The organism is Pseudoalteromonas sp. AWH4_217 (genome assembly GCF_056161105.1).
The window spans coordinates 115,343-213,390 of sequence record NZ_JBSWYM010000012.1 but is presented as its reverse complement, the minus strand read 5'-3'; the positions used below and the strand labels follow the sequence as shown (position 1 = coordinate 213,390).

Sequence of the window (98,048 nt, the reverse complement as noted above, 5' to 3'; positions counted from 1 at the left end):
GCTCAGCAGCCAGCTGATAGTACTCAACGGCTTTCTTATCACTTTGCGCTACGCCTCTTCCGTGCTCATACATCACACCCAGATTGCACTGGCCGTGCGCATGCCCTTGCTCAGCAGCCAGCTGATAGTACTCAACGGCTTTCTTATCACTTTGCGCTACGCCTCTTCCGTGCTCATACATCACACCCAGATTGCACTGACCAAGCGCGTCCCCCTGCTCTGCCGCCAGCTGGTAATACTCAACCGCTTTCTCATTACTTTGCGCTACACCTTTTCCATTTACATACATAAAGCCCAGGTTGAATTGAGCATTTGCATTCCCCTGTTCTGCGGCCAAATGGTAATACTCAACCGCTTTCTCATTACTTTGCGCTACACCTTTTCCGCGCTCATACATCAAGCCCAGGCCGAACTGACCGCGCGCATCCCCCTGCTCTGCGGCCAACTGATAATACTCAACCGCCTTCTCATCACTTTGCGCTACACCTTTTCCGCGTTCATACATAAAGCCCAGGTTGCACTGACCGCGCGCATCTCCTTGCTCAGCGGCCAACCGGTAATACTCAACCGCCTTCACATCACTTTGTGCTACGCCTTTTCCGCGCTCATACATAAAGCCCAGGTTGCACTGAGCATTTGCATCTCCCTGTTCAGCGGCCAACTGGTAATACTCAACCGCTTTCTCATTACTTTGCGCTACGCCTTTTCCTTGTCGATACATTAAGCCCAGATTGTACTGAGCGCGCGCACTTCCCTGCTCTGCGGCCAGTTGATGATACTCAACCGCTTTCTCATCACTTTGCGCTACGCCTTTTCCTTGTCGATACATTAAGCCCAGATTGTACTGAGCGCGCGCACTTCCCTGCTCTGCGGCCAGCTGATGATACTCAACCGCTTTCTCATCACTTTGCGCTACGCCTTTTCCTTGTCGATACATTAAGCCAAGGTTGCACTGAGCATTTACATTTCCCTGCTCCGCAGCCAACCGGTAATACTCAACCGCCGTCTTATCACTTTGCACTACGCCTTTGCCGAGCTCATACATTAAACCCAGGTTGCACTGACCGCGCGCATCTCCTTGCTCCGCAGCCAACCGGTAATACTCAACCGCCTTCACATCACTTTGTGCTACGCCTTTTTCGAGCTCATACATTAAACCCAGGTTGCACTGACCGCGCGCATCTCCTTGCTCAGCGGCCAACCGGTAATACTCAACCGCTTTCCCATCACTTTGCGCTACCCCTTTTCCTTGTTGATATATATATCCCATGCTGCATTGAGCGCGTGCATCTCCCTGCTCCGCAGCCAACCGGTAATACTCAACCGCCTTCACATCACTTTGTGCTACGCCTTTTCCGAGCTCATACATTAAACCCAGGTTGTATTGACCGCGCGCATCTCCCTGCTCCGCAGCCAACCGATAATACTCAACCGCTTTCTCATCACTTTGTGCTACGCCTTTTCCTTGCTCATACATAAAGCCGAGACGACGCTGAGATGTAGGGCAATGCTGCTTTGCTGCTTGTTTAATCCAGTAAGCGGCTTGCTTATAATTTTGCTCGACTTCTTTACCTGTGTAATAGGCATCGCTCAACCCATATTGCGCTTCAACATCGCCACCTTGGGCTTTCTCAATGAGTGCTTCAATCTCTGGAGTTAGTTCGGGGTTATGTTCTGACATCAATATTCCTTTTAAACTGCTTAACCCCGCAAGATTCTGATATGGGGCTTTATGCCCTTATTAAACGGTATTTTATGATGGCTTACAATGGGATGGATTTTACCCAGTGAGTGCCGGATGTTTGTACGAGGGAGAAAGCCCTAAATCAGTATTGGTGTTAGCGAAGTGAAAAGTGATACGGAAAAATGGTCCACCGACTCGTCAGTGGGTGGACCTGTGGGTCACCCTCGCGGGTTATTTAATCGGGGTCTGGAAACCTTTGGGCTTAATGGCCAGTACGGAGCACTGGGTTTGTTCCAGGATCGATTCGGCGGTGTTGCCGATTATCAAACCCGGAATACCGACACGGCCGACTGTGCCCATCACGATTAGGTCAATCTGGTGTTTTTGTGCCAGCAGGGGGATCTCTTTGCTGGCTTTGCCCTTGACCTGATGTAGCTTGGGTTGCAGGTACTGAACGGCCGACTTGTCGAATAGTGCGTCCATTTTTGTCACCAGCCGGGCCAGTTTAGTGGCGCAGTCTCTGCGCCCCTGCTCTACATAATCATCCACCTGTTCGTCCGACTGATGCGCAAAGGTGCCGTAGCGCAGCCAGTCTTCGGCGTAGGCATCCCAGGCACTGCCCACATGCAGCTCAGACAGTTCAGGCAGGCTTAACGATATGCTGTATTCCATTACGGCCTGATTGAGTTTGTCTTGCACTTGTTCATCATCCAGCTCTCTGAAGCTGTCGTTCACGTCGACCGTGGCCAGAATTTTACCAAAGGCATCGAGCTGGCCGGGCTTAAGCATGAGCACCGGGCAGGGGCATTTACGCAGTAAGTGCATGTCTTCACTGCCCAGCATGCGATCCATCCAGTCTGCGTCTTCGGCGCACTTGACCACCAGGTCGTACTGATCATCGACCGCGCGCTTAATGATCTCAATAAAGCCGATCCCGGTGCACACTATGATGGCGGGATCCTGGTCTGAGTCCAGCGCTTTGATCTTGGCTTCAATGGCGGCCCGCTTGTTGGCGATCAGCTCTTCTAGCTGGCTGGCGTACTCTTCTTTGCTGGTAAAAAATGCGCGCCAGTGCTTGGCCTCCTTTAATACCGAGATAAAGGTAACGTCGGCCTGGTTATCGCGCGCCAGCTGGAGGGTTTGCACCACGGCGGTGTCCATGGTTGCTTGCGGGTCTACCACACATAATATCTTGTTAAATCGTCTCATTATTTACCTCTAACTGGGCGCTGGCTGGTGTTGCCGCCTTAACACGCTCTACCGCCCGCTCGGCGGCGTCATGAAATGGCATCAGTACCAGTGTAGCGCCTTTTTCTTCCAGCAGTGGCTGGTCGTGCTGGTGCTGGGTAGAAATGGCAATGCCGCCGCTATAGTGTTGTTGTTTCAGGCCGTCTATCAGTGCCAGGCGCGGATCTTCATGGGTTACGCCCAAATCATGCTGTGGCATAGCCGACACCACCCACTTAACGCCCTGCAGCGGCAGGTCGTTCACAAACGCTGGATCACTGGCATCGCCATACATCACCAGGTGGCCGTCGTTACGCCAGCGCCTGACTTCGTCGGGGTTAAAGTCTACAGCCAGCAACTTGAAGCCTTCTTTTTGCAGATAGTGGGCCAGTGCCTTACCGTAGCGGCCAAGCCCAAACAGGATCACATCATAGGCTTGCTCTGATGATGGCTGGCTTTCGAGCGCTTCTTCTCGGAATGGTTTTTCGCGCTCAAACACGCCAAGCCAGCGCTCCAGCTTGTTATACAGTCCATGGGAGTAAGTGATCATATACACCGACATGGCAATGGTAATAAGCCCCACCAGCGTGACCAGCCCCAGAGAATCGGCCGACACATGGCCAAGCGTGAGTCCCATGGCCATAAAGATAAGTGAAAATTCACTGATCTGCGCTACGGTTAACCCGGCCAGAAAGCCGGTGCGTTTGCGATAGCCCATCAGCCCCATGATCACCATCACAATGATAGGGTTACCAATGAGTACAAACAGCGACAATATCAGCGCCGGGAACACCTGAGCGCCTAGCAGGCTCAGGTCCAGTTGGGTCCCCAGGGCAATAAAGAAAAACAGCAGCAGAAAGTCGCGTAGCGAAGCCAGGCGTGCAACTATGGCCTCTCTGAATGGAGTAGATGCCAAAGATATCCCCGCCAGCAAGCCGCCCAGCTCTTTACTAAAGCCCAGCTGGCTGCCGATTGCCGCCAGCAACGTCGCCCAGCCGATGGCAAAGGTGATCAATAACTCCTTAGAGCGGGCGATACGGCTGACCAGTGGGGTGGCCATATAACGGATAAACACCAGTACGAATGCAAGCATGATCAACCCATACAGCATTACGCTGCCTATTTGCGCCAGCGCTGAGTATGTGCCGCCCGATTGCGCGCCTATACCCAGGGCTGAGAGCACCATCATCGCCAGCACTACTACTAAGTCCTGGACTATCAAAAAGCCCACCGCGATACGCCCATGGAGGGAATCTACTTCGCGTTTATCCGACAGCAGTTTGACGATAATAATGGTACTGGAAAAGGTCAGCGCAACGGCAACATACAAGGAGGTAACGGTATCCAGCCCCAACATTTTGCCGAGTAAAAAGCCAATGGCGGAGGTAAATGCAACTTGCCCAAGTCCGGTGGCCAGTGCGACGGGCCCAAGTGTACGAATGAGTTTCAGGTCAAGCTTAAGGCCTACCAGGAATAACAATACTGCAATGCCCAGTTCGGCCAGCAGTTCAATGTGTTCATGAGACTGAACGATGTTTAAAGCCGAAGGCCCGGCAACCACCCCCACGGCAATAAAACTCACAATCATGGGTTGGCGAAGTAACACGCCAATAAACCCCAGCGCGGCGGCCAACACCACCAGCGCAGTGAGCTCATAAAAAGCCGACAGATGGATAAAACTTAGGTCGAGCATTGCACCTCCTTCCTCACGTTCAATGGCTTACAGCTTTACCTTAGTGGTCGCCAGCATCACAACTCCCTATGCAAAAATCAATCTAAGTTCTGTGGATCTTCGCCGACCATGTTCTACATCAAAATAGCAGCGAAAAGACGCCGTGGCATGCGTTTTATAGTATGAATTTACCGTATTTATAGGCAGTTATACTCGAAGTGTCGCGTAATTAGCAGACACAAAAAAGCCGCCCTCTCGGGCGGCTGGTGGGAATTCAACAATGTAATACAAGGAAAAGGGAGTGTGTGTTATTTACTCTCTAACAACTTACCGGTGCCAATCTCAATCTTTCTTGGCTTTAACGCTTCCGGTACTTCGCGTTCCAGGTCAATCAACAACAGGCCGTTCTCAAGCTCTGCGCCAATCACTTTGACGTGGTCGCCCAGCTGGAATTTACGCTCAAAGTTGCGCTCGGCAATGCCCTGGTGAATAAACTTACGGTCGGCTTTGTCTTCTTTGTTTTGCTTCTCGCCTTTGACGGTCAGCGTGTTATTTTCCGACTCAAGCGACAACTCCTGCTCCGTAAAGCCGGCCACCGCCATGGTAATTTGGTACTTGTCTTCCGCTAAAGCTTCGATGTTGTAAGGCGGGTAGCTTGGTTGCTTCTCGCTGCTACGCTGCGCCGCATCCATCATAGATGCAAGGTGGTCAAAGCCGATGAATGAACGATAAAGGGGTGATAAATCTACTGTACGCATAATCATATCCTCATAAAGCGATAATTAAGCCATTTACTCTTTGCAATAAACCAGTAAATAGCGGGTTTTTAACTCTAACATTACTTAAATAAAGACTTTTAAAACAAAGCCTTAGTTTGTTTCTGGACCCTTCCGGCGTCCTCACAGATCTATCTATGGCCGGGGCCAATGCTTTTCAAGCAAGTTTTTTGAAAAAAGTTTGAGGTTTCTTGTATGCCTATGATTTTTAGTTGTTTTTGTTTTTGGTTTTTTGCTTTGGATTTTTGCTCAGGTCAGCCACCTTTTTGCTGTCGGTGGTTCCCGGTTCAAGGCCGGGATGACGGAGGAGAGGCCGGGATGACGGATGTGTGGGTAAAGTTGAGTGCAAATATGAATGTGCCAAAGGTTTAATAAAGTCTAACTAAAGACATAGTTGCCATTTAGCAAACGAGCGGGATTAAGCAAGTAATGCACAAACTAGCAAACACAACCAGTCATCCCGCACTTGATGCGGGAACTTCTTAAAGGCTACTCGGTATTATTCTCATGCGGGGGCGCCGAGCCTGCGACGATACTTAATCGTCGGTTTAGGGTAGGTTATGAGTAAAGTACGTCCCTGTAGTTGCGTCCATCGCGCATCTCGACAATATGCTCCTGCATTGTTCTACTTTGGACTGGCAAGCAAAACCTGAGTTGCGCCCATTTGTGCTAAAGATACACACACCACCGTCACCCCGGCCAGCGAGCCGGGGTCTGCTTAAAAGCAACGCGAATGCTTTGAGTGAGTTATGAGTAAAGTACGTCCCTGTAGTTACGTCGATCGCGCATCTCGACAATGTGCTCCTGCATTGTTCTACTTTGGACTGGGCAAGCAACACCTGAGTTGCGCTCATTTGTGCTCGAGGTACACACACCACCGTCACCCCGTCCAGCGAGCTGGGGACTGCCTAAAAGCAACGCGAATGATTAGAGTGAGTCATGAGTAAAGTACGTCCCTGTAGTTACGTCCATCGCGCATCCATGCGCTCATCTCCTCAAGCTGCGACGATACTTAATCGTCGGTCTTTCGTCGTTCATCCAGGGCTCGCGTCCACTACAAAAGGCGATACTTAATCGCCTTTTGTAGTGGACCCCCAAACATTTGTGCGGGATTTTAGGCCTGCGCCTGTGCTGGCGTCCGGGGTGATGAACAATTGGCTTGGGCGAGCTGTTGGATCTTGCCAGTTGTGGTAGAGCGGGATCAGGCGCTCTTTGATCATATTTTCCAGCGAATGATTCACAAACAGGTTTTTACCCGGGAAAGCCGGGAATTCGACTTCGTTTTCATCGTGGCGCAGCGCTGAGGACGAAATAGGATCATAGTCGGTGCGGAAGTTGATCACATTACGCAGGCGCATGGTGTTGGCGAAATAACGGGCGTAAGTGTCGATGATCTTAGTGCCGGGTGAGGCAAAAACCCGGGTCTGAATGCCAGTGCGCACGCCAGAGTCGACTGCCGTATAACCGCCCAGGCTGTGGCCAGTTAAAACTACATTGTGGCTGGTTGACGCTTCGGGTATCTGATAACCGGGCGCAATAGATGCCTGATTGGCTGGATACTGCTCCAAAATGCGCTGGCAAAATTCAAAGGCGCTGCGCTGCCAGGCGATGTCGGTTTCGGCCAGGTTGGCAAAAAACAGTTTAAAGTCTTCGTACAGGTCGCCGGTATTAAAGGGGTTGGTGCCCTTGTAGGCAATGATCACTTCTTCTTCCAGGCCCTCAGAAGCAATGGCGGGTACTTTAACGGCAAAGGCATAGACACCGTCTACATTCAGTAATGTATCTATGATCTCGAGCTTACCGTTTGTAAGCATTAACTTCTGGTAAAGTGGATCATCATTGTAAGCAAAGGTGCCACCGGGTTCCAGACTGTACGCATAGGCTGAGGCAAACGCATAGCGCAGTACCTTGTTGTAGGCTATCACATCCAGACTGGTGCTGATCTCCTTGGCCTGCGCTGGGGTCAGTATAGGATATTCCCAGCCGACACTGCGGTCGGAGGCAAAAAAGCTGATATTATTACTGTACTGCGGGCCAAATTGCTGCGCCAGCGTTACCCGGCTCAACTCCTCAAGGGTAGCCTGCGCCTGGGCATCGCTGACCTCAACGCCGTTAATTTTTTCTACCACAAAATAGTTGCCATAAATGGCGGTGAGCGCGTTATCGTGCCAGTGTCCCTGCAACTTGGCATAGTCATCGCCTGCCAGCATCCAGTTTTTCTTTATCAGTTGAGAGCGTGGTACAAAGCCCGTATGTATGCCATAGCTTTGCACAAAGGTGGTGTCTTGTTTGATGGTTTGTGGGGTTGAGTCCAGCATAATTATCCTCCCGGATTGTGGTTTCCGAGAGCAAGTATGGAACACAATCCACGGTTCGCCAGTTACACGAACTTACAGTGCTGGGTAAAAACTTAACCCTTGCCTGAGCTGCACTGCTGCAATAGGATGAAAAAGTATGCATTAACCAGGGAGTGTGAGTGTGGCTGAGCGCAGCGTGTCAGTGCAGGGCAGTGCCAATCAGAGCATTATTATTACCGGCGATCATAATCAGGTGGGAGGCGCGGCGCAATTTCACATTCCGCTGGTGCGCCATCATACCCCTGCCCGGCGGCGTCAGGGCTCGCAAACCCCACCGAATGTGCTGGATATTCTCAGCGCGCACAACAAAGCATTGAGCTTACAGGGCCGGGAGCACGAGCTGACGATACTCAATGAATGGCTAAATGACGACAGGGATATCTCTGTCTTTGCCATCACCGCCTCCGCAGGCAGTGGCAAAACCCGTCTGGCCATTGAGCTGTGCGAGCAGGCAGAGCAGCAAGCGGGCTGGGCTGCAGGCTTTGTGCGTAGCGATGACTTAGCAGAGCTGGCACATGCCTTTAAATTTGCTCAGGCTAACTGGTCCCACTCTTTATTGCTGGTGGTTGATTATGCCGGGGCCAATGCGCAAGCATTGGCGCAATGGCTGGATGCCCTGTCTCAGCTCGACGAGCTGGTCGATGGTATCCGGGTGCGTATCTTGCTGCTGGAGCGCGAAGCCAGTAAAGAGGCCGGCTGGTGGCATACGTTAACAGGCTCTGCATTAGGCAGCGACCAGGCGCGGCTTGACCTGTTTACTCAGTTTGAGCCCTATGCGCTGGCCGGTCTGAGTGATATCTCAGTACGGCGAGCAGTATTGTGTGCTGCACTGAATGGAGCGCAAGCGCTGGTGCCGAACCTTCAAGCCAGTACAATCCCCGTGCCAGGTGAACAACCCGACTTTGATACTGCGCTGGCCGACCCGCGGTTTGGTAATCCACTGGCGCTGGTTATGGCCGGTATTCTGTGCCGGGACATGTCGCCGCACGCGGCCTTATCATTACATTATCTGGCCGCAGCTGAAAAACTGGCGCTACGAGAAATCGACCGTTTTAACATGTATTTTGGCGAAGGGGGCGATGCCACTAAGCTGGCCCATTGCCTGTGTTTTCATTTACTGTGTGGCGGGCTCCGAGTTGCCGATATGCGCCAGACGCTCAGTGCTGAGCTGATCGCCATGGGCTGGCATAGTTCTGGCCTGGATAAAGAGTTACTGGCATTGCAGCAGGCGTTTCCGCCAGCGGAAGACGGAGACGAAACAGCCAGGCTGTCGACCACTCAGCCCGATCTCATAGCCGAGGCCATGTGTATACAGCTTTTACAAAGTGACAGGGAGCGAAGCTTAAAAGCGCCCGATATCCTGGCTCGTACCCTTGAGTACGGTCAGGAACTGGCCGCCGCCGCACTGGTTCGCCTATTACAAGACTTTGCCTGTCCGGTCAGCCAGCCAACCGCTCAGCAGGCTCAGTTGTTAAAGTGGGCAGAGCTGCTGGTTGAGGATAATCAGCATAATCCTATGCTGTTAGCATTACTCAATGATGCTATGCCACTTAGTTCTATTGCTCTGGCCGAAATAGCCTGTAAATTGGCAACGATTTTATATCAGCAAAGCCAGATTCAGACTGAGCAGCTCAGTGCAGCTAATGTAGCGCGTTTGGCCATGTCACTAAATAATTTGGCCAACCGGCAAAGCAAGTTAGGCCAGCGCGAAGCAGCCCTCGCTAGCGCAACTGAGGCCGTTGAATTAAGAAGAAAGTTGGCGCAGACCCGCCCCGATGCCTTTTTGCCCTACCTGGCTACATCACTGAATAATTTGGCTAACCGGCAAAGTGGTTTAGGCCAGCGCGAAGCTGCCCTCGTTAGCGCAACTGAGGCTGTTGAATTAAGAAGAAAGTTGGCGCAGACCCGCCCCGATGCATTTTTGTCCTACCTGGCTACATCACTGAATAATTTGGCTAACCGGCAAAGCGAGTTAGGCCAGCGCGAAGCTGCCCTCGCTAGCGCAGCTGAGGCCGTTGAATTAAGAAGAAAGTTGGTGCAGGCCCGCCCCGATACCTTTTTGCCCGGCTTGGCTGGCTCACTGAATAATTTGGCCAACCGGCAAAGCGAGTTAGGCCAGCGCGAAGCGGCCCTCGCTAGCGCAACGGAGGCCGTTGACTTAAGGAGAAAGTTGGCGCAGGCCTGCCCCGATGCCTTTTTGCCTAACCTAGCTACATCACTGAATAATTTGGCCAATCGGCAAAGCAAGTTAGGCCAGCGCGAAGCTGCCCTCGTTAGCGCAACTGAGGCCGTTGAATTAAGAAGAAAGTTGGCGCAGGCCTGCCCCGATGCCTTTTTGCCTAACCTGGCTGCATCACTGAATAATTTGGCCAATCGGCAAAGCAAGTTAGGCCAGCGCGAAGCTGCGTTGTTCAGTTCAAAAGAGGCGGTGCAGTTATTGTCACCTTATTTTATAAAGTGGCAAGAGGCCTACAAATCGAGGATGGAAACTATGCTGGTCAATTACCTCCGTTTATGTGAAACAACAGATCAGGAGCCGGATATTGAACTGATCCTTCCAATTATCGAAAAACTCAATGAATTAGAACAGGAGTAATCCCCATGACAGACAGGACAATACAGGTGGGTGGCAACGCCAATGGTGCGGTGTTAAACACAGGTGATCATAACCAGATTGTTGCCGCCCCCAAAATCACCATGCCTGAGCCTCAGGCGGTGGATATTCAGCAGGCGCTGAGTGAGTTAACCATAGCACTGGGAGAGCTTAGCATTGCGCAGCCGCGCAAACTGAATAATGCGCTGGAGGAGGCACAAGAGGAAGTTGAACAGGCGCAGCCGGATAAGGCTGAGGTGGCGGAGTCGCTGGCGCGTGCGGCAAAAATAGCCAAAGATGCTGAAAGCTTTGCCTGCCATAGTGAAAAGTTGGTCGAGCGTTTTACTCCGGTGCTGGGCTGGTTGGGCTCTCATGCGACCCGAGTGGCCGAAGCACTGGGCATGGCTATTTAATCGGCTTGTTACAGCAGACAAAAAAGCCGCCCTCTCGGGCGGCTGGTGGGAATTCAACAATGTAATACAAGGAAAAGGGAGTGGGTGTTTTATTTGCTCTCTAGCAACTTACCGGTGCCAATCTCAATCTTTCTCGGCTTTAACGCTTCCGGTACTTCGCGCTCCAGGTCAATCAGTAACAGGCCATTTTCAAGCTCTGCGCCAATCACTTTGACGTGGTCGCCCAGCTGGAATTTGCGCTCAAAGTTGCGCTCGGCAATGCCCTGGTGAATAAACTTACGGTCGGCTTTGTCTTCTTTGTTTTGCTTCTCGCCTTTGACGGTCAGCGTGTTATTTTCCGACTCAAGCGACAACTCCTGCTCCGTAAAGCCGGCCACCGCCATGGTAATTTGGTATTTGTCTTCCGCTAAAGCTTCGATGTTGTAAGGCGGGTAGCTGGGCTGTTTTTCGCTGCTACGCTGCGCCGCATCCATCATAGATGCAAGGTGGTCAAAGCCGATGAATGAACGGTAAAGGGGTGATAAATCTACTGTACGCATAATCATATCCTCATAAAGCGATAATTAAGCCATTTACTCTTTGCAATAAACCAGTAAATAGCGGGTTTTTAACTCTTACATTACTTAAATAAAGGCTTTTAAAACAAAGCCTTAGTTTGGTTTGGGACCCTTCCGGCGTCCTCACAAATCTATCTATGGCCGGGGCCAATGCTTTTCAAGCAAGTTTTTTGAAAAAAGTTTGACTTTTCTTATATCTATTTGATTTTAATTGGTTTTGTTTTTGGTTTTTTGCTTTGGATCTTTGCTACGGTCAGCCACCGTTTTGCTGTCGGTGGTTCCCGGCTCAAGGCCGGGATGACAAAGGTGAGGCCGGGATGACGGAGGCAAAGCTGGGATGACAAAGGTAAGGCTGGGATGACAAAGGTAAGGCTGGGATGACAAAGGTAAGGCTGGGATGACAAAGGTAAGGCTGGGATGACAAAGGTAAGGCCGGGATGACGAAGGCTAAGCCGGGATGACGAAGGCTAAGCCGGGATGACGAAGGCTAAGCTGGGATGACGAAGGCTAAGCTGGGATGACGAAGGCTAAGCTGGGATGACGAAGGCTAAACCGGGATGACGAAGGCTAAACCGGGATGACGAAGGCTAAGCTGGGATGACGGAGGCGAAGCTGGGATGACGGATATGTGGGTAAAGTTGAGTGCAAATATGAATGTGCCAAAGGTTTAATAAAGTCTAACTAAAGACATAGTTGCCCTTTAGCAAACGAGCGAGATTAAGCGAGTAACGCACAACCTAGCAAACACGACCAGTCATCCCGCACTTGATGCGGGATCTACTTGAATACACTGCCATACCAGCAGATGGACCATGAAGCATGTGTCGCTTGGTCTTTTACGCCGCGGGTCGCAGAGCCAGATGAGGCTGCAAATTGGCACTAATGCGACCCAGTGATGCAAAAGTGCCACTTGTGCTGCGATTAAACCAGTTTGGCTTTGCCGGCCTTAACGGTAAAGCGCTTGCCAATGTGCGACTGATCATTCTTAAAGCCGACGAACGGCACGTGGTGCCAGCTGGCGTTTAGTTCATCCTGAGTGATGTCCAGGGTCACAAAACCGCGGTTGGCCAGGTCGATATAGCGGATGTGAGGATTCTCCGGGATCAGAATTTTACCAACATCGCCCACCAACTGTTGCAGGCCCGGCACCGGGATTGATGGTGATGTGACCGACGAGGTGACGATCTCTACCGCAATGGCCCCTTCGTGGGTAAAGCGGTTGTATTCGTGCCAGTCATAGGGGTTTTTACAGATGTTTGCGGCCCACGACGAGTGTACATCACCGGTTAAGAACACCACGTTCTCTATCTGGTTTTGTTCAATAAAATCAAGCAAACGATGACGTGCTGCCGGGTAACCATCCCAGGCATCGCCATTGATGGGTTTGCCCAGCATCTGAATTTGCATCATCTGTACCTGCTGGCCCAGCAGCTTCCACTGCACGCCGTTTTGCTTGGCCTCAAACAGGTTGTCGTACAGCCATTGTTCCTGTTCGTAGCCCAGCAAAGTACGTGACTCATCCAGGCGCGCCGGATCTTTGATCTCAACTTGCTGATCGCGGCCGATCAAACGGGTGTCGAGCATATTCAGATCCAGCAAAGATCCAAACTGAAAGCGGCGATAAGATCGCTCCCGGTTGTTGTCACTCGGCTCACGGATCGGCATCCACTCATAATAGGTTTTAATGGCCGCTGCCTTACGGGTTTGCCAGTCGCCCTCGCCGTCATTGTGGTTCTCTGCCCCGCCCGACCAGGTATCGTTGGTAAATTCATGGTCATCCCATATACAGATCATGGGGTGGGTCTGATGCAGGGTTTGCAGATCTTCGTCAGTTTTATAGCAGGCATGGCGCACCCGGTAGTCCTCCAGCGTCACCATTTCGTGAGCTGGCTGAACTTTACGGTTCCAAAGGAACGGATTACGGTAGACATCTTTGTTACCGTACTCGTACAAGTAGTCACCCAGGTGTAGCACGGCATCCAGATCGTCAATTTCTGCGATACGGGCATACACATTAAAATACCCATAGCTAAAGTGCGAGCACGACGTCATGGCCAGCTTAACCTGGTTAACATCATAGGCTGGCAGAGTTTTGGTACGCCCTGTCGGCGAGGTGATGGGCTTATCCAGCTCATCAATGATAAAGCGATAATAATAGCGGGTATCGGGGGCAAGCCCCGTTGCATCTACCTTAACGGTGAAGTCGCGTTGTCCATCGGTTATCTCATACCCCTCTGTCACCAGCACAGAAAACTGCGGATCCTCTGAGACCTGCCAGAGCACTTTAACACTGAGCGTGGCCATATCAACCCGCTCCTGCACCTCGGGCGGAATGGTAATGCGGGTCCATAAGATCACCCGGTCATCTAACGGGTCGCCACTGGCAACGCCATGGCTGAATGGACTTTGAGAAAAGGTACAGCCACTCAGCCCCAGCGTGAGGGGAACGGTGGACAGCATCATACTGGTTTTAAAGAATTCGCGACGGGATAGGCTCATAAGTAAATACTCTAATTATCATTTTTGGGCGGTATTTAAACGCGTTTATGTTAATTTTATATAGCAAAATTATTACATTGAATGCGCTTTTCTGCCAAACTAGCCGCTTTGATTTAAAACTGACGCGATAATGGCTATAACTAAGGGAATTGGGTCAGAGAATAAGCAGATGAGAGTGATTGATATCAGGTTGTATCTCAGAGTGTGGTGCTTTCTTATTTTGGGCGGGGTGTTTTTTGGGTCGCAGGCTCGTGCGCAGCAGCCGTGCGTCAGCGAAGTGAAAATTGGTGTTGTGGCAGACTGGCCGCCACTGACGGCCGTTGATGAGGCCGGTGCATATGGGCTGGATGTAGAGATTGCCCGCAAGGTGTTTGCCGAGCTGAATATCTGTCCGCGTTTTTTGCGTCTGCCCACGTCTGCCCGTAGTTTAGATCAACTGGGTAAAGGAACCGTCGATGTCTTGCTGATGGTTAGCTACGTGCAGGAACGTGCCGAGTTAGGGGTGTTTTCTGCCCCCTACCGGTGGGAAAAAATGCGGCTCTTTTCTCTTCGTCAGCCACGTATGGCCATAGATTTAAAAGCGCTGTTGCGGCTGGGGTACCGGATAGGTTTAAGTATTGGCTCTTACTATGGCGAAGAGCTTAAAAACCTCGCCGAAAGTCCAAACTTTGGGCATTTGCTGGTCGGGATTTCTGGTAGCACTCAGCGCGTCGAGATGCTGGCTAAAAAGCGTGTCGACTTTATTATTGAAGACGAGATACTTGGCCGGTTTATGGCGCGAAAACTCGGCATAAAGAACGTCTATATATGGGACTATCCGGTCCATAACAATCAGGTGCACTTTCTATTGCGCAAGGGGTTGTTTGATGCGGCACAACTGACACGTTTTAATGGGGTAATAGAAAGATTGCGCCCTGATATCGACAAACTGGTGGAGCGCTACACCCACCATAATGTACCTCGCTGAACTAACTGAAACAGGCGGTAATATAATTACCGCTTTAATGTGGTCTACACTAAGGGAGCCAACGGAGCCGCAATAAAGGAAAAAACAATGCGCAAACACATTCTCCCTTTGTTTGTTTTACTCTCTGGGTGTATGGGCACTGCAGACAGTGCCGCCAATAACCCGCAAGTTTACGCCGCATATACTATGCTGGCACCCACGCAAAAAGGTGGCGTGCAAATCTATGCCAGAGCGATAGTCGATGGTGCACACATCACAGATCAGCAATGCCCACAATTGGTGCCCTCAGGTGGTGAGGCGATAAAAACCCGGGCCAGACGGTTAAATCCGGATCCAGATAATTTTCCGGTGTCGGTTTGTGAGGCTGTGATCAGCCCGGATACTCAGTATCGCCTGTCTTATGGCGGCATTGAACTGGCGCCAGTTACCCTAGCACCTGAGCAAATTCAGGTGTTTGGTGATTCGGGTTGTAAAAGTTCTGTGTGCGCAGGCGTAAGTGCAGCGCAGCCCTTTGCTCAGCTTGCGGATCTGGGAGCACAGCAAACCAAACAGTTAATCCTGCATATGGGCGATTTCAACTACCGCGGCACTTCGGGCAGTATCAGCAAAGACATTTATGCTTATGATGCGGGAGATGGTGGCTATGGTGGCCCGTCATGTGGATTAACTGAAACCTATTACTCGCAAAATGCCAGTGGCAGTCCGAAACCTGATACCTGGCAGAGCTGGCAGGCGGACTTATTTGCACCGGCTAAGTCTTTGCTGGCCAGCGCCCCCTGGGTATTTGCCCGAGGCAATCATGAACTATGCAGTCGCGCGGGCCCTGGCTGGTTTTACTTTCTGGGACCTGGTTCAGACTTACCCGACGGTATTGCACAGCAATCTTGCCCTTATCAGGGGGAGTTCAGCCAGCCGCCCAGCGAGGCAAGCGATCATATTGTGATGATAGACCCCTATCTGCTGGAGCTGGACTCTCTGGCGCTGTGGGTGATGGATTCGGCCAATGCCTGCGATTCTCGCTCGCCACAAACCCTTACGCGCCAATATCGTGACCAGTACTCCCAGTTGCAGAACCTCGCGTCGCGGGTGAAAACCCCGTTATGGATGATGACACACAGACCGCTGTGGGGACAAAGCGGCCCGGTTGGCACGCCCTCAATCACAAACATGCTGCAAACGGCGCTCAAAACTACCCTGTCACAGCAGTTACCGCCTGAGGTCAGCTTGTCCCTGTCGGGGCATATGCATATTTACCAGTCACTGGCTTTTGGTAAGGGTAGCGGTCGTCCGTCTCAGTTGGTGGTGGGGAACAGTGGCGTCAGCCTGAGTTCAACTGGTGCTAACAGCGGGTTTAGTACTCAGATTGATGGTAAACGCGCGCAGGGCAATACTCAGGGAGAGTTTGGCTATATCACGATTCAGCTGGAAAAAGACAATCAATGGCAGGGGCAGTTTTACAACACCCAGGGGCAGGTTTTCCTTAAGTGTGGCAGCAAGCAGGCTGAGCAAGGTAAAGCGCTTTGTCAGATTGCACGCTAAGATAACAGGTCGCCACGGGATGAATGAGTGGCGACAATCACCTTGTTTATCAGGTCAACTGCCTGCTCAGGTGTGAGCGCCTTGTTTGGGCTGATGCTTACCCCTGGTGAGCCAGCTCGGGCGCCAGGTTGAGCGAGTCCAGCTGTGCAAAATGCTGGGTGCCCTGACGCCGCACACTGGCCAGATATTAATACTGACCGTGAAATTAAACCTGACTGTGACTGGATAACGCTTTCGCAATGCAGCAAGGGAGATTGTACTGGTATTCAAAGGGAATGTGTTTTTTTCGATGAGAAAACAGCTCTACTTTAGCGCTAATTGGTGCTAAAAAATGGTTGGCTACTTAGATAAATTCACCGATAACCAGTCATCAGCGCCGTTGAAGTGCAAAGTGTGGACCGTGTCCTGTGTTTTGAAGTTGACCATATTGACCTGTTCTGACCAGACATCTCTGAGCGCGTCGTGACGCATTTGCAGGCGATTCAACACATCGGGCATGGGGGCACGCTGGGTTACCCAGAAAAACTGACCATCAATACTACCGCTGTATAAGGTAAGTGGTATGGTTTTACCGGTTTCATCTTTCAGCCTTACAGTCGCATGCACATACTCAGCAAAGCGAGTTCTGTCTGACGCGTTTTGAAATAGATCAGCTTCTTCACCAAACAGTTTTTCAACGGCATGCTCTGTGTCATGCAGATAAAATCGGTGCATGAGTTCGAGCTGGTCACTACCGGGGTCAATCAGCACTGTTGTCATCGCGGCCTTTATCTGGTGTGCTGTTGCGGTGTTTACCCAAATTAATGCCAGTGCGGCAATCAGCCGATCCTTCATGTGGTCCCCCTTGGTTACTGTCGGGCTCTATCATATCGCGATTTGGCGCTGAATATTGTTATTTTACTGCTGACCTTGTTATCCAGATTAAAATAATCAGTATGCGGTGAGCGCATTTGTTTTTTCATTGGTTAAAGGTGTGATGTAATTGAAGGCAAGTTATGAAGGCTGTATCGGGCCTGCATTCTTGGTATGTAAAAATGACATGACCTGTGTGTCAAAATGACAATAAATTTCCGTGCCAAGTCCCCATTTTGCAAATTTATTGTCTCTATTTTACAAATAAATTAAAAAAGCCAAATTCAATGGTTGAAATCGGAACTAAATTCCCAGTAAAATCGCGGACTTTTCAATCGGCGAGTAAAACTGGCGTTGGTTTTGCTCTGTACTAAGTACCCGTTTAGCTTAAAATGTGGTGAGCAGTATGGATTTCTACATACTAAAAAAACATGAGAAACTCGTTGCCATACCGGCGGACGAACAGAACTGTAAAGAGTATTTAGACAACGGCTATTTTTACGTTGATAAAGTGGCCGCATGTAACGAAAAATCGGCACTGAAACGATTACATGGTAAACAAAACCGTTATCTCAGAGCACTTTGGTTACTGGTGATACCTGTCGTGATTTACGCCTGGCGTCAACTCAGCCATTAACCTCTTCGTCTAAGCAGTGTATATTAACCGTCATTAAGGTTAAGGAACGCTGCATGAAGGTTTTACACACATCCGACTGGCATCTGGGTCAACAGTTTTATGAGCACAGCCGTCACGCTGAACATCAGTTTTTTCTCGACTGGCTGTGCGACACGCTCACCTCTCATCAAATCAATGTTTTAATTGTCAGTGGCGACATCTATCACAGTGCTACGCCCTCTGCTTTGGCTGAGCAGCAACTGTATACGTTCATAAAACGTGCAAAAATGAACAACCCAGGCCTGCATATTGTGATCACGGCAGGCAATCATGATTCTGCTAACAGAATAGAAACAGCCAAGCCGTTACTGAGCCAGTTTGATACGCATGTGGTGGGTCGTTTTGATAAGCATTCCCCTCAGAATGTGATTAAAACACTCGTAACCGAACAGGGCACGTTGCAGGTTGTGGCTATGCCTTTTTTACGTAGTGCCGACCTGGACAGCCAACCTGACGACCCCCAGGCGTATCAGCAAGGCGTCGAGCGTGCTTATCATGCTGCATATCAAAGCCTGGATGAACAGCACCCGGTTCTGGCTATGGGCCATTTGCATGCGAAAGGTGGCAGCATTTCAGGTGACTCTGAGCGCAACATCACGATAGGTGGATTCGATGCCATTACCGCTGCGGTGTTTGGTGAGCGCCCTGACTATGTGGCACTGGGGCATTTGCATAAAGCACAAAAAGTCGCAGGCAGTGAATCCATTCGATACTGTGGGACGCCCCTACCCATGTCATTTTCGGAGCGCAACTATCGGCATCAGGTGTTGCTGGTGGAGTTTTCCGACAATGCCCTCAGTGGTGTAAAGCCCCTTGACGTTCCTCGCCTAAAGCCGGTTCTTTTGCTCCCTGAACGCGGTGGCGCTACGTTGGATGAACTGCTTGAGTTACTGAGTGATTTGGATCTGTCTGACTATCAAGACAAGCCTGAAGCGACGCCTTACCTGAGGCTGCGACTCAATGCCAGTGACACGGATAGCCAGTTCCGCGTTAAGATTGAGCAGGCGCTGACTGATAAACGTGTCCACTTTTGTGGTATCGAGCGGATCAGTACAACACAACAATCTTCAGACACGCCTTACTTCGAAGACTTGGGTCAGGTCGAGAAACTGGAGCCTATGCGTTTACTGGAGTTGGCGTATGAGGCACAAATTGACAGCGAGCAACCGGTTCCCGATGCGTTGCAAAATTGCCTGATGCAGGTGCTGGCCAGTGTACAGGAGCAGGAAGCATGAAGTTATTAGGGATCCAAGTTCAGAATCTGGCATCGCTGGCTGATGCTGAAATCGATTTTACTCAACCTCCGCTCAAAGATACTGGCCTGTTTGCCATCACGGGAGACACCGGCGCAGGCAAAAGCACCCTGCTGGATGCCATTTGCCTGGCGCTCTATGGGAAGACAGCGCGCTTAAAAGCAGATGCCAAAAACAAAGTGCTACTCAATGGCGATGAGCTTAAGCTCAATGATCCGCGTAATCTATTGCGCCGTGGTTGTGTCAGTGCCCTGGCTGAAGTGACTTTTTGTGGACAGGATGGTGAGCAATATCGTGCCAGCTGGCGTGTCAGCCGTGCTCGCAATAAGCTCAACGGGCGAGTGAAAGAGGCCGAACATCAGGTTGTACGGGTAAATGATGACACCATACTTGCCACCAAAACTACTGAAGCCAAACAACTGCTGGAGCAACTGTTAGGATTGAACTTTGAGCAGTTTTCCCGGGCAGTCTTACTTGCACAGCATGAATTTGCCGCCTTTTTGAAAGCGAACAGTGATGAGCGGGCACAGCTGCTGGAGACCCTGACCGGAACGGCCAAATTCAGTGTGATAGGTAAGGCGATTTTTGAACATCATAAAGCCAAACAGGACGCGCTGGAGCAGCGTAAACAGGCGCTTAATCACGTAACGCTGCTCAGTGATGAGGTGCTTGCTGAGCACCAGGCTAAAGCGGCCGGGTTGACGACATCTATTGCGGATGCCAGGCAGGAAGAAAAAAACCTTGAACAAGGAATTACCTGGTATCAAACTTGTGAAAAACTGACTCAACAGTGTCATCAGGCCGAGCGGGAGCAGGTACAGTATCAGCAGCGTCTGGCGGAGCAACAGGATGACTACAATAAAGCCAGGCGTGCGCAGTCGGTAGAAGTGATCGCGGACAACCGGACTCAGGCCAGAGAAATTGCCGCCCGCTTAGCACAGTTGGACGCGGATATCGGTGCCTTGCAACGGCAGGATTATACCCCGCAGATCCGCTCTGCACAGAGTGCCCAGCAAGATGCTCAGACGCGACTTACACAGGCGAAACAACAATTACAGGCAGCTGCGCCTGCCCTGCATGCATTGCGTGAGCTGGATCAACAGCGCGAAGCCAATAAACAGCTGCTGGCACAGAGTAATGCGGCGCTCAATGAACTGCAAGCGCAGTACGATACCTTGATACAACGCGGTGAAAAATTAAATACACAACTGAAGACTGACCGACAGGAAATGACGCAATTGCAGCTTCGCTGTGATTCCGAACCTGAGCTTAGCCAATTGAGTGCGCATTGGTCGCAGGCCAGCAATGCGTTGACGCACTGGCAGAGCTGTCAGCAGCAACGTCTTAAACAGGTGGCTGAACAGCAGCAAACTCAGACCAGTATTGATAAAGACAGAGCGGCACAGCAAGCGCTAAAACCCAAACTGGCTGAGTTAAAGCAACAACTGACAGATGTTCAGGCCAGTCTGAGTGCCACTCAGTCTGAGCTCAGCGGGCTCGATTATGAGACGTTGCAATTTCAGCGGACTCAATTATTACAGGCACAACAAAGTCAGCAACAGCGTAAAGAGCTGGAGCAGGAACAGGGTGAACACCGTGTTCACATTGACCGCTTAAGGCACCAGCATCATAGTCTGCAGCAGCAGCTCAAAGATACAGAGCAGCAGGACGAACTGACCAGACAACGCGTGTTACTGACTCAGGAGAATCTCCAGCAGGTGCGCTTTCGGGCCAGTGACAGTGTAAGCAACTTAAGAGCTCAGCTGGTTGCAGGTCAGGAATGTATGGTGTGTGGTTCGACAGAGCACCCCTATGGCGTGGATCATATTGACAGCCACTGGCAGACACTGATAGCTGATTTTGAATCGCAATATCAGGCCGCAGAAAAGGCCCGTGAGCAGACACAGCAACGGTACCATGACTTGGTAGGCCAGGCTGAAAAGTGTAATGGTCAGCTACAGGCGGCGCTTCAGCATGAAGCGCAACTCAGCAGAAAGCTCAGTCAGGTTGCAGAGATTTTAGCGCAGCTGCCAGCAGGGTTGCGTGATACAGACGACCCGCAGACATATCTGGCACAGCTGGATCAAAAGTTACACACCTACAGTCAGCTTAGCAAGGTGCAGCAACAGCTATGGCAGCAACAGCAGACATGCCAGCGAGAAGTGCAGCAACAGGAAGAACAGCTGCGATTGTTGCAAAGCCAGATCGAGCGCGCCGAGCAGTCGCTGGCTTATGCGCAGAGCAGGCTGACGGACATTCAAACGGAGCAGCATGATGCCTTAGCTGAGGTAAAACAGCTATATTCAGTGTCGTTATGGTGGCAGCAGTTTGAACAAGCACCTGATGATGCCATAGCAACGCTGACTGAGCAGGTGCAACAGCGGCTGCGCCAGCAAGCGTTGCTTGCAGAGCTGCAACAAAAAGTCAGCAACGATGAACAACAAGCGAAGCTACTAGAGCAACAGCGTGATGATAAACAGGTGCAGCTCGAAAAAGCGGCGCGCTCAGGTCTGCAACTGGCTGAGCAAGGTGATGTTCTGACGCGGGAGCGTACTGCGATACAACCTCTTGATATTAGCGCAGACAACTGGCACCAGTCATTGCTGGACGCGCAGCAAAGCGCTGAAGCGGCGCTCACTCAGGCTACACAACATGCAGCCGAGTTGCGTCAGGCACAGGAGTCTCAGGCACTGACATTGGCACACAAACAACAGTCGCAACAACAGCAGCACGAAGCGCTAGAAAAAATCCAGGTACGTTATCAAGCCTGGTTCACTGAGGTAAAAGCGCAATTTGAGACATTGACTGAGGACGAAGTCGAGGCACTGCTGCAATGGGATAAAACGCAGTGGCAAACCCTGTTGCAGACATATGAACAGTTGCATAATGCTTTTCAGAGTGCTCAAAGTAAGCACACACACCTGAGTGAAGAGCTTCAACTACTGCGTGCTCATCCCGCAACAGAGCAAAGCCTGGAGCAGCTCAATACGAGACTGACACAGCTGCAGCGTGAGCGAGACGAAAAGCAGGCCCAGCTGGTCAGCGTCAATACCTTGCTAAAACAGCACGAAGACAATAAAACGTACCTGGCCGAACAGTATGAACAGCTTCAGGCTCAGCAAGCTGAGTATGAGCACTGGCATTTGCTAAATCGCTTGCTCGGCGATGCCACGGGTAAAACCATGCGTAATCTGGCTCAGGCGCAGACGCTGCGGATCTTATTGCAGTATGCAAACCACCACCTTTGCAGCCTGAGTAATCGCTATCGCCTGACGGTGATAGGCCAGTCTCTGGAAATTGCGATAATTGACCGGGATATGGCCGATGAACAGCGTAGCGTAAACACGCTCTCTGGCGGGGAGTCATTTTTGGTGTCACTGGCACTGGCGCTGGGTCTGGCTTCCCTGTCATCAAACCAGGTTCAAATCAGTTCATTATTTATCGATGAAGGGTTTGGCACTTTGGATCCACATACGCTCAGTGTGGCGCTGGATGCGCTCGATGCTTTGCAATCGCAGGGGCGCAAAGTGGGTGTGATCTCCCATGTGGCCGAAATGACCGAACGCGTTGCGACGCAAATTAAAGTACAAAAACAGTCAGGCGGTTATTCGTCAGTCACCATCAGCGAACGATAAGGAGACACCATGCCCAGTTTTACAAAGGATGAAGCAACCCATTACGACAGTCGTATTGAGCGTCTGGTGCCGGGTTATCAACTGTTACATGAACTGGTTCAGGCACAATTACAGACACTGTTACCCGAGCAGGCTGAGATCCTGATTGTGGGTGCCGGAACCGGAAAAGAAGTACTGCAGCTGGCAGAGAGTAATCCGAACTGGACATTCATCGTCCAGGATGTATCTGACGATATGCTGGCCATCGCAGATCAAAATTTTACTAACTGTGGATTGTCATCGCGCGTGACCATACATTCGGGGCCGCTGATGCCGGGCCAGTATCAGTCTGATATCGCACTGTGCCTGTTGGTGATGCATTTTGTGACAGACGATGGTGCTAAGCTGGCACTACTGGAGTCAATTCATAATAATCTCAAGCCGGGTAAACAGCTGTTACTGGCGGATCTGATGAAGCCCGAGACCCCGTTTGAGCGCGAGGCTCAGCTGAAGCACTGCCGCGCAATGGGCCTGACTCATATCGGCGAAGAACGTATGCGCCATAACCTGGAGCACGAATTTTACCCACTCGATAGGATCAGGCTGGCTGAGTTGCTGGATGAAAGCGGTTTTTCCCCCGCTCATATGTTCTTTAAAGCACTAGGATTCAGTGGCTTAAGCTGTATCAGACAATAACTCTGGCATGCTCCGACAGGATCAGCTCAGCCAGCTTTGAGATCTTAATATTACTAAGCTGGCGATAATCCAAATACGGGCAGATCAGCAACTTATTAAGGGGGTCGATGGCAAATTCCTCATCTATCCAGTGCAAAGAGTTAGTAAGAATATGATCTCTGAGCAAAGCTTTTGCATAAGTTCGCCCAGCTATGATGTGCCAGTCATAGCGATTGGCAGCCAGATCTGGCACAGAAAACAGTAAAGCCTCCTGACTCCCCTGCTGTAACAGCCGCTTATCCCGATACTTTTGCCAGCTTGGATAGTGTTTTGGTTGGTTAGTAAAATCGTGATCTGGGTGGCTGAGTTCTGCTATAAACTTGGCATACACATTGAAAACTTTGCGCCAGCCATTACCACATTGCTGGTTGATGTAGTCGATTTCCCCTGCCTGTAAGGCTATGACTTTATTTAACTTTTGAAATTCTGCGAGTTTTGGCGGGTGCTCGACATAAATGGCTAGCACGCCCTGCTCTGCGCCAAATCCGTAAGTTGGTAAATTCATGATCTCACTAAAAGGTGATTGCTATTCTCTGAGTATTATATCTGTTTTTGTACTGCTCTTTCGAGTTATCAGCTGTAAACCCCCTTTACACTGAGCTTTCGCTCTAACTTTCCTGGTTGTCTTATCTTTGACTTATAAATGACTGAAAACATTAATATTTAAGAAATGTGTCTGTAACCGGTTCAGCCCAACCTATTGTGCGCTTTATAACAATAACTGTAGCAATCGTAGCAACTAACTCGGAGTAACTAATGAAGCGCATAGCATATTCGTTGATCGCCGCTGCCGTCGCAGTGGCATTAACCGCCTGTGATGGTGATGATGGTAAACAAGGCCCTCAGGGCGAGCAAGGTGTTCAGGGTGAGCAAGGCACTAACGGTACAAATGGCACGAACGGCACTGATGGTGCTGACGGTGTCGTGGGTAAAGATGGTCAAAACGGTGGCTCAGGCCTGATCCGTATTGCCACTGTGCCAGCAGGCGCTGAAGTCACAGGTTTGTTCCTGAGCGAGCAAGGCGATTTGTTCTTCAATGTGCAGCACCCAAGCGATGCGAACACTTCGGAAGATGGAAATGGACGCCCATACAATGGCGGCACTGTGGGCGTATTAACCGGTGTTAATTTCAACGAGTTGCCACGTAATATAGTTAGTTCACCTGTTCCAGTTACAGAGTTTGAGAGGCAAACAGTTGTGACTGCGATTGGTCAATATCAGATCCTGGGTCAGACAGGTGATGTGTATGCCGACTTGGGCGAAAAAGGCCTGGCGGGTGGTTTAGGTGTGCACTACGGCATCACTTCAGGTGACAAAATCCTTGAAAACGACAATCCGGATTTCAATGGCTTTGTTCCAAGTGCTGACGAAGAAAATACAGGTTATTTGTTTACTAACTGGGAAGCTTACCCGGGTGGCATGAGCCGCCTTAAAATGAGCAAGAGCGACGCGGGCACATGGAGCATCGAAGAAGCCATGATGCTCGACTTTGATGCAGTAAAAGGCACTGCGGCAAACTGTTTTGGTTCTGTATCTCCCTGGGGCACGCCGTTGACGTCTGAAGAATGGATTGTAAGATCTGACGTTGGCACTACTCAACATGCTAGTTGGAATGATCCGGCCTTTATGAAGATTGACAGAATGAAAGAGCTGGTTGCACCTGAATTCCCTAATCCTTATCGCTACGGTTATATTGCTGAAGTGCAAAATCCGCTTTCGGATACGCCAGACATTGTGAAACATTTTACCATTGGTCGTTACGAGCACGAAAACTCCGTGGTTATGCCGGATGAACGCACTGTGTATTCCTCTCAGGATGATACCGGTGGCGTACTGTTTAAGTTTATTGCGGATCAACCTAAAGATTTGAGTTCAGGTACGCTTTATGGCGCGAAGCTGACTCAGGACAAGGGCCTGAACGATCCGGCGGTGACTGGCTTTGATATTACATGGGTTGAAATTGCATCGGGCACCAATGCCGAAATTGAAGCCTGGATTGCCGAGTATGATGAAATCAGCACCGCAGACTTTGTTGAAGGTCAAACAAGTTACCTGTCTGTGGCTGACGTAAAAGCCTGGGCAGAAGGTAAAGCAACCTACCCAACGCTTGCTGAAGGTGGTGGTCTGGTTACGGCGGGCAAGCCAATGGATAACCGTGCCGCATTCCTTGAGTCTCGCCAGGCGGCTAAACAATTAGGTGCTACGGCAGAGTGGCATAAGCTGGAAGGGATCAGCATCAACTACGACCGCGTAGTAGAAGCCGTCACGGGTCAGGACAGGGTGCCTGGCGAAGTGGTTGAGCAGGCTTATATGTATATCGGTGTTGCCGACATTGACGAGACGATGATCGGTGATGAGGGTGATGTTCAGCTGTCTGCGCGTGTAAAAGATTGTGGTGGTGTTTACCGTGCGCACATCGATAACAACTATAATCTGACACGTATTGAGCCTGTAGTGATGGGTGGTACGCACCGCTCCAGCCTGACTGATGCTGAACAGTGTGACGTCAATCAGTTGTCTCAGCCTGATAATGTGATTGTTATGCAGGATGGCCGCATCATCATTGGTGAAGATGGTATTCAGGAAAACAACACCTTGTGGTTGTACGATCCTAACGCTAAGTAATTGTAAGACTCGCGGTGCCCGTTCGCGGCACCGCATTTTTTTATCCAAAAATGGGCGTCATAAAAATGAAATACCAAGTAATCGGCCTGGCAGTACTTACTGGCCTGGCACTGACCGGCTGCGAAGAAGCACAACATCATAATAAAGCTGCAGAACTAATCGCCTCGCAGTCAGCGCATAAAGCTGCACCGTACAAACCCGGTGATGATATTCCGGCAACCGCTTACATGGAACACGATGAGGTCTATAACCCTGAGTCCGTGATCCCACCCCAGTGTTACACCAAAACCGATGGCGTGAATAACCCCTGTTATGCCTGCCATCAGTCTTATCAGCAAGAGCCAGAAAGACCGAATGCGATGCGCGATGGCCATTTGCAGGGCGTGTATGAATTCTCTGACTTGGGCCTGAAAAATCACTGGAAAAACCTCTTTGTTGACAGGACTGATTTGATCGCAGGTATGCCAGATAAAGAGATCATGGCGTGGATCAATCAGGATAATTACACCCCGTTTATCGAAAAGCTGAAACAAGATAAGCAATGGCGAGGTGAAATAACCCCGCTGGAAAATCTGGCCTATCCGGAAAAAGCTTTTGATGAGATGGGCTTTGCCAGAGACGGCAGCGGCTGGGTGGCGTTTAACTACAAGCCTTTCCCGTCGACGTTTTGGCCCACCAACGGCTCCACGGGCGACGTGATGATCCGTTTGCCCGAAGCGTTTCGCTCAAAAGGTGGGGTATACAATCAGGACGTGTACCTGGCAAACCTGAGTCTGGTTGAGCTGACGCTAAAAGGTCTGGATAAGATCTCTACTCCTACAATCTCTGAGCAGCGCATTGGCCAGGATTTAAATGGCGACAATCAGCTCACCAAAATCAGCGAGATAACGAGGCAATCACATTATGTGGGTGATGCCACAGATGCACTGGCGCATATGCTGTACCCCCAGGAAACTGAGTTCCTGCATACCGTACGTTACATTGGTGTGGACGAACATGGTGGCATTTACAACGCGCCGCGTATGAAAGAAGTACGCTACATGAAAAAGCACAGGTTTAAGACCCGCCAGTCACTGAACTCTTCATATCATCGCGAAGAAAAAGAAAAAGAATTCGGAAACCTGCCACAAACCCTGTATCTGGGCGATCAGGGTATCAACAACACCTTTGGCTGGACTATCAATGGCTACATCGAAGACAAGCAAGGTAACCTGAGACCACAGCATAAGCAGGAGCTGGCGTTTTGTAATGGCTGTCACAAAACCATAGGCTCAACCTACGACCAGACCTTCTCATTTGCTCGCAAAGTAGAAGGCGCACGCGGCTGGGGCTATATCAACCTCAAAGAAATGAAAGATGTGCCCAACAAAGGCGAAACACTCGGTGAGTTCCTGACTTATATGAATCGCGTTGGCGGTGGCGACGAATTCCGCCAGAACCGCGAAATGCTGCAAAAGTGGTTTAAAGCAGATGGTACGGTAGACAAAGAAAAAGTCGAGTCGGCAGATAACCTGTACGAGCTGATCACCCCATCAAAAGAACGGGCGCTGGCACTGAACAAAGCATACAGAACCATAGTGGAAGAGCAAAGCTACCTGTTCGGCCGCGACGCAACGCTGGTTGAAGCAAGCAACGTACTGCAACAAGTAGATGACTCCCAGGCCCCGTTAAAAGAAGAAAACCAACACCAATGGGACATGCAACTTGATTGGGTGAACAATATTCGATGATTAATTATCATCGAATATTGTGAACGCGAGGCATGGACGCCGAGCCGGGAGCCCTCCACATGGACGTGTGCCCACTCGTACCTTATGAGAACGACGATTGATAATCGTCGCAGACTCGGCGCCCCCGCTCACTTAGCGCTTTTCATGGATGAAAAGCCGGAAGCCCCTACAGGGACGTTTAGCCACTCGTACCTTATGCGACCGACTTGTTTTTCAATTAGTCCCCGGCTCGTTGGCCGGGGTGACGGGAATAGGTGGTTCTGTGAGTTAATTTCAGCCGCTTTAGCGCCATGTGAAAAACTCGTATAAGTTATCCAGCGGTCTTGGTCTGTCTTTGATATACATTGAAAAATTACTTTCTAGCTGAGCTCTGAACTTGCTTTGATTCACCTGCCTGAATATCATCATTCGGTGCTGGACACGGGATCTGTTGGCATGCGACACGAATTTAAATATTGCCTCAAAGTTGAATACGCCTGAGCAACAGTTCTGTGTAAATGAAAGTTGGATGGTTGGATTCTTTATCTATTTCAGCATATTGAAACCCTTTTTAAAGCGGGGTTTCTATATTAGCATCATTACCATCAAAACAGGTTTATGGGTTTGGCTTTGACTGAACGGCAACTCACTTGAGTTACCTTTTTAAATGAGCGTTTGTGTACTGCGTTGATAGAAGGGAAAGCAATACATTTATACGGCCTAAAAGAGGTTTATATAACCTCACTGAACTTCAGTAAAAATGTAAGCAATGATGAATAGCTTATGTAGTGGAAATCTTACTGGTTAACTTGAAACTACCTATTTTTTAGATAGTTAGAACGAATAACTAGCCAATTGGGATTGCCAATCTGTCACAATTCAAAACAACGAAACAGTCGGTTCTATGATAAGTAATGTATTTGCATGCTAAGGTATTTGCGGTAGTGGATATGGTAAGCCGCCACAGGAGAGTCATATGCAAAAAAAGACAAACATAAAAATTATGATGTTTATTTGGGCTGAACGGCTCCCGCTTATCTTTGCGTTGGTTATCGGGCTATTGTCTGCAGCGGTGTATTACCTGGTCCTGTTTGCCAGTATGGCTGATACCGAAAGTGCTCTGGTCTGGTTGCTTGGAGTTGGGCTTGGTGGTGCCAGTATCGGATATCTGGCGGGATTGAGTGTCGCTAAGCAAGTATACCGTGAGCAGCAGGGCACTGGACCATCTATAACTGACGGCTATGAACAATCGAACGATGGTGATTAGCTTTGGATTGAACAAGTAAACCAGACACTAATGATGTCCTCGGTAAATGAAGGAAATGGAATGAAAACAACAAGAAAAATAATGGCTTGCGCCTTTTTAAGTTTGCTTTCTCTGGGAGCCCAGGCGAAAGCTGACTGCACCACTGATTGCCAGTTGAGCAAAGTGAACCAGTATTTCGATGCGCTGGATACTGTCTCATATAAAGGGTCTACGGTTGCGGATGTTGATGCCCTGATTGAACTGATGCACGACGAGGTCAAATACGAGCATATTGAATATCAGGCTAACTTTGATAAACCTGCCTGGCGACGCGCATTTTTACGCAACCTTGAGGGTGGCCGTTACGATAGTGCAAGCAACCGAGAAATCCGGGTATTACGTACAATCCCGGGTAAAAGTCATATCGCGGTGGAGTATGCCTATGGTGTTAACCAGGCGGATGGCAGCTGGCAACAGCAAGAGCCGAGGCTGGCCGTGTTTGGTTTTAAAGAAGGTAAAATCAGCCTGATCAGAGAATTATGGTAGTTTGGTTGAATGATATCGTAAACGTTGCGTGGCGAGCTCGGTAAGTGGCCCTGTATTGGGCTTCCTCACCGGCTCGATACGATTAAGCGTCGTACTAGAGCCGCTGACTTACGTATACCACCGCTTTGTTACTCGTTCCGTCTGCAATGACAATATCACTTTTTCCATCTTTATTCAGATCGGTCAGTGCAATTCCCCAGGGGTTTTGGATACTGCTGTGCTTGAAGCGAGTGCCCTTTAGCTTGCCTTGATTGCTGTAAATAATGAGTAATTCACCAGACCAGCTACTGATTAAAGCATCTTCAATCCCATCATGGTTAATGTCACCTGTCACAATTTGTTTTGCACCCGAAGATGCCTGGATAGTGGCTTTTGCATCAATGTTGAAATTGCCTTTTCCATCACCAAAAAAAACGGTTACCGCATTACCATTATTAGCGGCAATTAAGTCTGGTTTGTTATCCCCGTTCAGGTCTGCCAGCTCTACGGCGAATGGAGAGGTAGCTTGTGGTAGGGTATGCAAAGAAAAAGCGAAATTATCTGTCCCTGCGTTAGTTGCTATTCCAATGTTGTTTTGGTTTGGTGTAACCAGATCTGGATAACCATCACCATTGACATCCTTAATGGCAAACCCTCTGTATGGGTCGCCGCCAGTGCGCACTACTTTGCCCGGTGTTTGAAACTTACCATTTGCCAGACCTTTTAAAACCAGAACCCCCTCATGAGTGCGGCTGTCGACTATAAGATCTGTTCTGTTATCACCGTTAAGGTCGGCCAGTTTAACGACATGTGGGTGGGGCTTGACGTTCAGGTTCATTGGAGAGTGAGGAGCCGGCATAAACTGTCCTTTGCCATCTCCAATGAGCATAGTCACATAGGAGGTCTCGTGGTTTGCTATCACTAAATCAGCATGACCATCACGATTTAAATCAGACGCGGTAATGCCGGAGGGGTTTTCTCCCGCGTCAAACGTCCCACTTTTATGAATACCTCCTGCACCATCGCCAAGGTACGTAATAACATTATTATCTGCGGTATTGGCAAAAACCAAGTCAGGATTGTCATCTGAATTGAGATCATGCACCAGGATTGTTGGTTGCCCGGCGCCAACCTGAAAAGTGGACGTTCTATATTTGGTGTCCAGAATGCTGATTGTTTCAGCAGAGCAAGATAAGCCAATGAAACCTAAAATTGCTATCGGGAAAAGCACAGTCCTTTTACTTTGCATCATGTTACACCTGTATCTGTTTGAGTAAACAACACTAAAGCTACGGGATAATGTAAGTGCTGTGGATAGGGTCAAAACATCGGCACAGTCAGTTTGCTTTATGCACAAAGAACAAAGTACTACAGCTTATGTTGGGTGCCAACCCATAAAACAAGTGTTGCTTAGGCCCAGATATGAGTAACATCCGGGTCTAAGCTGGAGCAAGTATATCTGCGACTAGAAGTGGTAGCTGATCCCGACATACACCGTACGCGGCATGCCGGGTTGAATTCGGGTCCTGCCAAAGCGCTCCTCGTTTTGCAGCGCATAGGTTTTGTCGGTAAGGTTTGCTATCCGGGCGTGGAGTTTCACGCGCTTGTTGAGGCGGTAGTTAGCTTTGAGGTTAAACACCGTATAACCCGAGTAAATATCGGTATTTTCAACGCTTAGGTAGTAATCACCGATGCTTTTGGCTTCAGCAGTTAGCCTGAGTCCCTTAATGGCCTGGCTTGTGTAGTTAAGCCTGAAGTTGGCAACATATTCCGGTGCCATGTGCAGACTGTTACCCGACAAATCCTGCTCCATCGACTCGCCCGTCTCGCGGTGAACCCGCCCTTCATCACGAATGTAATGACGGAATTCATGGTCAGACTGGCTGTAGGCCAGCGCGGCAGAAAATGCGCGGTTAAACTGGTAGTTCAGGCCAAGCTCAAAGCCTTTATGTCTGACACTGGAAGCATTAACCCGGTAAGAGGCGCCCAGATCACTGAATGCCGTAACAATGGCGTCGTCCACATCCATCAGATAGTAAGCCAGCTCAATCGACAACGCATCCAGGTTAGCTTTGTAGCCCAGCTCATAGGTATCGGACGTTTCTTCTTTCAGACTCCCCAGCTGTGCACTACTTTGGCGGCTTTTAAGGTGGTACATTTCTGGTGCAGTAGGTAATCGCATCGCGTTGGCGAAGCGTGCGTATACACTTGATTGCTCGTTAAGCAGATAGTTCAGGCTCAGCTTAGGGCTGAGGTGGCTAAAAGTGTCTGTACGAGAGGCAATGGAACGATTGCCAAAGCCATCGTCTTTGTATTTAGGCAGAGCATTGTCAAATTCGTATTCACTGTGGTCAAAGCGTATACCCAGGGTATAGCTGAGTGCATCGCTAAGATAACCGAGGTGCTGGATATAAGGTGATACACTTTTAAAAGTGGTGGTGTCGTCGTAGAACACATGCCCTTGCGGGTATGTCGCTGCTCCGCGTCCGGTGGTGATTCTGGTGGTGGGCTGAAACGAGTAGGTATCTCCGGACGTATGCTCCAGATCAACGCCTAGTGTCGTTTGAGCACTGTTTTGGTGGGACCAGCTTGCCAGTGCCAACAGGCCGAATGTGGTGACTTCCGTTTCTTCTACCGGCATATTGGGCTGCCAGGTCGCGAGGTGTTCCAACGTGCGATGACGCGCGTAAGGGATAACAGACACACTCAGGTTTTTATCCTCATACAGATATTCAGTGCTGAGGCGCATATAATCTGTGGTTCTGCGGGGATCTAAAGCGATCACTTCATCAGGCAGACCTGACTGAGAGGGATCCTGTTCAAATTGCTCTATGCTGAGTGTGGTCAGGATCTGCTGATCAAGCGATGAGGCAATCAGCGAGGTCGTCAGGCTTTGTTTGTCGTCCAGCTGATATTCATGGCGTACATCCAGCTCGGTCTTTTCAACGGCGTTATGCTCTCGCCAGCCGTCATTTTCCAGATAGGCCGCCGATACGCGCACGCCTCCCTGGTTGCTATCCAGCCAGGTGGCACTGCCATTAAGGCGTGAATAACCATGTTCCCCGACTGTCAGGCCCAGAGAGTTTCTGTTCGCTGAAACTGGCTTCGACAATACATTGACCGTGGCTGCTACCGCGCCTGCGCCATGCAAGCTAGTTCCTGCACCACGAAGCACTTCGAGGCGTGACAGGCCAATGTTACTGCTGGTCCACCATAGTGCATTATGGGTATAAAAAGCTGCCGATTGCAGCGGGATATTATCCTGCAAATATAAGGTGTAGCCATCAAAATTAATGGGCATGCGCACGGCTGCGTTGTGCCCTTGTCCACCCGATAGTTGATTGATCAAAACGCCCGGTATGGTTTGCAATGACTCTGAGATATGTTGTGCATTGTCGTCAGCAATGGTTTGTTCGGATACCTGACCGACACTCAGCGCCAGATCGGTATTGGCTTTGGCTGTACGGGTTGATGTAACCGTGATTTTTTCTATCTGGTCGATACCAGCTGTGTCAGCAGCAGCCTGTGCTGAATACGCCTGTAGCAAGGCGAACGTTAACGCAGAAACAGTCAAACCGGGTTTCATGAAGACCTCATTTTTCGTTCAGGGAGCTGGATGATAATCCTGCCATGTAAAAATGTACAAATTATGCGGTCAGTATACGACGGTGTTTATGTTGTCGATCTTTGTCTGACGGAGCAATCTAAGTCCTGCCACATGATAATCACTTGTATGGCTTAATGATCTCATTCGCGATGCTGTAACTCATTGGCCAGTTGTTGTGCCTGTGTAATTTCATCGAGTGTCATACGCTGTTCCAGATGTCGCCTTGTCCACTCAACGCGACTATATACCTCGCTGTCCTGGCGGGTTTGCAAAAAGTAATGACTGTATGCCAGCGCCTGAATATAGTTTTGTCCGCCTGTGTCAGGGTCCAGATATTGATAGCCTCGGATCAACTGTAAGGTTGCTTTCTCCCCGCCTAGCAAAGCGACTTGCTCAGTCACATGATATTTTTGCGCGGTGAATGCTTGCATCTGAGCGACTTGTTCATCTCTGGTGAGTGTACTGAAATTCAGTGCCTGATGTACTTCGGCCGGGGCAAGTAGCCAGAGTGTGTCGGCTGCTTTATCTGAGCCCATTTGGGCTGCGTGCATCAACTTCTCTACATAGTTTTCATCACGGTTGGTGTTGCTCAGACAGCCTTCATATCTGGTTTTCATGGTATCGATTATCTCGTGCACTTCATTGCGAGATAATGCCAGTTCGAGCCATTGATTGAACGCTTCGTCGCTACGCGGTACGTTGCGACACTGGCGTATTTGCATGGCTTGTTTAAATAGTGCCTCGGCTGACTCGGTCTGCACCTGCTCGGGTTGTTGGCGTGTCGTGCTGACAATTGTATTCGTCAGGTCCGGGTGCTGAACCTGTTCGACAACGGGGTTAGCAACTTTGATATGCTCGGCTTTATTCTGTTCTTTTGGGTAAAGAAGCTGCGTACAAATAAAAAGACAAAGGCCTGTCAGCAGGCCAATATATAGACGGTGCATTAAAAGGGTACCTGTTGATGAAAGGTGCCGCTTTATGAAGGCGGCACCCGAGATTAAAATCCGTTTTTAAGTGCCTGGGCTCTGTCAACCACCTGGCCCTGATGGATCACTGTGTGGATTTTTTGGGTGTTCTGAATATCTTCTATCGGTGAGGCGTCAAGTATCACAAAGCTTGCCTGGGCGCCCGGTTTTAGGCTGTTGTTAATCCCCAAAAATGTGCCAGCCTGTGTGGTTGTCGCTGCCAGCGCCTGCCAGTTCGACATGCCTGCTTCGGTTAAATTAAGCATTTCCCTGTGTACTGAGTAGCCCTGAATGGTGCCATAATTACCGGCGTCCGTTCCGTTTAAAACAGTGACGCCGGCTTTAACTAATTCGGCCAGGTTGGCGGTTCTTTGCGCATCCAGCTTACGCCACTTTGCTTCTCTGTCTCCCCACTTTTTCATTGTTTCTGCACTTTGGTAACCTGCAATGATGGCTGGGGTTGTCATGGCCTGAAGCAGCTCTGAGGCGACCACTGATTTGTCAAACAGAAAGTCTGTCAGATCGGTATGCACTGTCATGGTCGGGATCACCACCATTTTTTCTGCTGCAACTTTATCTGCCAGTCCTGCCGGGATCGGCGCGCCGGGCATGTGGGTGAATGCTGTGGCGCCTACGTCGATGGCATCGATGACATCCTGCCAGGTTTTAAGGTGGACGATGGTTTTGATCCCGAGTCTGTTGCTCTGTTGGACGATGGCAGCAAAGGTGGCCTTATCAATCGAAGGCTGGTCGTCACTGGGCTGATATACCACTTTAATCACATCGGGTTTGGCTTTGGCCAAACTCTGCACCTGAGCGATAGCCTCTTCTGGGGTCGACATAGTGCGTGTTTCCAGGCCGTATTCTGTGCAATGGCCTTTTGGCGCGGTCAGACAAGATAAACTGCTGTAGATATCGGCACCCAAAAATGCGCCTGTTCTTTGTTTTTGTCTTGCAGCTATCTGGCCTTGCTCATGGCCAAATAAGTCTACAAATCCGGTCACTCCGGCATACAGCACACGTTGGGAGATCTTTTCAGTGCCGGCAAAATCTGATTTAGCATGGGGAGCTCGGTTGCCAAACGCATGAACATGCATGTCGATCAGTCCAGGAATTAGCCAACGATTATTTAGATTTAGAGTCTGACCTTTAAAATTGGCCGGAGGCACAGGGTATTCAGCGGCTATCTTGCCTTGTTCAATCAGCACGGCACCACGGCGGATCTCCTGCTGGTCGACATCAACAATCTGAACCTGAGTGAGTAGTAATGCATCGGATGACATGACCTGCGTTTCAGCTGCATAGCTAAATCGTGCACTTAGGCACATGATCATGGCACCACCGAGTACGCCTGTGAGCTTGGGTATTATTGTTTTCATTATCAGGATCCTTGAGCAGAAAAAATGTTTTTTATTAGTGTTATATCCAACGTCATAGTGTGCCTATTTAGCAGATACCGCGCAACGTCAAATATGCTGGACTATGCAATGTAAAGGGGGTTGACGCCACTTAAGAAGGCGCCAGAGCGCGTTCAATACGACTTATTGTGATATTGTAAGATTTATTTTCGTTGCCCGGCTCTTATGTCTCTATGATTTCTGATGAGCCGGTGTTTTACGAAAAATTGGGGTATCGACTGGTTGCACCGAAGAGCCAGGGTATGACCAAAAAATTCCAGCCGCACAATTAAACTCAAGGGTCACTATGAAACAGAATATTGCGCACATTGCACTGGTGGTCAACGACTACGACGAAGCGCTCAACTTTTATGTCGGTAAACTCAAGTTTGAGCTTATAGAGGATAGCTATCAGGCGGAGCAAGATAAACGCTGGGTGGTGGTCGCCCCCCCTAATTCTCATGGTGTTGCTTTATTGCTGGCGAAAGCCTCTAAACCCGAACAAAAACGCTTTGTTGGTGATCAGGCTGGCGGCCGCGTGTTTTTGTTTTTAAGCACTGACAACTTTTGGCGCGACTATGAAGCGATGCAAGCCGGGGGTATTCATTTTGTTCGTGAGCCCGCTGTGCAGGACTATGGCACGGTAGCTGTATTTGAGGACCTGTATGGGAATTTATGGGATTTGATCCAATATGCTGACGGGCACCCTATGTCTGCCAGATGCGGTTAATTATGATTGAGTCGTCAGTATCACGTCGAATGGCCAAAACGATACTTACTGCTGAACTTGGGTAAATAGAGTACACTCGCGCAACCATCTGATATTATTTCTATTTGGGTTACATAATAATGATAAAAGTTGATTACTCTCAGTATACTCAGGCTGAACTTCATGAAGAACTGCAACAAATACCCCCCGATTCAGAGAATTACCCAGCTCTGATTGCTGCGATAGATGCGCGCCGGGAGGAAGCTGAACGACCCCAGCAATGGACGGAGAAAACACTGCACAGTGCAGAAACGCGTGTGAAGGTCATAGGCTATATACAGCTGCTTGCTGCGTTTGTGATGATAGTTGGGCTGATATTCGGACCCCTTACATCTTGGCAGTCACTCATCAGTGTGCCGTTTATTGTGCTCAGCGCTGCAGCGGGTTATACCGCAATTAGTGAACAGGTAAAGTGGTACTGGTTATCGATACTGAATCAGGGGTTACAGGTTGTCAGTTTTTCTTTTGGAATACTGAACTACAAGTATACGGGGCTCGGTGGGATCCAAATCGGTTTTACCTGGCTAAAGGAGTTTGAACTTTCTTTTGGTATTTTATTTTCTTCCACAGTCCGCTTGACTGGTAACTCCGACGTATTTTCTTTGAATGCACTTCAAATTGATGTGCTTGCGCTGGTGTTAATGGTTGCCTTGCACACCGGACGAGCCCATCAGCGATAAGCCATCTTAATGTGGCCGCTCAGGCCACTTAAGCTATCGATTATCATTGTCCTTATTATAGCTTAATAATCTTACTTATTCTTATTGTGAATATGTGATAGTATATCTCGATTGTGGAGTACGAGCGCTAGCCAGTTCAGACTGCAGTGTGCTTAGCTTTTTGATTTAGAAAGGTAAATATATGTTATTTGAGTTGGAAACCTATACCCGCTATGCGAAGTGGCTGGGTCTCGCTGCCATTGGAGTATCCGTTCTTGCCTGGACGGTTGAGTTAATGGGGGCCGTTTATGTATGTCCTTATTGCCGTGTCCAACGCACAGTCATTGGTCTGCTTGGCATTATTTTGTTTACAGGGGCTGCACGTCATTGGGTAGGTAAATATGCCGCACTGGTATTTGGTTTCTTTGGCGCGGTTGTTGCTGCGAATCAGCACTTTATGGGCTGGAAAAAGATTTCAGCTGGTAAGTTTGAATTTAACGATACCCTGATTATTGATCCCTTCTTGCTTTCGGGATTGGCAATGACGGCAATCATAGGCTTGGTCTGGTTGGCCACCACACAGAAAAAATAAGTGGCCAGTTAGGCCAGACGCAAACCTAACAACCCAGCCCAGCCCAACGCATTGCGCGCCGGGCTGGGTTGCTTTTTAGGCCGGTTTTTCGTCCTTAATAACAGCAACCAGCAGTGCCGGTAAAAAGGTCAGACTGAGCAGCGTTGAAACTAAAATACCACTGAGTACGATAATTCCCACACCGCGATACAACTCGGTTCCTTCTCCTGGGATCAGTACCAGAGGTGCCAGGCCGAAAATGGTGGTGGTCGTTGACATCAGTATTGGTCTGAGGCGTTTTGCCACGGCCTGCTGGACCGCTTCTTTAACCTGCATTCCCTGCTCCATCACATAACGACGAGTTTGGTCGACAATCAGGATGGGGTTATTCACCACAGTGCCCAGTAAGATCAAAAAGCCCAGCATAGTGATCATATCAAATGGCTGATGGAAGGCACTGAGCCCTATGGCCGACAAGGTGCTGTTAATGCCGTTAACGGTCACCAGCCCTAACAGACCACCGGCCATACCTAAAGGAACGGTCGCCAGTATAAACAACGGATAGCGCCAGTGGGTAAAAATGGCCACCAACAGCAGGTAACTCAGTACCAGTGCTATGACGAAGTTACCAGACAGAGATGCTTTGGTGGCCTCTAACTGATCTGCTGCACCACTGATGTTGACCTTAATACCCTGAGCAATCTTGCCCTGTTGCCAGAGGTTAGGTAACAGCTGCTGACGGACTATTTGTTCAGCCGTTTCCAGCGCAACGTCTCTTGGCGGGATAATATACACGGTGACGGTCCGGTTACCATCAACACGACGCACGGAATTACTGTTCTTACTTTCAACCAGATCGGCCAGCGCATTGAGCGGTAGCACCTGTCCGTTGGGGGTGATGATAGGTGTTGTGGAGAGCTGCTCTATGGTCTGGCGATTGCCTGAGCCACTGAACAGGAACATGTCGACTTTATCATCATTAAGGATGAACTCATCTACATAAGCACCATCACTCATCGCAGCCACGGCATACCCAAAGTCTCTATTATCCAGCCCCAGTTCTGCCAGTCGTGCCCAGCGAGGCTGGATTTCGATGAGTGGCTGGTCGAGTGTCAGTGATCTGGGGTCGGAGTTGATCTGCGGCTTATCAAACAGTTTATCCGCCTCGGCATAGACAGCTTCTGCTGCACTATAGAGGTCCGTGATATTTGCACCGGCAATATCGACCGCCACAGCGCGCGTACCGCCATCATTACTGGAAATAATCGAACCCCGAGCAGAGAACGCACGCATGCCCTCGTAACTTCTGAATTTATCTGTAATGGCATTCATCATCTGATTAATATGCTCTGGCTCAACGGGGGCACTTAAGAACCAGATCCGCCCAACTGACACTGACATGGAGTAGTACTCCAGTGGCGGCATATCAGTCTTCCCTGCCAGAAAATCAGCGTTGTCTGTTTGCACAAAGCCATCAAAATAGGCGCGCAGCTCCGTACCTATTTTTTCCATTTCGGTCAGGTTGTAGTTCGGAGGGGCAATCATCATTGAGAACGCTTTAGGTTCTTCACCTTCAGGCAAATATTCGGCAGCGGGCATCAAGGTTGTGGCCAGACCCATAATAACCACGATAAACGCAGCGCTGGCAATACGTGCCTGGATGGTTGTGCGGGTAAATAGCTGTGATAACTTCAGCCAGTAGGCACCTAGTTCAACCTGGCGTTTTTCTTCCAGATCTTGCTGCTTGCCAAAGTTTGCCAGTGCAACGGGTACGACAAAAATGGCCACAAGCATGGAGGCAATGATGGCGCCAGAAATGGCAATCGCAATGTCTGAGTAGAGTTGGCCGGCTTCCTGTTGCACGAATAAAATCGGTGCGAAAACTAATACCGTGGTGGCGGTTGATGCCAGTACTGCAGGCCAGACTTCCTTCACGCCGTTGATGGCAGCTAAGCGTCGGCTGATCCCTTCACGTTTGGCCTGAACGATAGATTCTAACACCACTATGGTGTTGTCCACTGTCATGCCGATAGCAAACGCGACTCCGGCCAGAGAGATAACATTGATGGTGCGGCCAAAACTCATCAGGGCAAAAAAGGCAGCGATGGTACATAATGGGATCCCCATCACACCAACCAGTGTCGCGCGCCCGGAGCGCAGGAAGAAGTACATCACCAGAGTGGCCAGCAGCGCGCCTAACGCCAGATTGGTCCAGACGTTCTCCAGTGAGCTTTTTACATAGCGGACATCGTCGCTCAGTAATTTCAATTCCAGGCCATTTTGCACGAGCAACTGTTGGTTAATTTCCTCAACCACTGGCAGCATCTGTTCTTTGATATCAAGTACATTGGAGCCGCTTTCGCGTCGCACCGACAGACGTAAAGTACGCTCTCCGTTTGAATAACTCACACCGCGGGTTTCGAAGTGATCCAGAGTGACGCTGGCAACATCTTTGAGCAGTACATTGGCATTGCCATCACGCTTGATGATCAGGTTTTCCAGCTCATGAAGTTGCTCAAAGCGGCCAATTACACGCAACAGGTAACGGCTTTCGCCACTTTCGATATCACCGCCAGAGGTATCGCGGTTACGGTCGCGGATCACGGTTCTGACATCACTCAGGCTGATACCACGCTGAGCCAGACGTGCTGCATCGACCTTGATCTGGATTTGTCGTTGTGCACCTCCGCCAATACGAACTTCTGAGACGCCTGTGACGCTTTCCATACGTGGGCGAATGTAGTCTTCGGCGTAATCCCGCAGCAGATCCATGTCCAGCTGTAATGGATTGCCGGCTTGCGGTTTAAGCAGGAAGAACATAAAGGCGTTGCTGGAAAAGGAGCTGGAAAACAGCCGAGGCTGGTCGACATTTTCGGGATACGCGGGCACCTGGCTGAGTGCATTGTTTACCCGGATCAGGGCGTCGTTGACCTCAACGCCAAAAGGGAATTCCAGCTCTATGGTGGCTTCACCCATCTCGGCAAATGAGATCATGCGTTGCAGATTCGGTAAGCTGCGCAGATAGCGCTCCTGTTCTATCAGGATCTCTTTTTCCACATCTTGCGGGGTTGCGCCGGGCCAGCCCGTTTGTACTGTAATGGTTCTTACTTCCAGGTCTGGGATCATTTGTACAGGAATGTTCAAAGCTGATACCAGGCCCAAAATGGTGGTGATCAGCACCACCACGGCCACTAGGGTGCCGCGTTTTACCGCTGATTCAATCATTGTAGATTCCCTGCTCTGGCGCTGATTTGCAGTTGTGTGCCTTCTTTTAACAGCTCTATACCTGTGGTGATCACCGACTCATTACCTGTCAGGCCTGTTACTGCAACATAGTCTGGTCGTGAAGCCGTGATGGTCACCATTTTTCGTTTAGCTGTGTTGTTGTCGGCAATAAACACGCTGCTGCCGCCATCCGGGTGCTGCTTAACCGCCTTTTTGGGGATCCATACGGCACTGTCTTGTGCACTCAGGAGCAGATCCGCCTGGGCCGACATGCCTGGCGTAAACTGAGCATGGACCATCATGGTATCGGTCAAATCTATGTGTGCCGTAAAGGTCCGGCTGGATGGATCTGTGACGGCAACGATGCGGCTGATCTCAGCCTTGATGGGCTTAGCTGCGTTGATATCAGGCGTAACCATAACCGGCAGTCTGGCGGTTGAACGTAACAGAGGAAAGTACTCCTGCGGGACATTGACCACAATGCGCAAGTCTGATTCTGCGACCAGAGTAAAGAGCTGGTTGCCCGGTGTGACCCATTCGCCCATATCCACAGAACGTTGCCCAATTACACCTGTAAAGGGGGCATACAGCGTATGACGGTGCAGTCTTTCCTGTGCCAGGGCAACCAGTGCTTGTTGTTTTACCTGTTCAGCCTTCGCGTTGGCCAGTGCTGCGGTGCGCTCGCCAATCAGCGTTTGTGCCACACTTTGCTTTTTTGATAGGGCTGCAACTTCATCAAGCAGACGCTGTGCCTCATTGACCGAAACCTCGGCAGCCTGCGCACCGGCCCTGGCTTGTGCCAGATTTAATTCTGCCAGTGTGGCATCCAGCTTTAGCAATGGATCGCCTTTGCTGACGGTGTCTCCCGCATCAACAAGCAAAGCTTCTACTAGTCCAGACTCCTGACTGGCCAGTTGTGCGTTATGTCTGGCTTCGACTGAGCCGCTAAGGGTCATTACCCTGGGTTGCTTTGTGGCACTGGGTGTGTAAACCTCAACCTGTGTGGTTTGCGCTAATCCCGCGTGTGAGTAAAGCAACATTGTGGTGATTAGCATGACGCTTGCGATTACGCGTGCGGAAATATGCATATAAGCCTCTAATGATAATAGTTTTCATTTAATTCTATGGGTCTTTTGACCAATAAGCATGCGATTTGCGACTAAACATGAGATTTTTGCTATTTATGGGATTACTGGCCTCCTTTAAGGGTATGGCTGGTATGGTTGACTGTTCTGCTGCAGACAAACGGTTTGTCTATGAGCAGATCCTTAGCGCCGATTTTGAAGAGGCCAAAACGAACAGAACGTATAAGGTTCGGCCCGAGCAGGTATGTGTTGTGGCTAATAAAGCGGCCTCTGATAGCAGGGTGTATTATTTGTATAAGACAGGGCCCCGGACTCGTTATATTAGTGTGCATAACGATCTGAACGGGCACGTGCAGATGTACGGACCGTTTACACTCTGATGGCAGGTTACCAGGTAATCGCCGAACCATCATAGCTGTAAAACCCACCGCTGTCTGATGCCTGCTTACTGTGTATCAGGTCAATCAGACTTTTTGCCACGAAATCAGCAGTAAACAGCTTGCCTGCGGGCACATTTTTTTGGAAAGGGACTGACAAGGCGGTATCAGTTGTACCCGGATGGAATGATAATACACAGCAATTTGGCAGTTTATAACGCCATTCTATACTGATGGTTTTTAGTGCCATGTTCAGGGCGGCCTTGGCACTGCGATAGCTGATCCAGCCACCCAATCGGTTGTCGGAAATACTGCCAATGCGGGCTGACAGTGCAACAAAATAAGTCGGGTGTTTTGCCTTGAGCGCTTTGGCAAAGTGTTTGGCCAACAGTAAGGTCGGCACTGTGTTTGCCAGCAGGTTTTCATTAAAAAAGCCGGGGTCGAATTCCTGTATGGACTTCTCTGGTAGTTTGTCGGGGGTATGTAGCAGCCCGGTGGCATTGATGAGTATATCGACCTGCTGAACCTGCTCTGCTAAGTCGCAGACGTCGAATTCCTGACTCGCATCGACCTTAATCCACCTTACATTGTTTAAGGTGATAGCTGGCTGTGTGGTTCTATATGTCGCATATACCTGAGTATCGGGCTGCATATTGGCAAAACGTTTAACCAGTGCCTGTCCTATTCCACCTGAACCGCCGACAATTAAGACTTTCACCTGTACTCCATTTTAACCGTTCGTTTTATTCTATGAGGGTATTAAACGGATCGTAGAACGGATTGGATCTGTCAATGGAGATCGGGTTTTTACTAACTCAATGTGTGAAGGAGTGTAGAGCCCTGCTAACCAGTCAAGAGATCACAATTTTACTAACTTATGATTCCCTGTAGATCAAGATTTAACTAACTTGGTCAGTATTCAGATCAGTAAATAACTAACTGAATTGGACTCAGATCACGAATTTACCAACTCATGAAGTTCCGTGGCTGATTCAGGTTAAGAAATTGGCTGTTATCTGCTTTTACTGGTGGTGTGTGGTTTATAAATGAGTGATAAAACATGGTGCCGCCAGTTTGAGATCATATTTTTACTAACTTATGCTGCAGTAGGATCGCACCAGAGATCACAGGTTTACCAACTCAGCTTTCCTCAGATCGTATTTTTACCAACTAAAATAGAAACTCAGAAGGATGAGATCATGATTTTACCAAGTGATGGGTTCAGGCAGTGTGAAGAGATTAGCATTTTTACTAAGTAAGGGTTTTATTTGGCTGGTGCTGCGCTGGAAATCGCTCTGATGGGCGGGGGGTTTTTAAGCAACTTGGTAATTATTTGCTCTGAATTGTGCGCTCTGGTTGAGAGCTATTTTTCGTATCTACATGATATATAAAAAGATTGAAGGGCTGAATAAAGTTCAGCCCTTCAATCTTCTATGCGACATGTGACACAGTGATCAGGAATATGGCGGCCGGAAGTAGGTAAAATAGTGATCTCATCCAGTTTGGCCGAAAAGAGAGTAAGATGGCCAGAAGCAGCACAGAAAGGGCCATCTGGCCACAAAACATCAGGCTGCCATATCCAACAGCCTGACTGACATTTATCACCAGGGTTAGTAAAAGCATGATCCAGGCAGCAACCAGGTAGCGCTGGCTCAGCGCATGCTCTGGTCGGGTGCCAAACACGGCTTTGTAGTGTGGTGTTTTAGCCAGTGCGAAGGCCATGAAGCTGGTGAAGCACAGTAAGGTAGCGATCAGATACATCATGCAGTACGCTCCCTGCGGACACGCTGTGGTGGCTGTGTAGACTGAAGCTGTTTGCTTTGCCAGAAAAATACCGCAGCGGCCAGCAAGGCCATAGTATCGAACATGGCCAGTGCCCACTGTCCATTACTTAAGTAACTAATTAAACTGCCTTGAGTTGTTAGCGCATTGCACAGTGGTAGTGTTAGCCAGGCCAGGGCGTTGACGAGTGCCAGCGTACGCCAGCCTTGCGTGTTACGCCACTTCGCTGCAAACAGAGTGGTGGCCAACCAGGTAAGGAAAAACACCAGTACCTCCTGATCAGCTCGACCACTGTTTGTTACGGGGATCAGGCGATTAGCATAGAAGAATGCAGCGGTTGCCAGTGGCAGTCCCATAATTGCTGCGAGATTGAGTGATTCCACCAACTTAAGACCAAAGCTGACGGGTTGCGTCGGCTTTTGACGTTCCCTTAATCGCTTTGCCCACATCACACAGCCACTGGCAATCATGGCACAGCCTGCGAGGCCACATAAAAAGTAGAGCCAACGCAAGCCCGGGGAAGCAAGGCGACCAGTATGCATGGCTATCATACCGCCATACAATTGGGCTGCTGCACTGTCTTCCAGATGAGCGGTGTTGAGTAGTTCGCCTGTTTTACCAGAGTACAGCCACACCGCTTGCTCGTCTTTTATCTCACTGCGATTTGCGCCGTAAATTTTCATGACAGCTGCCGCATCCCGGGGATGATCTATGATAATGCGTGAAATGGGTTGTTCTGGCCAGTTAGTAAAAAAGTGATCCAGAGACTGGGTAAATGCCGGGCTGGTCAGAGGTTGATGGCTCAGATCTGGGCGTTGCCGCTCCGGATAGAATTCTTTTCTGAATTCCTTTACCCCACCTTCATAGACGGTTTGCGCCGGATAGGGGAATAACGTGAATATGAGTGTGATCAGACCCGTGTAGGTGATCATCAAGTGAAATGGTAAGGCCAGCACAGAGCTCAGATTGTGGCCATCCAGCCAGCTGCGGCTGCCCTTGCCTGCTCTGAACTGGAACATATCCTTAAATATACGCTTGTGGATCACTACCCCAGAGATCAGAGCGACCAGCATAAATAAACTAGCCAGACATACTATCCAGCGTGCTGTGGTGCGATCCATATAGTGTAAGTCAAAGTGCAGCCTATAAAAGAAACTGCCTCCTTTGGATTCTCTGGGTGTCACAGGTACCTTGCTGTCGGCCGCCAGATTGTGGTTTACCCAGCTGGCTTTTTCACCGGGCTCTGGGTAGGGCAAGTGAGAAACGCGTAACAGAGCATTGCGCTCAGAAGGCAGACTGATCCACCAACGCGCTGCGTCAGGTGCCTCTGTATTGAGGCGTTCAAAGCCATAATTCAGCAGTGCCTGCTGCGAGCTTTGCACTTCACTGCTGTGCAGATGCAATTCAGGTTTGCTCCACAAAGTAATTTCCTGACGGAAAAAACTCAGTGTGCCAGCAAAAAATACCAACCACAGCAGCCAGCAAAAAAGTAGCCCAACCCAGGTATGTAACCAGGTCATAGAGCGAAAAAAACTGTCTTTCATAGTTACCCTTTTAATATCAGGATCAGCATCCATTGCAATGTGGCAAGCAGCAGCAATCCACCGCAAAGGAGGCGTAGTGGCTTTATTGCAAATACAGCAATAAAAATAAGGCAGTGAATGAGCACACTCAGGCACACACTGAATAATACGGCGTCAACTCTAGAAACAGGCAACAACAAGCTCATCAGGCTGATGGACAGCGCAGTGAGCACGTAGCCGCCGACAATAGCCGTTGCAAAGCGGGCAACGACATTCAGTCGATAGGCAGTAAAATAAGCAAAGTAAGACGATATCGGCATACTTGTTCTTTGGTCAAAAATAGGGAGGCGAATTATCACTGAATCGCGCTATAAATAACAGTAATTATCATTAGCAAATGCGTTAAATGTACAAATATTAATGTCAGATGGAATATCAAATTCCAAAAATCAGATACCGCATATTTTATGAGCACGCTGGCGGGTATTCTTTAAATGGATAGACCCTTGATATACTGGCCAGGTAATAAGATGCGATAAGGGGAACCTGATTTGAATATTATTGAGCGTGTCCGGCAGTGTACTTTATGTCGGGGTGAGTTGCCCTTTGAGCCAAGGCCTGTGATCCAGGGACTGCCCACTGCCAAAATACTGATTGCAGGTCAGGCTCCGAGCATGACTGTGCACAAAACGGGTAAGCCCTTTAACGATGCCAGCGGAAAACGCCTCAGAGACTGGCTGGGTGTGACTGAAACTCAGTTTTACGATCCCGCCTTATTTGCGATTGTGCCTATGGCCTTTTGTTACCCTGGCAAGGGAAAATCTGGTGATTTACCTCCTCCCAAAATTTGTGCACAAACTTGGCGTGCCCCTTTGCTTGAGGTGTTTGAGCATATTGAATTTACTGTATTAATTGGTCAATATGCACAAGGCTATCATTTAACCGATTATGTTAACGTGTCACAGGCCGTTTCTGGCTGGCAATCGAGTTTACCTAAACAGCTTGCGCTTCCTCATCCAAGTCCTCGCAATCAATTATGGCTGCGAAAGCGACCCTGGTTTGAGGCTGATGTGATACCGGTATTAAGAAACCGTGTCCGAGAAGTTTTGGGTGATTTTTAAACGTTTTAAAGCCAGAGTATAAAAGGCATTTGGTACTATAATGTAAACTTTTAGAAAATGAATTAACTCATATGGGTTGCTATTTGGTACTGTATAGCTCATAATTTGGGGTGAGTTAGGATTACAAATTTTAACAATTTATATTCAAAGGATTTGAACATGTTATATCGAATTTCGGGTTGGTCAGCCATCGTTCTCTCCCTGTTGGCGTTATATCCTAGTTATCAAACTGGTGCACTGTCGGTCATTGGATTTTACCTGGGCTTATTTGCTTTACTCCTTTCTTCTTTTGCAAGCCATACTGGCAACCTAATCTATTATCGCAGCGTATTTGTATTTTCTGTACTGAATGTTTTTTTCGTAAATGACGGCACCTGTGTAATGTTATTGGCTGAGAATAATGATTGGGTGTACATAGGATCTATGTATGGGATTTTTATTGTAATCAGTAGCATCTGTGGTTTTTTGGTCAATAAAGACAGCTTCTTACTTAACATTGCGCCAAAAGTTAAGCGCGTCCGATAACATCTCGCTTAAGGTAAACATCGAAGAAGACCGTTTACAAAACGGTTGTGCACTTATACACTTGTGTTGGTTTTTGACACAGCCTATCTGATAACGTGCGCAAGGAGCGGTACAGAGTGTTTATCGTCAACATAACGTACACGGTTGAATTAGAAGAAATTGATGTGCATTTGCCTGCACATATTCAGTTTTTACAACAGTATTATCAGCAAGGTGTGTTTTTAGCGTCTGGCAGAAAAGTGCCCAGAACCGGGGGTATGATTTTCGCTAAGGCAAAGAACCAAACTGAGTTAGAAGCAATTCTATATAACGACCCTTTTTACCTCGCCGGGCTGGCGAATTACGAGATCACAGAAATTGAAGTAAGCAAGACTGCCAGTGGTTTATCACAACTGCTAACGCTATAAATCAGCAAATTATATACAAAGCTGAACAGAGCACTATGATTGACGTTCATAGCTATGAGCGTAATGCATGGTGTATTAGCAGGGTGTCCACACGCCAGTTTTGGTACTTCGATATCATTTCAAGTTATCCCACTTTTGTGTTTTGCATGATATCTCTGCTGCGGCTTTCTATGTCCGCCTGACTGCAACTGTGCGTTGGTTACTCTGCCTACCCTTTTTAGTTTAAAAGGAATCAACTAACGGAGAATATTATGGCCAGACTAGACAATAAAATAGCCCTTGTAACAGGTGCTGCCCGGGGGATTGGTGCGGCTGTCGCAACATGCTTTATTGAGCAAGGAGCAATCGTCATTGTTACGGATAGAAACGCCGATGAGGCATTACAACTTTGTGAGAAGTTGGGTGAAAATGCGTATTTCCACCCGCTGGATGTGTCCGAAGAAGCACAGTGGCAAAGTGTTGAGCGCTTTGTGCAAGACCAGTTTGGTCGACTCGACATTCTGGTTAACAACGCTGGGATCACGGGCTTTTTAGAAACGCACGGGCCACATGATCCCGAACATCTGGATTTGAACAGTTGGCATACCGTACAGCAAACCAACAGCGATGGTGTTGCACTGGGTTGTAAGTACGGTATTCGTTTGATGAAAGCGTCCGGTGCGGCCAGTATCGTGAATATTTCTTCGCGTTCTGGACTTGTGGGGATCCCTGCCGCCGCAGCCTATGCCGCAAGCAAGGCCGCGGTGCGCAATCATAGTAAATCGGTTGCGTTGTACTGCGCACAGCAAAATTACCCTATCCGCTGTAATTCGGTGCATCCGGGCGCCATTTTAACACCTATGTGGGATGCTATGTTGGGAGAAGGAGAAGCCCGCGATGCGGCTATTGCAGGCATTGCTGCCGACATCCCGCTTGGTCATATGGGGCGTGCCATTGATGTTGCTTATGCCGTGTTGTATCTCGCATCAGATGAATCCGCTTATGTGACCGGGATCGAACTGAACGTAGATGGCGGGATCTTGGCTGGTAGCAGCGCCTCACCTAAATCGAGCTAACTGATACGACTTCCCTTTCCTGGTGGATCGGGCTAAAACCTGGCCGGTATATTCCCAATACCGGCTTTTGTCCTGCGTATTGTTTTGCTAAGCTCAAATTAACAGATGTCGCAATTACAAGGAGCCGGGGTTATGTACTGGGGTTTGATTGTTGTTTTTATTGTGCTGGCTTTTTGGCTGCATAACCGCTATAGCTCTAGCTCAGAGGATTATCCAGCGCTGGAAACAGATCCGAACGATCCCTTGTTACTTCAGGCTGTGGCAGATGCTAAAGCGTCATTGGAAGAATTTAAAACACTGTACCGTCAGTTTCCTAAGGATGCCTTTGTCAAATTAGATTTTGAAAGCGACTGTGGCGTTTCGGAGCATCTTGGCGCGCATGTTGAAAGCATAAAAGGCGATGAACTCAGCGTGTTTTTGGTTACACCTCCAGTCACACACCAGGGGAAGGTCGCGCATAACTACACCTGTCACTTTGATGACGTTGAAGACTGGCAGATCACAGACAAAGACGGCAACATCTACGGCGGCTTCACACAGCGGGCGATGTTTGCCATCGCCGAGCGTGAAGGCGTAGAGTTGCCTCCTGAGCTTCAGGAAATGCAAGCCAAATATGTTTAAAGCGATAGCTTCTCTGTGGCTGCTGTGACCATTTCATTCAGAAAGTCAGAGACGGTTTGATCCTCTATGTGGTTCGCATCGAGCAGCGACAGTGCCGTGTTAAAACTTACAACGGCCTGGCTATATTGCGCCATCTTCATATACCCCAGCCCCTGGCTTTGATGGGCATACGCCGACTCCGGGTAGAGGGTGGTAAAATAATCTAAGGTTGCCATAGCCTGTTTGTTGCGGCCAAATTCAAATTGCATATGGGCCAGGTCTGCCAGCGTTGATTGCGGCGCAAGGTAGTGTGTTGCATCACGCTTTGACAGCGTGTCGAAATAGGCCTGAACGTCGACAATTTTGCCATATTTAGCCGTTTCCTTAAGATCTGGATAAATTAACTCTTGATACAGAAAAGGTAAGCCTGAAAGCATCGACGGAAAGACGATACTGCTATGGCCTTCACCAGGCATTATTTTGAATTGCCAACGCAGGCCCGCAGGTGTGTGACTGTGAAGCTGAGCGCTTAAATTCATCATATACGCATAGTAGCCCTGACTCTCCTGCTCTCCCAGCGCCAAAAATAGATTGGCGTGGCGTGTGGAACCGCTGTTTTTAAATTGCGCAACCAGTTGACTGATTTGCGCCCTACTCCACCACGGTGCCGGACTTGCCAACAAGTAGTTGGCAAACAGAGTTGGCTGGTTAAACAGCAAGTACATGCCAAATACCCCAGCGTTCGAGTGGCCAACAAGGGTTCGAGTTGGGTGGACGGTGTAGTTTCGTTCAACCCAGGGGATCAGCTCGTTTTCTAAAAACAGAGCGAATTTGGGCGCACTCCCGAATTCCGGAAAATGCTCAGTAATATGAGACTGCATATGCCCTTGCGCAGGACCTTGAAGAGGAGGCAGATAATCTCTGACTCTGACCTTTGTTTTTACGCCAATCAAAATCACATTTGGAATTTGACGTGTGTTGCGCAAGGCGTTTGTCACGCCGATAGCTTGTTCAAAGTAATGCTCCGCATCCAGAATATAGAGCGTTTGATACCGTATTTTTGGGTTATAGTTTTTTGGTAAGTAAATAGTTACTTCTCTTTTTTCATCCAATATATCTGATTCTATTGTGAGTGTCTGTCCTGTAACCAGTGGCGCCAAAGAGACGGCAGGTGCAGCGTGTGATTGGGAGAATAGTCCCAGTAAAATAGCGATAAGTAATATGCGCATAGATGGATAGTCCTTTGTTATTGTGTACGAAGCAGCTTAAATACGAAGTGTGGAAGGGTGAAGAGGCCGTGGCTGATTTTTCGCTGAATGTTGACCGTGGAGTACACGCCAATTTGCTTATGTGTCATTTATCAGTATGATTTATATGCTTTTATTATCAGGCTGGTAGGGAATGGAAAACAAGCAATATAGACTTGGTCGATACTTTGTTGACGTATCACGCAACGAAATCGTTCATGGTGATAGCACTGTCTCTGTGCCTCCTAAAGCGATGGAGGTGTTGCATGTGCTTATCCAAAATCAGGGCAAAGTGATTGCGTTTTCAACTCTGACCGAGCTTGTCTGGCACAACAGGGTCGTGTCACCTAATTCCCTGCAGCGGTGTATATCCCAGTTACGTCAAGCGTTCGGAGAAGACAGTAAATCACAAAGTGTGATCCGAACACACGCGCGACGCGGGTATAGTCTGGAGCTGCCTGTTGGTGATGATTTTGCTAGTGTGCCAAAGCGGCGATATCTGGCTCACGTATTGATCCTTGGAGGGCTCATCTTAGCCGGGTTGAGTATAGAAGGTTGGCGAGCAAAGCAAACGAATCTTGCTAAGATTGAAATTACAGCGAGTACTCCACTGACCAGCAGTGACGGCGCAGAAATGTATGGCAGTTTCTCTGCCGATGGCCGTTTTATTGTATTTCTGCGAAGCATAGATGCTTGCCACAGTCATATCTGGGTTAAAGATGTGACACGTGCGCAAACATTTCGTCTTAGCTCGGAACCCGGCGTGTATGGGCGTCCAAGGTGGTCATTGGATGGCACACACATTGTGGTTTCCGCTCGCGGTCAGTGTCAGTCAGATTCAGAGGCACAGCAGCGCTGGTCTATCAAACGCTTTAATATGGTTGCGAAACAGCCCCTGCCACGCGGTGGGGACACAGTATTTGATTCAAGTCACCTGCGTATTGGAAAAGTACTTGGCTTAAAACAAGGAGCGGTGGCATTTTTGCAGGAGTATTCAGACAACCAGGTGCGATTGGCCACTTATAGCTCACAAGTCGGGAAAGTTGTGTCCTTGTTCAGCCCTGCGGGGATGTTGATATATGAATATGCTTATCTGCCAAAGCGCGGTCAATTTGTTGTGCTTGGCATGGACAGTAATAACCAGCACGACATGGTGCTGTTATCGAGTTCGGGTGAGAAACTCGCTCAGCATCGTCTTCAGTTTCCACCTGCAGTATCAGCTGTACAAGGCGTGGAAGTGAGCATTCGCCCGTCAGAGCGATTTCTGATTGCTGAGATAGCAGGCAAACTCTACCACCTGACCTTAAAGGGGGGATTAAGTGTGTTGCCGACCCCAACTCGTCATAAGGTATCTGCTCCACATTTTCACCCGGATGGTCAGTCATTATTGGTCACTGAGTCTTATGCCGATACAGATATTCGGATGTTCTCGTTCAAGACAAACTCTGTTGATGAGCCAGCGCTTTACCCTCAACTGCGCTCTAACTTAAGCGATGAGGCGGCACGTTTTCAGCCAGATGGAGAGTTAGTTGCATTTACTTCCACCCGCTCAGGCAAACGTCAGGTATGGTTGTCCAATGGGCAAACTAGCTATCCTTTGGAGGTGCCAAATGCACCAATAACATCCCGCTTTATAAGCTGGTCGCCTTCGGGGAGTGCCCTTGCGGCTGCGACACAAGATGGCGTACTTGTATACGACCTTGAGGGAGGTGCCCGGCATATCCAGACTCAATATCCTGTATTGGAAATTCTGCAATGGTCTGACAAACAGACCCTGCTGGTATTGGTACCAGAGTTAGGAGCACAGCGGCTTTATCAATTGCATCTTCACAATGGTCGGTTCATGAAAGTGTCAGATCGTGACCTTCTCTGGGCGGTTGGTACACCAAATAAAGAGATCGTTGTACTAGATAAAGAGCACAGAATATGGATTGGAGATAAAGAAGTGAGTGGCCTGGCAAAACAGCTGGAGCGACCCTATTTTTCGTTGCACGATGGCGCACTATATGGTGTTTCCCCTGACAGAAAGCTGTGGCGATACAATTGGGATGATGATGTGCTGCACTATATCGCACAGCTTCCTGTTCGCGCCCGTTATGTCAGTGACGTCAATGGCGAACAGGCGCTGTTGACTTATATGATGCAGCTAAACCGAGAACTGGTTTCTTTTTCCGTTCAGTAAATCACTCCTGCTCGGCAAACGCTCTGAGCTCATCACCTGTCAGACGATAGATGATCCATTCGTCCTGTGGTGTTGCGCCAATACTGTTATAAAAGTCGATGGCAGGTTTGTTCCAGTCGAGTACGACCCATTCAAAGCGGCCACAGTCTTTTTCCAGAGCCAGCTGGGCCAAAAACTTCATCAGGGCTTTGCCTGCGCCCTGCCCACGCTGATCCTGAGATACATAGAGGTCTTCCAGGTAAAGGCCATATTTACCCAGCCAGGTCGAATAATTGAAAAAATACACAGCAAAGCCAATCGCCTCGCCATCTTGCTCACAGATCAGCGCATGGGCACGTACATCGTCACCAAACAGTTTTTGTTCAATATCAGCGACAGTATTGAGCACAGCATCAGGCTCTTTTTCGTAGACGGCTAGTTCATTGATAAAGTGTAAAATGGTTGCGGCGTCGCTTTTCTGTGCGTGGCGAATGGTGATACTCATTGGTAAATGACTTCCAAAGTTGACATGATTGGTGCCCAGTGTAAGCTCAAATTTTAAATGAATAAAGTGCATAGATTGCACGTACTAAATGTATATTATTAATGAGTCAGCTACCTAATCTAGATCTGAACTTGCTTAAGCTATTTGCTGCTTTGTATCAAAATGGCTCTGTCACGCACACTGCCGAGCAACTCAATCTCAGCCAGTCTGCTTGCAGTCATGCACTGACCCGGCTAAGGGAACGCCTGGGAGATGAGCTGTTTGTGAGGGTAAACAACCGTATGCTTGCAACAGAGCACGCGCACCAGTTGGCTAAAACGGTATTACCCGCTTTGCAGATGCTTGAGCGAGGGTTACAAGAAGCCAGGCCGTTTGACGCCAGTGAAGTGCATACATTGACGATTGCTGCCACGGATTATACTGCCTGGTGTTTGCGGCCCTTTATTACCCATCTGATCTGCAAATTTGCAAAACTGAACATACGGTTTGTACAGCTTGAAGAGCGTATTGCTGAGCAGGCACTGGAAGAAGGCGCTTTGGATCTGGTTTGCGGGTTCGCACATCAGCAGGAGTATTCGGAGAGCCTGGCACAACTTAACTGGTTTGAAGATGCTTACGTCACAGTCCGTTGTCAATCTCATCCATGTAGCCAAGCGCTTGAATTGAGCACTTTCCTGGCGTATCCGCATATTCTGGTTGCTCCCTGGAATGAGCGGCGGGGAATTGTTGATAAAGCGCTGGCCAAAATCAAGAAATCCAGAACCATCGCGGTGACCACGCCTCACGTGCTGATGGCACCGACTTTGTTGCCCGACAGCGATATGCTGCTGACTATGCCACAGCGTTATGCTTTGCAGGTATGTGACAGGCTACAGCTCCAACCAGAGCCTCCACCGCTATCGGTCCCCAACTATCAGCTTAAGTTATATTGGCATCGCACCCGTAAAAGCGACCCAAAAATTGAATGGTTTGTGTCGCAGTTTTGCGACTTCCATAATTTGGCGCACACCTAGGTATAGTTAGTAAAATATTGATCTGTTGATATCGCTGATATACACCACCTTATTTTTCTAAAAGACGAAACCAATCTATATAAATCAATTGGTTAGTTTGGATCAGGTTTTTACCATATCGGCCTTGTGTGCGTGCATATACTCGCAAATAAAGTCGACACTGAGCTTTATATTAGGGAGCTGGTACTTGGCGTGCTGGTACACTAAGTTGATTTCCACTGCCGGTGTTTTACCAGGTGACAGAGTGTGTTGCGCCGCGACCGGGGTTACCTTGTCTTCCAGGCGTGGTGGGATCAACCAGTCCGGGGCCAGTAAGAGCCCTTCCCCCTGTTCAAGTGCGTCCAGTAAGGTCGCACTGTCATTGCTGATCAGCACAGGTTTGGTATCGAGCGACTGCCACTCGTCGCCCTGGCGTACCCACCAGGGAACGAGCGCAGTTTTGCTGCGAAACATAATCGCCGGGCAATCACAAAGTTGCTTTAGCGACCAGTTTGAAGTGCCAAATTCAGCATTGAGTTTCTCAGCCAGCTGGGTTTGAGCCCAGAGCGTAAAGCCGCTGCGGATAAGTGGCCTGGCAATAAGACGTGCGTCATCGACAGGCCCGCCTCTTATCGCCAGGTCGACCGAATCTTGACCAAACAGTGCGTATTCATTGGTGTAGTCCAGATCGAGGAGAATGTTGGGAAACTGTTGTCGGAAACGCCTGAACAGTGGAACCAGCAGCGCCTGCGCCAAACCCGGCGGTGCACTGACTTTTAGCGTGCCGCTTGGGTTATCAAAACTCTGTGAGATCAGTTCGTCAGCGTGAGTCAGTTTACCGAGGAGCTCGCTGATATGTTGGTAGTAGATCTGGCCAAGTTCAGTAATGCTGACATGGCGGGTAGTCCGCTTTACCAGCTCTACTCCCAGCGATGCTTCCAGATCTTTAATGCGTCTTGAAACGGAAGACGCGGGTACCGAGCACTCCTCGGCAACCGCACTGAAGCTGTTCAATTCAACGATGCGCTTGAAATAGCGCAGTGCTCTGAGTTTATCCATAGTGATCCGAACGGCCATTCATAGCAGTGAATTTAGTTTATTTTTGCCATAAAGACAAAACTGATTTGTGTTTAACACTCTTTTTCATAGCACACGAAAACAACATAATACATGATATATTTAGTTTTATGTGATTATTTTTATGACAAAACAAGTGCTTATTATAAAGTCTAGTCCGGCAAATGAATTCTCCATTTCGAGTGAAATTGCCGACTACCTGCAATCACAATTGCAAAATAAGAATGAAAGCCTGGCTTTTACTGTGCGTGACCTTAGCAAAACACCGGCGCCGGTTTATGACAATCAGATCCTCAATAGCTTTTATGGTGATCAGGATGCGTTAACAGCTGAACAAGCCGCAGTGGCACAGCCATCATTACTCTATATTGAAGAGCTGAAACAGGCAGACATCATTGTCTTTGCGTCTCCGATGCATAACTTCAGTGTCACTAGTCTGATGAAAAACTATATTGATCAGATCTGTCGTTTTGGTCTGACATTTTCTTATTCAGAGCAGGGAGCAGCGGGGCTGTTGCAAGGAAAACAAGCCGTGATAATCGCCAGTGCGGGTGCGGATATGGCAGCGCCTGAGATGCAAGCTGTCGACTTTCAGGTGCCTTATCTTAAGCAGGTGCTGGGCTTTATTGGCATCGCCGATATTAAGGTGATCACCGCATATGGGATCAGTATGCCGCATATTGGCAGTGAAATAGCGACTGAGCGGGCAAAAGCACAGGTTGATCAATGGCTGAGTAGCGCTGCCTGAACCGGTCTTAGCCAGTATTTATGTTAAATTAAACATCGCTGGCTAATATCTGGACAGATTGGTCGTTTTAGGCGCTTTGCTTACTCTGTGCTTTCACGTATTTCTTCACCTTTTTCATGGCCATTTGACGTTTTAACGGTGACAGATAATCGATGAACAGGTTGCCCGACAAATGATCTATTTCATGTTGCATGACAATGGCCAGAAACTCATCGCTGTGTACTGTGATGGGTTTTCCGGTACGGTCAAGCCCCTTTACAGTAACCTCTGTATAGCGTTCTACTTTGGCAAAGTAGTCAGGTACTGACAGACACCCCTCTTCACCCATAGCTTTGTTGCTGCCACTGATCACTTCCGGATTTATGAGGATTAGTGGATCGTTACGTTCTTCCGATAAGTCGATGATCACAATTGCTTCATCCCGGCCAACCTGAGTTGCAGCCAGACCAATGCCATTGCTGGTTGCATATAAAGTATCGAGCATGTCGTCGATGAGTGGTTGTACTGATGTGATATCACTGACTGGTTTTGCTTTCACCTGCAATCTTGGATCAGGTGCGGTTAGGATGTCTAAAACGGCCATGTTGTTATTTTTAGTTATCTGAAAACTCGGAGTTTAAAGTGTAAAGGGCACTTAGGCCAGTGTAATTCTCACTGTTGGTGAGTCTGACGGTATTGCGAAGGAGACTGGGGTTCGTATTGATTCCAGATCCGCCGAAAGTGACGAGCACTGCTGTAACCGCAGGCCTCAGCAATGGCTTCTATCTGAATACTGCTTCCGGATAATAACGCTTTGGCATGTGCTACCTTAATACTGCTGACATACTCACCCGGCGTGATCCCGAGGGTTTGTTTAAAAAGCCGACTAAGCTGGCGAACTGAGAGATGGACCGAACTTGCCAGAGTTTGTAGGCTATGTGAGCACCCTACCTGACTGCAGACTAAGTCCTGGACCTGGTGTAAAGCTCGATGCATATGGTTGCGATGTCGCAGCCAGGGGCTGAGCTGAGGATCCTGCCCATTGCGACGAAAGTACACTAACATTTCTCTGGCAACCCGGGCGGCAATGTACTCACCAAACTGCAATGAGACAAAGTGCAGTGTCATGTCTATGCCTGAACTAATACCTGCACTACTAAAAAGCTTACCGTCCTGTACAAAGATACGATTGTCGGCCACCTTGCTGGCTCGGAACGTCTGACGGAAACGTTCAATCAGCGCAAAGTGTGTAGTACAGGCTTTATTGTTGATAAGCCCTGCTTTTGCTGCGAGTACTGCGCCTGAGCAGATAGTCAAAATGTAGGGGTCATATCTGGCCTGCTCTTTTAACCATTGCTGAGTAACTAGACCTGCCGGGCTGTCATAGGTGGCAAAAGCGTCATTGCAGCCGGGTAAGATCACCACATCGTTGGCATCCAGTTGGCTGGGTAAAGGGTCGAGCTGATGTAGCATCAGCCCGCCATCTATTATCTGTTCGCGCTCGGCACTGATATAATGTATATCAATTAATTGCCCTGCACGCCTGGCCTCCAGTAGCACCTGCAATGGCCCTGCCAAATCGAGTGGTAGGGTGTTTTTTAGCAGAACAAAGTAAAACTGTTGCGGTGCTGACATTTTCCCTTTTCCTTAGTTAGAGCACAAAATCTTGTAGCGTACAGATCTTGGCAAAACGCTCAGCCAATACCAGTTCGGTACGGACCTTGATTTCGTCGGCCTTCAAGCGTTGACCACTCGGCTGATGTTGCATATCAAACGTTAGGGTCGCATCGGTGACAAATTCGACCTGGAAGCCCAGATCGCTCGCAACACGGGCGGTGGTCTCGCAGCACTGTTCAGTGCGAATGCCCGAGATAGCGACACAGTCTATGTTATTTCTTTTCAACCACATAGCAAGCCCTGTATCGGTAAAAGCATTGTGTACTGATTTATGGAAAGTTTTATCAAATGGCGTATCCAGAAATGCCATGGGCTTCACAAAGCCAGAGGCTGGATTGAAAGGACTGTCTGGCACGTCGTCACGACTATGAAGAATTTTGATCACTTTGTGTTGATTACGCTGAAATGCTGCTATCAGCTGAGTCAGGTTGTGCTGGAAGTCTGCGACGTCGCGAACGGACCAATAAGGAGTGTGGTAGAACGAGTCCTGGGTATCTATTACAAGTAGTGCTTTATTCATGGTGTACTGTCCTGTTTGTGTATTGATGGTGTGTTCTGTGTGCAGTGTAGTGATTTTTATGGCACCGAAAGAGGCCGGTTTGAGACATATAGGGGACGTATATGGCCGTTGATGTTAGTTGCTCTGCGAAGGTGTAATGACAAAATGTGCTTAAGCGGGTTGACACGCAATCATAATGTATATACGTTGTATATACACAGAGGTGGCTGATATACCTCCGATGCAGGAAGCAGAGCATGGCTAACAACAAAGATGCACAATTAATTGTGCGCATAAATAAAGCGCAAAGAGATGAGTTTGTCGCCTTGTGCAACGAACTTGATACCTCCTCTTCCCGCGAGATTAGAAAGTTTATTAAGCGGTTTGTGAAAAAGCACAAGCCAGAGCAAGAGAAACCGGTCAAAGGAGATCAGGATGGCTAAGAAAGTTGATGTTAAAAAGCTAAAGAAAGAAGTACAGAAACGTACTGGTAAGATCGCAAAACATGAAGCGAAAATCAAAAAGCTGAAAAAAGCGATCAAGAAAGCGAATTAATCGCGAAAAAAGGCAGCCAATGGCTGCCTTTTTCTTTGCCTGTAATACTTTGGCTCATTTTCAAAGAGCGTAAAGCCCCTTTACACATTGACCTTAGAAGCGGCAGTAGCCTGGCGCGTTGTCATGGAAAACCCATCTGCGCTTTGCTTCCCAGACACAGCTGTTTGGATCCTGAATTACACGTGTTCTGGTGGTGTGCTCAGTGCGATCAAGATCCCACCACAGGTATGACGCCGGGCAAGAAACATGGCCATCGTAGTTGGTTGTGACGCTGTTTGGTGCTCCCTGATTAGGGTAATCGGTGTAAAAGTGGCAAATAGTCACAGGGTAAGATTGTTCAACTGAGCAATTCTTAACATAGTAGGTCTCCCAGTATCCACATTCATCAGCAGCAGCTGCTGTGCCAGACAGCGCCAACATAGCAAGAGATAGCAATACTTTTTTCATAACTTTATCCTTTTTTCCTTGTTAAATTTATATCGTTCTTTCTCCTATCAGGGGACAGCTAAACCCTAAATAGAAACATCAAAATACCAACAGTGACACCGCTGTCAATTGAGTATTAATCATACAGATGTTGTTACCTCCTTACTCAGTCTATAAAGCTGGACAGCTGACGAGCGAGTTCTCTCAGATCTTGGTTTATATCGAATCGACCCCTCAGTGTTGCGGTCGGATCAAGTAAAAAGATCATGGTAGAGTGCGCAACCTGATAGTTGTCGGGGGCTGTAATTACCTGAAATTGTGCACCAGTGCTTTGAGCGAGTGACTTAAGTTGGTCGGGGTGACCGGTAATGCCAATAAATGAAGGGCTGAAATGGCGTACATACGTCTCGAGTGCTGTGATGGAGTCTCTTCCCGGGTCGACGGACACAAACACATATATGGGTTGCCGGCGGATGGAAAGCGCTGTTAACTGTGTTTCCAGCGCGGCTAAGCGGGACAATGCGGTTGGGCAAATATCCGGACAATGTGTGAATCCAAACATCACGAGTGTCCACTGCCCTTGCAGCAGGTGTTGATCAAACTGGCCGTATGCACTTTGCAGCTCAAATGGTGCCAGGGGGCGTTCGGCTTTTTGTATCATGGCCTGTACGGTGTCTGGTTGCACTGGTTGCGTAATCGGGAGCAGCACACCGAGCCCGCAACCGATAAGCAGGGTGAGTAATAATGCGTATTTGTTATGCATCTTTTTCTGCCTTCTTTACTTGCCAGCACAACCCCAGCGCCAATAATGCAGGTAAGGTGACGCCCGCGAAATCAATTAACAGAAAAATCGGCCCGCAGATCCCGATCAGTACCTCCCAAAAATGAAATAGCGCGTGGCTGCTCAACCATAAAGCGGGAAACAGCCACAGCTGAAAACGGTAGCGGACATAAAAAGCGCCATAGCTGAATGCCCCTCCAATCAGCATATACAGCATACCGATATCACGTATAAAGTGCTGGTTATAGAACCCCCTGTCAGGCACGCCGGGCACGCTCCAGTACCATTGTTGCGGGTAAAGCAGCATCAACACGCCATTGGCCAGCGCCGCCAGTCCAAGAAAAACGGCGACGGCTGTGATGATTTGATTGCGCATAACACTACCCTGTTACTGAACGGCTTTTGTCAGACGGCGTCAGCGTTTGCTCATTCACGACCACACGGCTGCATGCTTTGCCATACCCTAAGGTATATTTAAGGGCCGGATAGACACGACAAGAGCTGATACTAAACGCGATCGCAATTAGTCCCTGATCTCCCCACATGGCACGGATATGCGGGCGAATGTCATCGGCACTGGGATCATGGGCTAACACCAGATCGGTAAATTCCACTATCTGAGCGAGTTCATCAGGTAATGCAGTGAGGTCTTTGCTGACGATTGCACCGACCTGCGCCGCAGGCACACCTGCTTCCAGTGCCATATTGACCAGCAGCTGAGTGCAGGGGCCACAGTCGTCCCATAAGATGGCGCGTAACCTGGCGGCATATAAAGGTGCCGCAGGCAGGCCCCCGCGATAACCCGCCATGGACTGAAATTTCAGGTATTTAAAAAAGGCGCTTAGATCCGCGGACAGGATGTCCTGCATATACGCGACGTCGTAGTCATACTTTTTTTGCATCGATATGAGCATTTTGTTCAGTAGATATTTGATCATCGGATACTCCTGGTTGTTTGGTAAGCCTGGTCAGAAGGTGCACTTAGCTGTGAGTGACGCTGCGCAGGGCTTTTTAACGGGCGTTGTAGCAAGAGCAGGCAAAGGGTAAACAGGGCTGCAAAGGTGCACAGCATAGTGGTGTAGATATCGTTGCTTAGTAGCGCCGCACCGAGGAGTGGGCCAGATGCCACGCCTACGCTGGATACTACGGCTGCGACGGATGAAAGTTGTCCTGAGCTATCCTGTTCTGCGATGAGGGCGAGCAGGTAGGCATGCACGGCGGGCCAGGAAAAAAATAACAGTGCCAGGGCCAGCATGTAGACAAGGTTAAAATGCGCATAAATAAGCAGTAAGGCAGCCATAAAAGAAAGCAAAATACCGCCACATAAATACATGGTGCGGTGTGCCTGACCTGATTTCAGAATGGGGAGTAACGCGCCTGCCAGCCCCAGTAAACCGGTCAGCGCAATGATCTGGCTGATCTGGGCTTGAGACTGGCCTGCACTTAGACCCATCTGGCCCGCAAACGCCCAGATCCCGCTGGCCGCGACCAGATAGAACAGCATCGCCAGCAGCAACCGGGCGCTTTTGGCGGTTAAATGCAGACGTTTTGAATGCTGTTTTGGGCTATGTACCGCTGGCAAGGCTGGCAGCAAGGGCAAAAAGAGCAATGCAATAAACACCAGCGCAGCCATGATATAAAACACGGCGTAGTCACCGAGCAGGCGCTCAAGTGCCGGTACGGCATAGATCACCATAGAGCCGATACTGAACTGAATAAACAGTAAGGTGCCGAAGGCTCTGTCCGGGTTCGTTAAGCGCGCGAGGATGGCAAATGATATACCGACACTAAAGCCGCCCAGTACCCCGGCGATAAATCTCCAAGCCAGCAAACCTGTATAAGTGCTCCATGCTGATGTACTAAGCTCCATAGCGCCTAATGCGATGAAGGTGAACAGTAAAGCGGGTTTCCAGGCAATATGTCGAACCACAAAGATAGCGCAGATGCTGCCCAGTAATGCGCCATACCCATTGCTGGCCACCAAAGTACCGGCCTGCTGTGCGGAAAAACCAATCCCCCCTGCCAGCGCATCCACAACGGCGGGTAAAAAGTTGAGATAGGCTAGTCCGGCCATGGCAACGAATGCCAGGCAAAAATAACGGATCCCTGAGTTTTCTGCATGGTTTGCAGTGTGCTGTAACATAGTGTGTCGTCTCCTGAGTCACTTTGTCATCACTCTAAGAGGTTCCGGGAGACGGAAAAACCAGCGATTTTGCCATTGAGTCGTGAATACTATTCATGAATAATTGCTGATATAGTGCAAATATCGACGCTGTTTACCCAATTCACAGGACTGACTATCATGGATAAACTGAGATCACTGACCTTGTTTCTGGCAACCTGTGAGGAACAAAGCTTTGCGGCTGCAGCGCGTGTCTGTAATACAGATCCTTCTACCATCAGTAAAGCCGTAAGTCGCCTCGAAGCGGAGCTGGGGGTAACTTTATTTCAGCGATCCACCCGGCAATTGAAGATCACCGCTGCCGGGCGGCATTATGCACACACCGTACGTTCGAGCATTCAGGCCCTGTCCAGCTGTGAAGATGAACTCAGACAACTCAATGACGCACCCAGAGGACGGTTAAGGGTGAATTCCGCCGTGTGCTATGGTCACCTTTACATGCGCCCGTTACTTAAAGCGTTTTGTCAGCGTTATCCCGAGATCACACTGGAGTTATCTCTAGACGATATGCATGTGGATATTATCGAGCAAGATATTGATGTGGCGTTACGTACAGGGTTTATCAAAGACAGTCGTCTGGTGGCTCGCTGTCTGAGTCCGATGGATTTTTTGGTATGTGCTTCGCCGGATTATCTTGAACAGCATGGCACGCCTGTCAGCCGAGGCGATTTTGACAATCATGCCTGGATAGGCTTTAAGATCAAAGAAACACAGCAGCTACAACCGATTTTTCTGCCAGATGAGCAGGGAAATTATCAGCTCTGCGACCTGCATCGTACCCATGTAACCGATGATGGCGAGGCCATGGCACAATTATGTGCCGATGGTCTGGGATTTGCTCAGTTACCGCATTTTTTGGCTAAGGCGGGTCTGGAAAGTGGGGCGTTGGTGTCACTCTACCCTGCGTTCAGAGCGCCTTTGCCAGAGAGCGGGGTATTTGCGATTTATCCCAAACGTGAATACCTGCCTGCCAGAGTACGGGTTTTTCTGGATTTTTTGGTTGCGGCTTTAGCAGTGCAACAAGAAACGCCAACCCATACCTGGGCCGAGCATTGGCCGGCGCGTATCCGCTTTGACGGATCAGCTGAACAAGGGCGCACAGTTGCCCTGTGAGCGGATCTGTTCAAGCGCAGTGTTAAGATGAGTGTGCATGCCCTCAAAGGCGAAGTTGCCCATACTGATCCGTTTAACGCCTAGCCCGGCTAGGGTGTCGATGTCGGGTAAATCAGGCATCGCCATCACATTCAGCGGCAGTGTACACGCACTTGTGATGGCCTGAATATCTGCTGGCTTGACAATGCAGGGCAAGAACAAACCATCAGCCCCAGCCTGCTGGTATTGTTGAGCCCGATGTAATGCTTCCTCGCGCGCGTTTTCCAGACCCAGCAAAAAGGCGTCACAGCGCACATTGATAAAAATGTCTGTCTGCTGTGTGATTAAATAGCTGCGTACAGACGCTAAACATTCAGCAAACTCACCGGCATGGGTTAACGTACGTGTTGAGCCAACCAGGCTGTCTTCAAGGTTAACCCCGACTACCCCCAGTTGTGCAAGTTGCTGAATATGTTTTGCAATTTGTAGTGGGTCACGGCTGTAGCCCGCTTCAATATCAACACTCAGTGGTAAGCTGGTGACACTGGCGATACGGCTGACCATAAAGTGAAGCTCGTCGAAAGGGAGCTGTTCACCGTCCTCGTAGCCCAACACACTGGCGACGGCGGCACTGGAGGTACCTATTGCCTGATATCCGGCTTGTTGTGCCGCTTTGGCACTGGCAGCATCCCAGACATTCGCCAGTAAAAGAGGGGTTGTTTGTTGATGTAGTTGTGTGAAGTGTTGCATATCGTCTCGCTTTTCCAGATGTTTGTTTTTGTTGGCGACATAGTGCGTTTGCGAGAAATAAAAGACCAACGATAAAAATCGACATTTATTATAAGCAGAGCTTATAATACGGCTTTCCAGAAGCTCGGAAGCATCCCTATCGTGTTTAAAAATATGAATTTGCTTGTGACCTTTGAGTGTGCGGCAAGACATCAAAGCTACAGTCTGGCAGCCGCTGAATTGTGCATCTCTCAGGCGGCGGTCAGCCAGCAAATGCGCCTGCTGGAGCAGCAGTTGGCACAGCGGCTGTTTGTCAGGACCGGCCGACACATGCAGCTCACACAGGCGGGTGAAACTTTGCACGAACATATTGCACCTGCCTTAACGATGATCGGTCAGGGTATAAATCGTTTACGTCAGGAAGAATTGGCGGGCGAGCTTTGCATCAGTTCTACCCAGGCATTTAATACCCTGTGGCTGATGCCCAGATTGCAGGAATTCGCGAGTTTGTATCCGCAGATCCGCATTCGTCTGCACTCATCCGCCAGCTTTGAAGATTTACAACACGCCCGCATTGATCTGGCGATCCGGTTTGGCACTGAAGTAGAAAAGCACACGCCGACGATGTTAGCGTGTGAATACTTTGGCACATCGCCTGTTTTGCCTGTGTGCTCCGCTCAGCTTGCTGAATCATTGCCACTAGCGGCGCCTGCCGATTTGCTGTCGACCTGGCTGGTCGCCCTAGAGCAGTCTGGTGCTTATGACTGGCCCCAGTGGTTTGAGGCACACAGAGTGCCTGGCTATGCTGAACACCCGCACTGGACCTATGTGAACTCTACAGATATGGCACTCAGTGCCGTCGCTAATGGTCACGGTGTCACGCTGGCAGTGCCTTATCTGTTTCAGCGTCAACTCGATAGTGGCGAGCTGGTGATCCCATTTAAATTGCCCCACCCCAACTCGGTAAAACGTTATCTGGTTTATGATCCCAACTCGGCTCGGATAACCCGCCTGAAGGTATTTATGGCCTGGTTAAAAGCGCTGGAGATATGACGCGCATAGGGCAAGACTGGTTTTAAATCCCATATTTCTGCATTTATAGAAATAACTATTGATCTAAATTTATATTTCCATAATACTAGAAATATAAATTTAGATCGGGAGAGACGTATGTCACCAGAAATGCAGGTCATGCTTGAAGAAGCGGCCGATATGTTTGTGTTCCTCGCTGCGGAACTAACTGTATTGTTTCTTGTAGTGAGTTATTTAGTGGGTGTGCTGCAGGAATACATTACACCAGAAAAGGTCCGGGAAAACCTGAGTGCACGTAAAGGCAAGGGTTATATGATTGCTGCGCTGCTGGGCGCCATCACGCCGTTTTGTTCCTGTTCAACGATACCCTTTCTCAAAGGCCTGTTGCAGGCACGCGCCGGGTTTGGGCCGGTTACCGTGTTCTTATTTTCCAGCCCGCTGTTAAACCCCATTGTTATCGGGTTATTGATAGTGACATTTGGCCTCGATGTGGCGCTATTTTATTTTGCCGTTGCACTTGTCACGTCTGTGGTGTCTGGCTATGCACTGGAGCGGCTGGGGTTTGAACGTTATGTGCGGGACGAAGCCTATCAGGCTGCGGTCAGCCAATCTGCTTGTAGTGCTAATCAGGCAGACAAACCCGGCTGTGCAGACGTCCCTGCTGATTCACAAATGTCTGTTAACCAGAAGCGCGGTTGTGCAGTGCTAAACTCGAATGAGGCAGCTAAGCCTGCAGAAAATCGCTGGTTGCGGATCTGGCACGCCACCTGGAAAGACTTTCGCACTACCCTGCCTTATCTGTTGCTTGGTATCACCATAGGGTCATTCATTTACGGTTTTGTTCCGACGGAGCTCATCGTTGAGTATGCCGGTGAGAATAAATGGTACGCAATCCCCCTTGCGGCCGTGATTGGTATCCCCCTTTACATTCGTGCTTCGGCAGTGATCCCTCTGAGTGCCGGTTTAGTGCAAAAAGGCATGGCACTGGGCTCGGTTATGGCACTGATCATTGGCAGTGCGGGTGCCAGCCTGACCGAAGTCATTTTGCTTAAATCCATCTTCAGAACACAGATGATCCTGGCTTTTCTGAGTGTCGTGCTTGGGATGGCGATCACTGCGGGATATCTGTACACGCTTATTTTTTAAATTATGGCACGTCCTTTTTGCGCTGTGAGCCTGAACGACAGCGAGACTTGGACACATTCAATCAAGAGGTAATCTGATATGAAACCAATCAAAGACGTCATTATTATTGGTGCCGGACCTGTCGGGCTGGCCGCTGCAGCGAGACTGGTCGAAAAAGGCATACGTCCCACCATCATTGAAAAAGGTGACTCTGCCGGAGCGGCAATGCGCCAATGGGGTCATGTGAGTTTGTTTACGCCCTGGTCCTATATGATTGACGACGCCGTCGTAAGCTTGCTTAATCGACATGGCTGGCCAGGCGTCGATCTTAATGCTATCCCAACTGGTCAGGAGGTGGTTGAGCAGTACTTGCAACCTGCGTCGCAGCTGCCTGAGCTTGCTGAAGGGATCATCTATAACACAGAGGTATTCGGAGTGTCGAAAGAGGGGATCAGTAAGCACACAACGCAAGGTCGCGACCGTGCTCGTTTCGCGGTGCATAGTCGCAATGAACAGCGAATTCAGGTGTTGCATAGCGACGCTGTGATTGATGCTTCCGGCACCTGGTCAACACCCAATCCATTGGGGTTAGACGGCCTGCCTGTGCCGGGTGAGCTGGCAAATCTGGACAGAGTGCATTATGGCATTCCGGATATTTTGGGTGCGCAGCGAGGTGACTTTATGAATAAGCGAACATTGGTCGTAGGTGCGGGTCACTCTGCAATGAATATTGCGCTGGACTTACTGAAACTGCAAACCGCTGAACCGGGCACTGAGGTGATCTGGGGAATGCGAAAAAACAACATAGATAAACTACTGGGCAGAGGTATTAACGATAAAGTGCCGGCTCGCAAGCAGCTGGGGCTGGCAGCAAAACAAGCGATTGAGCGCGGTGCACTAAAACTGCTTCCTCAGTTAGAGATCAGACAAATCACGCGTTCTGACCATGGACTGGAGATCGATTCTTTGGTGGCTGGCACCCAGGCTGAGATACAGGCAGATCACATCATCGTTGCCACTGGCTTCAGGCCTGATCTGGATATGTTGCGAGAGTTAAGACTGGATCTGGATCAGATTGTCGAAGCGCCGTCACAGCTTGCGCATTTGATTGACCCAAACCTGCACAGCTGCGGATCGGTGCGTGCCCATGGTGTCGATGAACTGTCCCATAATGATGCGCATTTTTACATTGCAGGTATGAAGTCTTACGGACGTGCTCCTACCTTCCTGATGCTGACCGGTTATGAGCAGGTCCGCTCGATTGTTGAATCTTTGGCTGGTAATGAAGCCGCGGCCAGACGCGTTCAGGTGAGATTTCCCGGCGCACCCGAAGCCCAGTCTGGCGTTTGTTGCTCCTAGGTGACGTTGATTAATGTGTTATCTCAGGCAGTATCACAGTCGTGCGATAACACATCATCACAGCCGGGTTGATCGGCTTGATTGACACAGCACTCCTCCTGCAAAAATCCGATTAACCCAATCAGAGCGTCGTATTGAGGCACGCAATAAAGCGTCCGGCTTTCTCGGCGTTGTTTAACCAGCCCTACTTTAACCAGGCGATTTATATGATGCGACAAGGTAGAGCCAGGTACATTCAATGCTGCCTGTATTTCTCCAACAGGGACGCCCTGTGTGCCACCTTTCACCAAATATCGGAAAATGCTCAATCGGGTTGTGTGCCCCAGTTCGGCGAGTTTATCTGCGGCTGATGCCAGATCCATAGTGTTGTACTCCTCAGCTATATAATTCCATAGTACTGGAAATATATAACTGAGGCAAAGCAAGCCAGTGAATTGTAGGTCTGCCACTTTATCAATCTGGCCTGTTTGATGGAGTTATGCTCAGGGTTGCGTGCTTATGCGTACCTCCTGTGCATTGCTGTCTCCGGCTATCTCTGGCTGATACATCATTTCAACGCTGGCGGGTGGCGCCAGATAGTTGCCACCGGCCTGTGCCTGTGCCAGATATTCAAACGTTGTCGTCCCGGCGTTAAGATATGGCTGATGCCAGAGCACTTGTTGTGCCCCTTGTGATGTCTGTTGCATAAGCAAACTGGTATCCGGGGAGTCCGCCTTTAACCAGTTTTTATACTGAGTATGGCTGTGTTGCGGATTGAGCAATCGCAGCCCGCCCGGCAGTGTATCGGTTAACAGGACATGCGCTCGTGTATCAGCCGAAAAGACCTCCAATGTGACTTTGATCAGATCGCCAGGCTTAATTGCCTGACCTGCAAAGGGCTGCCATTTGTCATTGCTGTATATATGATAACGTCGAGTCACATCCAGGCCATTACTCTGCGTCTTGGACAATGAAAGAGGCTGACGGGTTTGCACTGTTAACCAGTAGGGCTCTGCCAAAGGTGTCTTTATTTTATATTCGTTGCTCTGAGCATCAGGTGATGCTGTCAATGATACGGGGGCTGCTGCATTATGCTGGTGGTCTTGCAGGGCCAGCGCACAGATCCCATCATTCAGCGTATTGCCAAAATGTCCCTGGCGGTGTTGACGACTGATGGCCAGTTTGCTGAGTTGTGCTTTCAATGCCTCACGCTCAGTGAGCAGCAGAGCAAGACATTGCTCCAACGGACCTGACAGCGCACTGAGAGTTTGATCCTCAAAGCCGGTGTCGAGAACCCGGGTGAGTGCACGCTCCAGTTCAGGCTGCTCGTGTCCGAGCGCTTTCATTGCCAATAGTTGTAACAGATTACTGCGAGTGCCCGTTACACCGAAGGTGTGTCGCCAGGAGAGTACCTGCTCTAGTGTCACCTGTCGGCTTTGCGCCAGCGCCCACCATTGCCAGTCGGCACTGTCATCGTCAAATGCTCGCCGTTGGTGCTCTGCTATATGTAATGCCTCAAGCAAGTCCTGGCTTATGGCTTCTGGTATTGTTTTATCGATAGTCAGACTCAGGGGGCTGTTATTGAGCCAATGACTGACGAGCAGCGTATAGGCGCTCAGCATAGGATCTGGGTAGGTGTGCGGATAGTAAGCGTATCCCGTACCAAATTGCCAGCTTGAGTTCTCAGTTGCGCCCTTGGTGAGCATCTGCTGCAGAACCTGCTTTCCCTCTGGCCAAAGTTCACTGGCAAGGGGGTTTACACTGTAGCTCAATGCTCTGGAAAGCGTTTGCTCCCAACATTGATGAGGATAATGCTGATGGTGTTGCTGTAGTGCAGACCAATTGGGGGCGAGCTGCTCAATGGAGTGCGCTTCAGCTGATTCGACCTGTACACCCTCCGCCAGTATCACGGTGTTTTGGCGGGCAGGGTCTAACAGCCATGACTGCTGCACAATACGGCTACTATCGCTGACTCTAAACTCCGAAAGTCGCGGGAATGCCATTCGTTCGCTGTGCAGCTGCAATATGTATTCACCCGGTGGCAGCTCAGGGAGTGTGACATCAACCGACCGTGCCTCCTGCACCTCAATGGCGTGCTCTGCGAGCGTTTTACCGTTGAGTGTGAGCCGCACTTTATCCTGTAATGGTTTACCCAGTCGGTTTTCTGCCCGAATGGTGACTATGGCTTTGTCACCCTGGATAAAATGTGCTGCATGAGTTAGGTGATATTCCAGTCCCGCATGACTGGTGATGGTGTTTGTATAAGTCTGTGTGCTCTGTGTATTCAGGGCTACGACAAACACACGCCAGCGCCCAAGTAACTGGGGCAGTTGCAGTGAGACCGTTTTTGTCTGGTTAGCTTTAAGGGGGATGACCGGTTGCCAGATGGTATCTGCCAGAGCCTGAGACAATGCATTTGGCGGGACAACCCTTGCTCTGGATGATGCCATCATTGCTTCATATTGAGCTTTAAAAAGCTGCTCATCCAGCTGTTGGATAAATTGCGATGCGACCAGTCTGTCACTCAGGTTATAGTCATTGATAAGGCTTTGCTGATACCCTTCACGGTTAAACAATCGATTGAGGTGTGTCTCGCCTGCCTGTGCATTGGCAATATTAAACAATGCATCATTGACCAGCCAGAGCTGAATATCCGCGTCCTGATCGCTGGATACCTTGATATCCAGCTGACCACTGGCTGCCACTGTTTCTGGGTGCTCTACCCTGATTGACAAAGCGTTAGCGGGGCGCACCTCGACGGAAAGGATGGCAAACTGGCCGCGCATGTCGGGTTTGGTTGGCAAAGCCGATGCAGAAAACGCCTGTGTAAAACGAGGCAAGGCTTGCCATTCGAGCTGTGCAGCGCTGGCGTCACTCAGCCACTGTTGATGTAGCGCTTCTCTGTGTTGGTCCGAGTAAGGCATCACGGCTGTTATCCGAAAGCCGGGTAGCCAGCTGGGCGGTACCTGCAAAGTTAAGTCGTTGCTTCCCTTTTTTACTGTAAAGGTGCGCAGTGACTGATGCTCACCGGCAGTGATAAAAGCCAGTATTTCGCCGTTTCTGAGGGCGTTTACAGAGAAAGTATATTCCGCTCCGGCCGTTATGTGTTTTTTACCCGTTAAGCCGAATTGTGCAACCGATTCGCTTTCATCTGGTGAAGAGTCACTGCGAGAAACGGTGCGTCTCCACAAGTAACCCTGCTTCCCGCTGCGAATATCCAGATAAAAAAAGTCTGACTCGTTGTCGGGCAGAGCACAGGTTGCGGGTGTCTGGATCTCACAAAGTAACATCTGTTCCTTGCGTTGTTGGCCCTGTTCCGTGGTTGAAACTTCCATATGAACAGAGGCCGGCACAGACACCGGATTGCCAATGTGGTCGACGGCTATGATATGTACTTGTCCGTCTTGTTCCCGGACACCAATGTAGTGCTCACGGGATAAGTAGGTCAGTTGCTGATTGAAAAATTGCACTTCGCCTTGCTCCGAGACCACTCTGCCAGATAGAGCCAGTTTTACCAGTGGCAAAGTCTCAGTTGGCGTGAAAGTAGCTGAAGACAGCGTGCCATTTGTACTAAGAGGAATGGCGTTATTGCGCTGGCTCGCAGGCTTTTCTCTTCTGCTGCTAAAGTCATACTCTTGTGGCCAGCCACTGGGCAGATCTGAATAACCAAAGCGAATAAACCGGTATTTTAGCTCACCGCTAAGGTTGTCAGCATCAAATCCATTCATGGTTTTGCCACTCACAGAGACGTTCAGTGGCCGATCTTTATATGCTGTGTCAGGGTGCTGCCAGGTAAATTCTATCTCAGGAGGAATAAACTCAGAGACATAGATTGAACCCAAAAAGTGAGATGTCCCCGATACTTTGGCATGCACATGATATCTGCCCTGCTTATCAACGCCTTCGGGGAGGTGAAATTGTCTTAGCCCAAACTCAGACATTGACTGTTGTGCCAGGCGAGCTTTGTGTTCGGAGCCTCTTCTTTGTAGTGTGAGTTCGATATTGTCGAGCACAGGTTGCAGGCCGTCGCTGGTGTGACGATACAAAACGACACTCAAGTCGATGGCTGAATTGGGCTGATAAATGGGTTGGCTTTTAAGCAGCTCGCCACTGATTGCCGCAGCAGATTGGGGCGTGAGCGCCATCATGGCGTGTGTGGTGTCTTTGCTGGCCCATAACCAGCAGTCAGCATTGTTTTGTGGCTGTAAAGACTGCCACTGTTCAGGAGGCAGTGTAAGCAGCCCCTGCTGATCACTTTGTCCAAGATATTTGGGCGCGCTAAAAGACGCACAGGCAAGGTAAATATCGACATCAGCGATGGCCTTGTCGGTATCAAATTCTGTGTTGTAAAGGGTAATACCGGAGCCATGATGGACAGACAGGTTAAAGTCAGATGCGGTCAGCGTTTGCTGCAGCTGGCGCATTGTTACCTGATTGTCATAAACAGAGGAAGAACCCGGGCCTTGGAGATCGTAAAACAGTACGCCACTTCGGTCTTTCAGATGGCCACTGACAGGCAAGTTAGTTTGATGTATTTGGTTATCCATATGATGCGGCATATCCGACAAGGGCATAAGGAGTTCTGATTTATCTTTTGTCTGTAGCCAGTGATGCAGCTGCGCTAGTTCAAATACGGGGTAAAATTGAATTGAGAGATCTGCTGTATTACGTGTGCTCAGAGACAGTGCTGCGGGGGTACGTGCCCGATAAGCACTGCCTGATTGCTCGCTGATATGCCAGTAAGGGCTACTGGGTCCTGTACTCAGCGTCAGCATACCTGCTTTTTTAAACGGATGCCCTGTTGAGTCTGAACGCAGTGCGCTGAGATCCAGTTGGTAGTCCGTTTCCCCTTTGAGTGCGATGGGATAATAGTACAGGTCACTTTCGTGGCTTTCACGCGCGTTGCCTTTGATTATCACAGGTTGCGTGGCAATCGATGCTGATATGACAGACTCCATTAGCCAAAATTTCTCTACCCTGTGGGTAAAGCCCAGTGCCAGTGCTTCTGGGGCACAGGAGCCTGCCTCTTCAGGAGGGAGCGCTTTAAAAGCGTTTTGCCAGGATGGCCCTGTGGGGAAAGGCTTTGCACAAAATAGCCCCTTAAACTCGGCCTCAGGCTCTGGGCGTTGCTCCGGGGAGTGAATAGGTTGTGAGGCCGATAATGCAAGGTGCGTTTCTGTTGGCTGAAAACCGGCAGGCAATGCAACCTCCAGCTTGCCGTTGTCTATCGACTCAGCAAAGTCAAATCTGAGCTGATAGCTTTGTCTTGAATCGGGTATCTCATAATGTCGCGCCGTTGGAACAATAGACTGACCATTGAGCTTAAAGGTCAGAGAGTGCGTGATATCCCATACAACGCGTTTGTCTGTTTCTGTGTCAGCAGAGTAAACCAGCTGAAGCTGCTTTTCTTCACGCTCTTCTAAGTAAACGGGCCAGTTGGCACTGTGCCACTTTGCTGTTCGGTCATTTTGTAACTGAGAGTGCAGCCCAGGAAACCCGGCTTCAACACGCACTTTCACTGGTTTGTAGGCACTGGTTTTTGTGTGTATATCACAACTGAGCTTATTGAATGCCACATAGCGCCAACGGCACTGCTGCTTGTATTGATCAGTGAGTGTGATATGCGTCAGTTGTGCGTGGCTCGGTACTTGTCCCGGCTGAGCAATATCCTGGTCAAACTGGATCAGAATTTGTTTGAGGGTGTTTTTTTGTGTATGAAAGCGAATATCCTCGACCTCTAATGCCTGAGTAGCCCAGGTTAAGCAGGTGAGCAGTAACAGCACGCCTCTGAGTAACATATTGAGTCCTTGTAATGGTGTATCTGGTGACTTTAGCAAATTTATAACGTTGATCAGTAGATAAAGGGGTTAAAAGCACAGTTATTAGCAAGATTATCATTGTTTTTTTGATAATCTTTCAATCTTTAGCCAGTTTATTGTCTGTTCAATAGGGTCTACCATGACACGCGTTGCTTATTCAATCTGCGCTTGCTCTGGGAGGTCGATAACCGTGGTAAAACTCAATACACTCAACAGCCTGTTGGCTGGGACCCTGTTTATTCCAGTTGCTGTGTTGGCTACTGATGCACACACCACTACAGACAAGGTTAAGGTGGTCAGCACTGAGCAAATAGAGTGGGGTTACCTTAATCCTGCACGGGGTGACAAAAGCCCAAGAGCGGCCAACTTGTGGGGTGACAGAACAGATTCTGGTGCTACCGGGATGCTGGTCAGGTTTGAGCCAGGTTTCTCATCGCCACCACATATTCACAATGTGTCTTACCGCGGTATCGTGATTGAGGGATCACTACATAATGACGACCCCACTGCCAAAGCCATGTGGATGCCGTCGGGTTCTTTCTGGACCCAGCCTGCCGGTGAAGATCACATTACCTCAGCCAGTGCGCCAGCGAATATGATTTATCTGGAGATAGACAGCGGTCCCTATCTGGTGAAGCCCTCTGCTCAGCAGTTCGACAATGGTGAGCGCCCCGTTAACCTTCATTATGATAACCTGACCTGGCAGGATCAGAGCACCTCGACTCAGCTCAGCGGTAACGGAATAGAAATGGCCAATCTGTGGCAAAAAAGCAGCTTGTCAGGTGTGTTGTTGCGCCTACCTGCGAATACGAAAATGACGTTGTCGAGCGAAGGCACCGAGTTTAAAGCGGTGGTGATCCAGGGGCAGCTTGATTTCGAGCGGAAAAATGCTCGACAGGTGCTGCACGCAGGCAGTTTTGTGACAGCTCACCAGCCTGTAGACATGTCTTTTTCAGCGGACCAGCAAGTGTTGTTGTATGTACGCACCAATGCTGCGTTTAAGGCAACGGGAGAATAGTCACAGGGTCACAAAAGCAGGCTGGGTAAAGCCTGCTCTTTATACGAGATGTTATGGGCGGTAAATAGTACGCAGATAGTCTTTGACACCATCGTCACAACGCGCACCATCTTCTTCACCTTTTGCTTCTACAGGGTAAAGGCGAACCTTGTAGCGGTATTTTTGCGCATCCAGAGCACGCATATAGATGCCGCCGAAGTTGCTGTCGTCGTAATCTTTGTACATGACATCTAGTGTACGGCCGTCATAAGCGCTGGTTGAATAGACTGTAATGCCCATTGAGTTTGGTACTACACGCTCAATAAAGGCTTCACACCAGTGCGCGGCATTCGCGCTTGCAGATAAAACAAGTGCTGCTGATGCAGCTAATAGAGATAGTTTTTTCATGATATTTCCTTATGATAATTTCCGACTCCGTATGAAGTCGCATCAAATATAGGAACTAACAATGAATCTTAGATGTGATTTTTGTGTATTTTTCATACACTAAATATGTCAGGGCGCAATGCCTGGTGGCCAGTATAAAAGCTCAGTCAGACCAAGCTTTTCGTTTGTAGCGCCCGGTAAAGCAAAGCTGCTTTAGCTGGGGTTGATCTCGGCCGCAATTACTGAAATTTCTACTAACAGAGCCTCCCGGGCCATCGCAGCTTCCACACAGGCGCGCGCAGGTGCATGGCCTTCAGGAACCCAGGCGTCCCACACTTCGTTCATGTCACTAAAGTATTTCATGTCTTTAATGTAGATCGTTGCAGAAAGGATATGCTGACGATCACTGCCTGCCTGTTGTAACAGCTCGTCGACTTTCTCAAGCATGGTGGCAGTTTGCTCTTTAATGCCCTGCTCTGCGTCTTTGCACACCTGACCACATAAATAAATAGTGCCGTTGTGTTTTACGATGCGACTCATGCGTTGTTTGGTATCAATTCTCTGTATCACGGGTGGTCCCTTGTTGAATGAATAGTTGAACAAAAGAGGTACTCATAGTACCACTGCTTAATTCACAGAGTAACCACTTTGGCTCTGAATGCGATTTAAGGACATGCGGAAAACATTGAGGCCGATAAGGTGATGAGCAATAAACCTTATCGGCACGACTTGTGTGCAGCTTACAGTCAGGTTAAGACTGGACTGCCGGATATGTATTATGCGCCCGGGCCACACTCCATACAGTGCTGGACAATATCCGGACCAAATTTAAGTTTGGCGTTAAGATTGCGCAGCGCTGTACGCAAGCCTTCCTCGATGACCGGATGGTAAAAAGGCATCTCCAGCATTTGTGGTACCGTCATCTTATTTTGTACAGCCCAGGCGAGCAAGTGCGCCATGTGCTCGGCGGCAGGACCTATGAACTCGGCGCCCAAAAACAAACCGCTTCCCTGCTCTGCATAGAGGTGCATATAGCCTCTGTTCTTGAGCATGACCCGGCTACGGCCCTGGTTTTCAAAACTGACTTCACCAATCGCGAAGCAGCCACATTTGCCATATCGTTCGTTCAGCTGTTTAAAGCTCTCTCCGACCATGGCGATTTGCGGATCACTAAATACGGCTGCAATCGGTGCACGTCGCAGACCATTACGCACATCCGGAAAACGCCCGGCATTTTGACCGGCAATGGTGCCCTGATCGGCGGCTTCATGCAGTAACGGGATCTGGTTACTGGCATCACCGGCAATGAAGATATGGCTTTCACCACATTGCATTGTATGTGAATCAGCCAGTGGCACACCGCGCTCATCTAATTCTATACCGGTATTTTCAAGGCCCAGTTTGTCGACATTCGGCACCCTGCCCGTTGCAGCCAGCACATAATCAAACTGCTCTGTCTGCGGTTTGCCATCACGGTCAATATAGGTGAGTTGAGCTTTGTCACCGACTTGCTTCATATCAGACACTTTGGCGTCGCTGTCGACATAAAACTCTTCTGCAAACACGGTATTGGCATAATCCTGAATTTGCGGATCTGTGAGTGGTCCAATGTTACCCCCTACCCCAAAGAGCTTCACATTAACGCCCAGTCGGTGCAGTGCCTGACCCAGCTCAAGACCAATGACGCCTGGGCCGAATACCGCAACTGACCCAGGTAAGTCCTGCCAGTCGAAGACATCGTCGTTAATAATAAGGCGATCGCCAAATGCTTGAAAGAACCCTGGTACATTCGGCCTTGAGCCGGTTGCAATCACAAATCGCTTTGCTGTTATCACGGTATGGTCGTCGATCTGAACTCGATGCGCATCCAAAAAGCGTGCATACCCTTTGATCCTGTCTTGCTCGGGCAGTTCATCCACAGCTTCCAGTACAAAGCCAACAAACCGATCTCGCTCGCTGCGCACCCTTGCCATCACGGCTTTACCATCGATGTCGGGGGGCGTGGTATTGACTCCGAATTTTGGCGCTTCAGTGACGCTGTGGGCTGCTTCTGCTGCTGCAATCAACAACTTGCTGGGCATACAGCCGACACGTGCGCAAGTAGTGCCATATGCACCGGCTTCGATCATTAACACATTATCAGTAGATTGTTTGGCATTACGATAGGCGCTGAGCCCAGCTGTGCCCGCACCAATGACGACGACGTCAGTTTCAAGTTGTTTCATGTTTTACCTCTGAGCAAGGGGGAGTATTGAGGGGCTGTAACGCCCCTTTACAGATATGTTTATTGGCTTGTAATTAAGCCTGCACAGACATTAAGCGAAGTGCGCCGCTAAGTCGTCGGAGCCACCAATGTGCCTGCCGCCAATGAATACCTGAGGGACAGTTTCGCGGCCAGACAGCGCTTTAAGGCTAGTCAGTGTCGCTTGCTGACCTAATACCAGTTCTTCATAAACCAAGCCTTTTTCATCCAGCAGTGCTTTTGCTTTGGCACAGAAAGGACATCCAGGCTTAGTGATAATAGAGACAGGCTCAGGTTTTACTTGCTCTGGGTTTATGTACTCAAGCATAGTATCTGCATCTGATACTTCAAACGGGTCGCCTGGCACGTCTGGTTCAATGAACATTTTTTCAATCACACCGTCTTTGACCAGCATAGAATAACGCCAGCTACGTTTGCCAAAGCCTAACTCTTTTTTGTCAACCAGCATGCCCATACCTTCAGAAAACTCACCGTTTCCGTCAGGGATAAGGGTGACGTTTTCGGCTTCCTGATCTTTGGCCCAGGCGTTCATCACAAAAGTATCGTTAACCGAGATACAGACGATGTCATCAACCCCGTTTTGTTTAAACACGCCAGCCAGCTCGTTGTAACGTGGCAGGTGAGTTGATGAACAGGTCGGTGTAAACGCACCTGGTAGTGAGAAAACCACAACAGTTTTACCTTTGAACAGGTCATCTGTGCTGATGTTCTTCCATTCGTCGTTTTTACGTACCGGAAAAGTAACCTGAGGAACTGTCTGACCTTCGATATTGTTTAGCATAATGTGTGTCTCCTTTGATTTCGATGGAGCCATTATCAGCTACACCGATTCATTTGTATAATGGGTTAAATTAATTGGTTCGATTGAAAAAATGGAACAAACACCTTGTCAGATGCGTATTGCACTCTGACGATGATGTTTTTCAAGGTAGTATGAATTGCTCAAAAGTAAAACTGTACGAAAGGGAAGTTGACCAGCTGTGCAGATCAACGAGGCATTATACTAATTTGCTTAGGTATTCAGGGGAAGTTTGAGTGTTACTCGTAGACCGCCCAGTTCACTGTGCGATAAGGAGAGCGTTCCCTGATGTAATTCTGTGAGTTTCTGGCAGATAGAGAGCCCGAGCCCTGAACCACCAAGGTCACGACTGCGAGATTTGTCACACCGGTAAAGGCGTTCGGTAAGGCGGGGCAGATCCTCATCACTGACACCGGGACTGGAGTCGTCAAAGTGGCACACCAACAGACTCTCTTGTCGGGCTATTGTCACGCTGACGCGGCCCGGCTTATTACTATAATGACAGCTGTTGCGTGCCAGATTATTGAAAATCTGATGCATCCGGTTGCTGTCGCAGACAATGAGGTCGGTGTCTGCCAGGCGGTTGTCTGTCGTCAGAATTAAGTCGTCTTGCTCTATTAAGGGTTCAATACCACTGAGTAATTCATCAAATAGCACGCGCGCCGGCCTGGTCTGCAAGTCGAGTTGTAAACTGTGAGTATCAGCCTGCGCCAGCTCATAAATATCGGCGATAAGCGTATTGAGCATTGAGAGGCGACTTTGCATCAGCTGATAAGTGGCGTCCGGATCGGTAATCAAATTGTGTTGCAGCGCCTCAATATTGAGCTTAAGCACGGTCAGGGGCGTTCGCAGCTCATGTGATACATCAGCAAGCAGCTGTTGTTTGAGTGTCAGTGCCTGATTCAGCACTGTGGCTTCTTTCTCCATCACTTTGCGTTTTTTCAGGTGATACAGGTAAAACATCAGGAAAAAGTTCAGCAATACGATGATGGCTGCCGCGAGTACAACACTTTGTAATTTGCTCTGGCGTTTTTGTTCATCCAGTCCACTTTGCAGCTGGTTGACTTTGAGTGTTTCTAAATTGAGCTCGGCATCGCGTTTTTTCGCTGCCAGTCGGGTCAGTCTGGATTGCTCAGTTTGTTGTTTGAGCAGTGCAGTGGCATGTGTTTGATAGGTCAGGGCTGCTTTAAAGTTCTGCTGTTGCTGATGAGCAAACGCCAACACTTTGGCTGCCTCAATCATAGTATCAGTCGCGGTAGCGGTGAAATAAGGCGTCAGTTGTTCAATGGCCTGAACAGGGCTTTGATGGCTCAAGGCGCTGGCATACCAGACGAGATTGTTCAGGTACAGGGCTCGGCTGGTGTCTGGGTTGATTAATGCCAAACCCTGGCCAATTAAACTGGCCGCCTGCGGGTAATCTGCTTTGCCTAATTGCACACGACCTAAGCCTGCAATGGCCCAACCGAGGTTGCGCTTGTGGTTAATTTCCTCGTTAAGTGCTTTGGCTCGCTCAAACGCCTTTTCAGCGGCATCCAGGTCATTCAGTTGCAAATACTGTTCTGCAATTCTGATCTGATTCTGCCCCATATAGAGGCGATCGTTAACTTGTGCATCAAAGCGATAGGATTGCGAAAATCCATCCAGTGCCGCCTGATGATCGCCAAAATCAACGAATATATCAGCAAGGCCATAGTACGTGGCTGACAACATGGCCGGATTTGGGGTCGCCTGCTTCTTAAGCCAGGTGAGCTGGGCCTGGCGGCTCTCAAGCGCTCTGTCTAACTGGCCAAAGAGCTTATATATGCGGGCTTCGGTATCAAATGCAGCATTGTGTAGCGGAATGTTGTTGTCTAATTCAGCATAGTGCTTGGCGAGTGTGACATGCTCAATTGCATTTAGGTCCGGACTGCCTTTTGCTACGGCATTGGCGACCATGCGATGGGCATGACTGAGCATGCGCCAGTCCTGAGTGCGCGAAAAGAACTCGCTGGCTTTCAGAAAGTGCGTTTGAGCAGTTTGGCTATCGCTCAGGCGATATGCCAGGTCACCGCGTACCCAATGATATTTCCCCAGCATAGAGTCATCAGGGTAGGCATTTAAATGTGATTCTAATGCATCCAGTCTGATCTGAGCGCGGTCATAATCGTCTAGCCGAACCAGGTGCAAAGCGGTTCTGTGCAGGACAAAGGTGCGCTGCTCTGGGGTCAGAGTGGGTTCTGCGAGGAGCGCTTCGCCTTCTTCAAGTGCTGTGCGGAAGTCTTTTTTCCCTTTTAATGGAAACTGTTGCGCATAGGATGCAAAATCCGCGCTGTGTGAGACCGAGGGCCAGAGTGCACAGAGTTGAGCTGCAAAGGTTAAGGCGAATAAGTTCTTCAAAATTAACGTCCGGTAGTGTGACGTTAAATTTTATGTGTTATCGGAATAAACGCCTATCCAACTTTTCTATTAAATTGAATAATCCTTGTTATCTCCCGCTTCATCCTGATGCCTAAACTGACCGGGGGGCACTCCATGCCATTGGCTAAAGGCCCTGATGAACGTATTGGCGTCACTAAAGCCGAGTAAAAAGGCGATTTCTTGCAACGACATACTGGAGCGGCGCAGATATTGACGGGCCAGATCAGAGCGCAATGTGCTCAACAAAGACTGAAAGTTGGCGGATTCACCATCCAGTTTGCGTTGTAAGGTACGTTTGCTGATCGCCAGTTTTCCGGCCACCTGGTCTGCACTTACCTGCCCTGATGGCAATAGCTCCATCAGCAGGGCTTTGACCTTCTGTGTCATACTGGCAGAAGCGTCGAGCTCAGCCAGACGACGAGCAAGATCATTTTCAAAAAAAGACCACATGGCGGCGTTTTCAGTCAGAAATGGACGCTGTGCATCCTCAGTGCTGAAACGTAATGCAACCTGGTGACTGAGGTCAAGTTCGGTACCAAAATAATCATTAAACTCTGTCACGTTGTCAGGAAGCTGTGTGACGTACAATGCTGCGGGTACGATCTGAGTACGAGTTGCAAGGCGAGCGAGCTGGGTGAAAAATGCCAGCTCACACAGTTCAACCGATTTAGGTAATGGCTTGTCATAGCCATAACAATCCAGGCTGAGCAATAGGCCCTGAGCATCTTCGCGAACATCCAGGGTAAGCGGCCCGATCAGTGGTTTGTAACTGCTGAGACGACGCATCGCTGCACTCAGGTTGGCACTACAAAGACAGGCGAAAATGGCCGGGTCAAAGGCCTCAACGTTGAGATGTTGTGCCAGTTGAAGTGGCAGCGTTTCCCCAATTTGCTCTTCCATTGCGTGCCACAGGTCAAAATACTGCGCGGCACTCAATGATGCGGGCAAACTCTGCCACAGGTCGGCGGGTAATTTTGCCTGTTTTAACAGTTGTGCCTGATCCAGACCAAGGTCTTTAAATAAAATCAGGCAATGGGGCGACAGGGTAAATTTGGAGGTACGCTTCATTACTTTTCCATTGTACGGCGAGACATAGACAATACCAGAGAGCGAGGTAACAAAGGTACTATCCAGTTTAGCAAGAAGTTTAACACAGGCTCATTAAACGCCAATAGTTTGCCTTTTTGCATGGCCTGATAGCCACATTTGGCCACTGAGATAGCGCTTTTGCCTTGCTTGAATACTGCCAGCTCTTCCAGGTTGCCTGTTTTGGCAAACTCCGTGGCTACGGCACCCGGACATAGGGCCGTGACACTGATCCCCTGCTCTTTCAGCTCTTCTGCCAGGGCTTGGGAAAACGAGGTAACAAAAGCTTTGGTTGCATAATAAGTGGCTTGTAGCGGGCCCGGGATAAACGATGCGGTGGAAGATACGTTAAGGATTTTGCCACTTTTTCGCGCTGTCATATCCTGAACAAACAAGTGAGTCAGTGCTACCAGGCTACTGATGTTCACCTGGATCATTTCAAGGTCCGCTTGCAGTTCACGTTCATGAAAAAAACCATGGCCACCGAAGCCGGCATTGTTGATCAGGATATCGACTTCAATCCCCTGCTGCCTGGTTGCTGTGTAAATCTGCTGTGCTGAGTCTGGATCAGTCAGGTCGGCAGTAATGACGCAGGCATTGACACCATAAGCTTGCTCCAGTTCATTTTTCAGCGTATTGAGTTTACCTTCTGAGCGGGCAACCAGAACCAGATCGCCTCCTTGCTGAGCATGTAAGCGAGCGAGTTCCAAACCAATACCTGACGACGCGCCAGTAATGAGAGCTGTATTTGTGTAAGTCATGATGTCACCTTGTTACCTGAGTTGATGATGCCATTGTAGAAGCTGACATTAAGAAGTGCACTGGCAAAAGGTGACGCTTTACTTGCAAAAAGTGTCGTTCTTTTTCTAATAATGTGGACTGGTATTACATCGAACTAGTCGCGAATGTTGACTTCACCGCGGACTTTTTCAATGCGCTGGCCACCCGAAGTGTCACCTGTGATGGTGAGGCCACCTGCTTCAATCACTTCGATGTCGCCAGAGTCATCATCTATGGTAACGTGGCCTTTGATGTTTTGTACTACCAGGTTACCACTGCCATCGTTTATGTTGGCACTACCCTGCAAGTTCTGAACTCTGATAAAGCCGGAGTCATCGCGTAAGTCCAGCGAGTTGCCGCCACGGATCTCTAGATTGCCGGAGCCATCGACTATGGTCAGGTCGCCACTCAGGTCAGTCAGGCTGATGTTGCCTGATTCGTCGTCCAGGTTAAGAGAGCGTCCACCAATGATCTGCAGGTCGCCGGAGCCATCTTCGATGTCCATATCGCCGCTAATGTCAGTGATATAAACTTGCCCAGAGGCATCGTCGAGCTTAAGCTGACTGCCACCCTGAATACTGATGTCTCCAGAGCCATCTTCAATATCCAGCATGCCACTGACACCGCGGATAATCATTTGTCCTGAGCCATCATCAATTTTGACATTGGCCGCGCCATTAATGCTGATGTCCCCGGAACCGTCTTCCAGCTCAATATCACCTGTCATTCCTGTAATGGCAATGTCACCAGAGCTATCGTCAATATCCAATGCCAGGTGTTTAGGCACACGCACAGTGAGATCGATTCTGGGGCTATTGCCGCTGTACCAGACAATGCCGACCCGGGTGTTTTGCTTTGCGACCAGTCGAGCGTTGTTGCCGTCCTGCTCAAGACTGAGCTGATAGCTATGCTCTTTGTCGGTCAGTATCTTGGCATCGACTTCGATGTGTGTGAGGTTATCGTCACCAATGATGTCCAGTGAACCCGCACTGGTATCTGCGACCAGGCTGGAGAGGTTTGCTGCATCCAGTGTCAGGCTTTTTTGCAGTTCTACATCGGCCACTGTTTTGCTGTGGCCATCGATATGGATCACACAACCACTGAGTGCCAATGCTGCGAATAAGGGAGAGAGTGTTTTTATCATGGTGAGTTTCCATTTTGTTCTTTTTTGATATGTACAGGTTCAGCAAAACGAGTGCCAAAAATATATTTATAACAATATCAATTGGATAGCCTATTTTTAAGCCTTGGTTCAGAACGCATAGTGACTGAATTTAGTGAATTTAACCAAATATTAGTGTAACTAATTATGTGTGTAGGTTTGAGTGTGTCACTGAATTGTCAATTATTGCATCTAGCATTGGACTTGTACCGAGTGGCTTTCATTGACGAGCAGACAGATGTTACATTCGATAGTAACCCGGCCGACACAGGACAATACGAGTGATACACAGGCGCTGGCAAGAATTCCGGATTGCGCTATGTTTCTCGGGGTTGGGGCGGCCAGTGCTGCGGAGCTTGGGAATTCAGCATGTGTTATCTGCAGTAACGACTCACCCTGGTTACTTATCGACTGTGGCCACGATACCCTGTTGCGATTTAAGCGGGCTTTTGGCGGTCAGTCTCTGCCTCAGGCGGTATTTATTACGCACCTGCATTACGATCATATTGGCGGGCTGGAACAGCTCTACTTCAAAGCAGCATTGAGTGAGCAAAAAGTTCGCCTGTATGTGCCTGTGCAACTTATCCAGTCATTGTGTGCCATGCTGGCTTATACTGGGCTGGCAGAGCAACGTGAAGATATCTGGCACACTTTTGAGTTACACCCGGTTGGTGAGTACTTTTTTCATCAGCAGGTCCGGTTAAATTGTTACCCGGTGCGTCATCAGGCTCCTGGTAGTGCGTTCTCCCTGCATCTTCCCGGGCGGTTTTTCTATAGTGGCGATACCCGACCAATCCCTGAACTATTAATCCACCAGATAGGTCAGGGAGAGATCATATTTCACGACTGTGTGGCGTCGGGTAACCCCAGCCATGCTGGTCTGGATGAACTACTAAAAGAATACCCGCCAGCCATTCTGGCCAGGATATGCGCTTACCACTATCACGGAGAGGACGACGTCCGTGCGTTTGAAGACGCAGGCATTGGGTATGCCAAACCACAGCAAATAATTCCTTTTTGTTAAGCCCCTTTACAGTGCGTACCCTGATCAGTTCGACTGATACGGATCTCAGCCAGCATTTCCTCTTCCTCCTCATCAAAGCCGGTTTCAACAAACCCAAAACTGGCATAAAAGTCCTTTGCGACCGGGTTATCCGGTACGTAACAGATTGCGATTTCTGTGACTTCCGGGAGGCTACGGATCTCCTCCAGTGCTGCACTAAGTGCTTGTCTGCCGATGCCCTGCTGTTGATATGTTTTGTCCACCATTAATCGCCAGATTGAGACCCTGTGGGGCTTTTCAAACACCCACATGATAAGGCCGACCTGTTCACCCCGATAATTGATTGCACGTATCTCATATTCCGGGTTATAGGCCGCTTCCAGCAGGGTCCAGTCGTTGGGTGCCACCAGTGGCTTTTGCTTTTCGTGTAGTTGCAGATCACTCAGGTGCTCAAAATTTTCATGCCAAACGGTACTCAGAAACACCGCCGGGTGTTGAGATGTCCGATGCCATTCCATCAGGCAGGCATTGTCGTTCCAGCGTCCTTTGAACTCAAATGAGAGTTGGCTAAGCAGTGTTCTCATTCGCTCATTATCTTGTACATAGACAGCGGAAATGACCTGGCAATCCGACTTAGCTTGGAGTTGGGTAAGTAATGCCCGCAAAGCCTGAGTTGCAAATCCCTGGCGTCGATAACGCTTGTCTATGAGCAGTTGCGTGATGGTATATTCATGTTTGGTGCCTTCGGGCTCCATGGGATGATACTGCATAAACCCGACCAGCGTTTGCTGATGATAGATGAGCAGGTTACGGTAATATGGAAAGAATGCCGACTCGGCGAGCGCTTCGGCTGGTGAGGCAATATAGCTCAGGTCTTCATTGAGCAGTTGCAGTGCAAATACGTCACTGTAATTGTCTTTAGTGGCTGGTTTTAGTGTGATCATGGCGACTCCTTTTTTCCTTATATAGGTCCGTGTTGGCTAAATCCAAGCCATTTGTGTGTCTTTTAATGCTCTCAGCAGGTGATTTGTAAGTGTTTGGTTTAAAATAATATCTTCTGTTATTACGAGATTTAGTGATATTTATAGGATAATAATTGCACTATTTTCTGGTCTTTTGAGTAATTTTTTGCTATCTATGTTACTACTTTTGGTTGTATTGCTTATTCTCTTATTAATACTTTTGTGGTTTTTAAGAGTCAGAGAAAGAAGCGGGGGAGTTAATCATGTTGTTTTCTCAGTCAGGTCGCACGAGTCATAATCAGTGTTCTTTATTTTTCATCACGATCGCCACTGTCATTCTGTTAGCTATTACTCTGTTACTCGCCTAGCTGGTCGACATTCATGGATGGCCAACACCGCTGGTTTAATGACACAAACATATAAAGCATGGTGCTCGTTAATCATATGCTGCAACTTGTTTCATCACTACAATATCTGAATATATTTAGTTATATTTCCCGCAAAATACGTTAAAATACTCCTTTACGATGTTGTGCAGGCCCTGTCCCTTAGTCTGGCATGCCATAATGCAAAAGGGCGCAGAACTGTGCTCGGAATGTAACCGCTCTGTTCAAAGGAAAATTATGCAACTAGTTGATTTAAAAAAAGATGATCCCAGTGTGAGAGAACTATTTGCAGAAATTGACCGACTTATGAATACCCTCTATCCCATTGCCAGTGACCAATCTCTGGCATTGGAAGAACTCAATCAGCCTAATGTTCGCGCTGTTGGTCTTCGCAACGAGGAAGGAATTGTGGCGTGTGGCGCCATCGTGAAGCAATTTGACAAAACCTTGTACGGTGAAATTAAGCGTCTGTATGTTAAACCTCAGTATCGCGGTAAGGGATTGTCCAAACGCATCATGCAAATTCTGCTGCACTATGCCGGCGATGCGCAAATTCCTCTGATCCGCCTGGAAACGGGGGTTAAACAAGAAAAAGCCATTAACCTCTATGAAACCCTGGGGTTTGAGCGATGCGAACGCTTTGGTTTGTACCGTGACAACCCGCTCAGTGTGTTTATGTCCTTGTCGCTAAACAAAGAATCAAACGAGTAGTGTTGAAATTCCAGGCCCTAAAGTCGACTTTGCTGCCATCTTAGTCTAGTTTTTAATCTGACTATCGCGAAGTTAAGGAGGAGCGGGTGAAAATTCTGGTTGTCGATGACATGACCTCAATGCGCCACGTGATGATAGGTATGCTGCGTCGACTTGGTTTTACAGACATAGATGAAGCCACAGATGGAAAGCGTGCGCTGGAATTACTCGGGATAAAATCCTACCAACTGGTTATATCTGATCTAAATATGCCGCATGTCGACGGGTTGGCACTGCTACATGAGATCCGCTCCAGAACGGCACTCAAAGACCTCAAGCTGCTAATGGTGACCTGCGAAAATGGTCGGGACCGGGTGCAACAGGTGCTGCTGCAGAAAGTCGATGGGTTTGTCATTAAGCCATTCAGTCTGGCAACGCTGGAAAAGCAATTAAAAAAGATGAAGCTGCTGGACACCATTGAATAGGCATCAGGAAATATCGTAAAAAAGCCCCGTTATTTCGGGGCTTTTTTGGCTTTGAAAATTACTGCTGTGAAGTAACCGGGAAGCCTCGGTCCAGCATCAGGGCTTCTACCGCAGCATCGCGACCGCGGAACTTGCGATAGGCTTCTGCCGGGTCCATTGCATTACGTACAGAGAACAGATAGTTCACCAGGCGCTGTGCAACCTCTTCATCGTAAAAACCACCTGGTGCACTGGCAAATGCTTGTGCTGCATCTGATGTCAGAACTTCCGCCCACAGGTAGCCATAATAACCGGCTGAATAACCTTCACCGGAGAAAACGTGGCCAAAGTGGGTGGTGCGGTGGCGCATCACAATTTCGGATGGCATGCCGATCGCCGCCAGCTGCGATTTTTCGAATTCAACCGGATCGCCAATTTTGGCAGGATCTGTGGTATGGAACTTCATGTCCATGATGGCTGATGCCAGGTATTCAGTGGTGGCGAAACCCTGGTTGAAGTTAGCTGCCTGTTTGATTTTGTTTACCAGAGATTTTGGCATTGGTTTGCCTGTCTCATGGTGTACCAGGAAGCGGTCAATGACCTCATCGGTCACCAGCCAGCGCTCTAACAGCTGAGACTGGAATTCAGTGTAATCACGCACACCTGAGTTTGAACCAGGATATTTCACCTTAGAAGACAAAGAGTGTAGCGCATGACCAAATTCGTGGAAGTAGGTTTCAGCATCATTCCAGGAGATCAAGCTGGCCTGGCCCTCAGGTGCTTTCACAAAGTTAGAGTTGTTTGAGCTGAGTACATTGGTTTTGCCATCAAAGGTGGTGTGGCCGCGGTAGGACGTTGCCCATGCGCCAGAGCGCTTACCCTGACGTGCAAACGGGTCGAGATACCATAAGCCGATATGTTCGCCGCTGGTCTTGTCGGTTACTTCCCATACACGTACGTCTTCATGGAAGACAGGGACTGAACCTTCCGGTACTTCGGTAAACTCGAAGTTGAACAGGCGTCCGGCAACGTAGAACATGGCTTCACGCAGCTTGTCCAGTTGCAGGTATTGTTTTACTTCATTGGAGTCCAGGTCGTACTTGGCTTTACGTACTTTCTCTGAGTAGAAACGATAGTCCCATGGCTCAATCTTGATGTTTGCGCCTTCTTTGTCCGCCAGTGCCTGCATATCGGCAACTTCTTCTTTCACACGGGCAATGGCTGCTGGCCAGACATTATTCATCAGCTCCATGGCGTTTTTGGGATCTTTAGCCATGCGATCTTCCAGGCGCCATTGTGCGTAGTTCTCGTAACCGAGCAGCTGTACGCGTTCATGACGTAAAGTCAGGATCTCATTGATGATGGCTTTGTTATTGTGCTCACCCGCGTTATTACCGCGACTATAATAGTTTTGCCAAACCTGTTTGCGCAACTCACGTTCTGTGGAGTACATCAGGAAAGGGTCCATAGAGGAACGCGTGTTGGTGACGGCGTACATGCCCGGCTTACCGCGTTCTTCAGCCGCTGCAGCCGCAGAGGTGATATACGACTCAGGCAGGCCTGAAAGTTGATCTTTTGTCAGGTAAACCACATAGCCTTCTTCATCGGCCAATACATTATTAGCGAAGTCTGCATGCAGCTTTGACAGTGCCAGGTTAATCTCGGCGTAACGTTTTGCCGCTTCCCCTTCGAGCGTTGCACCATTGCGGGCAAAGTCGTTGTACTGAAGCCAGGTAATACGCTGCTCTTCAGCTGTGAGCTTTTTGAATTCTGCACTTTCGTACACTGTTTTTACGCGCTCAAACAGGGCTTTGTTTTGGGTGATTTGAGAACGGTATTTGGCATATTTTGCCATCAGGCCGCCCTGCATCTGACGAAACTCTGGTGACGAGTTATTTGCGCTCCAGATACCAAAGTAGGTAAAAAGGCGATCCAGTGCTGCTCCTGAACGCTCCATCGCAACAATGGTGTTCTCAAATGTTGCGGGGGCAGTATTGTTTGCGATTTGATCAATCTCACTCAGGTGATCTGCCAACGCGATATCCAGTGCCGGCTCCAGGTCTTTCAGCTGGACTTTATCAAACTGAGGCACACCCTGGTAAGGGCCCGAAAAAGGTTGTAGTAGTGGGTTTTGATATTGTTTTTCAGCGATTGTAGGTGCTGCTGAGCTGCTTGGTTGTGTGCTGCTGCATCCTGCCAGCCCGATAACTACGGCTGCGCTGAGTAGTGTTAGTTTCATTTTCAACATAGTTGGATTTCGTTTGTTGGTATTTTAGTGTCAGCATACTAAAAGACTCTTTCATGAAAGTGCAATCAGGATTCGATTAATCGCCAAAATCAAAGTGTAAAAAGATATGAATGGCTAAGATCTGCGCTACACTATGAGAGCTCAAAAACTTCCTTATTCTGGATCATTCAATGGAAATCGGTATTTTTATTTACGATGGCGTTGAAGTGCTAGACTTTAGCGGCCCATTTGAAGTGTTCAGTACGGCTGCGCGTTTTATCGACGAGCCCGTAAACATTAGCCTTATTGCACCGAGTCATGCGCCGGTCAGCTGCCGTGGTGGTCTGTCTGTAAACCCGCATTACAGTATTCATGGTCACCCCCGATTTGATTTATTGGTTGTTGCTGGTGGGCAACATCAGCATGTTATCAACAACACGTCTGTGTTGGCCTGGCTGGCTGAAACCGCAACCCACACGCGACGATGTGCTTCCATTTGTACCGGGGTGTTTTTGTTTGCCGAAGCTGGGCTGATTGATGGTAAATCTGTGACCACACATTGGGATGATGTGGATCTGTTGCAAACACAGTATCCACACCTGAAAGTGCTGAAGGATACGCGGTTTGTTATGGATCAGAATTTTACCAGCTCAGCTGGGATCTCGGCCGGAATAGATATGAGCCTTGAGCTGGTCAAGCTGCATTTTGGCAAGAAACTGGCGGAGAAAACCGCCCGGCAGATGGATTACAACTGGCTTTAGGACATCATTGACAGCGTTGTGTCGTACAGCCAGTGAATAACCGGGCCTTTTGCTTTGTCTCTGCGCCTGACCAGGCCCATATCTACTGTCAAAGAACCGGGAATATTGCGCGTTGACAAAGTGATGACAGCTTCATTAAACCAGTGTGATTTAACCACATGCTCAGGCACCATCGCCCAGCCAACGCCTCTTAGCACCAAGCCTACTATGTAGTAATAACTGTCGATGTGCCAGTGATGCGAGGAGATAGCCTGAGACTGGTTGTTGCCAATGCGGTCGCGTATCACCAGCTGTCGGTGCTGGTTAAGCTGTTCTACTGTCGGGCATGGGCAGGAGGCCAGAGGGTGAGTGGGTGCCACGATCAATCTCTGCTCAAAGCTCCCTAGCGGAGTAAAGTCCAGGTTTTGTGAGAGGGGCTTTTGATAAAATAAAATCCCCAGATCGGCTTTTTGTTCTTCGACCCATCCGGCAATATCATCCTGCGAGCCGTTTAATATCGAGAGTTTTAGCAGGGGAAACTGATGTGATAGTCGTTCAAACATGGTTTCGAAAGCATTGACAGGTACGGCTTCATCCATGGCGACAGTCAGCGAGACTTCTTCTCCACAGCTCATTGAGAGTGCTCTGGATTGCAGCCTTTGACATTGCATCAGCACGGCTTCCGCTTCTGCAAACAAGTCATGCCCGGCGGTATTTAACACCGGTAACCGCGAAGAGCGGTCGAACAACTCAAAACCCAGATCGGTTTCGAGATTGGCGATGGCTGTACTGATACGCGATTGTGCTTTGCCCAGTTTCCGGGCCGCGGCAGAAAAAGAACCGGTTCTGACGGCTGTGACAAAGGCTTCCAGCTGGTCGAGGGTCCAGTGCATAGGGGGCTCCAAAGTATCCGAAAAGCGGATAGTAACTAACTTTAAATCATCCGGTAAAAAAGCATAATAGCGGGTATTCGCAGTGAGTGGGGAATTTTATGCAAACACACGATGCTGAGCTGCCAGTGCTCGGTCAAAATCAAAAAGGGTCCACTGAGCCACACAACGAGTCGGTTGCCAAAACATTCTGGCGTTACACGATCCCAGCCATTGCGGCCATGATGGTAAATGGCTTATATCAGGTTGTGGATGGCGTTTTTGTGGGCCACTTTATCGGGTCTGATGGACTTGCAGCCGTTAATATCGCCTGGCCTGTGGTGGGATTGATTGCGGGGTTGGGAACACTGGTCGGGATTGGTGCGGGGAGCTTGTTGTCTATGTTTCGCGGTGCGAAAGACGCCGCACAGGCGCAAGCTGTGCTGACGACCAGTGTTTGGTTACTACTGATACTGGCTGCATCCACGAGTTTGGCGCTGTATGCCAGCGGCACCTTATTGTTGGATTTACAGGGCGCTAGTGGTGATGTGCTTAGGTTTGGGCACAGTTATCTGTCGGTATTTGGCTGGGGAGCTGTGGCAACCATGGCTGCGGGCGCTTTGCCTATGCTCATTCGCAATGATGGCAGTCCGGGAGTCGCCACGCGCCTACTGATCTTCGGCGCAGTCACTAATATTGTTCTGGACTACGTTTTTATCGTGCTGTTGCAGTGGCAGCTTGCCGGTGCCGCCTGGGCAAGTGTGGTATCACAGTCTCTGGTTGCTGTGCTGGCTCTGAGTTATTTCTGTTCAGCAAAAGCGGGTGTTAAGTTGATGGCAGCCGGTTTGAGGTTTTCTCTTAACCTGGCGAGGCGTACTCTGGTGCAGGGGGCCTCCGGGCTTGTGATGTTCCTTTACTTTGCCTTTATCACCGCGCTGCACAATAAGCAGTTACTGATGTATGGTGAGCCTCTGCACGTCGCGGCATTCGCGCTGATTGGCTACATTGGTGTGATTTATTACTTTTTTGCAGAGGGAGTTGCCAGTGGGATGCAACCACCGATCAGTTACTATTATGGGGCAAAACAGATAGAGAAGATCAGTGCAACATTGAAGCTCGCTTGTCAGGTTAGTCTGTCGGTTGGGCTTGTTATCGTGTTGTGTCTGAACTTGTTCCCGGAATTCATTGTGTCGCTTTTTTCTCAGGAGAGTGCATTACTTAATGAGGCGCAAAAAGGCGCCCGTCTGCACCTTTCTATGGTTTTTCTGGACGGGTTTATATTCCTCGCGGCGATGTATTATGTGGCGTTGGATCAGGGGACGAAGTCTTTATTGATCTCGCTGGGTAACATGGCCATTCAGGTGCCTTTTTTGTTCTTTTTGCCTGAGTATTTGGGTGTTGACGGGGTGTGGCTGTCCGTACCTGTGTCTAATCTGGTCCTGACTTTGATCGTTGCACCTATGCTGTGGCGCGATGTATCACGGTTGCGACATGGCAGGGCTCTCAGTCAAAGTAAGCATTAAAAAGGGGGGTGGCAACCCCCTTTACATCTCTAAATTAATCGCTTTACAGGCACGTATTGTCTGGCTGTGACCAGGCTGATAGCGACTAAGGTAGCAATTACGCTACAGAAGCTTATCGCAACCAGCATGAGGTCAGGTGAAAACGCCATCAAGGTGTTCAGCCAGGGCCATGCAAATGCAAGGACGATCCCCGCAAGCGCAACGCTGAGCAGTGCCGGTTGCAGAAAAGCGTAAAGCCGCGCGACAAGTACCTGACGACGTTTGGCACCCAGCATGAGATGTACTTTGACAACGCCCTGCTGCAGGTATGCGGCGTAACTTTGCAAGCTGTAGACGCCATAAGCTGTGATGATGAGGATCAGCGCATTGATAAACATCAGTAACAGCGATGTGATGCGCCGATACTGATGTGCGTGTGTTATTTCATCTTCCAGCGCACGCCATTGTGTCAGCACAAACTGTGGGTGTTGTTGTTGCAACAGCGTATTGAGTTGCGTTTTGCTTAATGTGAGTCCGGGCGTCACTTTGACCAGCATATATGTGGCGCTGCCGTAATTGGGCAGGTAAAAGCGTGGTGGCGAGATAGGCTTACCAGGTAGCTGCAAATCGTCGATAACTGCGATGATCCGCAGGGCATTCGCCCCATCAATATTAACGGTTTTGCCAATGACTTCGCCACCTAGCTGGTGAGCGAATGTTTGATTGATGATCACCACAGGGTTCTCATCCTCAATGTCCTCTCGGGTGAATGTACGCCCGGCGACAAGGTGCTGATCCAGAACCTCAAAGTAATCCTGGTCGACGTTGCGGTGAAAGGGCAGGTAGCTGGCATCTTGCCACGGCGCGGTGATTTTAAACTGAAAGTCATCTTTAAGTGGCGAACGGGCGAAGCTGACTGATAACACGCCCGGCTCTTGCAGCAGTGTCTGCTTAAAGGCTTTGGCCATGGGGGCGTAGGCTGACCAGCCTTGCCAGTCCAGTGTGGCGACACTAAATTCCAGTTCATAAACCTGGCTTGCGTCGAAGCCCAGGGGATGAGTTAGCTGTTTGAGGCTGTCCCAGACAAGCTGAGAGCAGGCTAATAAGGTCAATGACACCAGCAATACTTGCGAGGCAACAAAGCGCCTGATGGTCGCCTGTGACAGTTGCTGAGCCAGGCCTTTACCGCTGCGTTTCAGGCTGTTTAAGAGATTCGCGGGTTGGCAATGGGCCCGACTCAGTAGCATGAATAAGCCCAGAATTGCGCCGCCTAATACACCGGCCAGTAGCACAACAGGTAAGGTAAGTGTCAGATGTTCACTCTGATAAATAAATTGTGATAGCCAGGCAGCACTGAGAGTAAGGACCAGAGTCGTTAGCCAAAGAGAGAGTATAATCGCAGGTACGATCAACAAAATTAACTGGCACAGCAAGGTATTGCGAATAGTGCCGTACTTTGCACCAACGGCGCTGCGTACTGCCAACTGGTGGCGGCTTTGCAGTAACTGGAGCAAAAATAACTGAGCCAGATTCAGGCTTGCCAGCAGCAGCAGGGCGAGTGTACAGGCAAATACAATCAGTATGATGGGGTGGTCGCCGCGCAGTGCCCGGGTTAAGGTCTGCGCTGTGAGTTGCGTTCGCCAATCTGCTATTTGCGGGGGAGCATGACGAGAAGCGGTTTCATTCACTACACTTTGCAGGTGCGTGAGCGCATTTTGCGTGTCATCAGAGTTGATCAGAACCCGGATATTTGGGTCGGGGCTTTGCCAGTACCCTTTATACTCGGAGTTATTATAGCGCCATGGGAGCCACAGCTGTGGTTGCCAGCCTGCCTTGAATAACTCGGGTGGTCGATAACTTTGACTGACCACGCCGCGAATGGGGTGAATAATCCCATTAATATTGATGTGTTGCTGTAAGATATCAGGTGTGCCACCAAAGACCTCCTGCCACAACGCAAAGCTGATCACTGCCCCTGCTGGTTGCTCTTCAGGTGACACCATAAAGTGATCCCCCTGGCCGTGTATAAACTCAACACCCAGCATGGCTTGCCAGTCACCACTGAGATACGCTGTTTTTATTTTTTCTGTATATACTGACGCCAGTGGTACTTCTTCACCATAGTGAAAAGCCAAAAGCGGATCTGCTTGTAATGCGTTCTCTTGTGAAAGACGCCTTGTGGTGAGTAACTGAGATGCTGCAGGGTAAGGCCAGCCATTATCGTGGAGTTCGGCGGCTGAGCCCTGGCGTTGATGCTCAAGCTGGTAAATCGAGTTAGGTTGTGGGTAGGGCAGGGGCTTAAACCAGATGTGGTAAAGCAGCGCTGCAACACACAACACGGCGCTGAGTGTCAGTGTCAATAAGACGAGCATACTTAAAGCCCAGCGAGGTTGCTGGCGCAGTTGCATGAGTGCCGGTTGTAAACAGGTATACCAGATAAAGTCACGGTAGCACTGTGGCATAGCGTATATCCATTGAATGGTCAGTGATCAGGACCTAGTCTACAGCAAAGATTGGTCCATAAAAATTGTATAATAATAACAAAAGGTTATATATTTAACGCCGGATACTATTGCAAAATCGGACGGTCAGTCCGGAATTACCACTCCCAGACTCCCAAAGGAGAATTACAGTGAGGATAAAGAGGTCGTGCGCAGTGTGCTTGGTGGCTATGGCGCTATTCTTAACGACAGCCTGTCAGTCCCCGGGCGCTGGACGCAAGCTGGAGCAGTTTGAAACCAGCTCTGCACAAGCATGCTATGACAGAACAACCCAGCCTTACACATTTGTGGTCGACGCCCATGTGCACTTCCGCCCGTTTGGGGGGGAGGCCGTGCCCTATACAGAGCTTGTTGGTTACTTTCAAAGCGCAGGCGTGTTATTCGTCAATGCGTTTGGCATTGGACAAATGTTTAGCGCCCAAAGTGGTTGTCAGCGCTTTTCGAGCTGCCCAACCGGTGAAATTAAGCCAACGATTAGAAATGACGTGATTAACGCGTCGAACGCGCTGCTCCACCCAACCACAGAGACTCATCTGACTTTGTCTATGAGTTTTCCTGATCTGAGTAAACCGCATCACATAGTGCAGCAAATGGTATTGCTTGATGAGGAATTTGGGCCTGCATTTGGCTGGATGGGAGAGGTCAACTTAGTGAAACAGGCATTGTTTGACCATTCTCATCAGGCAACCCCTGTAGAACGTATTAAAGACTGGGCACCTTTCATGGCCAGGCTACGTGCCCCTGATCAGGGTCGCCCGCCCATGCCTTTGTCAATACATGCTGACATTGGCTCTGATACTGAGCCAACCAAATACTTACATCTAATGGAATCTGTACTGGCTCAGTATCCGGATAACCCGATTGTTTGGGTTCATATGGGATTGTCGAGGGAGCAAACCAGGATGGATCCGCAACAACACATTGAGATCCTGTCCCGCTTGCTGGACGCACATCCAAACTTGATGCTGGACATTTCCTGGCGCGTTTTATATGAGGCTTATTTTCGTCATGCGACAATAAGATCCCAGTATGTGGCGTTTTTTAATCGCTATGCCACACGTATTCTGCCGGGCAGTGATTTTGTTGCAGCAAAAGGTTACAAGTACCGGGATTATGTACGTGAAGTCGAGATCAACAGTCGTATCAATCAGTACCTCAGCGATAAGGCGTTTCGCCATATTGCACTAGGTCAGAATTATTTTGACTTAATGGGACTAAGCTATCAGGCGCCTGAGATATGCCAATAACATCAGTTGTGAGCTGGTGTAAATGACCCCGACAGGCGGGGTCAGACAACGCCTATCAGTGGCAATAAAAAGTCACAAATGTGTGAGTGTTACACTGACCATCGGTGACACAAAAATGGCTTGGCGGTGGTGCCGCACCACCCACCTGGGGCGTCAATGCTGCGTCCAGTCCTTTTGCCTCGTTCGACAGCTGCTTTACATGTTTTTTGTTTAATTTTAATTTCATGGTCTTTTCCTTAGTTGAATTGTGTTGCTTTTTTCAGCAACACCTTCAACTTAGCGGGTAAAGAACAAACCAGCAATTGCCTATTTGTAACATTTTTTACGCATTAGTCTGCCTGAGGCTTGTTGAGCCAGTCCAGTGCAGCCTGTAGCGTGGCGTCCTGCTCCTGATTGTATTGTCGTTGTTCAACCACGATGTCAGGGACAAATGCTTCTCTGGGTGTACCATCAACGTGGTAGAGCTTCTCTCTGGGTAACATATAATTGAGCTGGCTATGGGGCAGGGTCTCACCGTAAATGGCCCCAAGCAGTTGTGACATTTGTGTGCCTATGACCGTTGCCCGCTTCATGCCATGCAGGCCTATGGTCAGGCCTTCTCCCATGCTGCCTGTCCATTTGTTGCAAAGTACAATTAACGGCTTGTCATACTGGAAGTCTCCACGTGGATACACGAATTCCTGCCAGGCGCGTTTCACGCCAAACTCTCGCTCGATGGAGACTAACTCATGTATCTGATAAGGCTGAGGTGCCTTGATAAAGCGACTCATAATGCCTCTTGCCACTTCTGTATTGCCACCACTGGGGGTGTGGCGTAAATCGAGGATCATGGCCCGGGTATCTTTTAACTGAGCCATAGCCTCATCAAAAGCGCTTATTAGCGCGTTATTGCCCAAGCTGTTTTCCGGGCGTATATAGCCCACTGTGCCAATGCGCTTTTGTGTCAGAAGAGGTTTTTCTGCGATCACATCTTTTACAATGGCTTCAATATCCAGCAGCTTTATTTCGGTTTTACCAAGCCAGCGAACTTCCAGTGAGAGGCGTTGTTTACGTTTACCCGTCAACAGCCGGTTGAGTGTCCAGCTTTTTGCAGTGTCGAATCCCGAAACATTGGCCTGCTCTATGGCTTGTTCGACGGCAGTGCCATCAATACGCAGGATTTGCATACCTGCGCGAAAGCCTTGCTGATAAGCTGATTCGGCAAAGGGGACCGCTGTGATAGTTGCTTGTCCATTGCGCCACTGTGCCCACAAACCTGTGGCCGTAGGCATTGGCAGATAGTAGTCTTTTGGCCGTGGTGTAACGTCAGCGTGATGATCAAACCAATGTTCCAGACAATGATTGAGCCGGCCTGACAGTTGCAGCTTAGTTTTGAGTTCAACACTTTGATGACGAATACACTGCTCAAAAGTGGCAAAATCGGTCGGTTTGTCATCACGGTAGGCATAGCCGAGCCGGAAATACTCAATAAAATGCTCTATGTCCTGCTGTATTTGCTCTGGCGTCAGAACATTTTGCTTATCATCTGTTTTAGTGGAGGCTGTAGCATTGCTAATGCAACAGGCTGCCAGAAGTGTTGCGACGAGTAGTGAACGCATGACTATCCTTATTGTTGTTGGTAAACAAGTTGCTCTTCCTGGATATCAAGCTGTTGTTCATAGTCTTCAGCTGACAGTTCTCCGCGCTGATAGCTGCGCTCCAGAATCAGCACCTGTTTTATATAACGCATACTGGCAATGAATATTTTGGGTGCAACCCGCTGTGAACGCTGCAATGTAATAAGATGCTCATTGAGTTCACTGAGTGCTTCCAGAGAGAGATTTTTACTGCTCAGGTTCTGGCTTAACATGGTATCCAGGTAATGAGGGTAAACGAGCGGGTTTTTAGTAAAAAAGTCAGCTGGATCGCCAAACTCTTCAATGTTTTGCTGATAGGCCTCATTAAGGCGGATGCTATAGTCCAGACTCTCTTCTACAACAGCCTCAGCTGCGGTGAGTACCTTTATTAAGTCTCTGATTTCTTTTTGATCTGAGTCGTAATTGCTAATTGCAATCGCCAACAATACACCGACCAGAGTCGCAACCAGAGTCAGAATAAAATTGCAGGCCACTTCATGGTGGCGGGTGAACGCCTTGAATGAAGAAGTGAATAGTAAAGCGCTGAGCGCCAGAAGTGCACAGGTCAGTATGATATACAGCATAGTGGTAAAAATTATTTTTGTTATATAGGTAAGATATTGATTTTATAGGAACAGTGCAACTAAAGAGCGAAGAGAGGGTGAAGATTGTGTGTATTGAGTCATTTCTTCACCCAAATCGTTGTGCTTCAGCGACTATGGCGCTGGTTGGTGTGCCTGAGCATCAAGCCACGCTATTAAAGCGTCCAGCGCGCCCGGCGCAAAGTCGTCTTCGGTGAGGTACAAAGCGGCCCGTACT

General features: G+C 49.2%; 84 protein-coding genes and 1 pseudogene (1 of these 85 cut by a window edge). 36 read left to right on the top strand and 49 right to left on the bottom strand.

The window, feature by feature from the left end; genetic code table 11:
- The 5 genes from ACXAH1_RS16360 to ACXAH1_RS16340 all read right to left on the bottom strand — a co-directional run.
- The coding region (locus ACXAH1_RS16360; protein ID WP_475198108.1) for an SEL1-like repeat protein at positions 1-1,681 on the bottom strand (1,681 nt) is incomplete at its 3' end.
- Between the two features lie 234 nt (positions 1,682-1,915).
- Complete coding sequence (locus ACXAH1_RS16355) at positions 1,916-2,893, bottom strand: universal stress protein (protein WP_475198106.1); 978 nt, start codon at positions 2,891-2,893, stop codon at positions 1,916-1,918.
- The gene (locus ACXAH1_RS16350; RefSeq protein WP_475198105.1) at positions 2,880-4,604 is read right to left on the bottom strand and encodes a cation:proton antiporter; all 1,725 of its coding nucleotides are present in this window, start codon (positions 4,602-4,604) and stop codon (positions 2,880-2,882) included. Before ACXAH1_RS16350 ends, ACXAH1_RS16355 begins: the two co-directional genes overlap by 14 nt.
- Positions 4,605-4,891: 287 nt before the next feature.
- Positions 4,892-5,341, bottom strand: a complete 450-nt coding sequence (locus tag ACXAH1_RS16345) for an Hsp20 family protein (protein WP_475198099.1) — start codon at positions 5,339-5,341, stop codon at positions 4,892-4,894.
- Positions 5,342-6,429: 1,088 nt separating this feature from the next.
- Positions 6,430-7,677, bottom strand: a complete 1,248-nt coding sequence (locus ACXAH1_RS16340; RefSeq protein ID WP_475198103.1) for an alpha/beta hydrolase family protein — start codon at positions 7,675-7,677, stop codon at positions 6,430-6,432.
- A gap of 160 nt (positions 7,678-7,837) precedes the next feature.
- Here ACXAH1_RS16340 and ACXAH1_RS16335 point away from each other — a divergent pair, with 160 nt between their 5' ends.
- Both ACXAH1_RS16335 and ACXAH1_RS16330 read left to right on the top strand, forming a co-directional pair.
- Complete coding sequence (locus tag ACXAH1_RS16335; protein WP_475198101.1) at positions 7,838-10,312, top strand: tetratricopeptide repeat protein; 2,475 nt, start codon at positions 7,838-7,840, stop codon at positions 10,310-10,312.
- Between the two features lie 5 nt (positions 10,313-10,317).
- On the top strand, positions 10,318-10,722 hold the full coding sequence (locus ACXAH1_RS16330) for a hypothetical protein (RefSeq protein WP_475198100.1): 405 nt from the start codon (positions 10,318-10,320) through the stop codon (positions 10,720-10,722).
- A gap of 89 nt (positions 10,723-10,811) precedes the next feature.
- On the opposite strand, the gene ACXAH1_RS16325 is transcribed toward ACXAH1_RS16330, so the two are convergent.
- On the bottom strand, positions 10,812-11,261 hold the full coding sequence (locus ACXAH1_RS16325; RefSeq protein ID WP_475198099.1) for an Hsp20 family protein: 450 nt from the start codon (positions 11,259-11,261) through the stop codon (positions 10,812-10,814).
- Between the two features lie 939 nt (positions 11,262-12,200).
- Positions 12,201-13,778: an alkaline phosphatase D family protein gene (locus ACXAH1_RS16320; protein WP_475198097.1), complete on the bottom strand. Its 1,578-nt coding sequence runs from the start codon at positions 13,776-13,778 to the stop codon at positions 12,201-12,203.
- A 169-nt stretch (positions 13,779-13,947) separates the two neighbouring features.
- Here ACXAH1_RS16320 and ACXAH1_RS16315 point away from each other — a divergent pair, with 169 nt between their 5' ends.
- Together ACXAH1_RS16315 and ACXAH1_RS16310 are read left to right on the top strand one after the other, a co-directional pair.
- A complete protein-coding gene (locus ACXAH1_RS16315) occupies positions 13,948-14,745 on the top strand; it encodes a substrate-binding periplasmic protein (RefSeq protein ID WP_475198095.1) in 798 nt (265 codons plus the stop codon).
- An 87-nt stretch (positions 14,746-14,832) separates the two neighbouring features.
- Positions 14,833-16,284 (top strand): metallophosphoesterase, encoded by a 1,452-nt coding sequence (locus ACXAH1_RS16310; RefSeq protein WP_475198093.1) that lies wholly within the window; start codon positions 14,833-14,835, stop codon positions 16,282-16,284.
- A 339-nt stretch (positions 16,285-16,623) separates the two neighbouring features.
- On the opposite strand, the gene ACXAH1_RS16305 is transcribed toward ACXAH1_RS16310, so the two are convergent.
- The gene (locus ACXAH1_RS16305; protein WP_475198091.1) at positions 16,624-17,118 is read right to left on the bottom strand and encodes a DUF6702 family protein; all 495 of its coding nucleotides are present in this window, start codon (positions 17,116-17,118) and stop codon (positions 16,624-16,626) included.
- 424 nt (positions 17,119-17,542) lie between these two features.
- Here ACXAH1_RS16305 and ACXAH1_RS16300 point away from each other — a divergent pair, with 424 nt between their 5' ends.
- From ACXAH1_RS16300 to ACXAH1_RS16285, 4 genes are read left to right on the top strand one after another with little or no spacing between them, the layout of a single operon-like run.
- The gene (locus tag ACXAH1_RS16300) at positions 17,543-17,773 is read left to right on the top strand and encodes a hypothetical protein (RefSeq protein WP_253044687.1); all 231 of its coding nucleotides are present in this window, start codon (positions 17,543-17,545) and stop codon (positions 17,771-17,773) included.
- Positions 17,774-17,826: 53 nt separating this feature from the next.
- The gene (locus tag ACXAH1_RS16295; RefSeq protein ID WP_475198089.1) at positions 17,827-19,047 is read left to right on the top strand and encodes an exonuclease SbcCD subunit D C-terminal domain-containing protein; all 1,221 of its coding nucleotides are present in this window, start codon (positions 17,827-17,829) and stop codon (positions 19,045-19,047) included.
- A complete protein-coding gene (locus ACXAH1_RS16290) occupies positions 19,044-22,700 on the top strand; it encodes an AAA family ATPase (protein ID WP_475198086.1) in 3,657 nt (1,218 codons plus the stop codon). The genes ACXAH1_RS16295 and ACXAH1_RS16290 overlap by 4 nt, the downstream gene beginning before the upstream one ends.
- Before the next feature lie 9 nt (positions 22,701-22,709).
- A complete protein-coding gene (locus tag ACXAH1_RS16285; RefSeq protein WP_475198084.1) occupies positions 22,710-23,375 on the top strand; it encodes a class I SAM-dependent methyltransferase in 666 nt (221 codons plus the stop codon).
- On the opposite strand, the gene ACXAH1_RS16280 is transcribed toward ACXAH1_RS16285, so the two are convergent.
- Positions 23,365-23,919, bottom strand: coding sequence for a DUF6942 family protein (locus tag ACXAH1_RS16280; protein WP_475198083.1), 555 nt, complete (start codon positions 23,917-23,919; stop codon positions 23,365-23,367). The genes ACXAH1_RS16285 and ACXAH1_RS16280 overlap by 11 nt on opposite strands.
- Before the next feature lie 251 nt (positions 23,920-24,170).
- On the opposite strand from ACXAH1_RS16280, the gene ACXAH1_RS16275 reads away from it, so the two are divergent.
- The 4 genes from ACXAH1_RS16275 (at position 24,171) to ACXAH1_RS16260 (ending at position 29,540) form a co-directional block, all read left to right on the top strand.
- Positions 24,171-26,039, top strand: coding sequence for an alkaline phosphatase PhoX (locus ACXAH1_RS16275; RefSeq protein WP_475198081.1), 1,869 nt, complete (start codon positions 24,171-24,173; stop codon positions 26,037-26,039).
- Positions 26,040-26,104: 65 nt separating this feature from the next.
- Complete coding sequence (locus tag ACXAH1_RS16270; protein ID WP_475198079.1) at positions 26,105-27,769, top strand: hypothetical protein; 1,665 nt, start codon at positions 26,105-26,107, stop codon at positions 27,767-27,769.
- 955 nt (positions 27,770-28,724) lie between these two features.
- Positions 28,725-29,015, top strand: a complete 291-nt coding sequence (locus ACXAH1_RS16265; RefSeq protein WP_475198078.1) for a hypothetical protein — start codon at positions 28,725-28,727, stop codon at positions 29,013-29,015.
- A 60-nt stretch (positions 29,016-29,075) separates the two neighbouring features.
- Positions 29,076-29,540: a nuclear transport factor 2-like protein gene (locus tag ACXAH1_RS16260; protein WP_475198076.1), complete on the top strand. Its 465-nt coding sequence runs from the start codon at positions 29,076-29,078 to the stop codon at positions 29,538-29,540.
- A gap of 94 nt (positions 29,541-29,634) precedes the next feature.
- On the opposite strand, the gene ACXAH1_RS16255 is transcribed toward ACXAH1_RS16260, so the two are convergent.
- From ACXAH1_RS16255 to ACXAH1_RS16240, 4 genes are all read right to left on the bottom strand, one after another.
- Positions 29,635-30,771, bottom strand: coding sequence for an FG-GAP repeat domain-containing protein (locus tag ACXAH1_RS16255; RefSeq protein ID WP_475198074.1), 1,137 nt, complete (start codon positions 30,769-30,771; stop codon positions 29,635-29,637).
- Between the two features lie 213 nt (positions 30,772-30,984).
- Positions 30,985-33,105, bottom strand: coding sequence for a TonB-dependent receptor (locus ACXAH1_RS16250; protein WP_475198073.1), 2,121 nt, complete (start codon positions 33,103-33,105; stop codon positions 30,985-30,987).
- A 161-nt stretch (positions 33,106-33,266) separates the two neighbouring features.
- Positions 33,267-34,070 (bottom strand): hypothetical protein, encoded by an 804-nt coding sequence (locus ACXAH1_RS16245; RefSeq protein WP_475198072.1) that lies wholly within the window; start codon positions 34,068-34,070, stop codon positions 33,267-33,269.
- 53 nt (positions 34,071-34,123) lie between these two features.
- Positions 34,124-35,470 (bottom strand): amidohydrolase family protein, encoded by a 1,347-nt coding sequence (locus ACXAH1_RS16240; protein WP_475198071.1) that lies wholly within the window; start codon positions 35,468-35,470, stop codon positions 34,124-34,126.
- A 191-nt stretch (positions 35,471-35,661) separates the two neighbouring features.
- Between ACXAH1_RS16240 and ACXAH1_RS16235 the strand changes: the two are divergent.
- The 4 genes and pseudogenes from ACXAH1_RS16235 to ACXAH1_RS16220 form a co-directional block, all read left to right on the top strand.
- A pseudogene (locus ACXAH1_RS16235) lies at positions 35,662-35,781 on the top strand (GNAT family N-acetyltransferase); the annotation flags it as partial.
- A gap of 14 nt (positions 35,782-35,795) precedes the next feature.
- Positions 35,796-36,218, top strand: a complete 423-nt coding sequence (locus ACXAH1_RS16230) for a VOC family protein (protein ID WP_253044671.1) — start codon at positions 35,796-35,798, stop codon at positions 36,216-36,218.
- Positions 36,219-36,337: 119 nt separating this feature from the next.
- Positions 36,338-36,937, top strand: a complete 600-nt coding sequence (locus tag ACXAH1_RS16225) for a hypothetical protein (RefSeq protein ID WP_475198069.1) — start codon at positions 36,338-36,340, stop codon at positions 36,935-36,937.
- Positions 36,938-37,118: 181 nt separating this feature from the next.
- A complete protein-coding gene (locus ACXAH1_RS16220) occupies positions 37,119-37,508 on the top strand; it encodes a disulfide bond formation protein B (RefSeq protein ID WP_475198068.1) in 390 nt (129 codons plus the stop codon).
- A gap of 75 nt (positions 37,509-37,583) precedes the next feature.
- On the opposite strand, the gene ACXAH1_RS16215 is transcribed toward ACXAH1_RS16220, so the two are convergent.
- From ACXAH1_RS16215 to ACXAH1_RS16190, 6 genes are all read right to left on the bottom strand, one after another.
- Positions 37,584-40,712, bottom strand: coding sequence for an efflux RND transporter permease subunit (locus tag ACXAH1_RS16215; RefSeq protein WP_475198067.1), 3,129 nt, complete (start codon positions 40,710-40,712; stop codon positions 37,584-37,586).
- Positions 40,709-41,800 carry an efflux RND transporter periplasmic adaptor subunit gene (locus tag ACXAH1_RS16210; protein ID WP_475198065.1) on the bottom strand — a complete coding sequence of 364 codons (1,092 nt, stop codon included), beginning with the start codon at positions 41,798-41,800 and terminating at the stop codon, positions 40,709-40,711. Before ACXAH1_RS16210 ends, ACXAH1_RS16215 begins: the two co-directional genes overlap by 4 nt.
- Positions 41,801-42,184: 384 nt before the next feature.
- Positions 42,185-42,892 carry an SDR family NAD(P)-dependent oxidoreductase gene (locus tag ACXAH1_RS16205; RefSeq protein WP_475198063.1) on the bottom strand — a complete coding sequence of 236 codons (708 nt, stop codon included), beginning with the start codon at positions 42,890-42,892 and terminating at the stop codon, positions 42,185-42,187.
- Positions 42,893-43,605: 713 nt separating this feature from the next.
- Positions 43,606-43,938: a DUF3325 domain-containing protein gene (locus ACXAH1_RS16200; protein WP_475198061.1), complete on the bottom strand. Its 333-nt coding sequence runs from the start codon at positions 43,936-43,938 to the stop codon at positions 43,606-43,608.
- Positions 43,935-45,500 (bottom strand): PepSY-associated TM helix domain-containing protein, encoded by a 1,566-nt coding sequence (locus ACXAH1_RS16195; RefSeq protein WP_475198059.1) that lies wholly within the window; start codon positions 45,498-45,500, stop codon positions 43,935-43,937. The genes ACXAH1_RS16200 and ACXAH1_RS16195 overlap by 4 nt, the downstream gene beginning before the upstream one ends.
- Before the next feature lie 2 nt (positions 45,501-45,502).
- The gene (locus tag ACXAH1_RS16190) at positions 45,503-45,799 is read right to left on the bottom strand and encodes a hypothetical protein (RefSeq protein ID WP_475198058.1); all 297 of its coding nucleotides are present in this window, start codon (positions 45,797-45,799) and stop codon (positions 45,503-45,505) included.
- Positions 45,800-46,030: 231 nt separating this feature from the next.
- Between ACXAH1_RS16190 and ACXAH1_RS16185 the strand changes: the two genes are divergently transcribed.
- From ACXAH1_RS16185 to ACXAH1_RS16165, 5 genes are all read left to right on the top strand, one after another.
- Complete coding sequence (locus tag ACXAH1_RS16185) at positions 46,031-46,600, top strand: uracil-DNA glycosylase family protein (RefSeq protein ID WP_253044662.1); 570 nt, start codon at positions 46,031-46,033, stop codon at positions 46,598-46,600.
- Between the two features lie 159 nt (positions 46,601-46,759).
- The gene (locus ACXAH1_RS16180; protein WP_253044661.1) at positions 46,760-47,125 is read left to right on the top strand and encodes a hypothetical protein; all 366 of its coding nucleotides are present in this window, start codon (positions 46,760-46,762) and stop codon (positions 47,123-47,125) included.
- 116 nt (positions 47,126-47,241) lie between these two features.
- A complete protein-coding gene (locus ACXAH1_RS16175) occupies positions 47,242-47,532 on the top strand; it encodes a YciI family protein (protein WP_475198056.1) in 291 nt (96 codons plus the stop codon).
- Positions 47,533-47,783: 251 nt separating this feature from the next.
- Positions 47,784-48,587, top strand: coding sequence for an SDR family oxidoreductase (locus tag ACXAH1_RS16170; protein ID WP_475198053.1), 804 nt, complete (start codon positions 47,784-47,786; stop codon positions 48,585-48,587).
- A 132-nt stretch (positions 48,588-48,719) separates the two neighbouring features.
- Positions 48,720-49,208 (top strand): DUF2314 domain-containing protein, encoded by a 489-nt coding sequence (locus ACXAH1_RS16165; protein WP_253044658.1) that lies wholly within the window; start codon positions 48,720-48,722, stop codon positions 49,206-49,208.
- On the opposite strand, the gene ACXAH1_RS16160 is transcribed toward ACXAH1_RS16165, so the two are convergent.
- A complete protein-coding gene (locus ACXAH1_RS16160; RefSeq protein WP_475198050.1) occupies positions 49,205-50,416 on the bottom strand; it encodes an alpha/beta hydrolase-fold protein in 1,212 nt (403 codons plus the stop codon). The genes ACXAH1_RS16165 and ACXAH1_RS16160 overlap by 4 nt on opposite strands.
- A 172-nt stretch (positions 50,417-50,588) precedes the next feature.
- Between ACXAH1_RS16160 and ACXAH1_RS16155 the strand changes: the two genes are divergently transcribed.
- The gene (locus ACXAH1_RS16155; protein WP_475198048.1) at positions 50,589-52,616 is read left to right on the top strand and encodes a winged helix-turn-helix domain-containing protein; all 2,028 of its coding nucleotides are present in this window, start codon (positions 50,589-50,591) and stop codon (positions 52,614-52,616) included.
- A gap of 1 nt (position 52,617) precedes the next feature.
- Here ACXAH1_RS16155 and ACXAH1_RS16150 read toward each other — a convergent pair whose 3' ends face one another.
- Positions 52,618-53,100 (bottom strand): N-acetyltransferase family protein, encoded by a 483-nt coding sequence (locus tag ACXAH1_RS16150; protein WP_475198045.1) that lies wholly within the window; start codon positions 53,098-53,100, stop codon positions 52,618-52,620.
- A gap of 101 nt (positions 53,101-53,201) precedes the next feature.
- Between ACXAH1_RS16150 and ACXAH1_RS16145 the strand changes: the two genes are divergently transcribed.
- Positions 53,202-54,113, top strand: a complete 912-nt coding sequence (locus tag ACXAH1_RS16145) for a LysR family transcriptional regulator (RefSeq protein ID WP_475198043.1) — start codon at positions 53,202-53,204, stop codon at positions 54,111-54,113.
- A 102-nt stretch (positions 54,114-54,215) separates the two neighbouring features.
- On the opposite strand, the gene ACXAH1_RS16140 is transcribed toward ACXAH1_RS16145, so the two are convergent.
- Complete coding sequence (locus tag ACXAH1_RS16140; RefSeq protein ID WP_475198041.1) at positions 54,216-55,151, bottom strand: LysR family transcriptional regulator; 936 nt, start codon at positions 55,149-55,151, stop codon at positions 54,216-54,218.
- Positions 55,152-55,293: 142 nt separating this feature from the next.
- On the opposite strand from ACXAH1_RS16140, the gene ACXAH1_RS16135 reads away from it, so the two are divergent.
- Complete coding sequence (locus ACXAH1_RS16135; RefSeq protein ID WP_475198040.1) at positions 55,294-55,917, top strand: FMN-dependent NADH-azoreductase; 624 nt, start codon at positions 55,294-55,296, stop codon at positions 55,915-55,917.
- 67 nt (positions 55,918-55,984) lie between these two features.
- Here the strand turns inward: ACXAH1_RS16135 and def are convergent, their stop codons facing one another.
- The 3 genes from def to ACXAH1_RS16120 form a co-directional block, all read right to left on the bottom strand.
- Positions 55,985-56,500 (bottom strand): peptide deformylase, encoded by a 516-nt coding sequence (gene def / locus ACXAH1_RS16130; RefSeq protein WP_475198039.1) that lies wholly within the window; start codon positions 56,498-56,500, stop codon positions 55,985-55,987.
- A gap of 68 nt (positions 56,501-56,568) precedes the next feature.
- Complete coding sequence (locus ACXAH1_RS16125; protein WP_475198037.1) at positions 56,569-57,531, bottom strand: GlxA family transcriptional regulator; 963 nt, start codon at positions 57,529-57,531, stop codon at positions 56,569-56,571.
- A gap of 16 nt (positions 57,532-57,547) precedes the next feature.
- Positions 57,548-58,093 (bottom strand): isochorismatase family protein, encoded by a 546-nt coding sequence (locus ACXAH1_RS16120; RefSeq protein ID WP_475198036.1) that lies wholly within the window; start codon positions 58,091-58,093, stop codon positions 57,548-57,550.
- 236 nt (positions 58,094-58,329) lie between these two features.
- On the opposite strand from ACXAH1_RS16120, the gene ACXAH1_RS16115 reads away from it, so the two are divergent.
- Complete coding sequence (locus ACXAH1_RS16115; RefSeq protein ID WP_010384442.1) at positions 58,330-58,515, top strand: hypothetical protein; 186 nt, start codon at positions 58,330-58,332, stop codon at positions 58,513-58,515.
- A 205-nt stretch (positions 58,516-58,720) separates the two neighbouring features.
- Here ACXAH1_RS16115 and ACXAH1_RS16110 read toward each other — a convergent pair whose 3' ends face one another.
- The 5 genes from ACXAH1_RS16110 to ACXAH1_RS16090 form a co-directional block, all read right to left on the bottom strand.
- The gene (locus tag ACXAH1_RS16110) at positions 58,721-59,074 is read right to left on the bottom strand and encodes a hypothetical protein (RefSeq protein WP_475198034.1); all 354 of its coding nucleotides are present in this window, start codon (positions 59,072-59,074) and stop codon (positions 58,721-58,723) included.
- 145 nt (positions 59,075-59,219) lie between these two features.
- Positions 59,220-59,816 carry an SCO family protein gene (locus ACXAH1_RS16105; RefSeq protein WP_475198032.1) on the bottom strand — a complete coding sequence of 199 codons (597 nt, stop codon included), beginning with the start codon at positions 59,814-59,816 and terminating at the stop codon, positions 59,220-59,222.
- Positions 59,809-60,210 (bottom strand): hypothetical protein, encoded by a 402-nt coding sequence (locus tag ACXAH1_RS16100; protein ID WP_475198030.1) that lies wholly within the window; start codon positions 60,208-60,210, stop codon positions 59,809-59,811. Before ACXAH1_RS16100 ends, ACXAH1_RS16105 begins: the two co-directional genes overlap by 8 nt.
- A gap of 4 nt (positions 60,211-60,214) precedes the next feature.
- Positions 60,215-60,772, bottom strand: a complete 558-nt coding sequence (locus ACXAH1_RS16095) for a hypothetical protein (RefSeq protein ID WP_475198027.1) — start codon at positions 60,770-60,772, stop codon at positions 60,215-60,217.
- Positions 60,769-61,977 carry an MFS transporter gene (locus ACXAH1_RS16090; RefSeq protein ID WP_475198025.1) on the bottom strand — a complete coding sequence of 403 codons (1,209 nt, stop codon included), beginning with the start codon at positions 61,975-61,977 and terminating at the stop codon, positions 60,769-60,771. The genes ACXAH1_RS16095 and ACXAH1_RS16090 overlap by 4 nt, the downstream gene beginning before the upstream one ends.
- Positions 61,978-62,136: 159 nt before the next feature.
- Between ACXAH1_RS16090 and ACXAH1_RS16085 the strand changes: the two genes are divergently transcribed.
- On the top strand, positions 62,137-63,129 hold the full coding sequence (locus ACXAH1_RS16085) for a LysR family transcriptional regulator (protein ID WP_475198024.1): 993 nt from the start codon (positions 62,137-62,139) through the stop codon (positions 63,127-63,129).
- Here ACXAH1_RS16085 and ACXAH1_RS16080 read toward each other — a convergent pair.
- Positions 63,097-63,858 (bottom strand): isocitrate lyase/PEP mutase family protein, encoded by a 762-nt coding sequence (locus ACXAH1_RS16080; protein ID WP_475198023.1) that lies wholly within the window; start codon positions 63,856-63,858, stop codon positions 63,097-63,099. The genes ACXAH1_RS16085 and ACXAH1_RS16080 overlap by 33 nt on opposite strands.
- A 141-nt stretch (positions 63,859-63,999) precedes the next feature.
- On the opposite strand from ACXAH1_RS16080, the gene ACXAH1_RS16075 reads away from it, so the two are divergent.
- The 3 genes from ACXAH1_RS16075 to ACXAH1_RS16065 all read left to right on the top strand — a co-directional run bounded on the left by ACXAH1_RS16075 (position 64,000) and on the right by ACXAH1_RS16065 (position 67,353).
- Positions 64,000-64,890: a LysR substrate-binding domain-containing protein gene (locus ACXAH1_RS16075; RefSeq protein ID WP_475198022.1), complete on the top strand. Its 891-nt coding sequence runs from the start codon at positions 64,000-64,002 to the stop codon at positions 64,888-64,890.
- Positions 64,891-65,007: 117 nt separating this feature from the next.
- Entirely contained in the window at positions 65,008-66,015 is a 1,008-nt protein-coding gene (locus tag ACXAH1_RS16070) for a permease (protein WP_475198019.1), read from the top strand.
- Between the two features lie 78 nt (positions 66,016-66,093).
- Complete coding sequence (locus ACXAH1_RS16065; protein ID WP_475198018.1) at positions 66,094-67,353, top strand: FAD-dependent oxidoreductase; 1,260 nt, start codon at positions 66,094-66,096, stop codon at positions 67,351-67,353.
- A 23-nt stretch (positions 67,354-67,376) separates the two neighbouring features.
- Here the strand turns inward: ACXAH1_RS16065 and ACXAH1_RS16060 are convergent, their stop codons facing one another.
- Positions 67,377-67,715, bottom strand: a complete 339-nt coding sequence (locus ACXAH1_RS16060) for an ArsR/SmtB family transcription factor (protein WP_475198017.1) — start codon at positions 67,713-67,715, stop codon at positions 67,377-67,379.
- A gap of 120 nt (positions 67,716-67,835) precedes the next feature.
- Positions 67,836-73,130 (bottom strand): alpha-2-macroglobulin family protein, encoded by a 5,295-nt coding sequence (locus ACXAH1_RS16055; protein ID WP_475198014.1) that lies wholly within the window; start codon positions 73,128-73,130, stop codon positions 67,836-67,838.
- Between the two features lie 211 nt (positions 73,131-73,341).
- On the opposite strand from ACXAH1_RS16055, the gene ACXAH1_RS16050 reads away from it, so the two are divergent.
- Positions 73,342-74,169 (top strand): DUF4437 domain-containing protein, encoded by an 828-nt coding sequence (locus ACXAH1_RS16050; protein WP_475198013.1) that lies wholly within the window; start codon positions 73,342-73,344, stop codon positions 74,167-74,169.
- 51 nt (positions 74,170-74,220) lie between these two features.
- Here ACXAH1_RS16050 and ACXAH1_RS16045 read toward each other — a convergent pair whose 3' ends face one another.
- The 8 genes from ACXAH1_RS16045 to ACXAH1_RS16010 all read right to left on the bottom strand — a co-directional run bounded on the left by ACXAH1_RS16045 (position 74,221) and on the right by ACXAH1_RS16010 (position 83,004).
- Positions 74,221-74,556, bottom strand: coding sequence for a hypothetical protein (locus tag ACXAH1_RS16045; RefSeq protein WP_054016356.1), 336 nt, complete (start codon positions 74,554-74,556; stop codon positions 74,221-74,223).
- A gap of 192 nt (positions 74,557-74,748) precedes the next feature.
- Positions 74,749-75,105: a RidA family protein gene (locus ACXAH1_RS16040; RefSeq protein ID WP_253044638.1), complete on the bottom strand. Its 357-nt coding sequence runs from the start codon at positions 75,103-75,105 to the stop codon at positions 74,749-74,751.
- Between the two features lie 206 nt (positions 75,106-75,311).
- On the bottom strand, positions 75,312-76,760 hold the full coding sequence (locus ACXAH1_RS16035) for a dihydrolipoyl dehydrogenase (protein WP_475198010.1): 1,449 nt from the start codon (positions 76,758-76,760) through the stop codon (positions 75,312-75,314).
- A gap of 90 nt (positions 76,761-76,850) precedes the next feature.
- The gene (locus ACXAH1_RS16030) at positions 76,851-77,579 is read right to left on the bottom strand and encodes a glutathione peroxidase (protein WP_475198009.1); all 729 of its coding nucleotides are present in this window, start codon (positions 77,577-77,579) and stop codon (positions 76,851-76,853) included.
- Positions 77,580-77,810: 231 nt separating this feature from the next.
- Positions 77,811-79,973, bottom strand: coding sequence for an ATP-binding protein (locus ACXAH1_RS16025; protein WP_475198008.1), 2,163 nt, complete (start codon positions 79,971-79,973; stop codon positions 77,811-77,813).
- 69 nt (positions 79,974-80,042) lie between these two features.
- A complete protein-coding gene (locus ACXAH1_RS16020) occupies positions 80,043-81,062 on the bottom strand; it encodes an AraC family transcriptional regulator (RefSeq protein ID WP_475198006.1) in 1,020 nt (339 codons plus the stop codon).
- On the bottom strand, positions 81,062-81,841 hold the full coding sequence (locus ACXAH1_RS16015) for an SDR family NAD(P)-dependent oxidoreductase (RefSeq protein ID WP_475198004.1): 780 nt from the start codon (positions 81,839-81,841) through the stop codon (positions 81,062-81,064). The genes ACXAH1_RS16020 and ACXAH1_RS16015 overlap by 1 nt, the downstream gene beginning before the upstream one ends.
- 134 nt (positions 81,842-81,975) lie before the next feature.
- Positions 81,976-83,004: a DUF4097 family beta strand repeat-containing protein gene (locus ACXAH1_RS16010; RefSeq protein ID WP_475198003.1), complete on the bottom strand. Its 1,029-nt coding sequence runs from the start codon at positions 83,002-83,004 to the stop codon at positions 81,976-81,978.
- Between the two features lie 256 nt (positions 83,005-83,260).
- Here ACXAH1_RS16010 and ACXAH1_RS16005 point away from each other — a divergent pair, with 256 nt between their 5' ends.
- A complete protein-coding gene (locus tag ACXAH1_RS16005; protein WP_475198001.1) occupies positions 83,261-84,046 on the top strand; it encodes an MBL fold metallo-hydrolase in 786 nt (261 codons plus the stop codon).
- Here the strand turns inward: ACXAH1_RS16005 and ACXAH1_RS16000 are convergent.
- On the bottom strand, positions 84,043-84,969 hold the full coding sequence (locus ACXAH1_RS16000) for a GNAT family N-acetyltransferase (RefSeq protein WP_475197999.1): 927 nt from the start codon (positions 84,967-84,969) through the stop codon (positions 84,043-84,045). The two genes, ACXAH1_RS16005 and ACXAH1_RS16000, sit on opposite strands and share 4 nt — an antisense overlap.
- 641 nt (positions 84,970-85,610) lie before the next feature.
- On the opposite strand from ACXAH1_RS16000, the gene ACXAH1_RS15995 reads away from it, so the two are divergent.
- Positions 85,611-86,084, top strand: coding sequence for a GNAT family N-acetyltransferase (locus ACXAH1_RS15995; protein ID WP_475197998.1), 474 nt, complete (start codon positions 85,611-85,613; stop codon positions 86,082-86,084).
- An 86-nt stretch (positions 86,085-86,170) separates the two neighbouring features.
- Entirely contained in the window at positions 86,171-86,548 is a 378-nt protein-coding gene (locus ACXAH1_RS15990) for a response regulator (protein ID WP_475197997.1), read from the top strand.
- Between the two features lie 58 nt (positions 86,549-86,606).
- On the opposite strand, the gene ACXAH1_RS15985 is transcribed toward ACXAH1_RS15990, so the two are convergent.
- Positions 86,607-88,775, bottom strand: coding sequence for a M3 family metallopeptidase (locus ACXAH1_RS15985; protein WP_475197995.1), 2,169 nt, complete (start codon positions 88,773-88,775; stop codon positions 86,607-86,609).
- A gap of 170 nt (positions 88,776-88,945) precedes the next feature.
- Between ACXAH1_RS15985 and ACXAH1_RS15980 the strand changes: the two genes are divergently transcribed.
- Positions 88,946-89,515, top strand: coding sequence for a DJ-1/PfpI family protein (locus ACXAH1_RS15980; RefSeq protein ID WP_253044629.1), 570 nt, complete (start codon positions 88,946-88,948; stop codon positions 89,513-89,515).
- On the opposite strand, the gene ACXAH1_RS15975 is transcribed toward ACXAH1_RS15980, so the two are convergent.
- Complete coding sequence (locus tag ACXAH1_RS15975; RefSeq protein ID WP_475197992.1) at positions 89,512-90,387, bottom strand: LysR family transcriptional regulator; 876 nt, start codon at positions 90,385-90,387, stop codon at positions 89,512-89,514. The two genes, ACXAH1_RS15980 and ACXAH1_RS15975, sit on opposite strands and share 4 nt — an antisense overlap.
- A 98-nt stretch (positions 90,388-90,485) precedes the next feature.
- Between ACXAH1_RS15975 and ACXAH1_RS15970 the strand changes: the two genes are divergently transcribed.
- A complete protein-coding gene (locus ACXAH1_RS15970) occupies positions 90,486-91,886 on the top strand; it encodes an MATE family efflux transporter (protein ID WP_475197990.1) in 1,401 nt (466 codons plus the stop codon).
- A 29-nt stretch (positions 91,887-91,915) separates the two neighbouring features.
- On the opposite strand, the gene ACXAH1_RS15965 is transcribed toward ACXAH1_RS15970, so the two are convergent.
- Positions 91,916-94,327 (bottom strand): ABC transporter permease, encoded by a 2,412-nt coding sequence (locus ACXAH1_RS15965; RefSeq protein ID WP_475197989.1) that lies wholly within the window; start codon positions 94,325-94,327, stop codon positions 91,916-91,918.
- A 209-nt stretch (positions 94,328-94,536) separates the two neighbouring features.
- On the opposite strand from ACXAH1_RS15965, the gene ACXAH1_RS15960 reads away from it, so the two are divergent.
- The gene (locus tag ACXAH1_RS15960) at positions 94,537-95,613 is read left to right on the top strand and encodes an amidohydrolase family protein (RefSeq protein ID WP_475197987.1); all 1,077 of its coding nucleotides are present in this window, start codon (positions 94,537-94,539) and stop codon (positions 95,611-95,613) included.
- Positions 95,614-95,668: 55 nt separating this feature from the next.
- Here the strand turns inward: ACXAH1_RS15960 and ACXAH1_RS15955 are convergent, their stop codons facing one another.
- The 4 genes from ACXAH1_RS15955 to ACXAH1_RS15940 all read right to left on the bottom strand — a co-directional run.
- Positions 95,669-95,839: a hypothetical protein gene (locus tag ACXAH1_RS15955; RefSeq protein WP_475197986.1), complete on the bottom strand. Its 171-nt coding sequence runs from the start codon at positions 95,837-95,839 to the stop codon at positions 95,669-95,671.
- A 103-nt stretch (positions 95,840-95,942) separates the two neighbouring features.
- Positions 95,943-97,211 carry a S41 family peptidase gene (locus ACXAH1_RS15950; RefSeq protein WP_475197984.1) on the bottom strand — a complete coding sequence of 423 codons (1,269 nt, stop codon included), beginning with the start codon at positions 97,209-97,211 and terminating at the stop codon, positions 95,943-95,945.
- A gap of 8 nt (positions 97,212-97,219) precedes the next feature.
- Positions 97,220-97,813 carry a hypothetical protein gene (locus tag ACXAH1_RS15945; RefSeq protein ID WP_475197982.1) on the bottom strand — a complete coding sequence of 198 codons (594 nt, stop codon included), beginning with the start codon at positions 97,811-97,813 and terminating at the stop codon, positions 97,220-97,222.
- Positions 97,814-97,945: 132 nt separating this feature from the next.
- Positions 97,946-98,048, bottom strand: partial view of an alpha/beta hydrolase family protein gene (locus tag ACXAH1_RS15940; RefSeq protein WP_475197980.1) — the final stretch only. The gene runs 917 nt beyond the window's last position; the window shows 103 of its 1,020 coding nt (coding positions 918-1,020); the start codon falls outside the window, past its right edge; it ends in the stop codon at positions 97,946-97,948.

Excerpts from the sequence above, each read along its gene's own strand:
- ACXAH1_RS16255 (WP_475198074.1), bottom strand. The coding sequence starts at position 30,771 with ATGATGCAAAGTAAAAGGACTGTGCTTTTCCCGATAGCAATTTTAGGT.
- ACXAH1_RS15980 (WP_253044629.1), top strand. The coding sequence starts at position 88,946 with ATGGAAATCGGTATTTTTATTTACGATGGCGTTGAAGTGCTAGACTTT.
- ACXAH1_RS16145 (WP_475198043.1), top strand. The coding sequence starts at position 53,202 with ATGAGTCAGCTACCTAATCTAGATCTGAACTTGCTTAAGCTATTTGCT.
- ACXAH1_RS16155 (WP_475198048.1), top strand. The coding sequence starts at position 50,589 with ATGGAAAACAAGCAATATAGACTTGGTCGATACTTTGTTGACGTATCA.
- ACXAH1_RS16115 (WP_010384442.1), top strand. The coding sequence starts at position 58,330 with ATGGCTAACAACAAAGATGCACAATTAATTGTGCGCATAAATAAAGCG.
- ACXAH1_RS16030 (WP_475198009.1), bottom strand. The coding sequence starts at position 77,579 with ATGCTAAACAATATCGAAGGTCAGACAGTTCCTCAGGTTACTTTTCCG.
- ACXAH1_RS16265 (WP_475198078.1), top strand. The coding sequence starts at position 28,725 with ATGCAAAAAAAGACAAACATAAAAATTATGATGTTTATTTGGGCTGAA.
- ACXAH1_RS16070 (WP_475198019.1), top strand. The coding sequence starts at position 65,008 with ATGTCACCAGAAATGCAGGTCATGCTTGAAGAAGCGGCCGATATGTTT.
- ACXAH1_RS16330 (WP_475198100.1), top strand. The coding sequence starts at position 10,318 with ATGACAGACAGGACAATACAGGTGGGTGGCAACGCCAATGGTGCGGTG.
- ACXAH1_RS15950 (WP_475197984.1), bottom strand. The coding sequence starts at position 97,211 with ATGCGTTCACTACTCGTCGCAACACTTCTGGCAGCCTGTTGCATTAGC.
- ACXAH1_RS16200 (WP_475198061.1), bottom strand. The coding sequence starts at position 43,938 with ATGATGTATCTGATCGCTACCTTACTGTGCTTCACCAGCTTCATGGCC.
- ACXAH1_RS15960 (WP_475197987.1), top strand. The coding sequence starts at position 94,537 with ATGGCGCTATTCTTAACGACAGCCTGTCAGTCCCCGGGCGCTGGACGC.
- ACXAH1_RS15945 (WP_475197982.1), bottom strand. The coding sequence starts at position 97,813 with ATGCTGTATATCATACTGACCTGTGCACTTCTGGCGCTCAGCGCTTTA.
- ACXAH1_RS16005 (WP_475198001.1), top strand. The coding sequence starts at position 83,261 with ATGTTACATTCGATAGTAACCCGGCCGACACAGGACAATACGAGTGAT.
- ACXAH1_RS16165 (WP_253044658.1), top strand. The coding sequence starts at position 48,720 with ATGTACTGGGGTTTGATTGTTGTTTTTATTGTGCTGGCTTTTTGGCTG.
- ACXAH1_RS16085 (WP_475198024.1), top strand. The coding sequence starts at position 62,137 with ATGGATAAACTGAGATCACTGACCTTGTTTCTGGCAACCTGTGAGGAA.
- ACXAH1_RS16095 (WP_475198027.1), bottom strand. The coding sequence starts at position 60,772 with ATGATCAAATATCTACTGAACAAAATGCTCATATCGATGCAAAAAAAG.
- ACXAH1_RS16270 (WP_475198079.1), top strand. The coding sequence starts at position 26,105 with ATGAAATACCAAGTAATCGGCCTGGCAGTACTTACTGGCCTGGCACTG.
- ACXAH1_RS16345 (WP_475198099.1), bottom strand. The coding sequence starts at position 5,341 with ATGCGTACAGTAGATTTATCACCCCTTTATCGTTCATTCATCGGCTTT.
- ACXAH1_RS16065 (WP_475198018.1), top strand. The coding sequence starts at position 66,094 with ATGAAACCAATCAAAGACGTCATTATTATTGGTGCCGGACCTGTCGGG.
- ACXAH1_RS16215 (WP_475198067.1), bottom strand. The coding sequence starts at position 40,712 with ATGATTGAATCAGCGGTAAAACGCGGCACCCTAGTGGCCGTGGTGGTG.
- ACXAH1_RS16210 (WP_475198065.1), bottom strand. The coding sequence starts at position 41,800 with ATGCATATTTCCGCACGCGTAATCGCAAGCGTCATGCTAATCACCACA.
- ACXAH1_RS16315 (WP_475198095.1), top strand. The coding sequence starts at position 13,948 with ATGAGAGTGATTGATATCAGGTTGTATCTCAGAGTGTGGTGCTTTCTT.
- ACXAH1_RS16300 (WP_253044687.1), top strand. The coding sequence starts at position 17,543 with ATGGATTTCTACATACTAAAAAAACATGAGAAACTCGTTGCCATACCG.
- ACXAH1_RS16035 (WP_475198010.1), bottom strand. The coding sequence starts at position 76,760 with ATGAAACAACTTGAAACTGACGTCGTCGTCATTGGTGCGGGCACAGCT.
- ACXAH1_RS16195 (WP_475198059.1), bottom strand. The coding sequence starts at position 45,500 with ATGAAAGACAGTTTTTTTCGCTCTATGACCTGGTTACATACCTGGGTT.
- ACXAH1_RS16140 (WP_475198041.1), bottom strand. The coding sequence starts at position 55,151 with ATGGATAAACTCAGAGCACTGCGCTATTTCAAGCGCATCGTTGAATTG.
- ACXAH1_RS16060 (WP_475198017.1), bottom strand. The coding sequence starts at position 67,715 with ATGGATCTGGCATCAGCCGCAGATAAACTCGCCGAACTGGGGCACACA.
- ACXAH1_RS15955 (WP_475197986.1), bottom strand. The coding sequence starts at position 95,839 with ATGAAATTAAAATTAAACAAAAAACATGTAAAGCAGCTGTCGAACGAG.
- ACXAH1_RS16250 (WP_475198073.1), bottom strand. The coding sequence starts at position 33,105 with ATGAAACCCGGTTTGACTGTTTCTGCGTTAACGTTCGCCTTGCTACAG.
- ACXAH1_RS15970 (WP_475197990.1), top strand. The coding sequence starts at position 90,486 with ATGCAAACACACGATGCTGAGCTGCCAGTGCTCGGTCAAAATCAAAAA.
- ACXAH1_RS16325 (WP_475198099.1), bottom strand. The coding sequence starts at position 11,261 with ATGCGTACAGTAGATTTATCACCCCTTTACCGTTCATTCATCGGCTTT.
- ACXAH1_RS16150 (WP_475198045.1), bottom strand. The coding sequence starts at position 53,100 with ATGAGTATCACCATTCGCCACGCACAGAAAAGCGACGCCGCAACCATT.
- ACXAH1_RS16100 (WP_475198030.1), bottom strand. The coding sequence starts at position 60,210 with ATGCGCAATCAAATCATCACAGCCGTCGCCGTTTTTCTTGGACTGGCG.
- ACXAH1_RS16280 (WP_475198083.1), bottom strand. The coding sequence starts at position 23,919 with ATGAATTTACCAACTTACGGATTTGGCGCAGAGCAGGGCGTGCTAGCC.
- ACXAH1_RS16245 (WP_475198072.1), bottom strand. The coding sequence starts at position 34,070 with ATGCACCGTCTATATATTGGCCTGCTGACAGGCCTTTGTCTTTTTATT.
- ACXAH1_RS15975 (WP_475197992.1), bottom strand. The coding sequence starts at position 90,387 with ATGCACTGGACCCTCGACCAGCTGGAAGCCTTTGTCACAGCCGTCAGA.
- ACXAH1_RS16090 (WP_475198025.1), bottom strand. The coding sequence starts at position 61,977 with ATGTTACAGCACACTGCAAACCATGCAGAAAACTCAGGGATCCGTTAT.
- ACXAH1_RS16015 (WP_475198004.1), bottom strand. The coding sequence starts at position 81,841 with ATGACTTACACAAATACAGCTCTCATTACTGGCGCGTCGTCAGGTATT.
- ACXAH1_RS16120 (WP_475198036.1), bottom strand. The coding sequence starts at position 58,093 with ATGAATAAAGCACTACTTGTAATAGATACCCAGGACTCGTTCTACCAC.
- ACXAH1_RS15985 (WP_475197995.1), bottom strand. The coding sequence starts at position 88,775 with ATGTTGAAAATGAAACTAACACTACTCAGCGCAGCCGTAGTTATCGGG.
- ACXAH1_RS16000 (WP_475197999.1), bottom strand. The coding sequence starts at position 84,969 with ATGATCACACTAAAACCAGCCACTAAAGACAATTACAGTGACGTATTT.
- def (WP_475198039.1), bottom strand. The coding sequence starts at position 56,500 with ATGGCCGTTTTAGACATCCTAACCGCACCTGATCCAAGATTGCAGGTG.
- ACXAH1_RS16310 (WP_475198093.1), top strand. The coding sequence starts at position 14,833 with ATGCGCAAACACATTCTCCCTTTGTTTGTTTTACTCTCTGGGTGTATG.
- ACXAH1_RS16110 (WP_475198034.1), bottom strand. The coding sequence starts at position 59,074 with ATGAAAAAAGTATTGCTATCTCTTGCTATGTTGGCGCTGTCTGGCACA.
- ACXAH1_RS16355 (WP_475198106.1), bottom strand. The coding sequence starts at position 2,893 with ATGAGACGATTTAACAAGATATTATGTGTGGTAGACCCGCAAGCAACC.
- ACXAH1_RS16225 (WP_475198069.1), top strand. The coding sequence starts at position 36,338 with ATGATAAAAGTTGATTACTCTCAGTATACTCAGGCTGAACTTCATGAA.
- ACXAH1_RS16055 (WP_475198014.1), bottom strand. The coding sequence starts at position 73,130 with ATGTTACTCAGAGGCGTGCTGTTACTGCTCACCTGCTTAACCTGGGCT.
- ACXAH1_RS16105 (WP_475198032.1), bottom strand. The coding sequence starts at position 59,816 with ATGCATAACAAATACGCATTATTACTCACCCTGCTTATCGGTTGCGGG.
- ACXAH1_RS16160 (WP_475198050.1), bottom strand. The coding sequence starts at position 50,416 with ATGCGCATATTACTTATCGCTATTTTACTGGGACTATTCTCCCAATCA.
- ACXAH1_RS16010 (WP_475198003.1), bottom strand. The coding sequence starts at position 83,004 with ATGATAAAAACACTCTCTCCCTTATTCGCAGCATTGGCACTCAGTGGT.
- ACXAH1_RS16230 (WP_253044671.1), top strand. The coding sequence starts at position 35,796 with ATGAAACAGAATATTGCGCACATTGCACTGGTGGTCAACGACTACGAC.
- ACXAH1_RS16260 (WP_475198076.1), top strand. The coding sequence starts at position 29,076 with ATGAAAACAACAAGAAAAATAATGGCTTGCGCCTTTTTAAGTTTGCTT.
- ACXAH1_RS16020 (WP_475198006.1), bottom strand. The coding sequence starts at position 81,062 with ATGAAGCGTACCTCCAAATTTACCCTGTCGCCCCATTGCCTGATTTTA.
- ACXAH1_RS16290 (WP_475198086.1), top strand. The coding sequence starts at position 19,044 with ATGAAGTTATTAGGGATCCAAGTTCAGAATCTGGCATCGCTGGCTGAT.
- ACXAH1_RS16340 (WP_475198103.1), bottom strand. The coding sequence starts at position 7,677 with ATGCTGGACTCAACCCCACAAACCATCAAACAAGACACCACCTTTGTG.
- ACXAH1_RS16170 (WP_475198053.1), top strand. The coding sequence starts at position 47,784 with ATGGCCAGACTAGACAATAAAATAGCCCTTGTAACAGGTGCTGCCCGG.
- ACXAH1_RS16285 (WP_475198084.1), top strand. The coding sequence starts at position 22,710 with ATGCCCAGTTTTACAAAGGATGAAGCAACCCATTACGACAGTCGTATT.
- ACXAH1_RS16080 (WP_475198023.1), bottom strand. The coding sequence starts at position 63,858 with ATGCAACACTTCACACAACTACATCAACAAACAACCCCTCTTTTACTG.
- ACXAH1_RS16190 (WP_475198058.1), bottom strand. The coding sequence starts at position 45,799 with ATGCCGATATCGTCTTACTTTGCTTATTTTACTGCCTATCGACTGAAT.
- ACXAH1_RS16240 (WP_475198071.1), bottom strand. The coding sequence starts at position 35,470 with ATGAAAACAATAATACCCAAGCTCACAGGCGTACTCGGTGGTGCCATG.
- ACXAH1_RS16125 (WP_475198037.1), bottom strand. The coding sequence starts at position 57,531 with ATGTCAGCACCGCAACAGTTTTACTTTGTTCTGCTAAAAAACACCCTA.
- ACXAH1_RS16350 (WP_475198105.1), bottom strand. The coding sequence starts at position 4,604 with ATGCTCGACCTAAGTTTTATCCATCTGTCGGCTTTTTATGAGCTCACT.
- ACXAH1_RS16045 (WP_054016356.1), bottom strand. The coding sequence starts at position 74,556 with ATGAAAAAACTATCTCTATTAGCTGCATCAGCAGCACTTGTTTTATCT.
- ACXAH1_RS16135 (WP_475198040.1), top strand. The coding sequence starts at position 55,294 with ATGACAAAACAAGTGCTTATTATAAAGTCTAGTCCGGCAAATGAATTC.
- ACXAH1_RS16295 (WP_475198089.1), top strand. The coding sequence starts at position 17,827 with ATGAAGGTTTTACACACATCCGACTGGCATCTGGGTCAACAGTTTTAT.
- ACXAH1_RS16180 (WP_253044661.1), top strand. The coding sequence starts at position 46,760 with ATGTTATATCGAATTTCGGGTTGGTCAGCCATCGTTCTCTCCCTGTTG.
- ACXAH1_RS16275 (WP_475198081.1), top strand. The coding sequence starts at position 24,171 with ATGAAGCGCATAGCATATTCGTTGATCGCCGCTGCCGTCGCAGTGGCA.
- ACXAH1_RS15995 (WP_475197998.1), top strand. The coding sequence starts at position 85,611 with ATGCAACTAGTTGATTTAAAAAAAGATGATCCCAGTGTGAGAGAACTA.
- ACXAH1_RS16320 (WP_475198097.1), bottom strand. The coding sequence starts at position 13,778 with ATGAGCCTATCCCGTCGCGAATTCTTTAAAACCAGTATGATGCTGTCC.
- ACXAH1_RS16220 (WP_475198068.1), top strand. The coding sequence starts at position 37,119 with ATGTTATTTGAGTTGGAAACCTATACCCGCTATGCGAAGTGGCTGGGT.
- ACXAH1_RS15965 (WP_475197989.1), bottom strand. The coding sequence starts at position 94,327 with ATGCCACAGTGCTACCGTGACTTTATCTGGTATACCTGTTTACAACCG.
- ACXAH1_RS16305 (WP_475198091.1), bottom strand. The coding sequence starts at position 17,118 with ATGAAGGATCGGCTGATTGCCGCACTGGCATTAATTTGGGTAAACACC.